General features: G+C 54.3%; 107 protein-coding genes, 1 tRNA gene and 1 other RNA gene (1 of these 109 running past the window's edge). 31 read left to right on the top strand and 78 right to left on the bottom strand.

What is annotated here, in order from left to right; all coding sequences use genetic code 11:
- Positions 1–46: 46 nt before the first annotated feature.
- Positions 47–130: transfer RNA gene (locus MKY64_RS15660), tRNA-Leu, on the bottom strand.
- A 180-nt stretch (positions 131–310) separates the two neighbouring features.
- Between MKY64_RS15660 and MKY64_RS15665 the strand changes: the two genes are divergently transcribed.
- Positions 311–769 (top strand): hypothetical protein, encoded by a 459-nt coding sequence (locus MKY64_RS15665; protein ID WP_340954124.1) that lies wholly within the window; start codon positions 311–313, stop codon positions 767–769.
- Positions 770–1,196: 427 nt separating this feature from the next.
- Here the strand turns inward: MKY64_RS15665 and MKY64_RS15670 are convergent, their stop codons facing one another.
- The 5 genes from MKY64_RS15670 to MKY64_RS15690 form a co-directional block, all read right to left on the bottom strand.
- A complete protein-coding gene (locus MKY64_RS15670; RefSeq protein ID WP_340954127.1) occupies positions 1,197–1,874 on the bottom strand; it encodes an AlkZ-related protein in 678 nt (225 codons plus the stop codon).
- Positions 1,871–2,662, bottom strand: a complete 792-nt coding sequence (locus MKY64_RS15675) for an SDR family oxidoreductase (RefSeq protein ID WP_340954129.1) — start codon at positions 2,660–2,662, stop codon at positions 1,871–1,873. The genes MKY64_RS15670 and MKY64_RS15675 overlap by 4 nt, the downstream gene beginning before the upstream one ends.
- 19 nt (positions 2,663–2,681) lie before the next feature.
- The gene (locus MKY64_RS15680) at positions 2,682–2,903 is read right to left on the bottom strand and encodes a hypothetical protein (protein ID WP_036725081.1); all 222 of its coding nucleotides are present in this window, start codon (positions 2,901–2,903) and stop codon (positions 2,682–2,684) included.
- A 131-nt stretch (positions 2,904–3,034) separates the two neighbouring features.
- Positions 3,035–3,352, bottom strand: a complete 318-nt coding sequence (locus MKY64_RS15685; protein WP_036725087.1) for a hypothetical protein — start codon at positions 3,350–3,352, stop codon at positions 3,035–3,037.
- Between the two features lie 108 nt (positions 3,353–3,460).
- Positions 3,461–4,030, bottom strand: a complete 570-nt coding sequence (locus MKY64_RS15690; protein ID WP_036725092.1) for a xanthine phosphoribosyltransferase — start codon at positions 4,028–4,030, stop codon at positions 3,461–3,463.
- A 176-nt stretch (positions 4,031–4,206) separates the two neighbouring features.
- On the opposite strand from MKY64_RS15690, the gene MKY64_RS15695 reads away from it, so the two are divergent.
- A complete protein-coding gene (locus MKY64_RS15695; RefSeq protein ID WP_036725095.1) occupies positions 4,207–5,340 on the top strand; it encodes a YkvI family membrane protein in 1,134 nt (377 codons plus the stop codon).
- On the opposite strand, the gene MKY64_RS15700 is transcribed toward MKY64_RS15695, so the two are convergent.
- The 3 genes from MKY64_RS15700 to MKY64_RS15710 are packed head-to-tail and all read right to left on the bottom strand — an operon-like array spanning position 5,327 to position 11,263.
- Positions 5,327–8,734, bottom strand: a complete 3,408-nt coding sequence (locus tag MKY64_RS15700) for an AAA family ATPase (RefSeq protein WP_340954133.1) — start codon at positions 8,732–8,734, stop codon at positions 5,327–5,329. The two genes, MKY64_RS15695 and MKY64_RS15700, sit on opposite strands and share 14 nt — an antisense overlap.
- Complete coding sequence (locus MKY64_RS15705) at positions 8,731–10,122, bottom strand: metallophosphoesterase family protein (RefSeq protein ID WP_340954136.1); 1,392 nt, start codon at positions 10,120–10,122, stop codon at positions 8,731–8,733. The genes MKY64_RS15700 and MKY64_RS15705 overlap by 4 nt, the downstream gene beginning before the upstream one ends.
- Positions 10,123–10,126: 4 nt before the next feature.
- The gene (locus tag MKY64_RS15710) at positions 10,127–11,263 is read right to left on the bottom strand and encodes a glycosyltransferase family 4 protein (protein WP_209877961.1); all 1,137 of its coding nucleotides are present in this window, start codon (positions 11,261–11,263) and stop codon (positions 10,127–10,129) included.
- Between the two features lie 209 nt (positions 11,264–11,472).
- On the opposite strand from MKY64_RS15710, the gene MKY64_RS15715 reads away from it, so the two are divergent.
- From MKY64_RS15715 to MKY64_RS15730, 4 genes are all read left to right on the top strand, one after another.
- The gene (locus tag MKY64_RS15715) at positions 11,473–12,885 is read left to right on the top strand and encodes an RsmB/NOP family class I SAM-dependent RNA methyltransferase (protein WP_340954140.1); all 1,413 of its coding nucleotides are present in this window, start codon (positions 11,473–11,475) and stop codon (positions 12,883–12,885) included.
- A 114-nt stretch (positions 12,886–12,999) separates the two neighbouring features.
- Positions 13,000–13,089 carry a sporulation protein YjcZ gene (locus tag MKY64_RS15720; protein WP_143803672.1) on the top strand — a complete coding sequence of 30 codons (90 nt, stop codon included), beginning with the start codon at positions 13,000–13,002 and terminating at the stop codon, positions 13,087–13,089.
- Between the two features lie 406 nt (positions 13,090–13,495).
- Positions 13,496–14,065 (top strand): hypothetical protein, encoded by a 570-nt coding sequence (locus tag MKY64_RS15725; protein WP_340954143.1) that lies wholly within the window; start codon positions 13,496–13,498, stop codon positions 14,063–14,065.
- Positions 14,066–14,084: 19 nt separating this feature from the next.
- Positions 14,085–15,311, top strand: a complete 1,227-nt coding sequence (locus tag MKY64_RS15730) for a hypothetical protein (protein WP_340954146.1) — start codon at positions 14,085–14,087, stop codon at positions 15,309–15,311.
- 125 nt (positions 15,312–15,436) lie between these two features.
- Here the strand turns inward: MKY64_RS15730 and MKY64_RS15735 are convergent, their stop codons facing one another.
- The 7 genes from MKY64_RS15735 to MKY64_RS15765 form a co-directional block, all read right to left on the bottom strand.
- Positions 15,437–16,240, bottom strand: a complete 804-nt coding sequence (locus MKY64_RS15735) for a Cof-type HAD-IIB family hydrolase (RefSeq protein WP_340954149.1) — start codon at positions 16,238–16,240, stop codon at positions 15,437–15,439.
- A 342-nt stretch (positions 16,241–16,582) separates the two neighbouring features.
- Entirely contained in the window at positions 16,583–17,332 is a 750-nt protein-coding gene (locus MKY64_RS15740; protein WP_340954152.1) for a pseudouridine synthase, read from the bottom strand.
- Positions 17,333–17,335: 3 nt separating this feature from the next.
- Complete coding sequence (locus tag MKY64_RS15745) at positions 17,336–18,952, bottom strand: RsmB/NOP family class I SAM-dependent RNA methyltransferase (RefSeq protein WP_340954154.1); 1,617 nt, start codon at positions 18,950–18,952, stop codon at positions 17,336–17,338.
- Positions 18,953–19,020: 68 nt separating this feature from the next.
- A complete protein-coding gene (locus MKY64_RS15750; RefSeq protein WP_076078448.1) occupies positions 19,021–19,485 on the bottom strand; it encodes a DUF309 domain-containing protein in 465 nt (154 codons plus the stop codon).
- A complete protein-coding gene (locus MKY64_RS15755) occupies positions 19,475–20,287 on the bottom strand; it encodes a GTP pyrophosphokinase (protein ID WP_036725183.1) in 813 nt (270 codons plus the stop codon). The genes MKY64_RS15750 and MKY64_RS15755 overlap by 11 nt, the downstream gene beginning before the upstream one ends.
- 27 nt (positions 20,288–20,314) lie before the next feature.
- Positions 20,315–21,409: a quinone-dependent dihydroorotate dehydrogenase gene (locus MKY64_RS15760; protein WP_340954157.1), complete on the bottom strand. Its 1,095-nt coding sequence runs from the start codon at positions 21,407–21,409 to the stop codon at positions 20,315–20,317.
- A 155-nt stretch (positions 21,410–21,564) separates the two neighbouring features.
- A complete protein-coding gene (locus MKY64_RS15765; RefSeq protein ID WP_340954159.1) occupies positions 21,565–22,059 on the bottom strand; it encodes a hypothetical protein in 495 nt (164 codons plus the stop codon).
- A gap of 155 nt (positions 22,060–22,214) precedes the next feature.
- On the opposite strand from MKY64_RS15765, the gene MKY64_RS15770 reads away from it, so the two are divergent.
- Positions 22,215–22,352, top strand: a complete 138-nt coding sequence (locus tag MKY64_RS15770) for a hypothetical protein (RefSeq protein ID WP_200869536.1) — start codon at positions 22,215–22,217, stop codon at positions 22,350–22,352.
- Here MKY64_RS15770 and MKY64_RS15775 read toward each other — a convergent pair.
- The 3 genes from MKY64_RS15775 to MKY64_RS15785 all read right to left on the bottom strand — a co-directional run bounded on the left by MKY64_RS15775 (position 22,349) and on the right by MKY64_RS15785 (position 25,609).
- The gene (locus MKY64_RS15775) at positions 22,349–23,776 is read right to left on the bottom strand and encodes a L,D-transpeptidase family protein (RefSeq protein WP_340954161.1); all 1,428 of its coding nucleotides are present in this window, start codon (positions 23,774–23,776) and stop codon (positions 22,349–22,351) included. The genes MKY64_RS15770 and MKY64_RS15775 overlap by 4 nt on opposite strands.
- A 137-nt stretch (positions 23,777–23,913) precedes the next feature.
- Positions 23,914–24,156 carry a ferredoxin gene (locus MKY64_RS15780; protein ID WP_036702186.1) on the bottom strand — a complete coding sequence of 81 codons (243 nt, stop codon included), beginning with the start codon at positions 24,154–24,156 and terminating at the stop codon, positions 23,914–23,916.
- 160 nt (positions 24,157–24,316) lie between these two features.
- Positions 24,317–25,609 (bottom strand): DNA polymerase IV, encoded by a 1,293-nt coding sequence (locus MKY64_RS15785; protein ID WP_340954164.1) that lies wholly within the window; start codon positions 25,607–25,609, stop codon positions 24,317–24,319.
- A gap of 196 nt (positions 25,610–25,805) precedes the next feature.
- On the opposite strand from MKY64_RS15785, the gene cimA reads away from it, so the two are divergent.
- Positions 25,806–27,425: a citramalate synthase gene (gene cimA, locus MKY64_RS15790; RefSeq protein WP_340954166.1), complete on the top strand. Its 1,620-nt coding sequence runs from the start codon at positions 25,806–25,808 to the stop codon at positions 27,423–27,425.
- Between the two features lie 95 nt (positions 27,426–27,520).
- Here the strand turns inward: cimA and MKY64_RS15795 are convergent, their stop codons facing one another.
- From MKY64_RS15795 to MKY64_RS15810, 4 genes are all read right to left on the bottom strand, one after another.
- Positions 27,521–28,081 (bottom strand): TlpA family protein disulfide reductase, encoded by a 561-nt coding sequence (locus tag MKY64_RS15795; protein WP_340954169.1) that lies wholly within the window; start codon positions 28,079–28,081, stop codon positions 27,521–27,523.
- Positions 28,082–28,453: 372 nt separating this feature from the next.
- Positions 28,454–29,203 (bottom strand): exonuclease domain-containing protein, encoded by a 750-nt coding sequence (locus MKY64_RS15800; protein WP_209874255.1) that lies wholly within the window; start codon positions 29,201–29,203, stop codon positions 28,454–28,456.
- On the bottom strand, positions 29,200–30,273 hold the full coding sequence (locus MKY64_RS15805; RefSeq protein WP_245368266.1) for a DUF294 nucleotidyltransferase-like domain-containing protein: 1,074 nt from the start codon (positions 30,271–30,273) through the stop codon (positions 29,200–29,202). Before MKY64_RS15805 ends, MKY64_RS15800 begins: the two co-directional genes overlap by 4 nt.
- 39 nt (positions 30,274–30,312) lie before the next feature.
- Positions 30,313–31,707, bottom strand: coding sequence for an ammonium transporter (locus MKY64_RS15810; protein ID WP_036725199.1), 1,395 nt, complete (start codon positions 31,705–31,707; stop codon positions 30,313–30,315).
- Between the two features lie 562 nt (positions 31,708–32,269).
- On the opposite strand from MKY64_RS15810, the gene MKY64_RS15815 reads away from it, so the two are divergent.
- Positions 32,270–32,701 (top strand): MerR family transcriptional regulator, encoded by a 432-nt coding sequence (locus tag MKY64_RS15815; protein ID WP_036725200.1) that lies wholly within the window; start codon positions 32,270–32,272, stop codon positions 32,699–32,701.
- Positions 32,702–32,735: 34 nt separating this feature from the next.
- Positions 32,736–33,413 (top strand): zinc metallopeptidase, encoded by a 678-nt coding sequence (locus MKY64_RS15820; RefSeq protein ID WP_425355115.1) that lies wholly within the window; start codon positions 32,736–32,738, stop codon positions 33,411–33,413.
- A gap of 35 nt (positions 33,414–33,448) precedes the next feature.
- Here the strand turns inward: MKY64_RS15820 and MKY64_RS15825 are convergent, their stop codons facing one another.
- Both MKY64_RS15825 and MKY64_RS15830 read right to left on the bottom strand, forming a co-directional pair.
- The gene (locus MKY64_RS15825; protein ID WP_209874261.1) at positions 33,449–34,366 is read right to left on the bottom strand and encodes a LysR family transcriptional regulator; all 918 of its coding nucleotides are present in this window, start codon (positions 34,364–34,366) and stop codon (positions 33,449–33,451) included.
- 14 nt (positions 34,367–34,380) lie between these two features.
- A complete protein-coding gene (locus tag MKY64_RS15830) occupies positions 34,381–35,007 on the bottom strand; it encodes a rhomboid family intramembrane serine protease (protein WP_340954173.1) in 627 nt (208 codons plus the stop codon).
- 112 nt (positions 35,008–35,119) lie between these two features.
- On the opposite strand from MKY64_RS15830, the gene tpx reads away from it, so the two are divergent.
- Positions 35,120–35,638 carry a thiol peroxidase gene (gene tpx / locus MKY64_RS15835; RefSeq protein ID WP_076078429.1) on the top strand — a complete coding sequence of 173 codons (519 nt, stop codon included), beginning with the start codon at positions 35,120–35,122 and terminating at the stop codon, positions 35,636–35,638.
- Positions 35,639–35,833: 195 nt separating this feature from the next.
- Here the strand turns inward: tpx and MKY64_RS15840 are convergent, their stop codons facing one another.
- The 3 genes from MKY64_RS15840 to MKY64_RS15850 all read right to left on the bottom strand — a co-directional run bounded on the left by MKY64_RS15840 (position 35,834) and on the right by MKY64_RS15850 (position 37,517).
- On the bottom strand, positions 35,834–36,223 hold the full coding sequence (locus MKY64_RS15840; protein WP_036725209.1) for a DUF1499 domain-containing protein: 390 nt from the start codon (positions 36,221–36,223) through the stop codon (positions 35,834–35,836).
- A 149-nt stretch (positions 36,224–36,372) separates the two neighbouring features.
- Positions 36,373–36,564, bottom strand: a non-coding RNA gene (gene ssrS, locus MKY64_RS15845) — 6S RNA.
- 104 nt (positions 36,565–36,668) lie between these two features.
- Complete coding sequence (locus tag MKY64_RS15850; protein WP_339255366.1) at positions 36,669–37,517, bottom strand: YesL family protein; 849 nt, start codon at positions 37,515–37,517, stop codon at positions 36,669–36,671.
- Positions 37,518–37,696: 179 nt separating this feature from the next.
- Between MKY64_RS15850 and MKY64_RS15855 the strand changes: the two genes are divergently transcribed.
- Entirely contained in the window at positions 37,697–37,792 is a 96-nt protein-coding gene (locus MKY64_RS15855) for a hypothetical protein (RefSeq protein ID WP_036702210.1), read from the top strand.
- A gap of 75 nt (positions 37,793–37,867) precedes the next feature.
- Here the strand turns inward: MKY64_RS15855 and MKY64_RS15860 are convergent, their stop codons facing one another.
- Entirely contained in the window at positions 37,868–39,535 is a 1,668-nt protein-coding gene (locus MKY64_RS15860; protein ID WP_036725212.1) for a DEAD/DEAH box helicase, read from the bottom strand.
- A gap of 326 nt (positions 39,536–39,861) precedes the next feature.
- Here MKY64_RS15860 and MKY64_RS15865 point away from each other — a divergent pair, with 326 nt between their 5' ends.
- The 4 genes from MKY64_RS15865 to MKY64_RS15880 all read left to right on the top strand — a co-directional run bounded on the left by MKY64_RS15865 (position 39,862) and on the right by MKY64_RS15880 (position 44,013).
- Positions 39,862–40,689: a YitT family protein gene (locus MKY64_RS15865; RefSeq protein WP_036725214.1), complete on the top strand. Its 828-nt coding sequence runs from the start codon at positions 39,862–39,864 to the stop codon at positions 40,687–40,689.
- Between the two features lie 175 nt (positions 40,690–40,864).
- Entirely contained in the window at positions 40,865–41,053 is a 189-nt protein-coding gene (locus tag MKY64_RS15870; RefSeq protein ID WP_171718441.1) for a hypothetical protein, read from the top strand.
- Between the two features lie 241 nt (positions 41,054–41,294).
- Entirely contained in the window at positions 41,295–42,524 is a 1,230-nt protein-coding gene (locus MKY64_RS15875; RefSeq protein WP_339255364.1) for a putative glycoside hydrolase, read from the top strand.
- Between the two features lie 133 nt (positions 42,525–42,657).
- Complete coding sequence (locus MKY64_RS15880) at positions 42,658–44,013, top strand: MATE family efflux transporter (RefSeq protein ID WP_340954176.1); 1,356 nt, start codon at positions 42,658–42,660, stop codon at positions 44,011–44,013.
- A gap of 95 nt (positions 44,014–44,108) precedes the next feature.
- Here the strand turns inward: MKY64_RS15880 and MKY64_RS15885 are convergent, their stop codons facing one another.
- The 4 genes from MKY64_RS15885 to MKY64_RS15900 form a co-directional block, all read right to left on the bottom strand.
- Entirely contained in the window at positions 44,109–44,369 is a 261-nt protein-coding gene (locus tag MKY64_RS15885; protein ID WP_036725219.1) for a metal-sensitive transcriptional regulator, read from the bottom strand.
- A 16-nt stretch (positions 44,370–44,385) separates the two neighbouring features.
- Entirely contained in the window at positions 44,386–46,872 is a 2,487-nt protein-coding gene (locus tag MKY64_RS15890) for a CoA-disulfide reductase (RefSeq protein ID WP_340954179.1), read from the bottom strand.
- A gap of 147 nt (positions 46,873–47,019) precedes the next feature.
- Complete coding sequence (pfkA, locus tag MKY64_RS15895) at positions 47,020–47,991, bottom strand: 6-phosphofructokinase (protein ID WP_036725223.1); 972 nt, start codon at positions 47,989–47,991, stop codon at positions 47,020–47,022.
- Positions 47,992–48,055: 64 nt separating this feature from the next.
- Positions 48,056–49,138 (bottom strand): tetraprenyl-beta-curcumene synthase family protein, encoded by a 1,083-nt coding sequence (locus tag MKY64_RS15900; protein WP_036725225.1) that lies wholly within the window; start codon positions 49,136–49,138, stop codon positions 48,056–48,058.
- A 193-nt stretch (positions 49,139–49,331) separates the two neighbouring features.
- Here MKY64_RS15900 and MKY64_RS15905 point away from each other — a divergent pair, with 193 nt between their 5' ends.
- On the top strand, positions 49,332–50,570 hold the full coding sequence (locus MKY64_RS15905; RefSeq protein WP_340954183.1) for an MFS transporter: 1,239 nt from the start codon (positions 49,332–49,334) through the stop codon (positions 50,568–50,570).
- Positions 50,571–50,927: 357 nt separating this feature from the next.
- On the opposite strand, the gene MKY64_RS15910 is transcribed toward MKY64_RS15905, so the two are convergent.
- Positions 50,928–51,125, bottom strand: coding sequence for a cold shock domain-containing protein (locus MKY64_RS15910; RefSeq protein ID WP_036725228.1), 198 nt, complete (start codon positions 51,123–51,125; stop codon positions 50,928–50,930).
- A 172-nt stretch (positions 51,126–51,297) separates the two neighbouring features.
- Here MKY64_RS15910 and MKY64_RS15915 point away from each other — a divergent pair, with 172 nt between their 5' ends.
- From MKY64_RS15915 to MKY64_RS15935, 5 genes are all read left to right on the top strand, one after another.
- The gene (locus MKY64_RS15915; RefSeq protein ID WP_036702226.1) at positions 51,298–51,531 is read left to right on the top strand and encodes a hypothetical protein; all 234 of its coding nucleotides are present in this window, start codon (positions 51,298–51,300) and stop codon (positions 51,529–51,531) included.
- A gap of 6 nt (positions 51,532–51,537) precedes the next feature.
- Positions 51,538–51,708, top strand: coding sequence for a hypothetical protein (locus MKY64_RS15920; RefSeq protein WP_209874284.1), 171 nt, complete (start codon positions 51,538–51,540; stop codon positions 51,706–51,708).
- 206 nt (positions 51,709–51,914) lie between these two features.
- Positions 51,915–53,705 (top strand): oligoendopeptidase F, encoded by a 1,791-nt coding sequence (gene pepF, locus MKY64_RS15925; protein WP_036725485.1) that lies wholly within the window; start codon positions 51,915–51,917, stop codon positions 53,703–53,705.
- Positions 53,706–53,790: 85 nt separating this feature from the next.
- Complete coding sequence (locus MKY64_RS15930; RefSeq protein ID WP_036725233.1) at positions 53,791–54,114, top strand: LapA family protein; 324 nt, start codon at positions 53,791–53,793, stop codon at positions 54,112–54,114.
- A 27-nt stretch (positions 54,115–54,141) separates the two neighbouring features.
- Positions 54,142–55,185: a M42 family metallopeptidase gene (locus MKY64_RS15935; RefSeq protein ID WP_036725236.1), complete on the top strand. Its 1,044-nt coding sequence runs from the start codon at positions 54,142–54,144 to the stop codon at positions 55,183–55,185.
- Between the two features lie 402 nt (positions 55,186–55,587).
- Here the strand turns inward: MKY64_RS15935 and MKY64_RS15940 are convergent, their stop codons facing one another.
- The 10 genes from MKY64_RS15940 to hemE all read right to left on the bottom strand — a co-directional run bounded on the left by MKY64_RS15940 (position 55,588) and on the right by hemE (position 66,153).
- A complete protein-coding gene (locus MKY64_RS15940; protein ID WP_340954190.1) occupies positions 55,588–56,076 on the bottom strand; it encodes a tetratricopeptide repeat protein in 489 nt (162 codons plus the stop codon).
- Positions 56,077–56,107: 31 nt separating this feature from the next.
- Positions 56,108–58,057, bottom strand: coding sequence for an ABC-F family ATP-binding cassette domain-containing protein (locus tag MKY64_RS15945; RefSeq protein ID WP_340954192.1), 1,950 nt, complete (start codon positions 58,055–58,057; stop codon positions 56,108–56,110).
- A gap of 52 nt (positions 58,058–58,109) precedes the next feature.
- Positions 58,110–58,721 (bottom strand): TetR/AcrR family transcriptional regulator, encoded by a 612-nt coding sequence (locus tag MKY64_RS15950; protein WP_339255346.1) that lies wholly within the window; start codon positions 58,719–58,721, stop codon positions 58,110–58,112.
- Positions 58,722–58,797: 76 nt separating this feature from the next.
- The gene (locus MKY64_RS15955) at positions 58,798–59,610 is read right to left on the bottom strand and encodes a DUF92 domain-containing protein (RefSeq protein ID WP_340958093.1); all 813 of its coding nucleotides are present in this window, start codon (positions 59,608–59,610) and stop codon (positions 58,798–58,800) included.
- A 25-nt stretch (positions 59,611–59,635) separates the two neighbouring features.
- Positions 59,636–60,259, bottom strand: coding sequence for a fumarylacetoacetate hydrolase family protein (locus tag MKY64_RS15960; protein ID WP_339255344.1), 624 nt, complete (start codon positions 60,257–60,259; stop codon positions 59,636–59,638).
- Between the two features lie 60 nt (positions 60,260–60,319).
- Positions 60,320–61,051: a glycerophosphodiester phosphodiesterase gene (locus MKY64_RS15965; protein WP_340958094.1), complete on the bottom strand. Its 732-nt coding sequence runs from the start codon at positions 61,049–61,051 to the stop codon at positions 60,320–60,322.
- A gap of 19 nt (positions 61,052–61,070) precedes the next feature.
- Positions 61,071–62,471 (bottom strand): CapA family protein, encoded by a 1,401-nt coding sequence (locus tag MKY64_RS15970; protein ID WP_340954197.1) that lies wholly within the window; start codon positions 62,469–62,471, stop codon positions 61,071–61,073.
- A gap of 130 nt (positions 62,472–62,601) precedes the next feature.
- Complete coding sequence (gene hemG / locus MKY64_RS15975) at positions 62,602–64,062, bottom strand: protoporphyrinogen oxidase (RefSeq protein ID WP_209874302.1); 1,461 nt, start codon at positions 64,060–64,062, stop codon at positions 62,602–62,604.
- On the bottom strand, positions 64,059–65,003 hold the full coding sequence (hemH, locus tag MKY64_RS15980; RefSeq protein ID WP_209874306.1) for a ferrochelatase: 945 nt from the start codon (positions 65,001–65,003) through the stop codon (positions 64,059–64,061). The genes hemG and hemH overlap by 4 nt, the downstream gene beginning before the upstream one ends.
- A gap of 88 nt (positions 65,004–65,091) precedes the next feature.
- Entirely contained in the window at positions 65,092–66,153 is a 1,062-nt protein-coding gene (gene hemE / locus MKY64_RS15985; RefSeq protein ID WP_209874309.1) for a uroporphyrinogen decarboxylase, read from the bottom strand.
- Between the two features lie 229 nt (positions 66,154–66,382).
- On the opposite strand from hemE, the gene MKY64_RS15990 reads away from it, so the two are divergent.
- Positions 66,383–67,603: an MFS transporter gene (locus MKY64_RS15990; protein WP_036725253.1), complete on the top strand. Its 1,221-nt coding sequence runs from the start codon at positions 66,383–66,385 to the stop codon at positions 67,601–67,603.
- A gap of 52 nt (positions 67,604–67,655) precedes the next feature.
- Here MKY64_RS15990 and MKY64_RS15995 read toward each other — a convergent pair whose 3' ends face one another.
- Positions 67,656–68,285, bottom strand: a complete 630-nt coding sequence (locus MKY64_RS15995; RefSeq protein ID WP_209874312.1) for an O-methyltransferase — start codon at positions 68,283–68,285, stop codon at positions 67,656–67,658.
- 250 nt (positions 68,286–68,535) lie between these two features.
- On the opposite strand from MKY64_RS15995, the gene MKY64_RS16000 reads away from it, so the two are divergent.
- Positions 68,536–69,669 carry a THUMP domain-containing class I SAM-dependent RNA methyltransferase gene (locus tag MKY64_RS16000; RefSeq protein WP_036725255.1) on the top strand — a complete coding sequence of 378 codons (1,134 nt, stop codon included), beginning with the start codon at positions 68,536–68,538 and terminating at the stop codon, positions 69,667–69,669.
- 359 nt (positions 69,670–70,028) lie between these two features.
- On the opposite strand, the gene MKY64_RS16005 is transcribed toward MKY64_RS16000, so the two are convergent.
- The 17 genes from MKY64_RS16005 to MKY64_RS16085 all read right to left on the bottom strand — a co-directional run bounded on the left by MKY64_RS16005 (position 70,029) and on the right by MKY64_RS16085 (position 87,951).
- Complete coding sequence (locus MKY64_RS16005) at positions 70,029–70,268, bottom strand: DUF1450 domain-containing protein (protein WP_036725257.1); 240 nt, start codon at positions 70,266–70,268, stop codon at positions 70,029–70,031.
- Positions 70,269–70,310: 42 nt separating this feature from the next.
- Complete coding sequence (locus MKY64_RS16010; RefSeq protein WP_036702251.1) at positions 70,311–70,613, bottom strand: HesB/IscA family protein; 303 nt, start codon at positions 70,611–70,613, stop codon at positions 70,311–70,313.
- A gap of 125 nt (positions 70,614–70,738) precedes the next feature.
- Complete coding sequence (locus MKY64_RS16015; protein WP_036725259.1) at positions 70,739–70,990, bottom strand: hypothetical protein; 252 nt, start codon at positions 70,988–70,990, stop codon at positions 70,739–70,741.
- Positions 70,991–71,156: 166 nt separating this feature from the next.
- Positions 71,157–73,277, bottom strand: coding sequence for a family 16 glycoside hydrolase (locus MKY64_RS16020; RefSeq protein ID WP_340954203.1), 2,121 nt, complete (start codon positions 73,275–73,277; stop codon positions 71,157–71,159).
- Between the two features lie 23 nt (positions 73,278–73,300).
- A complete protein-coding gene (locus tag MKY64_RS16025; protein ID WP_340954205.1) occupies positions 73,301–74,653 on the bottom strand; it encodes an FAD-dependent oxidoreductase in 1,353 nt (450 codons plus the stop codon).
- Positions 74,654–74,760: 107 nt separating this feature from the next.
- On the bottom strand, positions 74,761–76,383 hold the full coding sequence (locus MKY64_RS16030; protein ID WP_340958095.1) for a response regulator transcription factor: 1,623 nt from the start codon (positions 76,381–76,383) through the stop codon (positions 74,761–74,763).
- Complete coding sequence (locus tag MKY64_RS16035; RefSeq protein ID WP_340954206.1) at positions 76,358–78,112, bottom strand: sensor histidine kinase; 1,755 nt, start codon at positions 78,110–78,112, stop codon at positions 76,358–76,360. Before MKY64_RS16035 ends, MKY64_RS16030 begins: the two co-directional genes overlap by 26 nt.
- An 82-nt stretch (positions 78,113–78,194) precedes the next feature.
- On the bottom strand, positions 78,195–79,559 hold the full coding sequence (locus MKY64_RS16040; RefSeq protein WP_162174689.1) for an ABC transporter substrate-binding protein: 1,365 nt from the start codon (positions 79,557–79,559) through the stop codon (positions 78,195–78,197).
- 102 nt (positions 79,560–79,661) lie between these two features.
- Positions 79,662–80,498, bottom strand: coding sequence for a carbohydrate ABC transporter permease (locus MKY64_RS16045; protein ID WP_209874339.1), 837 nt, complete (start codon positions 80,496–80,498; stop codon positions 79,662–79,664).
- A 25-nt stretch (positions 80,499–80,523) separates the two neighbouring features.
- On the bottom strand, positions 80,524–81,462 hold the full coding sequence (locus MKY64_RS16050; protein WP_339255324.1) for a carbohydrate ABC transporter permease: 939 nt from the start codon (positions 81,460–81,462) through the stop codon (positions 80,524–80,526).
- Positions 81,459–82,835, bottom strand: a complete 1,377-nt coding sequence (locus tag MKY64_RS16055) for an FAD-dependent oxidoreductase (protein ID WP_209874345.1) — start codon at positions 82,833–82,835, stop codon at positions 81,459–81,461. The genes MKY64_RS16050 and MKY64_RS16055 overlap by 4 nt, the downstream gene beginning before the upstream one ends.
- Positions 82,836–83,308: 473 nt before the next feature.
- Positions 83,309–84,517 (bottom strand): M14 family zinc carboxypeptidase, encoded by a 1,209-nt coding sequence (locus tag MKY64_RS16060; protein ID WP_340954210.1) that lies wholly within the window; start codon positions 84,515–84,517, stop codon positions 83,309–83,311.
- Positions 84,518–84,685: 168 nt separating this feature from the next.
- On the bottom strand, positions 84,686–85,492 hold the full coding sequence (gene racE, locus MKY64_RS16065) for a glutamate racemase (RefSeq protein WP_036725271.1): 807 nt from the start codon (positions 85,490–85,492) through the stop codon (positions 84,686–84,688).
- Between the two features lie 225 nt (positions 85,493–85,717).
- On the bottom strand, positions 85,718–86,197 hold the full coding sequence (locus tag MKY64_RS16070) for a YtxH domain-containing protein (RefSeq protein ID WP_340954213.1): 480 nt from the start codon (positions 86,195–86,197) through the stop codon (positions 85,718–85,720).
- Positions 86,198–86,295: 98 nt separating this feature from the next.
- A complete protein-coding gene (locus MKY64_RS16075) occupies positions 86,296–86,961 on the bottom strand; it encodes a helix-turn-helix transcriptional regulator (protein WP_340954216.1) in 666 nt (221 codons plus the stop codon).
- Positions 86,962–87,004: 43 nt separating this feature from the next.
- Positions 87,005–87,445: a DUF86 domain-containing protein gene (locus tag MKY64_RS16080; protein WP_036725274.1), complete on the bottom strand. Its 441-nt coding sequence runs from the start codon at positions 87,443–87,445 to the stop codon at positions 87,005–87,007.
- A 218-nt stretch (positions 87,446–87,663) separates the two neighbouring features.
- A complete protein-coding gene (locus tag MKY64_RS16085) occupies positions 87,664–87,951 on the bottom strand; it encodes a Dabb family protein (RefSeq protein ID WP_036702274.1) in 288 nt (95 codons plus the stop codon).
- 199 nt (positions 87,952–88,150) lie between these two features.
- Between MKY64_RS16085 and MKY64_RS16090 the strand changes: the two genes are divergently transcribed.
- Positions 88,151–88,735, top strand: a complete 585-nt coding sequence (locus MKY64_RS16090) for a helix-turn-helix domain-containing protein (RefSeq protein ID WP_036702276.1) — start codon at positions 88,151–88,153, stop codon at positions 88,733–88,735.
- A gap of 117 nt (positions 88,736–88,852) precedes the next feature.
- On the opposite strand, the gene MKY64_RS16095 is transcribed toward MKY64_RS16090, so the two are convergent.
- The 7 genes from MKY64_RS16095 to rpmG all read right to left on the bottom strand — a co-directional run bounded on the left by MKY64_RS16095 (position 88,853) and on the right by rpmG (position 94,849).
- Positions 88,853–89,476: a class I SAM-dependent methyltransferase gene (locus tag MKY64_RS16095; RefSeq protein ID WP_340954220.1), complete on the bottom strand. Its 624-nt coding sequence runs from the start codon at positions 89,474–89,476 to the stop codon at positions 88,853–88,855.
- 169 nt (positions 89,477–89,645) lie between these two features.
- Positions 89,646–89,915: a 30S ribosomal protein S14 gene (gene rpsN, locus MKY64_RS16100; RefSeq protein ID WP_076078385.1), complete on the bottom strand. Its 270-nt coding sequence runs from the start codon at positions 89,913–89,915 to the stop codon at positions 89,646–89,648.
- A gap of 21 nt (positions 89,916–89,936) precedes the next feature.
- Positions 89,937–91,136, bottom strand: coding sequence for a metal ABC transporter substrate-binding protein (locus MKY64_RS16105; protein WP_340954223.1), 1,200 nt, complete (start codon positions 91,134–91,136; stop codon positions 89,937–89,939).
- The gene (locus MKY64_RS16110; protein WP_340958096.1) at positions 91,130–91,993 is read right to left on the bottom strand and encodes a metal ABC transporter permease; all 864 of its coding nucleotides are present in this window, start codon (positions 91,991–91,993) and stop codon (positions 91,130–91,132) included. The genes MKY64_RS16105 and MKY64_RS16110 overlap by 7 nt, the downstream gene beginning before the upstream one ends.
- The gene (locus tag MKY64_RS16115; RefSeq protein ID WP_340954226.1) at positions 91,939–92,646 is read right to left on the bottom strand and encodes a metal ABC transporter ATP-binding protein; all 708 of its coding nucleotides are present in this window, start codon (positions 92,644–92,646) and stop codon (positions 91,939–91,941) included. The genes MKY64_RS16110 and MKY64_RS16115 overlap by 55 nt, the downstream gene beginning before the upstream one ends.
- Before the next feature lie 524 nt (positions 92,647–93,170).
- Entirely contained in the window at positions 93,171–94,379 is a 1,209-nt protein-coding gene (locus MKY64_RS16120; protein ID WP_340954229.1) for a GTP-binding protein, read from the bottom strand.
- Positions 94,380–94,699: 320 nt separating this feature from the next.
- Positions 94,700–94,849 (bottom strand): 50S ribosomal protein L33, encoded by a 150-nt coding sequence (gene rpmG / locus MKY64_RS16125; protein ID WP_036725285.1) that lies wholly within the window; start codon positions 94,847–94,849, stop codon positions 94,700–94,702.
- Positions 94,850–95,064: 215 nt separating this feature from the next.
- Between rpmG and MKY64_RS16130 the strand changes: the two genes are divergently transcribed.
- The 3 genes from MKY64_RS16130 to MKY64_RS16140 are packed head-to-tail and all read left to right on the top strand — an operon-like array spanning position 95,065 to position 98,018.
- Positions 95,065–96,102: a CobW family GTP-binding protein gene (locus MKY64_RS16130; protein ID WP_339313563.1), complete on the top strand. Its 1,038-nt coding sequence runs from the start codon at positions 95,065–95,067 to the stop codon at positions 96,100–96,102.
- Positions 96,103–96,133: 31 nt separating this feature from the next.
- Positions 96,134–97,123: a permease gene (locus tag MKY64_RS16135; RefSeq protein ID WP_339313562.1), complete on the top strand. Its 990-nt coding sequence runs from the start codon at positions 96,134–96,136 to the stop codon at positions 97,121–97,123.
- Between the two features lie 37 nt (positions 97,124–97,160).
- On the top strand, positions 97,161–98,018 hold the full coding sequence (locus tag MKY64_RS16140) for a TIGR03943 family putative permease subunit (protein ID WP_340954235.1): 858 nt from the start codon (positions 97,161–97,163) through the stop codon (positions 98,016–98,018).
- Here MKY64_RS16140 and MKY64_RS16145 read toward each other — a convergent pair whose 3' ends face one another.
- The 7 genes from MKY64_RS16145 to MKY64_RS16175 all read right to left on the bottom strand — a co-directional run bounded on the left by MKY64_RS16145 (position 98,019) and on the right by MKY64_RS16175 (position 108,879).
- Entirely contained in the window at positions 98,019–98,414 is a 396-nt protein-coding gene (locus MKY64_RS16145; RefSeq protein WP_339314833.1) for a NusG domain II-containing protein, read from the bottom strand.
- 146 nt (positions 98,415–98,560) lie between these two features.
- Positions 98,561–101,677, bottom strand: a complete 3,117-nt coding sequence (locus tag MKY64_RS16150; protein ID WP_340954238.1) for a PAS domain S-box protein — start codon at positions 101,675–101,677, stop codon at positions 98,561–98,563.
- Between the two features lie 182 nt (positions 101,678–101,859).
- Entirely contained in the window at positions 101,860–103,584 is a 1,725-nt protein-coding gene (locus tag MKY64_RS16155) for a sensor histidine kinase (RefSeq protein ID WP_340954241.1), read from the bottom strand.
- 124 nt (positions 103,585–103,708) lie between these two features.
- Entirely contained in the window at positions 103,709–104,590 is an 882-nt protein-coding gene (locus MKY64_RS16160; RefSeq protein ID WP_340954245.1) for a carbohydrate ABC transporter permease, read from the bottom strand.
- A 15-nt stretch (positions 104,591–104,605) separates the two neighbouring features.
- Entirely contained in the window at positions 104,606–105,496 is an 891-nt protein-coding gene (locus MKY64_RS16165; protein WP_036725300.1) for an ABC transporter permease, read from the bottom strand.
- Positions 105,493–107,190 carry an extracellular solute-binding protein gene (locus MKY64_RS16170; RefSeq protein ID WP_340954249.1) on the bottom strand — a complete coding sequence of 566 codons (1,698 nt, stop codon included), beginning with the start codon at positions 107,188–107,190 and terminating at the stop codon, positions 105,493–105,495. The genes MKY64_RS16165 and MKY64_RS16170 overlap by 4 nt, the downstream gene beginning before the upstream one ends.
- 156 nt (positions 107,191–107,346) lie before the next feature.
- Positions 107,347–108,879 (bottom strand): response regulator, encoded by a 1,533-nt coding sequence (locus MKY64_RS16175; protein WP_339313552.1) that lies wholly within the window; start codon positions 108,877–108,879, stop codon positions 107,347–107,349.
- 81 nt (positions 108,880–108,960) lie between these two features.
- Here MKY64_RS16175 and MKY64_RS16180 point away from each other — a divergent pair, with 81 nt between their 5' ends.
- From MKY64_RS16180 to MKY64_RS16190, 3 genes are all read left to right on the top strand, one after another.
- Complete coding sequence (locus MKY64_RS16180; protein ID WP_339313550.1) at positions 108,961–109,860, top strand: AraC family transcriptional regulator; 900 nt, start codon at positions 108,961–108,963, stop codon at positions 109,858–109,860.
- 108 nt (positions 109,861–109,968) lie between these two features.
- Positions 109,969–111,795 carry a class I mannose-6-phosphate isomerase gene (locus MKY64_RS16185; RefSeq protein ID WP_340954253.1) on the top strand — a complete coding sequence of 609 codons (1,827 nt, stop codon included), beginning with the start codon at positions 109,969–109,971 and terminating at the stop codon, positions 111,793–111,795.
- Positions 111,785–112,738 carry an ROK family protein gene (locus MKY64_RS16190; protein WP_340954255.1) on the top strand — a complete coding sequence of 318 codons (954 nt, stop codon included), beginning with the start codon at positions 111,785–111,787 and terminating at the stop codon, positions 112,736–112,738. Before MKY64_RS16185 ends, MKY64_RS16190 begins: the two co-directional genes overlap by 11 nt.
- A gap of 371 nt (positions 112,739–113,109) precedes the next feature.
- On the opposite strand, the gene MKY64_RS16195 is transcribed toward MKY64_RS16190, so the two are convergent.
- Entirely contained in the window at positions 113,110–114,663 is a 1,554-nt protein-coding gene (locus tag MKY64_RS16195; RefSeq protein ID WP_340954257.1) for a response regulator transcription factor, read from the bottom strand.
- Between the two features lie 173 nt (positions 114,664–114,836).
- Positions 114,837–115,343 carry the end of a glycoside hydrolase family 38 N-terminal domain-containing protein gene (locus tag MKY64_RS16200; protein ID WP_340954259.1) on the bottom strand. 1,938 nt of this gene lie beyond the right edge of the window, so 507 of the gene's 2,445 nt are visible here — the last part of the coding sequence; its start codon lies off the right edge, out of view; the stop codon is at positions 114,837–114,839.

Below are 115,343 nucleotides of genomic sequence, written 5' to 3' on the forward strand. Positions count from 1 at the left end.
TCACTTAAATAAGTGACACAAGAACCTGTGTTGATGTTACCTATGATGCGGTCAAGAGGACTCGAACCTCCACGATATTGCTACCACTGGCACCTGAAGCCAGCGCGTCTGCCAATTCCGCCATGACCGCATATTCAGTTGACTTGCTTTCGCAGTCACAAGATAGATCTTACCATGCCTGAATTATGGAGTCAAGTTTATTTTATTGTAAATTGCTATCCATAAATTGCAAGTAAAATATTGCTTTTATTTGCGGATTCGGTGTATAATGAGAACAAAGGTTCGCATACTATAAATGAGGTGATTTATAATGGCGATTACCAAGAGACACCCCCTAACTACACCAACCATCCCTGAGAATATAACCAAAGATGAATTGTCCCTGGTCAGAAGCTATCTGCTGCTAACGTTTATTCATAAAGTATTTGAACGGGACTGCCGTGCCATCGGCAAGAGCGGTCTGTTCAAGACTCCCCAGCTCTACATGGAGCTGGTATCCAGCGCTACCAAGAAGACATCCCTGATGCTGCAGGAGGTTACCCGCGAGCTTACCTCCCATCAGCTGAAGATCAATACCGTCCGCCAGGACCAGCGCGGAGTTACCGCCGAGTATAACTGCCGGGGCTATGTCGGCGAGATCCATATTCTATGGCCCGGCTTCCGTAATGAAATGATGCAGCGTATGCGTGCCTACCTCGGACTGGGTGCCGAGCTTGCCTCCGTCCTTCCCCGGGAAGAACAAGTCGAACAGTTGGCGATGTCCATCTAAGCCGCACCTTGTAATGGATTGTACTGCTGACACAAGAGCCTCGTCCTATTCTGGACGAGGCTCTTGGTGCGGGTGCAGATCAATATATGATACGTTGGTGGTGAGCGGCTATTCCAGACTTTATAGTCTGGAATACTGGGGACCTATACTCGGTTTTTCGATTACATCTGGCCCAGGTGCCTCCACGCGAGCCATTGTAATCGGTTTTTCGATTACATTTGGTCCAGGTACCTCCACACGACCCATTGTAATCGGTTTTTCGATTACATTTGGCCCTGGTACCTCCTCACGAGCCATTGTAATCGGTTTTTCGATTACATCTGGCCCAGGTACCTCCACACGACCCATTGTAATCGGTTTTTCAATTACATTTGGTCCAGGTGGCACTCCGGCCCTTTCCTGCCGTTAACCGGCACAATGCTTTTCCTTACTTTAGAACCTTCTCCAGCTGCTTCGATCCTGCCTCCGGGAACAGCTTAGCCGTATGCTCCATAATCCGCTCCCTGGATGACACTGGCTGATCATTGTAACGCGAAGTCACATAGTCTGCTCCAAATACATGCTCGCTCACGGCATAACGCCCAATTCCCCAGCCGTAAGGACGGCCATGCTTGTCCTGCTTATACTCGAATTTGCTGGCTGTAATGTAGGTCTGCATCTGGAGCAGCGTCATGGCTGTGTCGAAGCCTTTCGCACCTTTGGCCGCGAAGCCGGACAGCCCTTTAAGATCACTGGAGAGCAGCCCCGCCTCATGCTCCAGCAGCACATCCATGATTCGTTTGCTGGCCATGGAGGCCAGTCCGTCATCATATCTGGCATCGAAATCATAACCGTCCCGGCGGTAATTGGCGAAGTCCGGGTACCATTCTCTGCTGATGAACCCGGCCTTCTTGTTAAAGAGCTTCGCATAAGCGATCTCGCCCCCGGCCGCAATCTCCTCGCGCCACTCCCACGGCCCTTCTACACCCTTCACGAACCAGTAGCCCGCAGGAGTGCATTCCTCCAGAGAAAAGCCTGCGATCTCGCAGCGGAACATGGGCAGGTAACCGATCTCCCGCACCAGCGCGGCCAGTTCCCCGGCATTTTTAATTATAGGCAGCTTCATCGTTGTCCTCCAGGCTGATAGGTCCAGCCTTCGTCTCCATGGTAGATCATCTGCTTGCCCATCCCGCCATCGATTGTAATATTCTCGCCCGTTATGAATCCCGCAGCCTCACTACACAAGAACAGCACCATGCCTGCGATATCCGCGGGAGTTCCAACCCTTCCCGCAGGATGCTGCAGCCGATCCGACTCTGTATGAACCGGCTCTGCCGATTCCTCTGTACCGTGATAAGCGGTGGTATCAATCCAACCCGGGCTGATTGCATTAACCCGCACTTTGCCGCTAAGACTTACACTAAGGGCGTGGGTCAATGCGCCGATCCCGCCTTTGGCCGCTGTATAGCTCTCGGTATCCGGCTGAGACATCCGCTCCCGGCTGGAGGAGATATTCACAATAGAGGCTCCTTGGGCAAAATGCGGCTTAAGCCGCAGCGTCAGGTAATAAGGCGCCGTCACTCCAATCCGCTGCACATACTCGAAATCCTCATAGCTGCATTCTGATTGCAGCCCTTTACGGCTGATACAGGCATTGTTAATCAGGTAATCCACCTGTCCGTAGCGGCTGATTACCTGTGAGATGAAATCATCCAGCACCGGCTGTTCCGCAATGTCTCCCTGATAAAAGAACAGACGCTCTCTTCCATACTTGGTCTCCAGCCAGCGTCCGGCAGCAAGATCCGTATCGATGCAGGCAACCACTGCTCCGGCCTTCAGTAATTCCTCGGTGAGGCAGCGTCCGATTCCGCCTGCACCTCCGGTAACGATCGAAATTTTATGATGATGACTCATCTTGACCTCCATTCTCCGCTCATTCCGGGGTATAGGCTTCCGGTCTCGGCTCGCTCACCGGCTGATACAGGTATCTCCGGTCCAGCTTCACCACATGCTTGTTCGGACGCCGGATCATCACCTGGGTCTCGTCCCAGGCCAGCACGATTCCCCGGATATCATTGCTCGCCAGCCCGTCGCGTACAACTCTTATCCGCTCACCGGAAATCCGGTAGGCATCCAGTTGTTCATCACTTATCATAGTATTCTTACTCCCCTCTCTGTGCTTAGCTTGTCCAATTTAACTCTGAATCCGGTCATGAAAAAGACCCAAATGAGAATCATCCGGGTCTAGTTATCTTTCAAAAGCAATCTGTATGTCTTATGAAGTTCCTATATCAGCGCTTCATTCTTCTCAAACCAGAAGTCAAGAACTTTAGCGGACATCACACGTTGTTCCAGATATTCGACCTGATGCTCTGTGAATGTCTGTCTCCAGCTATACGACAGCTCTTCACACAAACTTGTGATTGTCAAAAGCTCTGACCAAGCAACATAACGTTTGTACCAGAAAAACTGAGGATGTTCGATCATATAGGGATACAAATCGTCGAACTCCGTGTGTTTGCAATCCAGCGCACGTTCGAAGTGATCCTTAGCCTCGGTTAGTTTATCAATAAAAAATTGCTCTGTCACCGGTTCATTCCCCATTGTGACGCCTCCTCTCTCATGTCTAATTTTTATTATAAAGGAAAACTTATAGGGTGAAAAGCAGATGTTTCAAAAATAGGCTGTGTTCCTGTTATTGTCACTTCAGCCTTATCCAAAAACAATCGTCCCGTCATTAAGAGAGGTGATATCAACAAGAGACTCCAGACGGATTCCCTGTTCCCGGATCGTGCGGGCACCGGCCTGGAAGCTTTTTTCGACCACTACGCCAAGGCCCACCAGCTCGGCACCTGAACGCTGGATAATCTTAATCAGGCCGCGCGCCGCGTCGCCATTGGCGATAATATCATCGATGAAGAGGATTTTGTCATCCTCCGAGATGAACTGGCGGGACAGCATAATGTCCGTAACAATCCCTTTGGTAAAAGATGGAACCCGTTCACACAGAGCGTCGGGATCAGCCAGCAGCGTTTTTTTGCGCCGGGCAAACACCAGCGGCACCTTCATCTCATAAGCGGTGGCAAATGCCACGGCAATCCCCGAGGATTCCACAGTCACTACGCGAGTAACTCCAGCCTCAGCAAATCTGCGGGCAAATTCCCGTCCCATTTCCATCGTCAGCATCGGATCGACCTGGTGGTTAAGCAGTCCGTCCAGCTTCAGCACCTGATCCGAGACGACTACGCCTTCCTCCAATATCCGCTGTTTCAATAATTCCATAATTGTAAACCTCCATTACCCTTTATAGACGTTCCACCGAAATCGCACCTGTTCGTCCAGGCGGAAGTCATGTCCCTCTGTTCCTCATCATAACCTGTACTATGCGGACTACACAAGGCTATATCCTTGCAGGCCCCGCAATTGTAAACTTCGCAGCATTCATAAGGAGGCTAAGCATGAAGTCACATATCCGCACATTACAGATCGCTTTCACTTATATCGGCACCATTGTCGGCGCCGGATTCGCTACCGGCCAGGAAATCCTCCGTTTTTTCACCAGATACGGCCACTGGGCACTGCTGACGATTCTATTCTCTGCCGCTCTCTTTATCTGGCTGGGCACCAAAATGATGATCATCGCCCGGAAAATCTCTGCGGACTCGTATGAGGATTTCAACCGCCACCTGTTCGGAGCCAAGGCCGGGACCATCATCAGCCTGTTTACCATGATTATTCTGATCGGGGTGAACAGCATCATGCTGGCAGGCGCCGGGGCGATCTTCAAGGAGCATCTCGGCCTTCCCTATCAGGCGGGGCTGCTTCTGACGATCTTCGGATCTTACTTGCTGCTGAAGCGCGGTATTTCCGGCATTCTGCAGATCAACAGCCTGGTGGTGCCCCTGATGCTTACTTTGTCGCTGATCCTTGTCTGTAATACGCTGGGCGTTGCGGGAGCCGAACGCTTCCTCTTCCTGCCCACCGATTACAGCAGCATCAACGCATGGATCTCTCCGCTGCTCTATACCTCGTTCAACCTTGGCATGGCCCAGGCGGTGCTGGTTCCGCTGGCCCGTCATACGGATGACGAACGTGCGCTGGTGCGCGGCGGGATTCTGGGCGGAGCGGGCATCGGGTTCATGCTGCTGGCGGCCCATTTTGCCATGAGCTCGCAGATGCCGGGCATCCTGCAGTTCGAGATTCCGATGGGAAGCATCGCCATCCGGCTGGGTCCGGTGGTGCAGATGGTCTTCTTGCTGCTGATCTTCATGGAAATCTTCAGCACCTTCGTCGCCGGTATCTACGGGGTAAGCGTACAGCTCCAGCAGCGGCTCCCGGTCGCCCCCGCGCTTGTCGCCCCGCTGCTGATGCTGATCTGCTATGTGTTCAGCCAATTCGGCTTCAGCTCGCTGCTGGGCATCTTCTACCCGATCTTCGGCGCGCTGTGTCTGATATGGGTGGTCATGCTGGTGCGCTCCCCCATGTCCCCGCCGCCAGGGCAGGGCAAGCCGCCCGCAGGAGGAGCGGGCGGCAAGAAGCAGGGGATTACGATTGTCAGCATCAAGCCTGCGATCCGCACTACACGGAAATAACTGCTGCGGCAGGAATGCTGCCCGCCACAGCTTCGGCGACATGACGGTGGCAGGTCATCATGACGATCTGCCGGGAAGAAGACAGCTCGCCAAGCAGAGCCAGAGCCGCATGAAGCCGGTATTCATCGAAGTTAACGAACAGATCATCGAAGAACAGCGGCAGATTCACCTTGCTGCTCATCGTTTCTGCCAGTGCCAGCCGGATCGCCAGATACAGCTGCTCCGCGGTTCCCCGGCTGAGCAGCCCGCTGTCTAGCAGTCCGGCATCCTTATGTTCAGCCTTCAGCTCCTTATGCCCCAGCGTCATCACAATCCGGCGGTATTCCCCGTGCGTGAGCTTCGAGAAATACACGGAGGCCAGCTGCAGCACCTGAGGCTGCTTCTCCTGCTCATAGATCCTGCGTGTCCGGCCCATCAGCTCGGCCGCCAGAGCGGTTACCGCATATTGCCCGGCCAGATTACGCAGTGCCGCCCGCTGTTCCTCCAGTTGCTGGAGCGCAGTATCTTCCTTGCCGCGCTTCGTCAATGCTTCCCGTTCCTGCAGCAGCTTGCCGCGCTGCTCAAGCAGTGCGCTGCGTTCCTCTTCAAGCTCGGCCGCCGCTTCTTCCGCGGCCTGACGCTCCTGCGCAAGCCGCCCGGCGTCCAGATGCTCCAGCAGACTCAAGAGCTCTGCCCGGCCTTCGTCATCCCATCCGCTGAACATCGCCAGCTCCGCTTGACGCACGGACCGCGTAACCTCTATCCTCCTCAGCCACGCAGAGGAACGGCGCAGGAACTGCTCGCCGTCCTCAGCACCGCCTTCCTCCAGCAGCTTCGAGCAGCGCAGGTTCAATTCTGCCTGCTCCCTGTGATTCGCTGCCAGCTCCTCCCGGACTTCAGCCAGCCGCGCCTCCACACTCTCTCTGCGCAGCAGCTCAGCCTTCAGCTGGTCCCACTCCCGCTTCCGCAGCTCCAGCCAGGTTAATAGGGCGGCTGGTGTGGGGTGGCGGGGAGCAGCTGGAGTTGCGGGTGGATGCTGGGCGGTAGGATTGGTGGCGGGTAGCCGGTGCTGATCAGTGGGCTCGGTGGCGGGTAGCCGGTGCTGATCAGTAAGCGGAGTAGCGGGTAGTGATTGCTGCTCAGTAGGCTCGGTGGCGGGTAGCCGGTGCTGATCAGTAAGCGGAACAGCCGGTATCGATTGCTGCTCAGCTACAAAGGAAATGGAGTTTACCCGTCCGGTCTCCGCAGCTGCAAGCAGCTTCATCCCTTCCTGTTCATAGAGTGCACATTCCGCCGCCAGTCCGCTTAGCCGCGCAGACCATTTGGCCTCCTGGCGCAGCAGCTCATGGCCCTGCTCTGCCAGGGCGAAAATATCCGGCAGGCCGTCCGGGGACAGCCCTTCGGGGAGTCTCCGCTGACGCAGCCATTCTTCATAGCGCGCCGCCAGCTCTGTGAAGCGGGCCTCCGCTTCCTCCAGTTCGCCTGTCAGCACCTGTTCCTGTCCGCTTAGCCGCTCAAGCTCCGTCCGGCAGGCCTCGGCCTCAGCCGCCTGCCGGTCTACGCGCTGGCGCCAGGTGCCCCAGGCCTCCATCAGCCGGCGCAGCTCGCGCATCCCGGCCTCCAGCCCGCCTGCGTCAGGGCTGGACGCCTTGCCGCTCTCCCGCTCCGCGCCGGAGAGCAGCAGTCCGCGCAGCCGCAGCATCTCCGCTGCGGCCTTGCCCGCCTCCCCGCCGCCCGGCTCCGGCGGGGCAACCGCCGCCCCCGCTGCGCGCAGGGCGGCCCAGAGCCACAGGTCCGCTGCGGCCAGCAGGCCGAGCGCGGACCATACGCTGACCGGCGGTGCGCCGGTCAGCCACAGCGCAGGCGGCAGCAGCAGCGTAAGCGCTGCGCCCGCCTGCAGGAAGCGCCGGTAGCGTGCCGCCCGGCGCCCGTTCGCGCCGGGGCGGCTGCCCCCGGCGGCGTCACTGCGGCGCGGGGCTGACGCGCCGCCTTCCGGGCCGAGCTGCGCTTCGCGCCAGCGCTCGGCGGCCTGCTGCAGCTCGTCCCAGAGCTGCACCAGTTCACGCGGGCTGCGCGCAGCCAGGCCCGCGAAGTCCGCTGCGCCGCTGGCGTGCTCCTGCGCCAGCAAGCGCTCGGCCGCCTGCAGCGCAGCAGCGGCGGCGGCCTTGCGGGCGCGGAGGCTCAGCAGCTCCGCGCCCCGGGTCTCCATTTGCCGGTCATACCCGGCAAAGGAGGCGGCATAACGCCGCGCGGCCTCCCGGTCCGCCGCGGACGGGGTGAAGTCCGCGAGCGCTGCCGAATCCCAGCCTGCACCGATACTGCGCAGCAGGCGTTCCAGCTGCTCCCGCAGAGCCGTCAGCTCCGCGGCAATCCGCTGCTGCTCTGCCCGCTTGTCCTCATAGCTGCTGCGGCTGCGGTCCAGCGCTTCGAGCTCAGGCCCCTGCTCCGCAAGCAGAGGATCAGGAGGATTCGCCTCAAGCTCTGCGGTAAGCTCCGCCGTCAGCCGCTCCAGCCGGAACGCGGCGCCCTGCAAGCTGCGCAGATCGGCTGTAAGCGACCTCCAGCGCTCCGCCCCGTTATCCGGGAACGACGCGATCACGGGAAGCTCCTCCAGCTCCAGCCGGCCTTCGCTCCATTTCAGCCACAGCTCCCGGATGTCCTGCGCCTTGCGCAGCTTCATCAGTCTTGCTCCAGCGAGCTCGCGGTCCAGCTTCATCTGCTCCAGCTGCTGCTCCGCAGCTTCCAGAGCCAGAGTATTCCCGTTATATCTCGGCAGATAAGAGCGGCTCTCCGCTACCTCCTGCTCCAGCTTCCCGATAGACTGCAGAATCCTGGCGGCCTCCTGGACCTTGCCGCGCGGCTTGTAGAGCTTCTCGGCCTCCTGAACCAGACGCTTCTCTGCCCGCATAATCTCTCCGCCGCCGCCCATCCCGGCATGGAACAGGTAGCTGCTCATTTCCCCGGACTGCAAGGCACCCAGCTCCTGCAGCTCGTCAAGCGAGACAGCGAACAGCTGGCGGAACATACTCCGGGAGATGCCGCCAAGCAGACGCCGCTCCAGCTCCGCCTGATTCAGCTCCTCCGTACGGCCATCCGGATGTCTGAGTGCAATATGCAGCTTCTCTGCTCTGCCCGGCTCCGCGCCGCCGGATGCATACCGGCGGATAGTCCATAATGCGCCGGACTCATCCCTTGCTTCGAGCACCCCACCGTGCGTTCCCCCTTGCAGCGGCTCGTACCGTTCAGCCGGTTTCCCCCGGCCGGGGATGCCGTACAGCATAGCACGGATGAACTGCAGGGTCGTGCTTTTACCCGCCTCGTTGCGTCCGAACAGAACCGTGACCCCTTCATTCAGTCCGATCTCCCGCTGAGCCAGCCTTCCGTAGCCGTCTATCCGCAATGAATCGATCTTCATTCCTCTACCTCCCGGCCTTGCTGTCCGTCGCCATCTCCTGCATCCCCAGCAGAATACGCCTTGCCTTCTTCCGCAGCATTCTGCGGCGTCCCGCCGGACTCTTCCAGTCCGCTCAGCAATGTGATTCCCAGCTCTGCTGCACCTCTCAGCCATTCCTGCTTCTCTTCGGCTCCTACGGATAATAGCAGCCTGCGCAGCTCCTGATTCTCCATCATCGGTCTCAGCGCAGTAGCGACCAGCTCGTCCAATTCTGCGGCATTCCCGCTACTGCGCCCGGCAAGCCGCAGCATTTCACCCAGGAAGCTGTCCTCCAGAAGCAAGTGCTCACGGTCAACCGCAAGTCCCGTTTCGATGGAGAAGCCTTCCGTCCAGACCAAGCCCGCATATTCCTTGCGCACCGCGCGCACCGTTTCCCGCCGCTGCAGCTCGGTGAGCAGATCATCGGCCGCCCCCTTCTCAGCCAGCACCTTATGTATATCGCCCCGTCCGGTCAGGCGGAACCTGACCACAGACATCATCTGCGGGGTCTCGCTGCGGATATCCTCCACTGCATTCTCTACAGCGAGGGTCCACTCGGCCTCGTCAGTGAGCCCATCTATAGAGAGCTCGCGGACCTGCCAGCGCACACTGTCCAGTTCATGGAAATCCAGCCGGACTCCCCCCTCTGCACTGACATCAACCGTATAGCAGCCCTTGGGCCCGGTCTCCTTAATGCTTCTTCCTTGAATATTGCCCGGATAGACGATAGGCGGATGCTCATGCAGAATACTCCGCTTATGAATATGCCCGAGCGCCCAATAGTCATAGCCCCTGCCGATCAGATCCTTCCGGGTGCACGGGGAGTACGTCTCATGCTGGAGATCCCCGTCCACATTGCCATGCAGCAGGGCGATGTGGAACAGGCTGCTGCCCGGCTGGCGGCTGAAGCGCAGAGCTGTATTCTCTGTCACTTTGGAGGTCGGGTAGGAGATGCCGCTAACCACAGCTACCTCCCGTCCGTCTTCCCTGCGGCGGGCAGTCACGCGCTCGGGCTCACTCCCGCCGAATACCGTAACATGGGCAGGCGGTGCCGAACTAAGGCGCGGGCCGTCCAGCGGATCATGGTTACCGTGGATCAGGAATACCTGAATCCCGTGGCGTCCAAGTTCCTCCAGGGCCTCCCGGAACCGGAGCTGCCCCTGAAGTGAAGCATCCGCGACATCGTAGACATCGCCGCTAATGACCACGAAATCCACCTTTTGCAGGGTGGCTACGCCAACAAGCCGCCCGAGGGCGGCGAAGGTAGACTCCCGGAGATAGGAGCGGATATCCTGGGGGAGATGAGACAGACCGGCGAACCGGCTGTCCAGATGCAGATCCGCCGCATGCAGGAAGCGAAAAGGAATCATAGTCTCACCCCTTCATTCCCGGCTGGAACTGCAGATAGGTTTTCTTCAGCTCATTGGCTACACGGGTCAGGGAGTAGAGGCTCTTTGCTTTATCCCAAGCCGAACGCGACAGCTCATATCGGTAGCCGGGGTCCGTGATCACTTTTTCCAGGGCATCTGCCAGTCCCAGCTCATCATCCGGATTCACCAGCAGCCCGTTCACCCCGTCCTCAATCTGCTCGGGAATACCGCCCACATTCGTCCCGACCAGCGCCAGACAGCTCAGCGCAGCCTCGGCAAATACCGAACCGAACGCCTCCGCCCGCGAAGGCAATACGAAGATATCGAAGAACGGCATGAATTCCTCAGGATGCAGCGTATAGCCGTAAAAAATAGTCTCATTATAGATGCCCAGCGCCTGCGCAAGCTGCTCCAGCTCCGCCCGGCTCGGTCCGTCCCCGATAATATGCAGCACATATTCATGTCCCCGCTTCTTCAGCTCGGCACAAGCCTTGAACAGAATATCTATGCCTTTGGCCGGTACGAGACGGGTAACTGTGACCAGCTGCGGAATGTCATTCTCATGCGGGACAGGCTTGAATCTCTTCTCATCGAATCCGTTAGGAATGACTCCAATGCTGTCCGGCTGGTCAATATAAGGAGTCACATAATCGGCAAAAGCACGCGAAACCGTCATCAGCCGGTCACTCACATGCTCCAGCTCCCGGTAAATCGCGACCAGGAACTGATGCTCAAGCCCCCCCTCCCGGATCACCCCATTCAGGATTAATTCACGCTCATAGCTGGAGTGCAGCGTCTGAATCAAGGGAACGTCAGGATAAATTCTCTTCATCGCCAGCCCGGCAATCGGGTGATGGGCATGGATCAGGTCATAATTTTTGCTCATACGCAGCTTAGTCCACCAAATGTAATCCCGGTAAGTCTGAATGTATTTTTGCACAACCGGACTTTCGCCATACACGGTCCAGTCGAAGGTCTCGAAGACGATGTCTTCGCGCCCCTTGCCCCGGATGCGCTTAGGCAGCCAGAACAAATCCATCTCCCAGCGGCTGGACCGGAAGCGTTCCTGGAGATAAGGAATCATAGAAGATACACCACCGGGCTGCTCCGGCGGGAAGAATAGCGCTTGCAGCAAGTTCATATAGGTACATCTCCCTTTACAATTGCCCTATTTACGGTGAAGGCCGGCAATTATGATATAGTTGTGTATATGTACAATAATAAAAACGGGTACAGCTACAGGTATAGGTACGCTAAGGTTCCATACCTAATTTTATCGGTATCCACCCGAAACAGCAACTAAGATGACAGCTTTACTTATCTTGAACTTGGACTAGAGGAGATTGATTTATGAATGAAGAACGACTGCCTGCCGCTTACACCGCCAATATTAGAGAGATGCTGGGGGATTCGGCGGACGCTTTTCTGAAGAGCTATCTTGCTGCGCGGACCCAGGGTCTGCGGTTCAATACTTTAAAAAGCAGTGTACCTTCCGGCCGCACCGCAGCGGAGCAGGCAATCTCACAATTCGGTCTGTCACAGGTAACATGGTGTCCGTCAGGCTTCTATTACGAAGACCCCGCTCGCCCGGGGAGACATCCGTATCATACCGCCGGACTATATTATATTCAGGAGCCCTCCGCAATGTCCGCAGCCGAGCTGCTGAAGCCGCTTCCCGGAGAGATCGTTCTCGACCTCGCGGCTGCTCCCGGCGGCAAAACCACCCATATCGCCGCACTGATGCAAGGGGAAGGGCTGCTCATCTCCAATGAAATTCACCCGGAGCGGGCCAAAATCCTGGCCGAAAACGTCGAGCGGCTCGGCATAAGCAACACACTGGTTACTTCCGCAGCTCCTGGTGATCTCTCCAAAAGATTCCCTGAGGTGTTCGACCGCATTATGCTGGACGCGCCTTGCTCCGGTGAAGGAATGTTCCGCAAAGACCCCGCAGCGATAGACGAATGGTCCCCGAAGCATGTGGAGATCTGTGTAGCCAGACAGTGGGATATTCTGCAGGATGCGTATCTGATGCTGAAGCCCGGCGGCCATATGGTCTATTCGACCTGTACCTTCAACCGCCAGGAGAATGAGGAGACGATGGAGCGCTTCGTGCAGACCTATCCCGATATGGAGCTGATCGTTACAAAGCGGCTGTGGCCGCATCTGGAGCGGGGCGAAGGGCATTTCGTGGCCCTGCTGCACAAGGCGGCTTCAGCAGACCCGGCGGATTCCGCTCCGCGCAAGAGCCGGGGCAAGCGCGGTGAACGCGGCAGCGGCAGTGACGGTCCGAAGACAAGTGCTACGCTTAGGGAGGCCTATCAACAGTTCATGAGCTGGGCGGCGGCAGAGCTGCCCGGATTCGCTGGACACGGCGTCCCGCTTCTCTTCGGCGAATCCCTGTATCTGCTGCCTGAGGCATTCAATGGGCGGCTGCACACCGGGATACTGGACGGGCTCAAGGTGCCACGTGCCGGAATGCATATTGCCCATCTTAAGAAAAACCGGATCGAGCCCGCGCACGCCCTGGCCATGACACTCCGGCCGGATCAGGCGGCGCGCAGCTATGATATGCCTGCGGACGGCACGGAGATCCAGGCCTGGCTGCGCGGCGAGAGTCTGCCGGTTCCGCCAAGCCTGCATGGCTGGACGCTGGTAACCGTAGACGGCTTGCCTGTAGGCTGGGGCAAAGCCAGCTCCGGCCAGCTCAAGAATCATTTGCCCAAGGGTCTGCGGATCAGGGCAGCCCATATTGACGAAGTTTAGGCTGCTGACTAGTTCACGAATCGTTCATAAGCATATGATGTCATTATCCCATGGAGGTCCGCCGGACTTAAGGCGGCAAGTGGGAACAGACATGAATCAAGGGAGGAATCAGACATGGGTGCAGGTGTAGGCTTCACTTCGACCGGTGCGATCTTGGTACTCTTCATATTGCTCGTAATCATTTCCCGTTCGTTGTTCGTCTAATTCCGCTATAAGCAGCACAGCACACGGACCTCAAGCAGCCCGCCCCCTTTAAGGGGGCAGGCTGCTTTTTCAATTCTCCTGATCGCGTGTGATACATATTATAAAGCCGTTTTTAATAGAACCTTAAAGCCTCATGGCACCGAATTATGCTTTATGTTTTCGCCATATAGCTCCGCTTTGTTCCCACTATTCTCTAATTCATACCTCTTCATTCTTGTAAATTCGACAATTATTGGTATTAAATACCTATATTCGTAAAATTCAATCAATGCTAAAATATGGAATATTCACTTAGACCATACCTGTTATAATGGAGGTGATTATTTATATTAGAAGTATCGGAGGGATTACTCTGAAATCGTCTAAAAACAAGATTATGATTGTGTGCTCTGCGGTTGTAGTTGTCATGATTATCATAATAGTGCAACATTTCCTTACTCAAGAGAAACTCTCCGACTATACCGTTGTAAATGATGGTGTTGTGGTAACTAAGCAATTTAGTATCAGATCCAAAACTGCACAACAAAACACATCAGCAGTAGGATCGATTTTTGTGTGGGGCGAAAAAGCAATGGCCAAGCGCATACGAATTGTTGCTTCGTTTGAAATTGATCCTAAAGATTTCGGCGGAATGACTATCTACATTCCGAAGAAATGGTATATCGCCAACATTCTAAGCAATTTCCCTGAGAATCAAAAAACATTACTACAGCCATTTGCTTCCGAAACTGATATGAACCTAGGTAAGGAGTGGAGAAATAAGGTTGAAGTCGGTGTAACAAATCTACAAAACCCTGCAGGCGGTGGAAGTGGAATGATAATTATCGATCTAGTATCCGATAGCAAAACAATTTTACCTTCGGAAAATTTCAACATTATGGTTTCCGTTGGCTCCGATACCAAAGGCGGCGTAAGGTCGATAGGCGTCAATTCAATTAAAATCCCAATCTCTGTGAAAGCTGAGAGCAAGGATTAATGAGGAGAGATGTTAGATTATGATTAAATTCAGAAAGTCAGCACTCAAATCTATTCGTATAGCACTCATTTTATCTCTAACTCTAGTACCCACAGGAATGGCTTACGCATATGATACGCCCGTAAGTCATGTAGACGCTAGTAATTCAATTAATTGGCCTTACACTACTGGAGCTAACAAAATTGCTGCTTCTTCGTCAATTGGATTCATGGGGGCAACATGGCTTGGTACAATTAATAGATGGCATTTCGATTTCAGATTCGCGGGCACAGGGGCTAGCAGAGCGACCACAAGCCCTCCCATACCTATAAATAATAGGATCCAAATAGCAAGAATGGAGATAAAAAACACTCAAAACCCAAGTAATATGGCACTTAATTCATATACAGACCCAGCATTTATCGGTTCTGCTCCCGAATCTTCAGGATCTAACCTACCCGGATACTATAATGCAGCCTATGCAGTATTAAATTTTTCTACATTCCTCCTTACTCCCATGAGCGGTTTTCTTTATAACACTGGTAGTCTCATTGCTTCATTGCGCAATGTTTCTGACAGTAATACAACTAGTGCTTCAGCATTAACTCGTCAGTGGAACTGGTCAACCGACATTGCTGATACTGGCCAATTTTTTTGGTTTAGTGCTGATGTCCCTGCAAATACAACCTCGCAACTTTCTGCTGAATATATGCTATTAGGCACTGGATACGAGGTGTTATCCGCGGGGAAACGTTATTATAACCTGACTGCTGGCACAGCAAGAAGTAGTAATAGTTTAGCTAAGTCTGCTGCGATACAAGACAAAGACTGGAACCCAGGAATGATGACTCCCGAAGAAAAAGCTGAATGTGGGATCATAGAAATACCAAGAGATGAAATAGACCAACAAGCAAGTAAACTGAATATCGCCCCATCTGTGGTCACGAGTTTAAAGGCTTCTGAGGATCAAGTATTCTATTATGCAACAAAATTTCCAGTCACTGAATCTATCCGTCCTACGAATGAGGAGCTGACCCCTAAAGAAAAATCAATACAGGATATTAATGACCAACTGGATAGAAGCGAAACCATTATTGATGCCTTCCAACGATACGATACTAAGAATACAGAGCAAGAACTAATTATCAAAGACCATGAATCTCAAGAATTAATTCTTCAGGGACTTCTTCAACGTGCAAATCAGACCGATGAGAACGACCTCAGAAGCTTAAGCGAAATTCAATTATCATTGTCGGACTTGAAGTAGAGTAGCTTCTTAAAAGCTTAAAGCGGCAAAAAAAGGGCGATTCTCCGTTATTGGAGGATCGCCCTTTTGCATTTTTGGTCGCTCGCTACTTAGCAAGAAATTAGATATGCTGAGTGTACAAGCCATCAGGAAGACAAACAATATTTCACCAGCGCATCGCGCACACCGTTGTCATTATTGGTGCCGGTGATCACATCTGCGGCTGCTTTGACCTCTACCGGAGAGTTATCCATCGCCACGCCCAGACCGGCATACGTCAGCATAGAGATATCATTATAATAGTTGCCGATCGACAGCACCTGCTCTTGCGGAATGCCAAGCTCGGCTGCCAGATGCTTCAGGGCATTGCCTTTGGAGGATTCCGGGTGCATGAGATCAACGAAGAACTCTCCGCTGCGCAGAATATTGTATTGCTCTCCCCAAGTAGCCCACTCCCGCTGCGCTTCATCCAGAATATCGGACTGTGTGAACACAGTGAATTTCACAATCGGTTCGCGGAACTCCTCCCAGGCTGGAAGGGATGCAGGCATAATCCGGAAATGCTCATACATAAAGTGGGCTTCCTTCGTCAGGTTCTCCACATTATCCACATACATCTCAAATGCCGTATTCACATCAAAATGGATATCACGCTCACGGCAATAGGCGATATACGGGTCCAGCCCTCTGGCGTCCAGCCCGTACTGGTGCAGTACCTTACGGTCCTTGACACTCACCGTAGCCGCTCCGTTATGGCCCAGCACATATCCCGACAAGCCCATCTCCTCCATAAAAGGAATCGAATTCTGCGGACTGCGCCCTGTGCAGAGTACAATCTGCCCGCCCTGACGCGTGACCTCAGCAACCGCCGCTTTGTTCTCTACGCTGAGCTGATGATCATCATTCAGCAGTGTTCCGTCTACATCCAGTGCAATCAGTTTGTATTTCATACCCCATCATCCTATCTCTGTATAGTATACCGCCAGGCATTTGCCTGCTTCACCATTCATTGGCAGCTCATTGAGATCAAGCTGCTCCCGGCGTACCTAACTAAGCTTCCGTTTAACGGACTCCAAAGACGCTAATTCGGCACAAAAGGTTATTTTAAGCGTCTAACGGACCCGAGTGAACTTATCTCCTCACCAGTGGTTGAAATTACGCCAAATGCCCGCCAATAAAGGCTATGGAGTCCGTTAACAGGTTAAAATCAGCCTTTTTGCCGGAATAAGCGCAGTTGAGTCCGTTACCGGCAGTCAGGCAGTTAGGCTATCAGGCTGTCAGAGGTGTATCATCTAACGCTTCAGCAGCTCCAGCTCACGGGCCGTGAGCTCCCGGCAGGCTCCCTCGGGCAGCGTCTCGTCGAGCTTCAATTCGCCCATCGACACCCGTTTCAGGAACACTACCTTCTTCCCGACAGCTACGAACATCCGCTTCACCTGATGGAATTTGCCTTCCGTAATGGTGAGTGAGATATACGACAGCACGCGGCTGCCCCGTTCTCTGCTCAGAATGCTAAGCTGCGCGGGCAGGGTCACATAACCATCCTCAAGCGTAACACCCTCGGCAAAAGCAGCCACATCCGCCGCATCGACCTCGCCCTCGACGGTGGCCTCGTAGGTCTTGGGGACATGCTTGCGCGGGGACAGCAGCTCATGTGCCAGCTTGCCGTCATTGGTAAGCAGCAGCAGACCCACGGTATCCTTATCCAGCCGCCCGACTGGGAAAGGCTCGAACAGCGCATGCTCCTGCTTCAGCAGGTCCAGAACAGTGCGGTCCCGTTTATCCTCGGTGGCGGATAACACGCCCGGGGGTTTATTCATCATCAGATAGATGAATTCCCGGTAGAGGACCGGCTCCCCGCCAACCTCTATGCGGTCCTGCTGCGGGTCTACATGGAACCCGCTGTCTTTGACGACAGCTCCATTTACTGTGATCAGGCCCTGCTTGGCCTGCTTGCGGATATCGCTGCGCGAGCCGATCCCCATGTGGGACAGCACCTTGTCAATCCGTTGCTTCTTATTTGCATTTCCTCCTGTAGCCATACTCTAAGTCCACCTCCAGCCTGCGGGATATTCGTTCTTCAGCAGCCCGTCCTGCCATTTGCCCCAGCCTGCGCTGAAGCCATCGATGCAGACGAGGGTATAGCCTTTGTAAGCATGTCCTTCCTTAACGGACAGGCGCTCTGCGGGTATCGACAGGGTCTCCCCCTTCAGGTAGGACACCGCTTCCCCGCTGGCGCTGGATAGCGATACCGAGCGGCTGCATTCCTCAGGACGCAGTGCTGTAGCGAGCGGATGACCGGGAACAAATCTGCCGCTCTTGATCTGCCCCACATACCAGCCCGGCCGAACCGTCTTCAGACCGTCCAGCGCTTCACGCGGCAACGGGGAGATATATAGATGATCGCCGAACCATATGGCATGTCCGGGCGGCTGTGTCCCCAGCAGCTCTTGAATAAAGTCCGCATAGACCGCGAACGCTAGCGCTTCACCGCCAGTTCGCTGTGACTGCGGACCTGGACCCGTTCCGGCTCTACCAGAGCCGGAGCCGTGTCCAGATCCGCGTCCTCCCTTGCCGCCCCGGCCGTGATCTGCCCTGCCGGGAACTGCCTTACTGTGAAAGTCTGTTTTCGCAGCCTTGCTCCGGGGCGCGGCAGACAGACTTCTCTCTCTCTTATCATTTCGTGCTTGTACATTCTCTAAAGTGTCTGTCAGCGTAGCTCCATTCTCTGCTGCCCCGGCCTCAAATGCCTCTCTCGCAGGTCCGCCACTTCCGTCATGGCGCAGTACTGCCATGAAATGTCCTTCCCCCTTAACCTTATGCGGCCACAGCCGCGCCGCACCCGGCAATGAGCCGAGTCCGGCAGCGAACGGGCCGGTTCCGCCTACGGGAACCAGCGAGAACTGCGGATGCCCGGACAGGAATCCGGCAATCATCTCCTCGTTCTCCTCCAGAGCGAACGTGCAGGTGGAGTACACCATAGTACCGCCTGGCTTCAGCGCTGAAGCTGCGGCCTGCAGAATCTCCCGCTGCATCTCCGCATATTTGTCCGGGGTCCCCGGCTCCCACTGTCTAACCATATCCTCGTCCTTGCGGAACATACCTTCACCCGAACACGGCGCGTCAATCAGAATCCGGTCGAAGAAGCGGGGGAAGGCCGCCGCAATCCGCTCCGGGCGCTCATTCAGGACAATGCCGTTCCGTACCCCGTACAGCTCCAGATTCTTGGCGAGTGCCTTCGTCCGTTCAGGATGCAGGTCATTCGAGACCAGCAGGCCTTCGCCTTGCAGCTTGGCGGCAATCTGGGTAGATTTACCGCCCGGGGCTGCACACAGATCGAGCACACGGTCCCCCGGCTGAACGTCCAGCAGTTCAACCGGGGCCATGGCACTCGGCTCCTGAATATAGTACAGCCCGGCATGATAATAGGGATGTTTGCCGGGTCTGGCTCCCTCTCCGGTATAGAAGCCCGAAGGGCACCAGGGAATCGGCTCCAGGGTGAAGGGGGAACGCCCCCGCAGCCCGTCCACCGTTATTTTCAGTGTATTGACACGGATTCCCCCGTAAGGTGACTGCTGATAGGTATCTGTAAATTGCTCATATTCCGGTCCCAGCAGCTCTTTCATACGCCGCGCGAAAGCTCCGGGCAGTTGTGCTGTCATGATGCCTTCCTCCCGCTCAAATAATCAGGAACACCCCTGCGGGTGCTCCTGTTGTAGCCTTACTATGGTCAAGCGCCATCCGGCCTGTTCCTCGGTCTGTCCGGCTGCTGCGGCCCGCGCCGCTGGGGCACCACAGGCTGAATGGACTCTGCCGCCAGCCTGACCTCTTCCTTCAGCACGGGGTCTACGATGCGGATGGTGAGATCATAATAATCAAAGGGCTGATCTTCGTAAGCTTCCAGACGGGCAACATACGCTCCCGCTTCCCGGACCAGCTTCTCCAGATCAATACCAAGCGTCACCGCCGGATATCTGCCCAGTACTTCATGAGACTGCTTTAGCAGAATCAAGCCGCCGCGCACATTGGCATTACGGAAATGGTACAGCCCGACTGCCACCTGCAGCAGAGCTTTGTATAACGGATCACGCTGCTTTTCCAGCCATAATTCCTCAAGCACCTCATGACATTCGAAATAATCCCTGTCCCGGTTGAAGTAGATGAGGTAGGCCAGATACAACGGCTCATAAGCCATCCGGCTCGCTGCCCTTCTTGGCATTCGAGAGCAGCTCGCGCACATGGTCCAGCAGTTCCTTCATCGCATCCATATCCTGAGCCTGCCAGATCGCATTGAACCGTTCCTGGCTCTCAATCGCTTCATTCACAAGATGATAGAAATACAGCTGATGAATAGCCTTCAGCAGTTGGGTCGTCATGTTCGAGTTCTCCTCGAAGGTCTTCTGGGCCTCCAGAATCTCTTCCCGGATACTCGACATCTCGCTGTCCAGAATGGAAGCCGCTTCTGCTGCCGTCTTCAGGCGCACCCGCATTTCATCGGGCAGGCTCTCCCGGTATTTATAATTCAGCGAATGCTCAATGGTTGCCCAGAAGTTCATCGCCAGTGTACGGATTTGGATTTCAGCCAGTACAATCTTTTGACCCAGCGCAGTCTGTACCGGATACCGGATGATCATATGGAAGCTGCGGTAGCCGCTTTCCTTATAGTTGGTAATGTAGTCCTTCTCATATAACACTTCAAGATCCTTGCGGGCACGGATGTATTCCGCCACTCTGCGGATATCCTCGACGAACTGGCACATAATGCGAATGCCGGCGATATCCTCGATGCCCGTTTCCAGATCCTCCATTTTTACATTTAACCGTTTGGCCTTCTCAAGTATGCTAGACAGCCGCTTCACACGGCCGGTAACGAATTCAATCGGCGTATATTCTTCCCTTTTCTTGAGTTCAGAGCGCATCGTCTTGAATTTAACCTTCAATTCCTCCACCGTTTGTTCATAAGGAAGCAGAAAAGTTCCCCAGTCCCTGACGTCCATCGCCTTGTCCTCCTGTCCATTCATCCTTCAGTGATGATCAGCGCCTACCGCATCAAGGAGCCTCTCGAAGCCGTCCCGCCGCAGCAGCTGCCGTAGTCCGGCATGCACTCTGCGGTTAACCTCCGGCCCTTCATAGATGAGTGCTGTATAAATTTCGACCAGACTGGCGCCTGCCCGTATCTTATCGTAAGCATCCTGGGCTGTAAAAATCCCTCCCGACCCGATAATCGGCAGCTTGCCGCCCGTCTGGCTATAGATTCTGCGGATAATCTCTGTAGAACGTTCGCGCAGCGGCTGGCCGCTCAGCCCGCCCGTCTCACCGGCTTTGTCGCTCTGCAGCCCTTCACGGGAGAGGGTCGTATTGGTGGCAATGATACCGTCCATTCCGGCTTCCGTGATGGTATGTACCATATATTCCAGCTCAGCGTCACTGACATCGGGAGCAATCTTGACCAGCAGCCCCTTCGCGGTGCCCGTCTTCGCCCGCTGCAGCTCCATCTCTTCCTTAACCTCGCTAAGCAGGTTCGAGAGCTCGCTGCCATGCTGAAGACTCCGGAGATCAGGGGTATTCGGCGAGCTGATATTGACCACAAAAAAATCACCGTACGGATACAGCGTACGGATACACTTGCGGTAATCCTCATGTGCCAATTCATTCGGGGTGGCCTTGTTGCGTCCGATATTGACCGCCACCGGAATTCTGCGCTTCTTCAGCTTCTTGAGGCGTTCAGCCATGGCCTCCGCGCCTTCATTATTGAAGCCCATCCGGTTAATGAGCGCCTTGTCGGGCAGCAGCCGGAACAGCCGGGGACTGTCATTGCCGGGCTGGCCTACCGGAGTTACCGTGCCTACCTCCATAAATCCGAAGCCGATCGAAGAGAACCCTCCTACCGCTTCTGCATTCTTATCCAGTCCTGCCGCTAAGCCCACTGGGGTCGGGAAATGTACCCCGAACAGATCCACCGCAAGGTCAGCTGTCTCAGGAACCCCGTACATGAGGCGCATAGCCGCGCTCCCGCCGGGAACCAGATCTGCTTTATTCAGTCCGCCGATGACGAGATGATGTGCCGTCTCCGGGTCCATTTTAAAGAAAATTGGTTTACCAAAATGTCGATACAGCACCGTTCTCGCTCCTTTAAGGGAACCACAATTGACATAACGACTCCCGTATCTATAGGTTTCTTCTTAATTTTATCCGTTTCCGGGGGAAAAGAAAAGTTTTTTGCCGCAGCGATTGTCTCCGCCCTGCCGTACTTCCTTAACGCCGCTGCCAATCCTCACAGATTCCCCGTAATTTCAATCCCGTCCGCAGTCCGCAGGTGATTCCTTGCCCAGCTTATGAACTGGTTCAGGAAATCCTGCAGTTCAGCGTCTGTAACCGGCTGCTGCTCCAGTTCAGTCAAGATAGACTCCCACTGGCTCTTCGGAATCGGGTTCTCCCAGCACGGGTCCAGCGATGTCATCTCTTCCCCGGTGAACGGATCGGATAGAGGGAAGACCCTGCTGACCGCAGGCTTAAGATATTCGAAATCGCCTTCATAAATAAACAGCATCTCTCCCGGTGCATTCCCGCCCGCGTCCATGTTCAAATCATACCGGGAAAAGGTGAACCCTATATTCCTCGGCGGACCTGTGTAGCGGTAGAGCAGTACCGGAATTTTGCTTTTGGACCTGCTTGCCATGGCAGCATCACTCCTGCTTTTGTGTTCTTCACGCTCCAGCATAAAACCTTCCTTATGATACTCCAGCCGGTATTCCTCTGTATAGACCAAGACTTCGGCCAGCCAGTCCCTACCGTAAGAGATTGCAGCTAGACTTGTCTTTTCATCCAGACTAGAATAGAGGAGCGGGTACAAGTTCCATGCACCACCGCCAATCCTCACATGTAAGGGTTATCACAGAATAAGAGAGAAAGAAGGGTGACCAAATGTCAACGAAACGCAAACCTCCCACACTCCAGCAAAAAAAAGAAGAAGTCAACCGCAAAGCCATTCTGTGGATCAGCGCCAGCCTGGTACTGCTGATTGCGCTTATCGCCGTTTTATTTGTCTTTGTCGGGAATTAGTTCAGCCAATGGTACACTTTATGGGGGTTGGTCTGATTACGGGGCGAATCCGAAGGGAAACGTTCCTCCGGTACGACAAGCTCCTCAGGCAAAACCCCTTGACTGATTTGAACCTTCGTGCCCATCGGCACCATGGCGAACAGTTCCTCCACATCCTTCCGGCTCATCCGGATACACCCCAGCGACTCATCCTTGCCGATGCTATCCGGCTCATTCGTCCCGTGAATCGCATAATTACTGTCCGAGAGCTGCATACCGCGGCTGCCGAACTCCCCGTTATCGCGCCCGTTCGGGTTCACGACCTTATCCTTAATGAAGAACTCCCCTTCAGGGGTCTTATCTCCGCCGAGTCCTACGGCATAATTCCGTAAAATCACATTGCCGCTGGTGACCGCCAGACGGTGGTTTTGCTTATCTACAATAATAGCAAGCGGTTCTTTGAAAAAAAGCTTCTCCCCCGGCCCCTCCGCCGGACCTCCGCCGCCCGTCTGCTCTTGCCCCGGAATACCTGCATCTTGTCCGCCGGACGGCTGCGGTGATGCTGAGAACAGCGGCGCCTCTCCCCGTGCGGCTCTGCGCAGAGGTGCGAAGGCTTCCTTCATCAGCGGGGTGATGCCGCCCAGCACGTTCGCCGGGAACGGCTTCACTAATTCCTGCACCGCTTCGGGATATGCTCCCTTGCTGCTCTTGTACGCACGCAGCGCACTCCAGAGCACAGCCAGCTCCTCCTGCTGCTTCTGCCAGCCCAGCCCCTGCTGCTTAAGCTCCGCCGAATCCGGCGGCTGGCATGCGCACGCTGCCGGATTATAGGACTGATAGACTATACGCCCTTCTCCGCTCTTGGCAAGAGTAGCCTCCAGCGGCAGCCCTTTCTTCCACAGCAGCCATTTGCCCGAGCGCTTCATACCGAGCAGTGCGGTGGCGGAAGGCGTCTTCGCCGACTTCAGGATGGCTGCCAGGCCCCCGCCCCCCGCAGCAGCATCCGCCGCTACCGCCGTGAAATCCAGACTTGCCGGTTCTTGCGGACTTCCCTGCGTCTCTGCGGCTGTCTCCGGCAGCACGGCTGAGACCGCTTCGACCGGGGCAGCTGCACCCTTACTGTCCGGCAGAATCCCCGGTGCGACGGCAGCCGGAATAAGCATGAGCAGCAGCAGCATTAGAGCCAGCAGCACCCGGCGCTTCCTGAGCCTCGCGGTCTGCCGTTCCCGGGCCGATTCCAGCAGCCCTTCCTCGTACTGCTGCAGCATTTCCGCGGGCACCTTGCTGCGTTCAAATGCCTCATACACTTCCCCGGCCTGATTATAGCAGTAATTCGCTTTTCCATACTGCCCGTTCTTATAGTATTCCTTACCAAGCAAGTACCATGCCATCTTATTATCCGGATGCATCTGTACATAGGCTTTTAGATGCTGAGCATTCTTCATGTTGGCCTCCACTATTGGTGGTATGGTTATGTATTCGTATGTACCTTCTATTGTATATCGGCAGGGAATGCAAAAAAAGACACCTCAAGCCGCATTTATCGCGGTCCTGAGATGTCTTTTATGGAGACGGCAGAAGCTTAGCCCTCTTTGTTGAAAGGTGCATCTGCAATCTTAATGGAATCTGTAGGGCATCCGTCAGCTGAATCCTGCAGGTCATCGAACAAGTCGTCCGGAATCACAACATTACCGTGGTTGCCGTCGTTCTCATAGATCACTTCTGCCAAACCTTCGTCATCATAATCAAAAATATCAGGGGCCGTCGCGCCACAAGCACCACAAGCGATGCATGTGTCCTTCTCGACCCAAGTGTACTTAGCCATTTTTTTCTCTGCCTCCCGCTTAACTATACAGCCTGCAGTCGCAGCCTGTTATTTTTCTCATATTAATATAAATAGGATACAATTTCAATGAATTTTCAATGTGTTGACATTATTGCCTCATTCTCAGGGATGCTCCAAGCAGCTGATCCCGGGCCTTAATTCACTCTATCTCCTTGTCTGCGCCGCCCAGATTGTCCTTCTGCAGCGAGGTGCCCCGCTCCTTATGGTTACGCAGCCGCGCCGAGTGGCTGTCGCTCAGCATCCCTGCGGTCAGCACCGCATTCTCGCCGAACTTGTTACGCAGCATGTCCATCGCCTTATTAAGCGACTCCTTCTTCGGCTGCCGCTCGTAGTCGAACAGGTCCAGCTGAATAGCCGACTCCTCTTTGGGCATCAGCCCTTGGAGCGTTACCCCCAGCAGCCGCACCGGCTTGTCGCCCTTCCAGTGGCGCGCGAACTGGTCGCATGCTACCTTATAAATGTCCTCGGCGCTCTCGGTGGGAGCCTCAAGCTGGCGGGAGCGGGTGATCGTCTTCATATCCGGCGTGCGGATCGTCAGCTGTACCCCCGCTGCAACCAGCCCCTGCTTCCTCAGCCTCCGCGCAACCTGATCGCTCAGGTTCAGCAGAATCGGGCGCGCCTCAGCCAGCCCTACCACATCATGCGGCAGCGTGGTTGTATGGCCGATGGACTTGCTCTGCTCCCGCTCAGGATTGACGATTCCGTGATCAATCCCGTTCCCCGCCCGCTTCAGCCAGGCGCCCATGACACCGAAATGGCCGACCAGCATCGCCTCGTCCGCGGCTGCCAGCTGTCCGATGCTGTAGATGCCCAGCTTGCGCAGCTTCTCGGCCGTCTTGCCGCCAATGCCGAACATCTCATTGCACGGCTTGTCCCACAGCACGGACGGTACATCGCGCAGCCGCAGCACGGAGATGCCGCTGGGCTTCTTCAGATCAGAAGCAATCTTCGCCAGCAGCTTGTTGGGGGCAATCCCGATGGAGCAAGGCAGACCCAGCTCCTCCATAATCCGCCGCTGCAGCGCCTCGGCAATCTCCGGCGGCGTTCCGAATTGGCGGGAGCCGGTGATATCGAGATAGCATTCGTCTATAGAGACGGCTTCGAGCAGCGGAGTATAGCTGTAGGCAATCTGCATGAATGCATTGGAGTACTTGCGGTATAGATGAAAATCCGGATTAATAAGCATTAAAGACGGACAAATCCGCAGCGCCTTCTGCACCTGCATTCCCGTGGAGATGCCCAGCCTGCGCGCGGCGTAGGAGCAGGTGACGATAATTCCCCTTCTAGCCTCCACGCTGCCCGCCACCGCTGTCGCCTTGCCTTTATATTGCTCCGGATCTTCCGCCTCATGCACAGAGCAGTAGAAGGCATTCATGTCCACATGTAGAATAACCCTGCCGCTTGCCGGATAATATTGATCCACACTCTGCATGGCATCCACCTTCTTATCTTTCGGGGTTCCATTGTTATTGTCAGCATACCTCTACCCCGGCGGGAGGTCAACTTGCCAAGAGAGCCGCTTGTGACAGCGCGGTGAAAAGTTCTTTGTTACTTTCCCGCGTAAAAATGCTATAATATAAAAATTAATTTCCTATGCGAAGGCTAATAACACTTTTAGGAGGACACTCATGTCTAAGTCTATCTCCATCTTCGATACTACCCTGCGCGACGGAACACAAGGCGAGGGGATCAGTCTGTCGGCGGATGACAAGCTGAAGATTGCCAGGAAACTCGACGATCTGGGTGTCCATTATATCGAAGGCGGCAATCCGGGAAGCAACAACAAGGACATCGAATTTTTCAAAAGAGTCCAGGAGCTTCATCTGAATGCCAAGATTACCGCGTTCGGCAGCACCCGGCGCAAAAACACTGTAACCGAGCAGGACGAGGGACTGCAGCGGATGATTACCGCAGGCGTTCCGGCGGCTACCCTGGTAGGAAAATCGTGGGATTTCCATGTTCATACTGCCCTGCAGACCACCCTGGAAGAGAATCTGGCCATGATCTTCGACTCCATCTCTTATTTGAAGCGCAAGGGGCTTGAGGTCATCTTCGATGCAGAGCATTTCTTCGACGGCTTCAAGAACAACCCTGAATACGCCGCTGCTGTTCTCACCCGTGCCCGCGAGGCCGGAGCAGACTGGCTGGTGATGTGCGATACGAACGGCGGCACCCTGCCGCAGGAGATTCATGATATTGTGACAAGCATCGGCGTGCTGCTCCCGGAAGCATCGCTCGGTATTCATACACACAACGATTGTGAGCTTGCGGTTGCCAACACCCTGAGCGCAATCGGTGCCGGTGCCCGGCAGGTTCAGGGGACTATTAACGGCTATGGCGAGCGCTGCGGCAATGCCAATCTGTGTTCCATCATTCCCACACTTCAGCTTAAGATGGGCTATCACTGCATCCCTGGCGATTCCCTGCCGCAGTTAACCAATACGGCCCGGTTCATCAGCGAGGTTGCCAATGTGAATATGCCGGTGAATCAGCCTTATGTCGGCACAGCCGCATTCGCCCACAAGGGCGGCATCCACGTATCTGCCATTTTGCGCGATTCACGCACGTACGAGCATATCGTCCCTGAGCTGGTCGGCAATAAGCAGCGTGTTCTGGTCTCTGAGCTTGCCGGACAGAGCAATGTGCTGTCCAAGGCGCAGGAGATGGGACTCAGCCTTGATCCAAGCAGCGAGCAGGCACGCAAGGTGATTGACAAGATCAAGAATCTTGAACACCAGGGGTATCAGTTCGAAGGCGCAGATGCTTCGCTTGAATTGCTGCTCCGGGAAGCGACCGGCGAGATGAATGAGCTGTTCACCTTCGAGTCGTTCAAGATGCTGGTTGAGAAGACCGCCGGCCGCCCTGTCGTCTCCGAGGCCTTCGTCAAGCTGAAGGTCGGCGGCGAGAGCCTGTACACAGCCGCCGAAGGCAACGGACCGGTCAACGCGCTGGATAATGCGCTGCGTAAGGCGCTGCAGACCTACTTCCCTCAGCTTAAAGATATGCACCTCTCCGACTATAAGGTCCGTGTGCTGGATGAACAGGATCAGACTGCCGCGAAGGTACGTGTGCTGATTGAATCCAAGGATTATAGCGACACCTGGAGCACAGTAGGCGTATCCAGCAACGTGATCGAAGCGAGCTGGGAGGCTCTGGTCGATTCCATGCGATATGCCCTTCTGGGACAGATCTCACTGGAGCAGGGCATCCAGACCAGCAATGAACCGAGAGGTCTGGTGAATCACTGACCTCCTTGGCTTCGCTCTATGCACTCCAAAAAGCCCTCCTCTGCGGAACTTTCTCCGCGCAGGAGGGCTTTTCACTATGCGGCTGATCGCCGGTGCTAAGAGCCAGTCAGCGCAATAATCTTTTTCTCCAGTTCCTCTGCGCTCAGGACCCCCAGAATAATCTCGCTGATGACCCCGTTCTTATCAATCAATACATTGGTCGGGAACACCGCCCCGTTATACTTGTCGAAGATCTGGCCCTTTAGATCATACATTACCGGAAAGGTCAGCATATACTTCTTGACGAAGCGTTCCGCATTAGGCTTGTAATCCTGGCTAGTTACGTTAATGCCGTATACATCCAGCACCTTGCTGTATTTCATAGCCAGCTTATTCAGTTCAGGAGCCTCCTGCCGGCAAGGATCGCACCAGGAGGCCCAGAAGTTAAGAATCACCGGCTTCTCCCTTGCCCCATCGACGCCATATTGCTTATCCCCTTCCTGCACTGTAAAAGGAGGCGCTTTGAGTCCGGCAGATGCACCAATCTCCGGTTCCGCCGTCCGCTGCAGGACCGCAACCGCCTTAGGCTCCGATTTCAATTTATGTTCTATGGCAAGAACGGCCAGAAAAACAATCAAGGCCAGAATCGTTACATTCCGTTTATGGACTGCTTTCATAGAGTTCAGATCCTTTACATGGAGGATTTTTCTCTATTGTACCCCCACTTGCTCCAGTTTCAAACGTTATCATAAAAAAAGAGGATTCCGTCAAAGACGAAATCCCATGAAGAGAGAGGGGTAAAGCTGACAGCGGCCAGGGAAGCCCCCGGCTGTTCAGACCGGACTCTTCCGTACAGCAGAGGCTGGGGAAGCTTCTGCTGCCCGGCTGCCGCAGGAGACCTGCGAACAGCTGCTGGCGCTGCCGCAGCGGGTGGCATGTGTATTGGCCTAAGGCCGATACGCAACGTAGCGCCTGACCCGCCGCCTTCCAGATATACCTTAATCAGTCCCCGCTTTGCACTGCAATCCGGCCAGTCTTACCAATAACTCTCATGTCCTGCTTAGATAGGCGTATAAGTCGCCTAACGTATCTACCTGATTCTTTTGTAAGATCTGGCGGATGTAAGCTACCCACAGCTTCGCCGTCATCTTGGCATCCTCCAGCGCATGATGGCGGCCCTCGATGGGAATCTCATGAATCGCCAGCAGCTCATCCAGCGTATAATTGCTGCGGTGCGGCTCCAGCCAGCGGGCCAGCATCATCGTATCCAGCACCCGGTGGGTTAACTGGACCTTGGAGGTCTTCCATAGGGCGGCATTCAGGAACGCCTTATCATGGGCACTTCCGTGCGCCACCAGTACCCGCTGCCCGACGAAGGACATGAAGTTATGCAAGCCGTCCATCAGCGGCGGAGCAGAGGAGGTCATCTCTGCTGAGATTCCGGTCAGTCTCGTAATATTGTCCGGAATCGTTGCCCCGCAGTTCACCAGTGTATAGAAGCATTCCTCTGCCTTGATCTCTTCCCCGACCACCCGGATCGCCCCGATGGACATAATCTCATCCCCGCCCTGGTGGGAGAAGCCCGTAGTCTCCAGATCGAATATCACCGTCTCCAGTTCAGACAGCGGAGTATGCAGCACCTCGGGACGCCGTTTCTCACGCATCAGAGAACGGATAAAGGCCATTTGCTGGGCTGTCTGCTGCGCCGATTCTCCGCCTCTCATGGAAGCGATGGCGGAGGGCATTCCGCCTTGCCGCAGATTATTCCAGAATCCTCCGCCCTTGCTCGGCTCCTTCATAGCTGTCTCCTTTCCGCTGACCGGAGCTGCCGCTGCAGCGCCTTATGCAGGCGTCTGATCAGCAGCAGGCTTTCCCGCAGCTCCGCCCGGAGCTGCTTATTCTTCAGATCATTCTCGGCATAATAATCGCTGCTCACGAGCAGGCCGTCCGTCACTGTAAACGGCGTGTTCACCCGCATCCTGAGCGCCGTCAGACAAGCGCGCCTGATCTCTTCCAGATGCTGATACTGCTCCAGCTTAGCCAGCTCATCAAGCCGCTTCAGTGTCGAAGATGCTTCGATTCCGTGCAGCAGCGACAAATGCCTGACAATATTGACAAGCGGAATGTAGAGACCATATTTGACATCGAAGCCGCCAGCATTATCACCGAACCGCTCCGTGAGCACCTGCCCCAGCAGATTCAGCGTTGCTTTATGGCGCACCGTATTGCGCAGTACCGCCATCGTCAATTTGCTGTTATCTGTGAATCCGGCATGCAAGGCTTCCCGCCACTGCGCAGACAGTGCCTCACTTCCCGCTACATGGCGCATATCCGAAGCTATAATCAGGTACCGGACAGGCTCCCATTCGAGCTGCTCCATCCAGTCAGACAGCTGGCGCTTCCAGTCTGCCAGTGACTTCCGCCAGAGCGGCTCAGAGCACATGACCCTGCCCTCGCATTTCTCATAGCCAATCGCCTCAAGCACATCCGACAGCATGCTGCCAAAAGCTTCGAAATACCTTTTCCGCTCACCCTCCAGCGCTTCCTCTACAATTAAGCCGTTATCCTGATCGCTCCACAGCGTAGCCTCCTGCCGGCCCGCACTGCCGAATACAATAAAGGAATAGGCGCAGGGAGGCAGGCCGTAGCCCGCCTCCTTCATCTGCGCCTCACATATGCGTACCGCCGTCCCGGCAAGCTGGTCATGCATCGCATTGACCCGGTGCATCCATACCTGAACGGGAATCACGCCCAGCTGCTCCAGCAGCACTTGTTGACAAGCGGTACGCCTCGCCTTAAGCTCCTCCGGCGAACCGGCTGTTACGATGGACAAGTAACTTTCTTCTTCGTTCCAATCTGCTGCCTCCATCGAAGCCACTCGGTCCGCCTCCCTGCCTGAGTATAAATATTAGTGTTTGAGGGTTTTGGATTCTGATTCACTAATCAGCTTCATTTGCTCAGGATAACCGTACGTACCATGCTCACTGATATCCAGACCCATCAATTCTTCTTCTTCCGTTACACGGATACCCATAACCATCTTCATTACATACAGGATGACGAAGGACATCACAGCTACGAACACGAAGGTTCCGACTACACCCAGTGCCTGCACGCCGAGCTGATGGAAGCCGCCGCCGTAGAACAGACCTGCTTTACCTACAAGTGCGCCTTGTTCAATCAGATCAGGTGCTGCGAAGAGGCCTGTAGACAACGCCCCCCACATACCGGCGATACCATGTACAGAGAAAGCATAGATCGGATCATCCAATCCTGCACGTTCCAGCCACTGCGAGGTCATGAAAGTAAAGGCACCGGCAATGAGACCGATAATGATGGCTGCCCAAGGCTCTACAAAGGCACAGGCACCGGTGATGGCAACCAGAGCTGCCAGTACGCCGTTAAGCATGGCCGGAATATCGGATTTGCCGAAGTACAGCCAGGAAGCTGCCAGTGCTGCCAGACCGCCTGCTGCCGCTGCAATGTTCGTAGTCAGCGCTACGTGTCCGAAGAATCCGCCCATAGGGGACAACGCGCTGCCGGGGTTGAAGCCGAACCAGCCGAACCAGAGAATGATAACACCAAGTACAGTGAAGACCTGGTTATGACCCGGAATAATAACCGGCTTGCCTTCTTTGTTGAATTTGCCAAGACGGGGCTTGAGGAGAATGGTCGCCACTACAGCCGCTGTTGCACCTGTAAGATGGACTACTGTAGAGCCTGCATAATCCTGCATGCTCAGCTCTGCCAGCCAGCCGCCGCCCCATACCCAGTGAGCTACAACCGGATAAATCACAACCGAGAAGAGAATTCCGAAGATAATATATACGCTAAGCTTAGCACGTTCAGCCATACCGCCGGATACAATCGCCAGGGAGACTGCCGCAAATGCCATTTGGAACAGGAATTTCGTATTTAGTGTAACATCGGAAAAGGCCAGGGATTCAAATGCGGAGGCTGTGGAATCTCCACCGTAGAAGAAGCCTGTAGTTCCGAAGAAGCTGTTGCCGTTACCGAAGCCAAGGCCAAAGCCCAGTGCCCAGAAGCACAAGCTGGCAATCGCCAGTGTCAGTACCGTCTTACCGGCCACGTGGCCGGCATTCTTCATCCGGACCGAACCCGCCTCAAGTAATGCGAATCCTGATTGCATGAAGAATACAAGGATAAATGCCAGGAACGTAAATGCAGTGTCGAGTCCAATCTGCAGATCCGGTGCTGCCGGACCCTCAGCCGCGAAGGCGCTGACCGGATAGATCATTAGTGTAATCATACCCAGGAACATCATCAACATCTTTTTTTTCATAGTGTACCCCACTCCCCAATGTTATATTTTCTAACAAAGCGTGAAACTCTTAATGTCATTATAATCAGAAGTCAGGTAAATTGACAAGACTATTTTTTTGAATGCTTTAATTTAATTTTGGAAGCTGCGCTTTTCTTCACTTAAGGACTATTCCCGAGCACGATTACCGGTAACCCGGCACAATTAGCACGCTTCCTTACGTACCAATCATGCAAACGCATACAGTCAACAGAGCTTTTTCCTAAGTTTCATACTGTATTTTTATTAATGTCTATTAGTAAACATGCCTTTTATTATCCCTTGATCACACCATACCGTATCACCCGCTCACCGCGATCCTGATGATTACCAGCTGAGCTGGGCGCTTAAGTATATGACACGCCATGTCATGTTTTACATGGATTCTTCTCCTCTAAGGAATATTCTCGCTTCGATTGCCTCCCCAGCATCTTTATGAAAAGTCAGCATATACTTTAAAGTAAGCGTCACGTTTGACTGTACGGTTTCCAATTTGATATGATTATTTTACGCAGGAAATAGCGAGGTGAGATAACTTGGAGATATGACCCTTTACCGGATCGGAGAGCTGGCCAAGGCTGCCGGCATCAGTGAACGTACCATTGATTATTATACGAAGCTTGGACTGATTACACCGGAATCCAGGAGCATGAAGAATTACCGGCTCTACAGTCATGAAACCTTAGTCGTTCTTCAACGTATTAATCAGCTTAAGCAAGAGAAATATACATTGGAAGAAATCAAATCCCTGATGGGCAAGTGGAATGCAGCCACACCTGAGGCTGAGGTCTCCGGCAAGCTGGTCCAGCTTGAGCTTCAGATGCAGCAGCTAGAACGGGAAGTGAAGGCCCTGGAGCCCGTGATAAGCGGTTTGAAGCCTGGCCAGGCCAACCGGGCACTGGCAGCACTGATTCCTCAGGGCGTCGCCTGTATGGAAGCGATCCGGCTTCTGCTGACGCAAGGGCCGCCAATGTAACAGCTTGTAATTTATAATGGAGGAATGAGCACATATGATGCCACTAATGTATCTGTTGTTAGCTGTCGCTTTTATCTTTTCTGTATGGGCCCAGTTCAGGGTCAAGGGCAATTTCAAGAAATGGGCCAAGGTGCCGAACATGAATGGCTTAACGGGTTATGAAGCTGCCCGGCGTATGCTGGATGCCAACGGACTCTACGATGTTCCCATTGAACCGGTTCAGGGAACCCTTACAGACCACTACGACCCGATTAACCGCGTTGTACGGCTGTCGGAGCCTGTATATTATGAAAGCTCCATCGCAGCGGTCTCCGTCGCTTGTCACGAGATCGGCCATGCGATTCAGCACAAGGAGCATTATCCGATGCTGGCGCTGCGCCACCGGATGTTCCCGGTCGTGAACTTCGCCTCCGGGGTCGCTCCCTTCATGCTGCTTGCAGGCTTCATCTTCAGCTCGTTCAACCTTATCGGGCTCGGCATTATCTTCTTCTCTGCCGCAGTAGCCTTCCAGCTCGTCACGCTGCCCGTTGAATTTAACGCCAGCAGCCGCGCGCGCCGGATTATGGTACAGCAGGGCTTCATCCGTAATGATGAAGAGCGCGGCGTAGCCAAGGTCCTGAATGCCGCAGCGCTCACCTATGTGGCAGCAGCGCTGGTATCTCTGATCGAGCTGATCCGCCTGATCCTGATGTTCCTCGGTAACCGCGATTAAGATCTATATTACTACACAGACAATACCCCGGTAGGCTATGAGCCGACCGGGGTATTGTCTGTGTGCCTGTCTTTGAAATAGGTAAGCAGAAAGTTACGGAAGGACTGGGCGACCAGCGGCAGCTTGCCTTCTGCCCGGTGAATCAGCCCGACGGTTCTGGTAATCGTAGGCTCCACCACCCGGACCTGTGCAGGCTGCATCGGGTTGGTCTGGTAGAGCGCCATCTCCGGCAGCAAGCTTACCCCCATCCCGGCGGCTACCAGACCGCGGATTGTATCGGTCTCCCCGCCTTCAAAAGCAATCTGCGGCTTGAACCCTGCCGCAAGGCAGGCCTGCCACACAATCGGCCGCAACGAGTAGCCTTGGCTGAACAATACGAACTTCTCGTCCCGCAGCTGTTCCAGCCGGATCACTTCCCTGCTTGCAAGCGGATGATTCTGCGGCAGAATGGCGAACAGCTCCTCGGTCATTACGATATCTCCGGCCACATGCCCTACATTCTCCGGGAACGGCGAGATGAATGCCAGATCCACCTCTCCAGAGATAACATCCTTGATTAAGGATGGATAGGCTCCCTGCTTGAAGCGGAATTTCACATGGGGATAATGGCTGCGGAACTCCGCCACAATGGAAGGAATCAGATGGGTCCCGAGGCTATGCGGGAAGCCGATGCGGATCTCGCCGCGCTCCGGGTCAAGGAATTCATGCACCTCCGCCACCGACCGGTCGAGTTCATTCAGGACCGACTCCACTCTTTTGCAAAAGAGCTGCCCGACAGGCGTAAGCTGCAGATTCCTCCCCTTCTGCATGAACAGATCCACTCCCAGCTCCTGCTCCAGCTGATGAATCTGGCGGCTTACCGCAGATTGTGCGACATGCAGCTCCTCCGCCGCTCTGGTGACATGTTCCTTCTGGGCAACCTTCAGAAAATACTGCAGCTGTCTAAGCTCCACGATTACACCCTTCCTTATCGACGTTTTCGTTTGAATACACGGATGATTAGCCCATAGATGAAGAATCCGGCGATCAGGCCGCCGATATGAGCTATATAGTTGATATTTTGAGCGGCAAAGGATACGATAATCCCCATCACCAGAAGTCCGTAAAGCGTCTTGCGCGAGCCCTCATCCATCATTGCCCTTTGGAACACCGCAATATAGAGGAATGCGCCATAGACGGCGTAGATCGCCCCCGAGGCCCCTACAGAGACAATTCCAATCTCCACATTCCCTCGGCTGCTTATAAGAACCCACAGCAGATTAGCAATGAAGCCGCCGCCCAGATACAGCAGTGCATAACGCCACCAGCCCATCAACCGCTCCAGCGGCGGGGCGAACACAAGCAGCGAGAAGGTGTTGAAGAACAAATGAGCGAAGCCGTTGTGAAGGAACATCGCCGTCACGCAGCGCCACAACTCATCCGTTTCCGCACCCACATTGACCGTAGCCCCGTACTCCACAAGTGTATACAGGTTGGTGGAGCCGCCATTCAGGGACAGCACGATGAACATAACCACATTGGCCAGAATCAGCGCACAGGTTACAGGATAATACCGGAGATAGCTTCTCCACTTCTCATACCTTATAAAAATCATAACATCCATCCTTTTATGTATGTTGTCCAGCTCGACATCCAGCTTCTAAAAAGATTATAATTTATTCTGGCAGGTACATGCCAATAATGCAATTCAAGGAGGAAACAAGGACATGACGCAAGAAAGAACAGGCGTAGCCACTTTTAAGGGCAACCCCATTACTCTGGTAGGCCCGCAGCTGAAAGCCGGAGATTCCGCGCCGCAATTCACGGTAAGCAAGAATCTCCTGGAAGATGTTACACTTACAGAATACGCTGGAAAAATCAAGCTGATCAGCGTTGTACCTTCCCTGGATACCGGTGTGTGCGATGCGCAGACCCGCCGCTTCAACAGTGAGGCTGCCGGTCTTGGCGATGATGTAGTCATTCTCACCATCAGCACAGATCTTCCTTTCGCCCAGGCCCGCTGGTGCGGCGCCGCAGGCATCGACAGTGTAATCACCCTGTCCGACCACAAAGAGACTTCCTTCGGACAAGCCTATGGCGTCCTGATCAAAGAATTCCGCCTCGACATGCGCTCCATCTTCGTTGTAGACAAGAACGACACTTTGGCTTATGTCGAGTATCTCGGTGAAATGGCTGAGCACCCGGACTACGAAGCGGCGATTTCCGCAGTTAAAGCTCTGCTCTAGGCTTAAACGGACAGCACTGATATGTTATACAGCATCCAAGACTATAAATGTACATTTTTGAAAAAAAGCGGCAGAAGGTCATCCTTCTCCGCTTTTTGCGTATGATGATCAATAAGGAATAGCCGTGCCCGGAACAGACTGTCCCACTCCCGGAAACCGCATACAATCCCGGCAATACATGCCCGAATGCTGTCCTTAATCCACCTTATATTTGCCCAGCTTCTTATCCAGAGACTGGTACAAACGCTGAATGACACGGTAATTGGCACCCAGATCGCCAAGCGACCCTCTGGATGCTGAATATATATCTACGGCACAGCGTACGGGCGTGGTGCTTAACACAGATACGGTAATATCCAGCGAGCGGCCTAACGCCGTTCTTTTCTCCAGGGTAATCTCCCCTACAGACTGCACTTCATGCAAGACCTTATAACCAGGAATTTTCTTCAGCGTTGCGGATACTTCATCCCACGCCTTGTCTCTTGAAAGATTGTAATAACGCGTTTTCAATGCCGGATCTTTGGCACGGTCGCTTGTTCCGTCATGACTGCGAAATAAACCGACCAAGGTTCTTTTCAACGACAAAATTCTTCCCCCTCTTCAAATCCCAAGTTCACTACCCTAAGTGTAACACTCTTGTCCGCGGAACAAAAGGGCATTGCTCACTTTAACCTTGAAAAAGGCACCCTCTACCCGCTAGTGAGCAGGTAACAGGATGCCTTGTCAATTCCATTAGAAAACCCGCCTATGCCGTCCGGCTGCAGTGTCTTCTGAACCTGCTAGAGCAGGTGGGTGACCGCAGAAGTCGTTTTTGAATTCCCCAGGTCATATAGACAGGGCTGTTCAGCCGCGCTTCATGTAGATCTCCCAAGACATTATCATTGGTTCAAAACAACGAGCAACCATAACGTACATCGCAGGATTTATAAACATTATAGTGCGTTTTGACGAAAAAGTAAACCTGTATGCGCTTTATTTAACGCCGGGATCATTTTCCGTTGACATTACTGCCCGGATGATCACGGAAATGTTAAGTCCGCTTAAAATCCTTACCGGTGTCCTTATCTCTGTCGTCTTCATCCTCGTCTTCGTCATCATCGTCATCATCATCGGCCGGCAGACCTTCATTCTCAGCTGCTTCCAGCGCAGCCTGTTCTTCAGCCAGCTTCTTCTTCTCCACTTGTAGTTGCAGCTTATTGTATGTAGCGAAGAAATTAAAGAAGGCGAGCATAGCAATCAGCGTAGGAATACACAGCACATAGAGCACCGGATACCGCAGACCTATATAAAGAAGAACGCCTGAACCAATCAACGTCGAGAACACACGGATCGGCCGGGCGATCGTGAGCAGAATCGAATTGGTTACCACTTCCTTGAACGTCATCTGGTAGTGAACCACGATGGAGAAGAAGTTAAACATCGATACGAACAAAATAATCATCAGCACCAGCATCAAGATACCGACAATCTTGAAATTCGGCATTTGCGTCATGTATACGGTCACATCAACGTACATCACGACAAACAGCAGGGTGTAGATAAGCCCTCCCAGCATGCTTTTCAGATAATTCTCTTTGTATCCCTGAAAAAAAGTGCGGAATGTACTTACATCGGTATTGCCCATTACCCATTTGCGCACCACTGTAAATAACGCCGACGTAGCCGGAAATACAGTGAATGGCGCGAATACACCAAGTACCCAGTTCAGCATAATCTGCTCATTCGGTCCGCCTGCTCCTGAACCCAGCATGAGGATCTTCATAATTCCTGCGAACAGAAACGGTATCGAACACAATGCCCATAAAATATTGCTGAAGGCGATGCGTGAGATCCATTCCGTGATGCGGTATATACCGCCCATTGCTCCTTTAAACTCCAATTCCCTTCCTCCTGTCTATCTTGTGCATACTGCGTATCTTAACTATACCTGTTTGTACAGGACTTTTCCAGCGCCCAAGTTTACAAGTTCTAGGTAAGTGTCTAAGCAAGCTCCGCAATACGTCCATATATTACATTGTAACCACAACAAATCCCCCATGCTCAAAGGAGGTTGACCTCATGTCCGCACCTGGCTGCTGCAATCCCTGGACTTCCACCGGAACAATTCTCGTGCTCTTCATCCTGCTGGTCATCATCAGCCGTACCTTCATCTAAGTGAATCCACAGCAAAAAAAAGAAGACGGGAACCGGTAACGGTTGCTCGTCTTCTTCAAGGTGTTCTGTTATAGCTTAAGCGTCAAAATCCTGCTTGGCCGGGCGGGTGCTTGTGCTGCTCGGACGCGAGGAAGGTCTTCCGTCTGTGTTACGGCTCGCTCCATCACGGTTGCCTTTGTAGCCGCCGCCGTAGCTGCTGCCGCTTCCGCTGTTGCCGCCATAGCCGCTGCTGTAGCCGCCACGGGTGCTTCCGCCGCTGCTGGCATTGTCACGATTTCCGCGATAGCCGCCGCCGCTTGCATTGTCTCGGTTGCCGCGATAGCCGCCACCAGAGCTAGAACCGGAACCGGAACGGTTGCCGCCATAGCCGCCGTTAGGCTTACGCCCGCTGCGGATGTCGTTCTTGCCGCCGCGGCGCTTGGCACGGATCGGATCTTCAGGAGTCAACTCAATTTGCGCATCCTTGTTATCGCCGGTAAGAAGCTTCATAGCTGCGGACAGCAACTGTACAGAATCATATTGCTCCAGCAATTGAATGGCAATGCCTTTGTATTCGTTCAGTTCGCCAACCTCAACCATTGCAAGCAGACGTTCTGCTGTAATGCGTTGTTTGCCTTCAATAGCCTCGGCCATCGTAGGAAGCGGTTTGCGGGTAATGCGGTGACGGGTCACGCGTTCGATCAGGTGCAGGTGATCCATTTCGCGCGGAGTTACGAAGGACCAGGCTGTTCCTTCTTTGCCGGCGCGGCCTGTACGGCCGATACGGTGTACATAGCTCTCCGGGTCCTGCGGAAGGTCGAAGTTGATTACATGCGTTACGCCGGATACGTCCAGGCCGCGTGCAGCTACGTCTGTAGCAACCAGTACATCAATGCTGCCGTCGCGGAATTTGCGCATTACAGCATCCCGCTGGTTCTGCGACAAGTCGCCATGCAGGCCGTCAGCGGAATATCCGCGCTTCTGCAAGCCTTCTGCAAGCTCGTCTACCCGGCGCTTCGTGCGGCCGAATACAATTGCCAGATCTGGCGATTCCATGTCAATCAAGCGGCTAAGCGCTTCGAATTTCTGGCGTTCAGGCACTTCAACATAAGCCTGGTCGATAAGCGGTGCGCTAATCTGTTTAGGAATTACGGATACATGCTGCGGGTTCTTCAAGAACTGCTGGGCAAGGCGTTGAATGTTAGGAGGCATAGTAGCCGAGAAGAGCATGGTCTGACGTTCTTCAGGAACGAGCTTGAGGATGGTCTGGATATCCTCCATGAAGCCCATATCTAGCATTTCATCGGCTTCATCCAGTACGATCGTCTGAACATCATCCAGGCGGATGGTCTTGCGGTTGATATGGTCCAGGAGGCGTCCTGGTGTACCAATAATAATCTGTGGTTTTCTCTTCAGTCCGCGGATCTGGCGGCCGATATCCTGCCCGCCGTAGATAGCCAGTGAACGAAGTCCTTTGAAGCGGGTCAACTTACCGATTTCTTCAGCGACCTGGATGGCCAGCTCACGTGTTGGCGTCATTACCAGTGCCAGAATCTTCTCTTCTTCTCTTGCGATCTTGGAGATGAGGGGAATCCCGAAGGCTGCGGTCTTACCTGTACCCGTCTGTGCCTGTCCGATAAGATCCGATCCGGCCATAGCAAGCGGGATAGCCTGCTCCTGGATTGGTGTTGCTTCCTCAAATCCTAGCTCTGTGATTGCTTGAAGTACTTTTGGCTCCAAGCCGAATTCTGCGAATGTTTTCAAATTATTCATGCTCCTTCTATACAGTGGACATTCCACATGCTTGTCTGTATTCTTAAGTAGCGGTAAACACATTTATAGGCTGTCCAATCATGCCGGATTTTCTGCATGGTTTAGCGCGTATTGGGACAAACAACTGTCCTATGATCAGGCCACTACATACACCTGACAATTGTAGCTTCGCATTCTAAGCAATGCAAAAATACCATTGTAACGTCCTACTCAAGAATATCCTATACATTATATCACAAACCCAATCAGGAATACCAGTGTATTCCTTACTTTCATTACTTACATGACACTCACACTACACTCAGAGGTGAATTTGCTTGGTTAAACTAAGATTATTCGGGAGCTTTCTTGCCGTCCTCTTCGGTTCAGCGATGATCGCAAGCGGCTTTAATCTGTTCCTGATCCCCCACAGACTGCTCAGCGGAGGCGTATCCGGCCTCGCCATGCTGGCCGGTTATTTCACTCCTTTTAACATCAGCTTACTCTATTTACTCTTCAATATCCCGCTGCTTGCTACAGGATGGTTCCAGCTGGGCCGCCGGTTTATTATTCTCAGCATGGTCTCTGTAGGTGCTACCACCTGGCTGATGACGGTGGTACCGGTCTTTCAAGTATCCTCGGATATGCTGCTTGCCTCTGTTTTCGGCGGGGTGCTTGTGGGTGCCGGTGCGGGCATCTCCTTCCGTGTAGGAGGCTCCTCAGGCGGCTTCGATATTCTGGGCTCCATTATAACACGGTACCGGGATTTCCCGGTAGGCAGTGTGCTGGTCGGTCTCAATGGTCTCGTCATTCTTGCTGCGGCTTATTTTGACGACAACTGGAATCTGGCGCTGGCTTCGATGGTCTCCATTTACGTCACCGGCAAGGTGGTCGACCTGATTCATATCAGCCACATCAAAGTTACCGTGTACATTATCACCAACCGGACTGACGAGCTGCTGCAGCAATTGCTGGGCCTTCAGCGCGGCGTTACAAAATTTAAGACAGAAGGTGCTTATTCTCATGTAGAACGGGACATGCTAATGACAGTGACCACACGGTATGAGCTTGCAGAACTGAAACGTATTATTAAAACAAGCGACCCGCAGGCTTTTGTAAATATCGTTGAGACTGTCGGTGTGATGGGCTCTTTCCGCAAACGGTAATTCATAAGAAAATGCTTATCCGTTCAAATTATGTTATATTATAGCTACGCAGGACCTTAACAATTTCATGAAGATTGTGATTTACCCTCTTTTTTCCAGGCACTTCGTTTTTCCGGGTGGACCCTGAATTCTGATTCAGTTCGATTCGAAAAAGGAAAGGGTGATTTTTGTGGAAATGGAAACGGTAAAACTGTCAGCAATCGTCATGAGGTGGTATCCGGATATGATACCGTTCCTGAAGCAGGACGAACTCAATTCTGTAATCGTACTGCGTGACGGTCTGAGTATTCTGGAACCGGCAGATGCCATGGATATCATCCATTACAGCATTTGCGAGCATCAGAATTCTGCGTATCTTCATTAAGCAAGCTGCCCTAAAGAGCAAGTTGTAATAGTTGCCGCCCTGGTCATTGGCCTTCGTGCCAGTCCGGGGCGGCATTTACTTTTATAATCAGCGGTTCAAAATCTGTACATCCCGTTTATAAACAACAAGAGCGGAAATATGACCTCAAAAAATTACGGGTATTGTTACAAGTCTGTTCTTTTTGGGTGCATCCGTTACCTTATACTTTATAAGGAATGTACATAAAGGGAGCGAATAAGAAATGAATATCACCTGGGCTTTACTGATGATGGCCCTGGGAGGCGTAGGTGTTCCGAATCAAGGACATGAAGCCGATGTGGCAGCAGCCCTGCAGAGCGCCATGAATCCCCCCATCGTCGCAGAACACACCACCAATCCGGACGCAGCAGCATCACCGAACGGAGGCGGCACTGCCTCTCCTGCACCTTCACCAAGCGCATCGCCGGAGACAGCACTTCTTGCCGATCCGCAGCCGGATGCTCCCAAGGTTAAAGGGATATACGTGACTGCCTACAGTGCCGGGGGTGCACGGATGGAGACCCTGCTTGCCCTGCTGGACAAGACTGAGCTCAACTCCATGGTTATCGATATTAAAGATGATGCCGGATACATCACCTACAAAACGGACAATGCTGAACTTCAGCAAATGGGACATCCACAACCGTTCATAGGTGATATCAACAAGCTGATGACCCGCCTGAAGGAGCATGATGTCTACCCGATTGCGCGTATCGTAGTATTCAAGGATTCTGTGCTCGCCAAAAAGAACAAGGAATTATCCTTCGTGAACAAAGACGGCTCTGTCTGGGCCAACAAAGGCGGAGACAGCTTCGTCAATCCTTATAATGAAACTGTGTGGAAGTATAACGTAGATATTGCCAAGGAGGCCGTTAAGCTCGGGTTCAAGGAAATCCAGTTTGACTATGTACGCTTCCCTGAAGGCTTCGAGAAGCGTGCGGACACTCTGAAATACACGAAGAGTGACAGACCGCGCGTGGAAATCATCGCCGACTTTGTCAAGTATGCCAAAGCTGAGCTCGCTCCGCTGGGAGTTCGGATCTCTGTAGATATCTTCGGATATGCCGCCTCGGTACCTGCCGCAGAAGGCATCGGACAGGACTTCGTGAAGATCTCCAAGAATGTCGATGTTATCAGCCCGATGGTCTATCCGAGCCATTACTCCACCGGCTGGTTCGATGTGAAGGACCCGGACAAAGACCCTTATGCTACCATTAAGGGCTCAATGGTCGATACACACAAGAAGCTCAATCCGCTAGGCAGCTACAAGCCGGTCATCCGCCCATGGATTCAGGATTTCACCGCCAGCTGGCTGGGCAGCGGGCATTATGTCAAATACGGCAAGAAGCAGGTCGAAGATCAGATCCGTGCCTTGAAGGATCAGAATATTGACGAATTCCTGCTATGGAATGCCAACAACCGCTACACCGCCGATGTGAAGTATGACCAATAAGCTTTCTGCAATTATCCGGACGTATCCATAGCCGCATGATATCCAGAGCCCGGCAGCTGCCGGGCTTTTTACTGGGAATATTTACACTGGGAAAATAAGTATTCAAAATAAAGATAACGGGGCATTGATCATTATGAAACAGACAACTTCCATTAAACAAAAGGCCGGGCAATTCCTGCATATATTGCTTCCGATTCTGATTACTCAGATTGCATTGTCGGCCATTACCTTCTTCGACACCAATATGTCCGGCAAATTCGGCACGAATGATCTGGCCGGCGTAGCCATCGGCACAAGCCTGTGGATTCCGATCCAGACAGGCCTTAGCGGTATTCTTATGGGGATTACACCCATTGTGTCTCATCTCCTCGGCAGCAAGCGGGGTAAGGATGTGGCTAACCAGGTGATGCAGGGCATTTGGCTCTCCCTGATCGTATCCGTGCTCGTGCTGATTCTTGGCAGCCTCGCTCTCACACCGATCCTGAATTTCATGAATCTAGAGCCTGCGGTACGAGATATTGCCTTCCGCTTCCTCGGTGCTATTTCCTTCGGCATTATCCCGCTGTTCGGCTATACCGTTGTCCGCAGCTGTATTGATGCCCTGGGTCAGACCCGTGTCTCCATGTTCATCACCCTGATTGCCCTGCCGGTCAATGTGGGGCTTAACTATCTGCTGATCTTCGGTAACTTCGGCTTCCCCCGCCTTGGCGGAGTAGGCGCAGGCGTAGCCTCTGCGATCACGTATTGGGTCATTTTTCTGATTGCCCTAATCTTCGTCTACCGGGCTGAGCCTTTCCGCAATCTGCAGATTTTCCGTAAATTTCACGCGGTGTCCCTGGTAAGTCTCAAGGAGCTGCTGAAGATTGGTGTGCCTATCGGCTTTTCGATCTTTTTCGAGACGGCGGTGTTCTCGGCTGTAACCCTGCTGATGAGCCGCTTCGATACCATTACAATCGCTGCCCATCAGGCCGCCATTAACTTCGCTTCCACCCTTTATATGATTCCGCTGAGCATCTGCATGAGTCTGACGATTCTCGTCGGCTTCGAGAGCGGCTCCGGCCGGCTGAGGGATGCGCGCCAGTATGGCATTATGGGCATTGGTACGGCGGCTGTCCTCTCCCTGCTCACAGCGCTGGTGCTGCTCTTCGCCGGGAATCATGTCGCCGGACTGTATTCGGATGACCAAGAAGTGATCTCGCTGATCCAGCATTTCCTGATCTACGCGATCTTCTTCCAGATCTCCGATGCCATCGCAACCCCGACTCAAGGTGTGCTGCGGGGATATAAGGATGTTAATCCTGCGTTCGTCATCTGCTTCATAGCCTATTGGGTGATCGGCCTGCCCGTCGGCTACCTGCTCGCCACTTATACTGAGCTTGGGGCTTACGGCTACTGGATCGGACTCATTACCGGCCTTGGAATCGGCGCAATTCTGCTCCTGGGCCGGCTCGTCAGGGTGCAGCGCAGATTCGCCCCGGAGAAGGCATGAAATAGCACGGAGCTCCACAAAAAAGTTCTTGTCTTATAACAAAAACAGCCACAGACATCCGGGAGATTTCACCCTTCGTCTGTGGCTGTTCTTCATTAACGGCTCTTTACAAGCAAATCTACTGCTTCCTTAATCACTTGATCAGGGGAGTTCCCCTTCGCAAGCTCTTCCTGAATACAGTGCTCCAGATTGTCTCCGATCACTGCACCAATAGAGCGGTCTACGGCTGTTCGGATCGCTGTCAGCTGAGTCACAATCTCGCGGCAATCTTTGCCTTCCTCCAGCATCCCGAGTACTCCCCTCACCTGACCTTCGATACGCTTCAACCGGTTGCTAATAGCTTTATCATACTCCACTGTCCCTTGGCCCCCTCTAGATGAATAAGTTCACGCCGGAATCCTCGGCAGCTCCAAGATAGCTGGCAACACCGCCGAAGTCTACACCTTCAATTAATTCCTCCTGCTTGATGCCCATGATGTCCATGCTCATCGTGCAGGCCATCAGCTTAACCCCGGCATTCAGTGCGCCTTGCATCAGATTCTCCAGGGATTCCACATTCTTGCGGCCCATAGTATAGCGGATCAGCTTCGACCCAAGCCCGCCCATGTTCATGCGGGATAAGGGAAGCTTCCGCGTTCCCTTCGGCATCATCATGCCAAACATCCGGTCTAGAGCATTCTTCTTCACCTGCGGAGACTGCCCCCGGCGCAGAACATTAAGCCCCCAGAAGGTAAAGAACATGGTTACCTGCTTGCCCATTGCTGCGGCGCCTGTTGCAATAATGAAGGAAGCGATAGTTTTATCCAGATCACCGCTGAAAACAATCATCGTTGTACCTTCAGAGACCGCTGACTGTTCCGCCGGAACTACGGTTCTGTCTGCCGGGTCTACTCCCTTCCGTACCAGCGCCTGAACCTTGCCCCCGGATACATCCACAGCTTCCAGTGTGTTCCCTGTCTTGCTGCACCACTGCCTGATATCAGCGGCAAAACCGAAATCCGTTGCAGTGATCTCAACCCGCTGGCCTTCCTCCATTAAGCTTATAGTCTCATATACTTTGAGTATAGGGCCGGGGCACTGTAATCCGCAAGCATCCAGCAGGAGCTGCGGCTTAGGGCTGAGCTGTTCGTGGCTATGGACTATACTGGCGGGAGACGGGGCATTCACTTTTAAAGCCGGCGTCTCTCTTTTGCCGGAATCATCAGTGTTATCCCCCCTTGCCATCGCTGCGTATGTTTTGTACCCTCCGTCAACATTTCGTACTGCATATCCGTATTGGATTAACATGCGGGCAGCAATGTAGCCGCGCAGCCCTACCTGGCAGGACACGGCGATCTCCCGCTCTCCAGGAATCTCTGTGAGCCGGTCTCTCAGCCCAGCCAGCGGAATGTTGATGGAACCCGGAATGAACCCGGCTAAACGCTCTGCTTCGTCTCTGACATCAATGATGAGGCCGCCACTACGTGTGAATTCGTCCACTTCATGCCATTGCAGATTACGGACGAGTCCCTCCATCAGATTGGAGGCAACATAGCCCGCCATATTGACCGGATCTTTGGCCGAGGAATACGGCGGCGCATACGCCAGCTCCAGATCGGCCAGCTCATCTGCCTTAAGCCTGCTGCGGATCGCGGTGGCAATGACATCTATTCTTTTGTCCACTCCGGCACTTCCGGCCGCTTGTGCTCCATAAATCTCTCCTGTCTGCGGGTTGAACAGCAGCTTAAGCGCTATTGGTGCAGCACCGGGGTAGTAACCGGCATGAGAATTCGGATGGATATGCACAGCTTCATAAGGTACCCCAAGCGACTTCAGCGTCTTCTCGTTGTTCCCGGTCAGCGCAGCAGTCATATCGAAAATTTTGATAATCGCAGTACCTAATGCCCCAGTGTAAGAGGCTTCCCGGCCGTTGATATGATCGGCGGCCAGACGCCCCTGCCGGTTCGCTCCCCAGGCCAGGGAGACCATGGTATCGAACCCTTGAACGCGGTCCTTCACTTCAATGACATCCCCTACGGCATAGATGGCCGGATCACTGGTCTGTAGCGAGGCATTGACCTTAACCGATCCCCGGATGCCCAGCTCCAGCCCGCAGCTCCGTGCCAGGTCATTCTCAGGACTGACCCCAATCGCCAAGATAACCATATCTGTTCTAAGCTCCCCGCCGGAGGAGAGACGGAGCAGGCTGCCTTGCTGTTCAATAGCCTCTACACCCTCATTCATCCGCAGTTCCACCCCGTGCAAACGCATATGCTCTTCCAGCGGACGAACCATCTCGAGATCAAGCGGGTTCAGAATCTGCTGCCCCCGGTCAATCACAGTGACATCAAGCCCCCGCTCCCGCAGGTTCTCCGCCATCTCAAGACCAATAAAACCTGCACCAATTACAGTGGCATGCCGGGGGTGACGGCTGTCCACATAGGCCTTGATACGATCTGTATCAGGAATGTTCCTTAAGGTAAACAGGTTCTCAGCCTCTGAAATACCCGGAATCGGAGGAACTATCGGCTTCGCTCCCGGTGAGAGTACTAAGATATCATATGGAATCTGCAGTCTCTCGCCTGTTGTAACATTGCGGCAGTGTACCTGCTTATGTTCACGGTCAATCTCTGTCGCCTCGGTAAAGATTCTCACATCAATATTGAAGCGTGCCCTAATTCCAGCCGGTGTTTGCAGAAACAGCTTGTCCCGGGAATCAATACTCTCCCCAATATAATAAGGCAGCCCGCAATTGGCAAAAGAAACATGCTCTCCCCGCTCAATCATGATAATGTTGTCTTCTTCGTTCAGTCTTCTTAGGCGTGCCGCAGCGGATGCCCCTCCGGCAACACCGCCGATAATGACTATAGTTCTACTCATGCTTATTCCCTCCTAATTGTATACCCCTATGGGTATTAATATATACGGGTGGGGGTATACTGTCAAGTCAAAAAAGAGCAGCCCCTTCCGGTGATGGAAGGCTTGCTGCTCCGGTGAAATTTGAAGATCCTATAAATTCTGCTGCTCTTACTGGGACAAACGGGAAGCCAGCTCATACAGCTCAATATTGAAATCCTTCTTCGTATTCACTACCTTATCGATATCGGTCAGGGTCAATTCCCCTTTAATAATTCCGCATGCCTTGTCCGATTCGCCTTCGATCAGCTTACGGACCGCGAAATCAGCCAGACGGCTGGCGAGGTTACGGTCTCCTGGTGTTGGAGTACCTCCGCGCTGAATGTGTCCCAGTACCGTAACACGGGCATCCAGGGAAGCATGGCGGTCTTTGAGTGCCTGAGCAACATCCTCACCCTTGCCGACGCCTTCAGCTACAATGACGATACTGTGACGTTTGCCGCGTGCGAAATTATCCTTCATCCGGTCAGCTACCTCATTCAGGTCATAAGGCATTTCCGGCACCAGAATCGTCTCCGCCCCGGAAGCAAGGCCTGCATGCAGAGCGATATCTCCGCAGTGACGCCCCATAACCTCTACGATGGAGGAACGCTCATGGGATGACATGGTGTCGCGCAATTTATTGATCGCATCCACTACCACGCCAACGGCAGTATCGAATCCGATAGTGTAGTCTGTGAACGATATATCATTATCAATGGTACCCGGCAGAGCCATCGTCTTGATTCCAAGCTTGCTGAGCTTGTTGGCGCCATGGTAAGAGCCGTCTCCGCCGATAACAACCAGACCGTCGATGCCGAGCTCATTCAGAATGTCAGCACCTTTCTGCTGGCCTTCCGGCTTCATGAACTCCAGACAGCGTGCAGACTGCAGAACCGTACCTCCGCGCTGGATGATATCTCCGACACTGCGCAGATCCATCGGGAAAATGTCGCGGTTCAGCAGGCCCTGATACCCGCGCTGAATGCCGAATACTTCAATTCCGAAGTAGATCGCGCTGCGGACAACCGCACGCACTGCGGCGTTCATCCCCTGGGAGTCTCCTCCACTGGTTAATACTGCGATTTTTTTTACGTTTGACATTCTGTTAGTTCCTCCTTAAATTTGTGCCAGTTTCTCCCCTTACCCGGAGAAGATCCGGCAGCATCTAATACATGTGTTTGCGTATCCAGCGGCTGTTGACGAAGAAGAAGAGTCTGGTCAGCGGACTATTCTTCATCAGCCTCCGGGATACCGAGCGGACCTCGCGTTGCTCACTAACCTTGGGATCGGATAAATACAGGGCCAGCAGTCCTTCGATGATCATACGGTGCATGGAGTTCTCAGGAAGACTCCGGACATCCTTACGGGCCCACTCCACAATGGAAGCGATCCGGTTCAGCATCATATCCGTATTCTCATAATAATTGCAGAAATTGAGATCACCGCCGGCCCGGTCTTCATCCTGGTCAATCAGATAATCCAGCATGATATGCAGACCGCACACATGCGGAAAATAAGCAGCACGAATGGATGATGATGCCACTGTGCTTAGCTTAGGATCACAGGACGCCAGAAAAAGCATGAATACGCCCAGGGTTGAACCGGTTGCGGCAGCAAATTCATTCCACTGGAGATGAGGCGCGCGTTCCCCCTCCTTCTCCCACCATTCCTTGAGGGCAGCTTCTCTAAGCTCCGGGTGAATGTGCTTATAGACCTGAAGATCAGTGTACAATACAGCCAGATTATAGACCTCTTCAGCAGCAGCACCGTAGCCGGGTAGCCGGGAGGTCATCTCCTGGCATTTGCGGACCAGTCTGTGCAGGTATCCGCCGTCATTCTGTTCCGTGCGCAGCGCGTAATAGTTCACAGGCTCCGCGCCGGGGGTAACAGCATCCAGCATGGACTTATGCAGCAACCGGAAATCGGCCGGATCAAGCGAAGTACTGCGGTCACACAGGTTGTCCAAATAATCACTGATCGTCTGATAAGCAACAATTAGCGGAATCAGTATATGTCTCATCGACAAATTGCCGGCGGCATAGATTCCGCCGCCTTCGCAATGAAACTGCTTCGTTTCAATGCTGGCAAGCGCTTGCTTACGGAGCTCGGGATCGGGAATTCCTTCTGCATCCTTGCGCCAGGAATCGAGACATGATCGCACTTCCGGCAGCACGTACTTATAGACCCTCTTCATGAGTCCAATAGGACCGCGCGGACTACGGTTACGGCCTTGCTCAAATTCATTCAATGACAGTGCCTCCACATTGTTGTCTCCTTATCCAAATCATGATTATTATAATATGCAGAGCGGATTTGTACAAACAACAAAATCACTTTCGCAAACTCTTGAAAGATTCAGAAAATCGATATTATACGAATCCCCCGGCCTCTCCGCTTTATGCTATACTATACTTTTCTATATCCCGAAGGAGTGCACAATCATGAATGCGAGGCGGAGCGGCGGCCAATACAGTGATCAAAACTGGCTGCGATCCTTTATGTTTACGCTGTACGGCACCAGTGTGCTGGTTGTTTCTTATTTCCCGTTATTTTATGCCCACTTAGGCTTCAGCAGTCCGCAAATGGGTCTGCTCTACTCGGTAGGCCCGTTGATCTCGATTCTCTCTAATCTGTTCTGGAGTATGATGAGCGACCGGCTGGGTACCGTCCGTAAGATTATGGCTCTCCTGCTTGGAGGTCAGCTGATCACCGCCATTATTCTGGCCAGAGCCACCGATTTCTCGAGTGTCATGCTTATTTTATCCTTTTTCTATTTCTTCTATTACCCTGTCTTTCCACTGGCAGATACGATGGCAATTAAAATTGCCCAGCGTCACGGGCGGAATTTCATTGCCATCCGTGTATTCGGCTCGCTCGGATACTCCTTCTTCGCCCTTACAATCGGCTATGTACTCAGAACGCTGGGACCTCAGTACAGCGTAGCGATTTGTATTGTGATTGTCGTAACCGCGCTGCTGATTACGATTGGGCTGAAGGATGTGAAGCGAACCGAGGCGGCTCCGCTCTCTGTAGACAAGGAGTCTACGGACAGAACGCTGAAGGGCGCCGGACTCCGCGAGATTCTCCTGCAAAAGGAAGTGCTGTGGTTCTTCGGTTCTGTATTCCTGCTCGCCATCGGCTACCGGATGAACGAGGCCTTCCTGACGATCAGCCTCAAGGGCATGAATGCAGGAGATGAAGTTGTCGGCTGGGCGCTGCTGGCTTCAGCGCTCAGTGAGATCCCCATCTTCTTCCTGCTCAGCAGATATGGCGACAAGTTCAAGGAGCTGCCGCTGCTTGCTTTTGCCAGCCTGATGTTCACGCTGCGCTTTCTGTTCATGTCGCTGGCCCGGGAGCCGGGTACCGTGGTTGCCATTCAGGCCATGCATAGCATTTCGTTCGGCATTTATTATGTAACTGCGGTCCGCTACATCACACGGATCATCCCTGATCACCTGCGGGCAACCGGAATGGCACTCTTCACCGTCGTATGGTCCAGCGGCGCAGGTCTGCTCAGCGGCACCTTCGGCGGACTGATCTACCAGGATGCCGGCCGGATTGTATTCTATCTGGTTGCTACCGGCTTCTCGGTTCTGGCCTTCATCGGCTTCCTGTCCAAGCATCTGATGGACCTCGGGGGCGGCACGGACCGCCCGCTAAGGAACAAGACCCCGCTCTGACTGATTATGGGCGGGGAAGGATATAGCACCACCAGGCACGCCGCAGCATAACAAAATGCTCCGGCATCCCCATTGTGGTCGGTTTTCCGACCATATCCCGCCCACTCGCCTCTTCCGCACCGAATATGGTCGGTTTTTCGACCATATCCTGCTGTTCGCTGAAATCAGCGAAGTCATTCCTATTAACTTGATGCGTAACTTATCCACATCGGACGTAAATCATAATTTCCTAACCAATAAAAAAACACAGCCCCCGAAGGAACTGTGCTGCTCAAGCTGCCTGATGCTACTTATGCCAGTGCGTGCTAGATCAAATATATATATTGCGGCTGACAGAAGCTCTGCCTTGGCCGTATTTTATAATTTAACTACGTTCGCTGCCTGTGGACCACGGTTACCGTCAGTAACATCGAATTCTACCGCTTGGCCTTCGTCCAAAGTCTTGAATCCGTCGCCTTGAATCGCTGAGAAGTGAACGAATACATCTTCGCCGCCTTCAACTTGAAGGAAACCATAACCTTTTTCTGCGTTAAACCATTTTACTGTACCTTTCAAATGAACAACCTCCTAAAAATACCGCCATATATGGCGTATGCTTACATTATACTCTTTCTATACTTGTAAAGCAATCCATCTTTTCCCTGATTTCATGATTTAATTTGCTTTTCCCTTCTCCGGTGCGTTATCATTGACCCAAAAGCCAAAAATCGCCAGGGTGGTAATGATAATGATCAAAAAACATGAAATATACAAAACAGACAAGTGGAACATGATGACGGTGGAGGTTCAGGGACGTTATATTATCCTTCGTGAAATCTCCGACCAATGGGGAGAAGAAACGCATACCTTCATGAGCCGTCCGGCTATGATGCAGTGGGTGAACAACCGCTTCAATAAAGAATCCTACAAGGATAATGAAGAAGAGTACAAGAATATCATCGCAGCCTTCAAACAGGTATAGTCCGGCATGGATAATGAGAGTCTTGTCATTTATGTCATTGTCGTCCTGTGCCTGGGTGCCGTACTGATTATGAGCAAGGACAAAATGCCCCCGCGCTTGAAGCGCGGGATGGCATTGACCGCAGTCATTATGATTGCGCTGGCTTTTGTCTTCATTATTTATAGCCTGCTCACATAACTTCATCTGTAAGCAAGATTTAATAAACATGAATTGGCAGGGCATACTAAGCAGACTTTGAGAATCAGGAGGCTGCCGTCATGTCCGTTACCGCCAAATCACTCCCGCTCCTGCTTGCGCTCAGCCTGCTGCAGGGAAATCTGTCCTCAGCGCTCCCGCAGGCGGAGAGCAGCCCAGCCGCATCCCATCTACCGAGGAGGATTTCTATGGAACAATTACCTAAGAGAAGTGAAGTGCCCGCCGAGAACCGCTGGAAGCTTGAAGATATGTTTGCTTCAGAGGAGCAATGGGATGCCGAATATAAGGAAGTGAAGGCGCTGATTACAAGCGCTGCCTCCTTCCAGGGGAAGCTGGATTCTCCGGATGCCCTGAAGAAGTGCTTCGAGCTGGACGATAAGCTGTCCCTGCTGACTGAACGCCTCTATGTCTATGCGCATATGCGCCAGGACGAGGATACAGCGGCTCCGAAGTACCAGGCTCTCTCCTCCAAGGCCAAGAAGCTTGGCGTTGAAGCGGGTGAAGCTCTTTCTTTTGTCACACCTGAGATTCTGGCCCTGCCTGACGCGACACTGGACCAGTTCATCGCTGACCCTTCGCTCTCCGACTACACCTTCACCTTGACTGAAATGAAGCGTGAGAAGGCCCATGTCCTGTCCAAGGCGGAAGAAGCGCTGCTGGCTCAGGTCAGCACGATCGCCCAGGCCCCGCAAACTGTATTCAGCATGCTGAATAATGCGGATCTGAAGTTCCCTAAGATTAAGAACGAAGAAGGCAAGGAAGTTGAGCTGACCCACGGAAGCTATATTCAATTCCTCGAAAGCCCGGACCGTGAGGTACGCAAGAACGCCTTCAAAGCGGTCTATGAAACTTACGGCAAGCAAAAGAACACGATTGCTGCCACGCTGAGCGCGAATGTGAATAAGAATGTCTTCTACTCCCGTGTGCGCAAATATCCTTCCGTACTGGAAATGTCCTTGTACGGCGACAATATTCCGAAGGAAGTCTACACGAATCTGATCGATACGATTCACGAGAGTCTGCCGCTGATGCACCGTTATATGAAGCTGCGCCAAAAGCTGCTTGGGGTAGATGAGCTACATATGTATGACTTGTTCGCTCCGCTGGTGGACGAATATAAGCTGGATATTACGTTTGACGAGGCCAAGAAGATTACCAAGGAAGGCCTGAAGCCGCTTGGCGAGGACTACCTGAGTGTTCTGCAGGAAGGCTATGACAAAGGCTGGATCGATGTCTACGAGAACGAGAACAAACGCTCCGGCGCATACAGCTGGGGAGCTTACGGCACCCATCCTTTTGTGCTGCTGAACCATAATGACAATCTGAACAGCATGTTCACACTGGCACATGAGATGGGTCACGCCCTGCACTCCTACTATTCGGACACAGCGCTGAAATACCGGGACGCGCAGTACACTATTTTCCTGGCGGAGGTTGCTTCTACTACCAATGAGGCGCTGCTGATGGATTACCTGCTGAACAAATCCACAGATCCGAAGGAAAAAATGTACCTGCTCACCTATTATGCCGACCAGTTCCGCACGACGGTATTCCGGCAGACGATGTTCGCTGAATTCGAAAAAATCATTCACCAGCGTGCTGAAGAAGGCGAGTCGCTCACACCGCAGGATCTCTCGGCTATCTACTATGACCTGAATGTCAAGTATTACGGCAAGGATATGGTGATTGATCAGGATATTGAGATGGAATGGGCACGGATTCCGCATTTCTATAACAGCTTCTACGTCTATAAATATGCTACCGGCTTCTCGGCGGCGACGAGCTTCGCCAAACAGATTCTGGAGGAAGGCAAACCGGCGGTTGACCGTTACCTCGGCTTCCTGAAGAGCGGCGGCAGCGATTATTCCATTAACATCCTGAGCAAAGCCGGGGTTGATATGTCGTCTCCTGAACCGATCCGCGAAGCCATGAGCGTATTCGAGAGCGTGATCGAACAGATGGAGCAGTTGACCAAGTAAGACAGAAGGCTTAGTATTACAGTAATCCCTTGCCCTTTGATGGCAGGGGATTTGTATTGTCAGATCATCCTGAGGAGGAAGCTATATGAAATTTCAATGGTCACTTATATTAGGTTTATTTTTCGCTCTGCTGACTGCAGTTTTCGCAGTAATGAATGTGGATACGGTGCCCGTTAATTTCGGGTTTGACTTTGTCAGCATTCCGCTTATCCTCGTTATTCTTGGCTGTGCGCTGATCGGCGGTGTTGTGGTCGGTTCGTACGGAATTTTCCGCCAGTATAAGCTGCAGAAGCAGATTAAGAGCCTGAATGCCGAGCTTGCCAAGCTGCGTGACGCTAATAGTATCAACATGGAACCTATCCCTGCTGAGAGTGACCCCTTTACGCCAGAAGGATCATCCCGGCTGTAACCCATAGACGAATAGGAGGAACTATCCTTGCTTACCATCCAGCCCAATGAAGAATATATTCTGAATCTGCTCAAAAAACTGCTCGACACCCCAAGCCCCAGCGGCTTCACCGCCCAGGTGATGGCACTCGTGGCTGAAGAAGCGGCGGCGCTCAATATTCCGCTCACCTGGAATGAAAAAGGCGGCGCGATGCTCACCGTACCCGGACTTGATCCTTCGCGCACGATCGGCATCAGCGCCCATGTGGATACGCTCGGTGCCATGGTCCGCTCTATTAAGTCTAACGGTACCCTCCGTTTAACCTCTGTAGGCGGATTCAGCATGAACAGCATTGAGAATGAATATTGCATCATCCATACCCGCAGCGGCTTAACTTATACCGGTACGATCCTGACCAGTCATCCTTCTGTGCATGTGTATGCCGATGCCCGTGATTTCAAGCGCGCGGAAGAGAACATGGAAATCCGGATTGATGAGCTGGTCTCCACCAAGGATGATGTGCTGAAGCTGGGGATTTCGGTAGGTGACTTCATTTCGTTCGATGCAAGGGCGGTGCTTACCCCCAGCGGATATATCAAATCCCGCCATCTGGACGACAAAGCCAGTGTAGCCGCCTTATTCGGGCTGCTGGAGAGCATCCGGCGCGAAGGCTGGAAGCCGCTGCATAACCTGTCCCTGCTCATCTCCAACTATGAAGAGGTAGGTCACGGCGCTGCCTGGATTCCAGGGGAGATCAATGAGATGATCGCTGTGGACATGGGCGCGATGGGCGATGACCTCAGCTGCAAAGAGACGGATGTCTCCATCTGTGCCAAGGACTCCTCCGGCCCGTATGACTATGCCATGACCAGCCGAATGATCGAGCTGGCGAACGGTCTGGCTATTCCATTCGCGGTGGATATCTATCCGCAATACGGCTCCGACGCCTCTGCTGCACTGCGCGGCGGAAATAACATCCGGGCCGCACTGATCGGACCGGGCGTACACGCCTCGCACTCCATGGAGCGTACCCACAAACAGGCTGTGCTTAATACGGCTAAGCTGCTGGCGGCTTATGTTGGGGCGAACTGATCGGGCTGCTCGCCACGGCGGGTCACTTTCTATAGCAACACGACCTGGATATTAGTAAACAAGTACAAAAGGCAGCACCAGCTCATTTCAATAGCTGGTGCTGCCTTTTTAGTTAACCTTGGTGATATAGTAATTAGACAAATATTACTTTACACGGCCGAAATGTTGCAACTATTGCAACCTGGCCCGCCCATAATTGAATATTTGCAGGGATTCCTGCACAAATTGCAACAATTCCCCTGCCCACCGGCTCCGGTGAGGAATAATCCTGCATTTTGGGCAACATTTGCGGATTAGAGCTGAGATAACGAGAGAGATGTTGCATTTTGGGCAGGATTTCCGCATACCCTCTGACTTTGAGGATTAGGGCTGTGTTCACGCGTGAGATGTTGCATCCCCCGGTTAAGGCCATACCTGCTCCAGCTTGTCCGCATAGTACTTAATGGCCTTACGGTAATCCCGGATACCAGGATCGGCGGATGTATCCGCAAGCAAGGTAAGCAGCAGTTCCATGGCCTCGGTGTGAGCACCGAGATTATGCAGCGTCATGGCCAGAAAAGCCTTAAATTCCGCACGCTGCGGGAATTCAAGCGCTCCCTGCTCCAGCACCACACGGGACTCCGCATACTGCCCGAGCGTCCGGTAGGTACTGCCCAGGCCCAGCATCGCGCCTGCCTTCTGCTCCGCATCTGGAAGCCCCAGGGCAAGACTCTGCTCGTAATAGGACACCGCCTCACGCTCCAAGCCCAGCACATCATGCGTCCATGCCAGCTGATAATGCAGCTCGGCATTGCTCCCGTCTGCTGACAGTAGCTCTAGCAGCATGGTCCTTGCTTCTTCTGCCCGGCCAGAGGACCGGAGCTGCACAGCAGCTTCTATCGTATGAGTCACAGCCACTGTCCCCTCCTTCTGCACCGCGGTGTTATTTACCCGCGATCTTCTCCGCCAATTCATTCAGATACGTCCAGCGTTCCATCAGACGCTCCAGCTCTGCCTCGGCCTGCCGCTGCTTCTCCACCAGCTCCTGCAGCCTGCCGGAGTCGGCGAAGGCCGCTTCCATCTGGGCCGAGATGTCTGTCAGATGCTGTTCTGCCTGTTCAATGGCCTCGTCGATCCCCTCATACTCGCGCTGCTCCTTGAAGGTGAATTTCAGCTTCTCGCGCGGCGCTGACCCGGCCTGAGCATTCCCGCCCTGCTCAGCAGCGGCACCAGCCCCGCTGGCACTGCGGCCGGAGCCGCCGTCTGCCTTGCCGGCGTTCTCGCTGCCGGATGGGACGTTCTTCGCCAGCCACTCTTCATATTCGCTATAGTCGCCGACATGCAGGCGGATGCCCCCATCCTCGAAGGCAATCAGCTTATCCACGGTACGGTCCAGGAAGTAGCGGTCATGCGATACGGTGAAGACTACGCCGGGGAATTCATCGAGGTAATCCTCCAGCACAGCGAGTGTACCGATGTCCAGATCATTCGTCGGCTCATCGAGCAGCAGCACGTTCGGGGCTCCCATGAGGACGCGCAGCAGGTAGAGACGTCTTTTCTCGCCGCCGGACAGCTTGGAGATTGGCGTCCACTGCATCGCGGGCGGGAACAGGAAGCGCTCCAGCATTTGCCCGGCGGTGATGACACTGCCGTCTGCGGTCTTGATGATCTCGGCTTCTTCCTTCACATACTCGATCGCCCGCAGGCTGAGATCCATGTCCTGATGCTCCTGGGTGAAATAGCCCAGCTTCACGGTTGTTCCGAGCTGCACCTCACCGCTGTCCGGGGTAAGCTTACCGGCAATCAGGTTAAGCAGCGTGGACTTGCCGCTGCCGTTCTTGCCGACAATCCCCACGCGGTCCTGCGGCACAGCAATATAATTCAGATCCTTGATTAAGGTCCGGCCATCCAGCGATTTGGTGAGATCCTGAATCTCAATGATTTTGCGGCCCAGTCTGGTGGAGGCTACAGAGATATCCATAGATGACGCCGATGCGCCTCCCGTGCTATCCTTGAGCTTCTCGAAGCGGTCGATCCGCGCCTTCTGCTTCGTGGAGCGGGCCTTAGCCCCGCGGCGAATCCAAGCCAGCTCGGTGCGCAGCAGATTCTTGCGCTTCTGCTCGGCCGAAGCCTCCCGTTCTTCACGGTCTGCCTTCAGCTCCAGGAACCGCGAATAGTTCGCTTCATACCGGTACAGATTCCCGCCGTCCAGCTCAAGCATTACACTGGCTACCCGTTCCAGGAAATAACGGTCATGCGTTACCATCAGTAGCGCCCCGCGCCGCTTCTGCAGATACTGCTCCAGCCAGGCTACGGAATCCGTATCAATATGGTTGGTAGGCTCATCCAGAATCAACAGCTCCGACGGTGTAATCAGTGCCGCCGCCAGCGCTACGCGCTTGCGCTGTCCGCCCGACAGGCTCTCCATCCGGGCATCGAACCGGGTAATCCCCAGCTTCGTGAGAACCGTCTTGGCCTCACTCTCCAGCTGCCAGGTGCCGGCGGCGTCGATGGCCTGACCAATCCGGACAAGCCTGCTCTCCAGCCCTGAGTCTCCCGGATTCTGCTCCAGAAGAGACATCACCTCCATGTATTCCCGCATCGTCGCAAGCTCCGGGTCCTCTCCGGCAAATACCTGCTGCAGGACCGTATTTCCAGGCTCATAAGGCGGATTCTGGGCCAGAAACTGCACCCGCACATCATTGCCGATGCTAATCTGCCCTTCATCTGCTGTATCGAGCCCGGCGATAATCTTCAGAAAGGTTGATTTTCCCGTGCCGTTGACGCCAATTACGCCTATCTTATCCCTGTCGTCCATGCCAAAGGAGGCATCACGGAACAAGTTTTTCTCCCCGTAGCTCTTGGAGAGGTGTTCCACCGTCATAATATTCATCAGTTGTCCTCGCTTGCCTTATATTTTGAAACCGGAACTTAGCTGTACTCTCTTAAGATTCAGCTTCAGCAGGGAAGTCGCCCAGCGCCGAATCCAGGCTGCCTAGTGCCCCATTGATAAAGAGCCTGGCCGCAAACTTCGCCCTCTTATCGGCATCCGCCTCGGCAAACTCAGGGTCGAACAGGATATCCATCTTCAGACGGTCCAGAATCCCGATGTACGACTGTGCCATCAGCTCCGGCTCGGTAGCCCCGCCTTCCAGCAGCACCTTCACCACAGCCTGCATATAGGCTTCCATGAACTGTGCCATATACGCCACCAGCTCAGGGTTATTGTTAGGCGCACGGAAGAACAGCTTCGTATGCTGCTTGCGCTCATAGTAATAGAACAGATGATGCTCTGCAATCACGGAGAGCTTGTCTGTCATTGCGGAGCAGGTCCTCAGCTTACCCTCAAGCTGCTCAAGGAAGCCTTCACAATCGCGGCGGGTAACCGCCATGAAGAGCTCCTCTTTGCTTTTAAAATATAAATAGACCGTACCCTTGGCAATGCCTGCACGTTCGGCCACTTCCGACATCTTGGTCTCATAAAAGCCGCCTGAACCGAAAAGCTCATAAGCGGCATCCAGAATAGCTGCATGTTTGTCTACGGATGCACTGCTCAACGGTTCACCTCCCAACCCATAGAATCCTGTATGTTACCGGATAACGCAACGGCCGGCTTAATCCTCAGGTCCGTCCTTATCCTATGTAACTGATATAACTGACCAGCAGCGCTACAGCACCGCCTATTATAGAACTTACAGCATTTACAGTATCATTGTCCATCCAGCGCCAGCCCCTGGCGTATACCGTAGGCTTCCCGCAGTGCTTGGAGGCCTCGACCTCGCGGCCGCAGACCGTGCAGCGGTTCATCCGTTGCACGGTAGCACCCAGAACCGAGTCGGCAAAAGCTCCCGCAAGCCCGCCCAGTAGTCCGGCCAGCACCAGCAGCCAGAAGGCATGCGGCGTCATGCCGGAGGCCGCCCGCAGCAGCCAGGAGGCCGCGCCGATGAGCGCTCCTCCCGCCGCAGCAGCCAGCGTCCCGGGCAGGGATACGCCGCCGGAGGTGCCTGCCTGGAGCACTTTCCCGGTCAGCACCGACCGGGGAGGCTTCCGGGCCAGCGTGCCGATCTCTGTCGCCCATGTATCCGAGGTCACAGTAGCCATCACCCCGATGAACAGGAAGCCCCAGAGCTCCAGCGGATAGACCGCGTTCAGCAGAACGGCCAGCATCCCGAGTCCGCCGTTGGCGAAGACCTGGCCCGCGTCGCGGCGTCCGGTTTTGTCATACGTGGCCTCCAGCTCTGCCTTATTCTCATGATGCAGCTTCGACAGCAGGGTTGAGGAGATGAAGAACAGGAGCAGGATACCGAACCAGAACAGATTCCCCGCGCCGAAATAGATCGTCCCCATAACCACTGCCGCCACCATTCCTGAGAAGCTAAGCGACTGCTTCCAGTAAGCGGCCCCGGCAACCAGCAGCGCACCGCAGGCCCCGATCAGCCATTGCAGCACTTCAAGTCCTGAGAGCATCGCCTTAACCGATCAGGCAGGTGCCCATGAGGGTATCGCCCCAGAACAGCTCGAACGAATCGCCCGCCACTACAGGACCTACCCCGGCGGGAGTTCCGGTGAAGATAATATCGTCTTTGCCCAGCCCGTAGCGTGCGGCAATGAATTCAACGATTTTTTGCAGGGAGAAAATCATGTTCTTCACGTTCCCGCGCTGAACCTCAATTCCGTTCTTACGGACGGTGAAGTCGGTGGCCTCCAGTTCCTCTTCCTCAGGCAATGCCATGTACGGGGTCAGCGGAGCTGCGTTCTTGAAGCCCTTGGCAGCCGTCCACGGCAGACCCTTGCGCTGCAGATCATTATGCACATCACGGAGCGTGAAGTCGAGGCCCAGCGCCATGACATCCACCAGCTCCTGCACGCTCATCCCCGGCACGTAATCACGTGCAATGCGCAGCACCAGCTCCCCCTCGTAATGAATCAATCCGGCGTCCTTGGGCAGATGGATGATCGCTTTATCCAGGGCCACGGCAGCATGAGACGGCTTCAGGAAGATCAGCGGCTCGGCAGGCACCTTGTTGCCCAGCTCCTCCGCATGTAATTGATAGTTGCGTCCTACACAGTATACATTATTGATCGCACTGCTCATTGTTCCGTCAGCTCTCTTCCTCTATGAATTGGAATTCATACTGCAATGCTGCAATCTTTATTAGGCCTTCAAAAAGAGTTCGCCCCAAATATCCGGACGGTTCGTACAGATCATAATATCGGAATGAATCTCCGACAGGCGGCGCATTTCCTTGCCCTTGTTCAAGGTCCAGGCCATCACCTGCACCCCGCGTTCAATCAGGGATCTGGCCAGAACCGGGCTAAGCCGGTCATAGCTGATGGATAAGAAGGAGCAGCCCAGCTCATCAAGCTTACCCGCAGGATTACCGGATCTGGAGTCATAGATCAGCCCTGTATGGAACCGCGCGTCCAGCTCCTTGATCCGCCGCAATACGCCGGCATCGAACGAGGTCAGCACCACTTCCTCACGCATTCCCCTGGCATTTACCAGATCAATGACCGCCTGCGCAAGACCGGGATACATGTCGCCCACCGTCTTCAGTTCAATATTCAGCCGCAGCCGGCCTGACGCCAGAGCGAGCACCTCCTCCAGGGAAGGCACCCGCTCTCCGCGAAAAGCACGCCCTTTCCAGCTACCGGCATCCAGCCGCCGCATGTGTTCATAATCCATATTTTTCACCTTGCCGTGTCCATTAGTCGTGCGGTCCAGGGAATAATCATGGATGACCACAGGCACCCCGTCCTTCGTCAGCTGCACATCAATCTCCATCCAGCGTACAAATGGCAGCGCAATCGCCATCCGCACGGCAGCCAATGTGTTCTCAGGGGCTTTACCGGAAAAACCACGGTGGGCTACACACATATTGTTCATCATTGATACGCACCTCCGGCTATTTCACCGCTTGGGTTACGGTACCGTCATTGCGGACCTTGATCAGGCCGGAAGAAATAGATTGTATTCTGTGCAGCAGCAGCTGCCCGTCGGCTTCATTCATCGGCACAGGCTGCGCCAGCTCGGCATCCATCGGCTTCAGCTTAAGAGCGCATTGCCCCTGCTTGCTGCATTCCGCCTGGAATACCGCCGTCTCCCAAGTCGCCGGGATGGAGCCGCGTGTGAAAATAAAGTTGCCTGTGCTGTAGGCAATCCATTTGCCTTTGTACGGCTCAATTCCCTGCAGCACATGAGGATGGCCGCCCATCACTAGATCGGCTCCGGCATCAATGAAGCTATGCCCAAGCGCCTGCTGGGTCTTGTCATACTGCTCCATCCGCTCCCGTCCCCAATGGACGACGACAACGATAACATCGGCCTTTTGCTTGGCTGCGGCAATCGCCTTGAGCGCTTCCGCACTGTCATACACGGAGGCAAGGCCAGGCTTGCCCGCTTCCGCCTTCCATTCAATCACCGGCATCACCCGGGTGAAGCCCAGCAGGGCAATCTTAATTCCATTACGTTCAAAATACTGCGCCGAATAGGCCTCCTGGCTATTCCGCCCTGCCCCCACATGAGGGATTCCGCGCTCACCCAAATGCTTCAGGGTGTCCAGCAGACCTTCCTCCCCCTGATCCAGTGTGTGGTTGTTAGCCAGATTGACGGCATCCACACCGGCGGCTTTGAGCGCGTCCAGTGCTTTCGGCGGGCCCTTGAACACAAACTGCTTGTTCTTGGCCCCAACCCCGCGTGTAGTAATCGGCGTTTCCAGATTGACTACCGTGAGGTCATCCTTCTTGAACATTCCATCCAGCGCGCTGTAGGAATAATCGTAGCCCTTCTGCTCCAGCAGCGCGCCTGCTTTTCCACTGAAGATGATATCTCCGGCAAAGCTCAGCTTCACCGTCCCGCCGGAGGTATTCTCCGGCAAGCCTGCGACCAGCCCACTGCTGCTTCCCGTTGTGGCCTGCGGTGCATCCGTAGGGGTTGCCTGATCCGTTGGTGACGGTGCAGGCGTAGCCGAAGCTTCCGTGGTCGCCGCAGGCACTGGAGAAGCCTCCGGTGTCTCCTCCGGAGCAGGCTCAGCAGTGGCTGTAGCCTCCGTCCCAGTCTCTGCCGCTGTAGGTACGGCTTCTGTAGGGACGGCCGCCGTTGCATCAGCTTCTGGTGAAGGGGAGGTGACAAGCGCCGCTGGCGGAGCAGCAGAGCCCTGCGGGTCCTTGTCATCCATGAATGAATAAGCGAGCGCTGCGGTAATCATCAGCAGCAGCGCCACATTGACCCACGCCCAGACCCTTCTGCGCCGTCGCCTGCTATGTTGTCTCTTGCCTTGTCTATTGCCTGATCTCGGCGGATACATGAGTCCAAGTAATCTCCTTTACCCTTAAAGTGTTTCTATTATAGCATATCTATCAGCTGCCGCTCCAAGCCGGGAACGGAGCCTCTCATAAAAAAAGGTGGAGCGCCACTGCTCCGCTCCACCATTGCTTTTAGATTGTAGCTCCCGCCGGCTCCGGCAGCTTCGTGAGGCTGGCTGCGGCAGTCTCAGCCGTAAGCTTCGCCTGCTTGATGCAGTCCGGCATCCCGATGCCGTCATAGCCTGCGCCAAAAGCATAGACGCCGGGCAGCTTCTGCGCCAGCTCACTGCGCAGGCCGGCAATCCGGCCGGGATGGCCGACCGGATACTGCGGCATGGATGACCTCAGTCGGGTAATCTCTGTGAACAGCGGTGCTGCGGTGATCCCCATAATCTCCTTCAGGTCCTTGCGGACCAGCTCTGCCAGCGCGTCATCGGGCAGCTCCACATTCTGTTCATCCCCCGACCGTCCCACGTAGCAGCGCAGCAGTACCTTATCGTCAGGGCTGGTATGCAGCCATTTGGTAGAGGTCCAAGTGCAGGCGGTGATGTTCCGCCCTTCCTTACGCGGAACAAGGAAGCCCGATCCGTCGTATTCAGTAACGATATCTTGCCGGGTGAACGCCAGAACCACATTAGCTACTGATACATAGTTCACTGCATCCAGCGCCGATACATCCACATGGGGACGCAGCAGCTCTGCGGCTGCGAAGTTCTGCACCGTAATGTAGATGTCGTCTGCTTCCAGCAACTCACCGCCCTCAAGCTCCACCTCATAACGGGCAGCGCCGGAAGAACCGGCACCTCCCAGAACACGGATGGATTTCGCTCCTGTCCCCGTGAGCTGTCGGACATCCTGCAGCTCATGGATGAGCGCATGCACGAGACTTTGCAGCCCCTGCCGGAAGGTGAGGAAGGCGCTTTTCTTCGTTCCGGTATGGGTCTCCACCGGCTTCCTACCGGTGGTCATTCCACGGATCAGGCTGCCGTACTGGCGCTCGACCTCACCGAACTGCGGAAAGGTCGCCTGAAGACTGATCTTGCGCATATCCCCTGCATAGATCCCTGCCAGCAGCGGCTCCGTCATATTTTCCAGCACCTCTGTACCAAGACGGCGCTCAATCAGATCGCCTAGCGACTCATCCTCTGCACTTCGGCGGGGCGGGAGTACGAAATCCATCATCGCCCGCATTTTGCCGCCGAAGGAGACCAGACCGCTCTTCAGGAAGGGCTTCAGCTCTGTCGGAATGCCCAGCACAAGACCGGCAGGCATCGGATGGAGCTTGCCACGCTGCAGAATGTAGGTCTTCTTGGCATTAGGATTCGTGCTTACCAGCTCGTGGTCCAGCTCCAGCTCCCTGGCCAGATCGACCATCGCCGTCTTACGGGCCAGGAAGGAATCCGGGCCCTTCTCAATCACGAAGCCGTCACGGTGCAGTGTCTCGATTTTGCCGCCAAGGACCTTGTCCTTCTCGATTAAGGTAATCTCCGGCTGTACTGCCGCCTCACGGTAGAACTTGCGGATATAGAACGCGGCGCTGAGCCCGCTAAGGCCTCCGCCGATAATAACTACCTTGCGGGGTGATGCCGTCATGGCAGATTCACCTTCAACTGGTTCGCCTTCGTACGCACCACATCGCTGAGCACCGACATATAGGCCGGATCACTGTTCAGCGAGTCAATCCGCAGAAGACGCATATCCAGCTCGGAGGCAAGCTGCTGCGCTTCAATATCCAGATCGTACAGCACCTCCAAATGGTCGGAGACGAAGCCGATCGGGGCTGACAGCACGTATTTCACCTGACTCTCGGCCAGCTCACGCAGCGTATCGAGAATATCCGGGCCCAGCCAAGGCTCAGCCGTCCTGCCCGCACTCTGCCAAGTGAACTGCCAGGATTCCACCCCCGCCTGGGCGGCAATCGCCTGAGAGGTCTCCAGCAGCTGGTCACGGTATGGATCACCCATCGCCAGAATACGTTCAGGAAGACTATGTGCACTGAACAGCACGCGCACTTCCTCGCGCGACGCGCCGGTCTCTTCGAACTCGTCCAGCTTGGCAGTCACTCTCCGGCTAAGCACATCGATCAGCTCGGGGTGCATATGGTAGCTCTCTACGAACTCCATATGAATACCGCAGGCTTCGGCTTTTTCCTTGGCGCGCTTGATATAGGTTCCTACACTCATCACAGAGTAATGCGGAGCCAGCACGATGCCAATCGCCTGGGTAATACCGTCCCGGACCATAGCCTCGACACCATCCTCGATGAATGGTCTGGCATGCTTGAGACCCTGGTAGCAAACATACTGGATCTGCCCGCTGTTCAGCTTGGCCTGCAAGGCTTCCACCTGACGGTCGGTATTTTCTCTAAGCGGAAAAACCCCGCCGACAATCGCCTTGTAGCGGTCAGTCAGCTCTTTAAGCTGCTCAGCAGAGGGAGCGTTCCCCCGGCGGATATGCGTATAATAAGCCTCTACATCCTCAAGACTCTCAGGCGTGCCGTACGACATCACGAGTACTCCAATTTTGTTGGCCACGGTTTCCATCCCCTTTATGAATTAATTAACGTCCTATACAGCAAAGAGAGCAGCAAAGGCTGCTGCCATCTTGATGCTATTTCTTCAACTAGGCCAGCGGCGGTGCCGCCTGTTTCATTGCTGCTGCAGAATACTCATGCACGTAATCCGTTAGTTCCTTGAGCGTATCGAGTGAGGCTTCAGGGAATAATCCATGTCCCAGGTTAAAAATATACCCCGGCTGCGTGATGCCTTCATCGATCAGTTCCTTGGCCCGGGCTTTGAGCATATCCATCGGCGCGGTCAGCAGGTATGGATCCAGATTGCCTTGAACCGCATAGCCCCCGCCCAATCTGCGCCGTCCTTCGGTGATGCTTACCCGCCAGTCCAGCCCGATCACATCGGCCTGCAGCTTGGTCAGGCTGGGGAGCAGCTCCCCTGAGCTGACACCCGGGAAGTAGATCTTCGGAACCTCCAGATCAGACAACTCGGCAAAAATCCGGGTGATCGTCGGCAGCACATACTGCCCGAAATCACGTGGAGCGAGCGCCCCGACCCAGCTGTCGAACAGCTGGAACGCCTTCCCGCCGCTAGCGACATGGGCGCGCAGATAGGCGATAACCATATCGCCCAGCTTCTCCATCAGCTTCTCCCACACCTGAGGCTGGCTGAACATCAGCTCCTTGGTGCGGTGATAGGTCTTGGACGGTCTGCCTTCGATCAGATAACTGGCGATGGTGAACGGAGCCCCGGCGAAGGTGATCAGCGGAACGTCCAGCTCCTTGTCCAGTATGGCGATGGTCTCCAGTATATGGCCCAGATCGCCTTCCACATCAATCGGCTTCAGCCGGTCCACATCACTTGCGGAGCGGATCGGATTCTCGATAACCGGTCCGATGTTCTTCACAATGTCAAAATCCACACCGAGGGAGGCCACCGGATTCATGATGTCAGAATACAGAATCGCCGCGTCCACGCCCAGCTTGCGCACAGGCATCAGGGTCACCTCAGCCGCAAGCTCAGGCTGCCTGCAGATCTCAAGCAGCGAATATTTCTCCTTGATCGTACGGTAGTCGGGATCATACCGGCCAGCCTGCCGCATGTACCATACGGGGGTGTACTCCGTGTTCTGCTGTCTGCAGGCACGGATAAAAGTGTCGTTGTAGGTCATGATAAGATCTCCATTAGATTTAATAGAATACTGTGAAAAAACACATATCATTATTATGCCCCTTTTGTAAGCGGCTAACAACCGCCTCACCCGAAAGGGAATGACAATCCCATGACATTACTATGACATGTGTTGCATTGTCCCGCTGAAAAACTATGATATACTGATATAATGTCAATTTTTCGTGAACTCTGTAACATTGAATCCCCTGAAAGGAAGTGAAAGCACTTTGAAGAATTGGGAGACCTGGAAAGTCAACCTCATGGTGCTTTGGTTCGGCCAGTTTCTGGTGAATGCAGGCATGACTATGATTACCCCGTTTCTGTCGCTTTATCTCGCCAAAGATCTGGGGGTGACCGGCGACCGCGCAATCGGGATGTGGGCCGGGCTTATTTTTGCCGCCAACTTCTTGACCTCGTTCATCTTCCAGCCGCTCTGGGGCAAGCTTGCCGACAAATACGGACGCAAAATTATGCTCCTGCGCTCCAGCTTCGGCATGGCGATTGTTATTGTGCTGATGGGCTTCGCCCAGTCCCCGATGCAGCTGCTGCTGCTCCGGTTGCTGAACGGAACCATCTCCGGCTTCAACCCCGCCTCTGTCGCGCTGGTCTCAGGCACCACACCGAAACCGAAGATGGGCTTCGCGATGGGCCTGATGCAGTCCGGCGCGGTAGCCGGAACGATTCTGGGGCCGCTAATGGGCGGCTTACTGGCGGACTGGATCGGGTTCCGACCGATTTTCTATGTGGTCGGCGCGCTGCTGTTCGTTGCTTCATTGCTGGCGTTATTCCTGGTCAAAGAGAAATTCGACCGGGCAGAAGCAGCACAGGTGCCTCAGGTATCCGTGCTGGAAGGCTTAAAGGAACTGGCGAAGGTACCGCAGCTTCCCGCCTTGTTCGGCGTGACCTTCCTGTTGCAGTTCGCCATGGTCAGTCCCATGTCGCTACTGCCGCTCTATGTAGAGAAGCTGCATGGCACCACCGTGGACCTTGCGTTCTGGGCAGGTATGGTCAGCGCAGTCACCGGCATCTCGAATATGCTCGCTTCGCCGCTGCTCGGCAAGCTCAGCGACAAGGTAGGGGCGCACCGGATACTGACCTTTGCGCTGATCGGCGCCGCTCTGTTCCTGATTCCGCAGGCGTTCGTGACCAGCGTCTGGCAGCTGATTCTCGTCCGCTTCCTGATGGGCGTCTTCATGGGCGGCCTGCTGCCTAGCGTCAACGCCCTGATCCGCTCCTATACGCCTGACGGCAAGGAGAGCCGGGCTTTTGGCTTCAACAGCAGTACGCTCGCGCTCGGCAATATGCTCGGTGCGGTAATCGGCGGTTTCCTGTCCGGTTATATCGGGATTGAAGGCCTGTTCATTGTCTCCGGTGCATTCCTGCTGATCAATACGGTCTGGGTGCGGATCAAGCTGTACAAGAAGACTGAACCCCGGCTATTCCGTTAACAGGCTGCTTTTCTTATGGGCGGTATAACTGGTGTGGCTGGTGTAGCACAAGTTATTTCACCATTGCCAGCGCCAGGCCGTCATAGGCAGGCAGCAGTGTGCTGGTCAGGCGGGGATCGCCCGCTATCATCTCATTGAAGCGGCGCATGGCCTGGACTGCCGGTCCGTTCTTCTCCGTATTGAGTGTGCGTCCGCGCAGAAAAATATTGTCCCCGGCAATAATCGCCCCCGGCGAAGCCAACCGGATCGCATATTCCAGATAATTCGGATAGTTCTCCTTATCGGCATCGATGAAGAAGAAATCATACCTGTTCCCCTGTGCTTCAAGCAGCTTCAGGCTGTCCAGTGCAGGGCCGATCCGGTATTCCACCCGGTCCCCGAAGCCCGCCTGCTGCAGATGGCTCTGTGCCAGCTCAGCATAGTCGGCCTTAAGCTCCAGAGAGGTCAGCCGGCCTTCCTGCGTAAGTCCCCGGCACAGACAGATTCCGCTGTAGCCGCCTAGCGCCCCGATCTCCAGCAGGTTTGCTGAGCGGGAGAGGGTCACCAGCATCGTCAGCAATCTGCCGTAGCCCGGGGCAATGGACACCTCCGGCATGCCTTTGGCCGCGATGGCTGCTTTGACTTGGAGCAACAATTCATCTTCTGTATATAGCTGTTCGCTGTACTCTTCCTGATTCTGCATATGTATTCTCCTCTTGAATGGGTGTATGCGCCTGCGGACAGGCATTGTGCAGAACTCTTCCTTACCCTATACTGTAAGCTGAACGTTCTGCAGGTTCAGATGACAAACCATATAAATTGAACTTGAAAATCTACAGACAGGGAAAAGTAACGGAGCCCCTACTGAAAAACTTACATGTACAATTTATATAGTTACTCTTATTGTACTGGCTATACGTATTTATCCACAAGTTAAACGGAGTTGAGCGCACTTGGGCAAATTACAATTGATCGCCACCGCCCCCATGGGGCTGGAGGCTGTAGTAGCACGCGAATTAAACGAGCTGGGTTATGAGACCACGGTCGAGAACGGACGGGTCCTGTTCAGCGGGGATTACATCGACATCTGCCGCTGTAATCTGTGGCTGCGTACCTCGGACCGTGTACTGGTTAAGATGGGCCAATTCCCGGCCCGGACCTTCGATGAGCTGTTCGAAGGAGTGAAGGCGATAAATTGGGAGGACTGGATTCCCGAGAACGGCGAATTCCCGGTAGAGGGCCGTTCGCATAAATCTCAGCTGACCAGCGTACCTGCCTGCCAAGGGATCGTTAAGAAGGCCATTGTCGAGAAGCTGAAGCTGTCGTACCGCACTGAATGGTTCCCGGAGAACGGCCCCCGGTATGTGGTAGAAGTGATCCTGCTGAATGATATCGCGCTGATCACCCTGGATACCACCGGCCCGGCCCTGCACAAGCGCGGCTACCGCCGCCAGGCTACGGAAGCGCCGCTGAAGGAGACGATGGCTGCGGCTCTGATCCAGCTCAGCCGCTGGAACGGCCATCGTCCGCTCTATGATCCTTGCTGCGGATCAGGCACGATTCTGATCGAGGCTGCGATGATCGCCTGGAATATCGCGCCAGGCCTGCGCCGCTCCTTCCCATCCGAGCACTGGCCGGAGATTCCGCAGCGCCTGTGGGAGGAAGCCCGCGAAGAAGCCTTCGATGCGGTGCGTGACGATTACCCGCTGCAGCTGACCGGAACGGATATCGATCCGGCAGCAATTGAGATCGCCGAGGCGGCGGCGAAGAGCGCCGGACTCTCCGGTGAGATTACGTTCAAGCATATGGCCGCTGCGAAGGCCCGGCCGGAAGGCGAATATGGCTGCATCATCACCAACCCGCCTTACGGCGAGCGGATCAGCAATGACAAGGAAGTGGAGAAGCTGACCCGCCAGTTCGGCGAGATGATGCTCTACCTGCCGACCTGGTCGTTCTTCGCCATCAGCCCGTACAAGGAGTTCGAGCAATACTACGGACGCAAGGCGGACAAGCGCCGCAAGCTCTACAACGGCCGGATCGAATGCCAATACTATCAATACCTGGGGCCGCTGCCTCCGCGGAAATAGCAGGAACAGCGCGGTTAAGCAGTTAAGTAACGATCTCTAAGAAGCCTTAAGTCCCATGAAGCACTCTGTGCTATGGACTTAAGGCTTTTTGTTCTCATTCAGCCGCTGATGCTGCATCAATTTCGTACACAGTTGCCCCCGTTCACCCCGAAACTATACATTGTATAATGTTTTCCACATACATTTGCTCCACTCACCCTCGCAGCTACACACTGTATGTTGTTTTCGGCATACATCCGGCCCACGCACCCTCTCACCCGCCTATTGTGTTCGGTTTTCCGACTACACCCGCGCACACCAAAACAGCCCCCGCAAATAACGCGGGGGCTGTACGATGCTGCAGGCGCAGCAGATCTGAATTACTTCTTCTCCACCGGCCGTTTGACGAAGGCTTCCGCTTTGGCCAGCACCTCGTCTTCCGTCGGTCCGCTGATATAGCGGCCGTTGATGTAGACAAACGGGCGTTTGCCGCACGGTCCGCAGTAGGAGATGCAGCCTGTCTTGATTTCGGCATCCGGTGCCATCTTCAGCAGCTTGGGCACGATGCTTTTCATTTTGATATGATTGCACTCGTCACATAATCTTATATCGTTAGCCATGAAGCAACCCTTCTTTATGTCCGTAAAATACGGGCGGATCAACTAGTGATCGCCATGATTTCCTTTAGACGGATTAGTAATCACAAAACCTTCTTCGGGCAAGTAGAGATAATCAATCTTCACTCCGTCCAGCAGGGGCTGGTTCGGATCAAGAATGACATCGATATCCTTGTCAGTGGAGACTACAACATCGTTCTCCTTAGGCGTGTCCAGATCCAGTCCGTAGTGGGCATGGTCGCCATGGGCATGTGTAATTGCTACACGAAGCTTAAGCTCACTGTTGCCTTCAAGTTCCATGGTTTTCTTTATCACTTTAGCCGCGTTGCGGGTAATTTTGACGTTCATTCGATTCCATCTCCCAGGCCTCTATATTTTAAATACTCAATAATTCATTTTAAGGAATATGGGAGGATAAAGCAACCATTAGGAGATGGACATCCACACTTAAAGGTACAATCGTCGCTAAAATGTCATCTTCCGCTGTGCAGCGCCGCGTATTTACGGTCCATCCGCGCTGTGAACCAGCCCATCAGCAGCATCGTTACGCCAATATCGTCAATCGGTATAAACGGCATGAAATCGGGCAGCACCCAGTACAGCAGCGCCGGAATAGTGAACAGCAGCTTGTCGGCCATAGCCACATTAGGCGAAACGATATAATGCCAGGAGCTGCGGAATATATGAGACCATTGTTTGAGTGACAACAGTTTTCTGAATTTCATGAGTTATGCCTCCCTGTGTAATCTGTGTAAGCAGCAAAGGACACCGCCGCTAAGCACCTGTAAAAGGATTGCGGCTGTGCCCTTTGCTGTTATCTTACGCGAATGCGCAGGTTTCGTTTCGCTTTTAAGTAGAATTTTATCGAATTCTCCCGAGCCGGACCAACATTCACTCCGTCACCTTAACATCGTCGATCCGTGCGGTGCTGGAATGCATCCGCAGTCCGATCTTCCCTCCGGCCGGCTGCGCCGCCGTATCGGTCCACTGGATCAGCTGGGTACCGCCCGCAGATGCCGTAATCGTACTGCCGCTTACCGTCACCTTCAGCTCAGTCCACTGGCCGGGCGTGACGGCAAAGCTTACGCTGCTGACCATCGTGAGCGTTCCGGCTGTTTTTTTGAACAGCTCCGCCTTGTCACCGGAATCATTCAGCCGGAACATGTAATAATTGGAAGCATCCGCATACCGGAACAGCAGGCCGGCGTTGGCGAAGGTATTCAGCAGCTTGACTCTGGCCGAATACGTGTAATCCCTCCAGGAGGCGTCGCCTGTATAGGCAAGCGCTTCTCCTGTCCCGGAGTTCTGTGATAGAGCCTTCGTGCCGTCATCCTCCACACTCCAGGCTCCGCCAGAAGTCGTCCATCCGCTGGAATTGCCATCCTCAAAATCATCCTGGAACAACGTAACCGGCGGTGTGATCGTACCCTGGAATTCAAATGCTCCGATATCCGGCACGCCGTTATACAGCGGATTCCCGAAGAAGTCCTGTCCTCCGTTGCCTGCAACCGCCGCCCCGGCATTGATCAGCGGAGAGGAGAGCGCAAGCTTATATCCGTCTGCCGAATCGAGTCCTGTGGCCGTGCCGGGACTGATGAATCCGGGATTGCCGGTAATTTTGTTAGGATCGCTCGGAACATTTGAGTTCAGCCCGTAGAAGCTGTTGTGATCATACGTCATTCTGGGGCTGTTCGTGTATTGTCCGCTGGCACCATTATAAAAGATATTGTTCGTGTAATAGGCCATTCCTGTATTGCTCGCATGGGTCAGCGCCTTATTCTGCGTTCCCGAACGGTAGATGATGTTGTTGTAGACATAGAGATTGCCCCCGCCGTTCACCAGATGGAACACCCCGTTAGCGTCCTTATCGTTCTGGCTGATATTATAGCGGAAAATATTATTGTTCGTGTTGTTCATGACCAGCAGGGTACCGCCCTCATTGTCATAGCTGAAATTGTACTGGTAGATGCTGTCGTGCACCTCGATGTCGAAGTCCCAGGGCTGGCCGTCTCCACCCAGCATCCGGGTATCGGAGGCCTCGTTGTACTGGAAAATAGCACCCTTCGTATAATAAGCCCACTGCGCCGCAACGACAGTGATATCCTCAAGATAGTTGACGATGGATGTGTTCACATCGCAGGCTTCTCCGATGGACTTCGTCTTGTTGTATTCGATCAGCGGCGAGGCGCCGGCTCTGACCAGGATGCCGTCCCGGTGGATCTTCTCCACCACATTGCCCCGGATGACCACACCCCGGAAGGCGTCGAATTTATGTGTCCAGGCACTGTTGAAAAAAGCATCCGTCATCGTCTGAATCCCTGTATCCGCCACGTTAATGACTGTATTGTTCTCGATCAGAATATCTTCCCAGGTGCTCTCAAGTGCTGTATTGGCTCCCCGGGCATGAAAGTTGATGCCGCCTGTGCGGCGGTCTGTGCCGAAGATATCATGGATGTCGAGATTGCGGATATAGATATGCCGGAAGTTCCCCGCCCCTGCTCCTTCGCCTACGACCAGCACACCGTTTCTGCGCATATCTGTAGGCTGCTGTCCGCTTGTAATCTCCAAATTGTTGATCTCCCAGTAGGAGACATTGCGCAGCCGGACGCCGAAGCCCTCCCCGCCCACGGCGGTATTGCCGAAATCAATCAGCGGCTTGGCTCCGCTCCCGTAGCGGTCCACGGTAATCGGATTCCCCTCCGTCCCGGAGCCTTTAAGATCGAGATACTGATCATTCCATACGCTGCCTGCCTTCAAAAGAATCCGGTCCCCCGGGCTGAAGGTGACGCTGTTCACTTTGCCCAGCGTCTTCCAGGCCGCCACCTCACTGGTGCCGGAATTGCTGTCGCTGCCTTGGGCAGCATCGACGTAATAGGTGGTGCCTGCCGCCTCAGCAACCGGACCTGACAAGCCGGATAGGAGACTGAACAGTAAAAATACGATCATGCCCAGCATGGTGAATCTGCGCGGCCTGCCTTGCCTTGGATTATGTTTCACATGGTTACTTGTCATTCTAATCACTCTCCCGCAATTAGTTATAACGCTGTGATCGCCTCACCCAGCCACGCTCCCCGCTGCACAAGCCCGTTCTGAAGCTTGGCGAGATCCACCTTCCGGCTCTGTCCCTCCGCTCCGGCCGCCATCGCCGCCGCCATACCCGCCGCCTGCCCCATGGCGAAGCAGTTCGGCATCACCCGCAGTGAGCCTTGCACGACACGGTCCGAGGATGCGGCGCGCCCCGCCACCCATACATTGTCCAGTCCCACCGGCAGCATGCAGCGGTAAGGGACACCATGCGACTTCCCGGGCGGAAGATGGTGGATATGCATCGCCCCGCTGCTGCGGGCCATATGAATATCGATGAAGTAGCTGTTGCGGGCAATATCATCCGGGAAGGAAGCCATTTTCATGAAATCCTCCTGGGTCAGCACGTAATCGCCCACAATCCGCCGCGTCTCGCGGATACCGATCTGCTCGCCGGTGGACACCAGATGGGCCTGTTCGAATCCGGGCACATAAGCCCTGAAGAATTCCAGCTGGCGGTGGGCTAGCCGACGTCCCTCTATTGCCCCCCGGGTCAAGTCCTCCGCCCTGGAACCGTCGACGCCGAACACATGCCCAAAATTCACACCGACCAGATAATCGGCAATCCAAGCTAGGCCCGAGACGGAGTCCCGGCCCTGCGGCAGCTTCCCGTCAACCTGCGCCTGCTGGACGGCCTGATGGATCTGATCCGTGTCACCGCTTTCATTCCGGTATTCTTCAAAACGCTGCCGGTCCACATTCGCCAGCAGGTAGCACATAGTCGCGGCTTGAAGCTCGCCGGATTCTCCGCCCTTATTGAACGGCGCTCCCGCCAGGGCGGCCAGATCGGCGTCCCCGGTCGTATCAATAACGGTCCGGGCGCGGACCAGACTCCGGCCTGACTTGTTGACGATTACCACGCCCTCAATGCTTCGGCCGGTCTCATCCATCACCGTCTGGCTCGCCACGGTATGGAGCAGCACTTCCGCTCCGCTCTCGGTGGCAGCCTCGTCGTATACACGCTTCAGCACCTCCGGGTCGATGGGCACCCAGTCCAGCTCTGCCCCGAAGCGCTCGCGGAACTCCGGCTCACATCCGGCCTTCATCCGCTCCAGCAGTTCCAGGCCGATTCCCCGCACGACAGCCTTCTCCCCGTCACTGTAAGGACAGAAGGCTGGCACCAGGGCAACGGTGCCCATGCCGCCCAGGAAGCCGCGCTGCTCAATCAGCAGCGTCCGAGCCCCGCTGCGGGCCGCAGCTATTGCCGCTGCCACGCCCGCAGGCCCGCCGCCCGCAACCAGCACATCCACCTCGCGGGATACCGTGATCTCCTCCGCAGGCAAGGTAAATACAGTTCGATTCATTGTTGTTCCTCCTTGAAGCTATACTTAGTACTCCTCACCATTATAAGAAGGCGGAGGCTGCAACAGCGTGCAGACTGATTGCCTGTTACGGTGGACAGTTTTGACCTTTATGGCTTGGCATCATCCGTGGATGTCTCCCTGCCCTGCTCTTCCGGCGGACCTGCCTTGAATTCGCTGGGATTCCGGCCGCTGTATTTCTTGAATACCTTGGAGAAGTACGCCCGGTCGGAGAAGCCGAGAGTGTAGGCGACATTCTCCACGGTCTCGTGCGGGCGGGCCAGCATCGTGATGGCCATATTCATCTTGTACTGGTTGACGTAATCGGTGAAGTTCACGCCGGACAGCTTCTTGAAATAACGGGAGAAGTAGCTGGCATTCAGGTGCAGATGCTCTGCCATATCTGTAGAGGTGATCATCCGGTCCACATGCTCCTCCAGAAACTCATCCACCGCCTGAAGCCGGACATCCTTCTCCTCAGCAGCTGCGGGGGCCAGAGTATGCTGACGCCACAGATGCCTCAGCTCCCGCTTAGTCAGGCTGGCCGCTTCCTCGATATGAACCGTCTGTTCGAGTTGCGTGAAGAAGTCCTCCTCAGCCAGCCCGCCGGCTTCGAAGGCCAGCTGGCGCACGAGATTCCCGCAGGTCTCCTTCACCAGCCGGGGCAGCAGCCGCTCCGCCGACGCCAGCTGCGTCCACTGATTCACGGCCAGATCAATCCAGGCGGCATGCTGGTCTGCAAGCGCCAACGACAGCATACCGCGTTCCTTTTCCCCGCGCCGTTCTAACGTCTGCCCGAAATCCGCGTTACCCTCAAGCAGGGACACCGGCGTCACTGACTGATAAAAGTTATTCTCCCGGCAATCGGTGAGAGTCTTGTATAACACACCGAAGCTGCGGACCGGTGCACAGGACTCCGAATAGAACCCCCGCAGGCTAATCTTCAGATACTGCTCCACCTTATCCTGTACCGCCTGCATGAATTCAGCCAGCTTGTTCTCTGTGACGCCGGGGTCCTCCACATTCCAGACCAGATAAATATCGGCGTCCCTGCTCATAATCGGTGTAATGGAAGCCTCTGCCGCAGACAGCTCCAGCGCAATATTGTTCACGGCTGAATGGATCAGCGGAATATCCTTGTACCGGTAACGCTCGGTAACCGATGCGGCATCCATATGAATGAATCCATGACGCAGAAAGGGGTGCTTCCAGGAGATGCCCAGCCGTTCACCGAACTCCAGGGTGTTCTCCTGGCCCGCCGCACCCGACAACAGCTGCTTCAGGAAGCTCTGCTTCAGCACTTCCTTATTACGCTCAATCGCCTGGCGGAAGGAGTAGCGCTCCAACAGTTCCTCCCGGCTCTTGAAGCGGCTCATCGCTTTGGCGAGACTGCTCTTAAGCTGCTCAGGGGATAGCTCATCCTTGATCAGATAATCATCCGCCTCCAGCTGGATCGCCCGCTTCGAGTAGTGGAAATCCTCATAGCAGGTCAGGAAAATCAGGCGAACCTCCGGCTTCGTGATCCGGAAGGCATCCGCCAGCTCCAGCCCGTCCATCCCCGGCAGACCGATGTCCACAATCACAATATCCGGCAGTGCTGCATGAAACTGCTCCAGCGCATCCTCACTGCTATACGCCGAAGCCACCAGCTGCAGATCCAGCCCCAAGGGCCCAAGCAGATATTCCACGTATTCCAGCATCGGGACATCATCGTCTATCAGCATCAGGGTCATCAAGGGGAACCGCCTCCTTCTCCCGGGTCACGGGGATATATAGGGTGAACGTCATGCCTTCCTCGTCTTCTCTTGCCTGCGCGCTCAGCCGTGCGCGATATCCGTACAATACCTGCAGACGGCGTGCTGTGTTGACCAGCCCGACCCCTTTTTCCGGCCAGAGCGCAGTGTCTTCACTTCCTTGCAGACGCCGGTTCAGGCGCTGGAGCTTATCCTCCGGCATCCCGCGGCCATTATCGCTGATGCTGATCCGCAGCAGATCGGACTCGAACGCCGCTTCGAGCCGGATCGACGGATGGTCCGGACGGGCGGAGAAGCCGTGGCTGATGGCATTCTCGACAATGGGCTGAAGCAGCAGCCGGGGCAGCATCACCGCACCTTCTTCCTCGCCCACCTTGCATTCCCAGACGATATCCAGACGGTTGCGGATCTGCATCACCTGCACATAGCTGCCCAGCACCCTGCACTCCTCCGCCAGCTCCAGCGGCTTATCCGCATGCACATACACACGCAGCAGCTTCATGAGCGCATCGATCATGGCACCATGCGCCGGGTCACCGCTGAGCAGCAGATCCACCTTGATGGAATTGAGCGTATTCAGCAGAAAATGAGGCCGGATCTGCGCCGCCAGCGCTTGAAGCTCCAGCCGCCTTTTCTCCTCCTGCTCACTCTCGACCTGCTGCAGCAGCCCGTTCATATCCTCCAGCATCTGATTGAAGGCCGCCGACAGCACCGCCACCTCATCCTTGCCCTTGACGGGTATCCGCACCGCACGGTTGCCGCCGACATACTGCTTGACGCTGGCCCGCAGCAGGCTGATCGGCTTGTTCATATATCCGGCCCACAGCATGGACAGGACCAGAAACGCCAGGAAGAACAGTCCGATCAGCGAGATGGAGACCAGAAACTCCCGGTTGATATGGCTGTCGATGGAGCTGCGGGGCGTCTTGCTGGTCAGCAGCCAGCCCACCTTGGGAATACGGACCTCACTGGCCAGCAGCGGACCTTCATCCGCAGGAGCGGCTTCTCCGGTGACAGCAATGCTTCTCCCCTTCTGGTCAACCAGCGTGAGCCTGCTTAGCGCATTGCCCGTATCGAGCAGGCTGCGGAAGTAGTGGCTCGGAATGCCCACGTACAGCGTGGCCAGCTTGTCCTGGTTCAGCGGGTCGGTAATGAAGCGTACCGCATAATAATAATCCGGTGCAGCGGGGGTGCCACCGTAGGGGAACCATTGCAGCGACACTTTTTCCCGCTCATCCAGCCTGCTGCTCTCCTTAAGAAGATTCTCAGGCAGCACAGAGAACACCGGAATATTCTGGTTGCCAATCAGTATCCGGTTCTCCCGGTTGACCAGCATGATCTGCAGATCAGCATCCAGCGACTGCACCGACAGGATATTGGCCGTAGTCTTGAGCTTGTTGTAATGGGTATACACTCCGTAATTACCGAAGCTTCCCGTATTTTTGAGATAACGCAGACTCTCCAGCACGGCCGGATCATAAGCCTCAGAGAAATACACCGAGACAAACGAGATGCTGTCCACCGTTTTTTCCATTTGACTGCCGATTACCTTCAGTGTCTCCTCATTCGAACGGGCGATCTTCTCACTCACATTCTCCCGCACAGAGGTATACGACCAGAAGGTAACGACAACAAAAGGCAGCAGGATCAGGATCAGGAACGTGTATTGCAGTCTGCGATGGAAGGAAAAACGGCTTAACCATTTCATAAGAATTCCACCCCGCACTGTAATGAAAGCTTCAACGTCCCTATTATAATCCATAATCACTGCTGCCTTTGCACTTCATCCGTTATTTCTGATTGGCAGAAACTACCTTCTCGACTTCCGCTGTCATCTCACTCTTGACCTCATCGAAGCTGCGGTTGTCCAGGATGAAGCTGGCGAAGCCGTTCTCCACAATCGCTTTCAGTTCGCTGCCGTAGGGCACGCTGAAGGTGTCCGGCATTTTAATATTCGGATCGAACAGCGTCTTGGAGAGGGAAGCGGTATCGATCAGATCTGTATTTTCCCCGAAAAAGCTATTGATCAGCTCCGCCCCGTCCACGCCCTTGAACGAAGGAATCTCCTTGGTGAACTTGTAGGCTTCCTTGGACATCCAGCGGATGAAGTCATACGAGGCTTCCTTATTCGCTGATTTCGCGCCCATGGCCAGGCCGCCGCCGGAGATATTCGTCATGCCCAGTTCCTTACTGTCCACCGAACGCGGCAGCGGGGCGTACATGCTCTGGAATTCATGCGGGAATTTCTCCAGGTTCAGCGCTGCCCGGACAGCATAGCTTGGCACAGCCAGCATACTGGCATTTCCGGCAAAAAACTGCTGCAGCACATGATAGTTCGAGGCCAGCACATCGGCATACGGCTCAGCGCTCTTATCTTCCTTCTCCATCGTGCGGCGGAGGTTGAAGAAGTATTCGAAGGACGGATCGTCAAAAATCGGCTTCAAGTCTGCGCTAAGCTGCGGATGCGGCTTCTCGGTGTATGCGATAATGTTCGGATATTCTCCCCAAGTGTGGAAGTACGTTCCGAAGTGCTCGGGTGTCGTCAGCTTCTTGGCATAATCGCGGAAATCATCCCAGGTCCAGCCCATCTCAGGCAGGGACAGCCCTGCAGCTTCCAGATGATCCTTGTTGAAGACCGTCAGCCACTGCGTCGAGCTTGGCAGAATGCCGTATACCTTATCCTCCAGCTTCAGCAGCTTGGAATATTCATCCTCGGGTTTGATGCTCTCCTGTTCAAAAAAAGAGTTAAGCGGTTCCACAACACCCCGCGAAGCACGCTCCAGCAGCTCATCCTCATTCCCGGTCATGAACACATCGACCACTTCACCGCCTGCGACCAGAATATCCAGCTTCTTCATGAAATCTGTGCTGTCGCTGTTCTGGACCAGGGATTCATACTCCACTTCCACTTTATCCTGAGCTTCGTTATACGCCTGAACAGCCTGGTAGATGGGCTCTTCCGGCTTATCGGCCTTGAAGGTGTAGAATTTGATCTTAGCTTTGCCTGCAGGCTGGGCTGTGCCGGTGGTTCCAGCAGACGGATCAGCCGAGGCCGGTGCATCGGTTGCTGCTGAGGTGTTGCCTCCATTCCCGCCGCAGGCGGTGACGGAGAGCATGAGGAGCATACTGGCAAGCATAAATGGTAGTTTTTTCAAAGCAATTCCCCCTTGATTTGTTGTCTGCAGGCTCATTATACAATCTAAGCTTTGCGCACACCGTGTACAGCTATGCGGTGTGCGCGTACACTTTTTTGACCTTTACCCTTTGACTCCTCCGATGGCAATCCCGTTAATGACCTGCTTCTGGAGGATCAGGAACAGCACCAGCAGCGGCAGAATCGCGGCCACGGAGGCCATCATCATGACGGAGATCTGTGTACCGAATTCCTCCTTGAAAAATTGCATCCCCAGCGGAATCGTATACAGCTTGGTCGAATTCAGCATGATCAGCGGCCCCTGGTAATCATTCCAGGTCCAGATGAACTTGATAATCCCTACGGTCGCCAGAATCGGGCGGCTGAGCGGCAGCACGACACTCCAGAAGATACGTAAGAACCCGGCGCCGTCCAGCTCCGCCGCTTCCAGCATATCATTATGAATGCCGATCATGAACTGGCGCAGCAGGAAGGTGAAATAGCTGGAGAACATCCCCATCAGGATCAGCGCCGCATGGGAGTCATAGAGGCCCAGCTCCTTAATCATAATATAGCGCGGAACAAGCGTGGCCTGCTCGGGAATCATCATGAACGCCAGCATCAGGGTGAAGATCAGCGCTCTGCCCTTGAAATCCAGCTTGGCGAGCGCATACCCGGCCATCGCCGAGATGACAATCGTAGCCAGCGTGGAGATCAGGGCGATTTTGAGCGAGTTCATATAGAATAATCCAAACGCCACATCGCCCATCCATACGGCCTTGAAGTTGGCGACCAGATTCCAGTCGGTGGGAATCCACTGAATCGGGAAGGTCCAGACCTCTTTCTCCGTCTTGGAGGCAGCCGACAGCATCCAGACCAGCGGCATCAGGAAGAATACCGAGCACAGGGCGAACAGGACCGTGAAGATCAGATTGCCGGGCTTAAGTTTTTTCATTGTCATTGCCTTTCGTTCCTTTCGCCTTGGACTAGTAATGGACCTTACGGTTCTGGGTTATCCAGGTAATGGAGGTCACCAGCATAATGATCAGGAACAGCACCCAGGACATCGCTGAGGCGTAGCCCATTTTGAAGCGCTCGAATCCTTCTTCATAGATCTGGTACACGATAACGGTACTGGAATAGTTAGGCCCGCCGCCGGTCAGGAACTTGATCATGTCGAAGATTTTGAAGGAAGAGATCGTGCTCGTTATGGCCAGGAAAAAGGTAGTCGGCCCCAGCAGCGGCAGCGTAATCCGCCGGAACTGTCCGATCCCGCTGGCCCCGTCAATCGTCGCCGCCTCATACAGCTCCTCTGGAATATTCGTCATCCCCGCCAGGAAAATAATCATCTGATAGCCCAGCAGCTGCCAGACATAGATAATCATAATGGCAATCAGCGAGAAGCTGGTATCGACCAGCCAGCGCGGCGGTTCGGATACTCCAAGCTGCATCAGAATCTGATTGACCGGCCCCTTGGACGGATGGTAGAGCGCTTGCCAGACTGCGGCGATGGCTACCGTGGAACAGATATAAGGTACAAAGAAGGCTACCTTGAAAAAGGTCTTGGCATACAGCTTCTTATGAATCAGCGCCGAGAGAACTACTCCCAGCAGCATCGTGACCGGCACTGTGCCGACCGTGAACAGCACATTATTCTTCAGGGCCAGCAGGAAGCGGTTGTCCCTGAACAGCTCGATAAAGTTATCAAGACCGACAAAGTTAATCGCCGACAAGCCGCCGACAAGGTTCCACTCCGTCAGACTGAGGAACAGGCTGAACAGCAGCGGGAACACTGCGATGACCAGCATCCCGATCACCTCCGGCGCAATGAACAGCCATCCGGCGAGCTGCTCCCGTCTCTTGCGCGTCCAATACGTACCGGCTGCGGGCTTGGCCGTTTTCCGGGTAACCGCAGATTCACTCATTGCAATCTCTCCCTTGCAGTTTCAGCTTGGTTGTCCGGCAGATAGCCGCCTTCTTCCCGGAGACGGGCGCGAAGGAGGGGGACATCTACGGCATGGACATCGCCTCCGGTCTGAGCGGCAGCCAGTGCCGCAGCAAGTCCGGCAGCTTCGCCCATCGCCAGGCAGACCGGCATCACACGCACGCTGCCGAGCACCCTGCGGTCACAGGAGATAGACCGTCCGGCGACCAGAACGTTGCGTAGTCCGCGCGGCGTAAGACAGCGGTACGGAATGCCGTGCGATTCGCCCGGCCCGTAGAGCGTGATGGACTGGCTGGATCCGGCGCCGCTCTGCTGCTCCTTCTGTGTGCCATGCACATCAATGAAGTAGCTGTTGCGGCAGATCTCATCATCGAAGCTTCTGCGGGAGATGTAATCCTCCGCAGTCAGGACATAATCGCCGGTAATCCGCCGGGATTCCCGCGTGCCGATCAGTGTGCCTGTGCTCATCACTACCGCATTGCCGAAGGCCGCAGGGTGTACAGCGGCAAGCATGTCCCGGTAGGCGGCCGCCATCTTACGTCCCTCTACCAGTGCCCCGGATACGGAGAAGGCATTCGTGTTGTCAATTCCCCAGAGATGTCCGGCATTGAAGCCTACGGCACGCGGAGCTACCATATTGTTGCACAGATGCGTATCCGGAATGCCCGGATATTCTCCTGAGCGGACCACCTCATGGATCGGGCTGTGCGGGTTCTCCGCATGGAGCTTCGGCCCATTCACATAAGCATAATCATCCACGTTGCCCAGTATGAAGCAATGGGTCGCGGGCTGAAGCTCGCCGGTCGCTTCGTCCCCCATTTGGTACTCGGCACCTGCCCATGCAGCAACATCGCCATCTCCTGTGCAATCGATATACACGGCGGCCCGGAAGGCCTGCAGGCCGCTTTTATTGAGAAGGAGGAGTGTGGTGATGTTGCCGTGGTCGTCTCTATCCACATCCGCAAGCGAGGTCAGGAACAGGATGTGGGCACCCGACTCCGTTACGAGATCGTCATAGACCCGCCTCAGCTTCTCCGGTTCGATCGGCACCCAGTCCATCGCATCCTCCGGCACATGCGGCATTTGAGCCTTTAAGGTATTGAACACCTTGGCCGCGAGACCACGGTAGACCATCTTCTCTTTGTCCGAGAATGGGCACCAGGCCGGTACCAGGCCGGAGGTTCCCATTCCTCCAAGGCTCCCGGTCGCTTCGACCAGCAGTGTCCGCGCCCCTTCCCTGGCCGCCGCCGCTGCGGCGGTGCAGCCCGCCGGCCCGCCTCCGACTACAATTACGTCGTAGGAGGCGTTCAGTGGGATTGGTTTACTTTTCAGCGTATACGTATCGTTCTCCATTTGGCTCTCACTTTCCCGGCGGGTAGTCCTCTTTCCGTGAAGCCCTCCGCCGCTCTTCTATACGCTAATTTTAGCAAGAGACTTTGGCTGATACGGTATAGCTTTCATACGCGTTAATGTGTATTATTTTGACCTCATTTCCAGCCCTAAGCGCCTGCGCTAACAAGCGCAGATAGGCGTTAACATACCAAAAAAACCGTTCTTACAGAAGTAGGAGGTCTCCCTCCAACTCTATGAAAGAACAGTTTCTTGGGTCAGGTATGTGGTGGCTGGTGGCAGTGGCAGCATCCCGCGAATCAGGGGCACTTACACACCTCATTGGCTCACCCAGCCAACTTTTGCTGAAATCAGGGGCACTTATGCTCTTCATCCCCACACAAAAAAAGGATACAGCCGCAAAGCATCATTTGGTCAGGATTGCGGCCGTGCCCTTTGCTGTTATCTTACGCAAATTTGCAGAGATTGTTTCATTTTTATTTCAAATTCGACAGAATCGCACTTAGAATCAGGCCGGTGTCCAGCGCCATATCCTCAAAATCAGCCACGGGCAGCGGATTCTTGCCCACTCCCAGCTCTACGGTGAAGCCCGGCTTGCGGAAGCGCTCGATGAACCAGTCCTTGTAGCCGGCATCGCTGCCGGTCAGCTCCACCGCCCTGTAGCCGCTCACCGCCGCAAGCGCCGCTGCCCACTGCTTGCTCTCCGGCGGCTCATAGCCCCGGTAGTTCCAGTAGATCTCTGCCCCCTGGCTGTGCAGGGATACGGCGGCATCGCCCGGAACCCGCTCGGCCAGCGCCGCCAGTGCCGCCGCCTCCGGCTCACTGAGCGGCGCCGGGCCGCTGTAATCGCGCGGTGCCGGGCCGGGCACCTGCCGCCGGTCGCGTTCCTCCTCCCAGTGTGCGGGGAACTGGTCTCCAAGATCGACACCGCGGATGTTCGCCTTCCAGTGCCGGAAGCTGCGCCTGCCGCAGTTCCACCTCATCAGCTCTGCATAATGAGGATGGTCCGGCATCGCCCCTTCCTGCACCAGCTCGACACCGTCGGGATTCGCCATCGGCACGGCCCAGAGTGTCCAGTCCCGGTGCCAGTCCACAGGCTGACGCCCGTGCCAGTCCGCACCTGATTCATAAGCAGCCGCATATTCTTCAAGAAAGCTCATCAGGCACGGGGACGTCAACCATTCGTTGGCATGCAGCGCGGCATTCACATGCAGGTGGCGCGGGCCGCTGCCGATCCGCAGCAGACGGAGCGGCTTGCCGAGCACACTGTGGCCTATAACCTCGCTGCTGACAAAAGAATAGCGGGCCGCAAGTCTTGCAGCATCCGCCTCAATCTCAGCCGGTCCGTATTCCCCGTGCAGATAAACCTCTGTCCCCCGGGTGGCCGCCGGAATCACCAGCACCTTGCCCGACAGGCAGATACGTCCCGAGCTTACCCCGGGATTCAGCATCTCCAGCTCATCTATGCCAACCCCGAACAAGGACGCGATGCTCTGCGCATCGTCCCCCGCCTGCACCGCATACCGCTTGCGCGGGGCAGACGGCAGGAACAGCACCTGCCCCGGATATAAATACGGCTGGCTGCCAGCCCATGGATTCCCCTGTATGACATGCTCCGGTGTCAATCCGTGTCTTGCGGCGATACGGCTTACGGTATCTCCCCTGCGGGCAATGTATTGCTGCATAGGTCTCATCCTCCCGGCCCTCTTGTGCCGGCGTCCCTAACATCCTCCGTGATGACATGCGGGACCCGGCCCTCATGCCTAGTATATGAGCAGCAGCAGCGGGTCATGTGGAAATGTAGCAACTTGGAGGTTTGTCCCTATTCAGTTCGCCGCTGCAATGCTCTCATCCTACAGAGTAGATACTTGCCATACTACCGGCGTCCTGCTGATCTGCTCGCCCAGCCAGTCCCGGGCAATCCGCTGGAAGATTTCCGCATCTCCGCTGCAGAAGAACTGGTGAATCGGACTCTCATCCCCGCGCGCCAGCTGGCCTTTATCGTAGAGGATGGTGCTGATCTCCCGCGCCGTCTCATCCGCCGAGCTGATCAGCTTGACGCCGGGTCCCATCACCCTGCCGATCGGCTCCACCAGAAACGGATAATGGGTGCAGCCGAGAATCAGCGTATCGATCGGCTCGTACTTGATGCCGTTCAGTGATTCAGCCACCGCCAGATGGCTCTCCTCCGAGCGGAATAACCCCTGCTCTACGTAGGGCACAAGCGCCGGGCAGGCTTGGCTGACCACCTGAACAAAGGGAGACAACTGCTTCAGCGCCGCCGTATAGGCACCGCTTGTAATCGTGCCGATGGTGCCGATCACGCCGACCTGTCCGCTCTTGGATGCGCTGATGGCGGCGCGGGCACCGGGGTGAATGACTCCGATCACAGGAATGGCTACCTTGGCGGAGATATAATCAAGCGCTGCTGCCGTTGCTGTGTTGCAAGCAATGACGATCATTTTAGGATTAAATTGAATTAAATAGTCCACGATCTGTTCAGTGAACAATTTCACTTCCTCAGTGGAACGGGGTCCGTACGGGGCTCTTGCCGTATCGCCGAAATAGATGATTTTCTCCCGGGGGAGCTGTCGCATCACTTCCTTGACTACGGTCAATCCTCCAACGCCTGAGTCTAATATTGCTATTGCCTGCTGCACGAACACACCGCATCCTTTAACTCGTTTTGTGTAGCTTATGTAAGGCTGGAATAATGTGTACCAGGATTTCAGCCCCAATTGCAGATATTACCCCATTTGCCGGTTCAGTTCAAGTAGGGAAGATAGCGGAGCCATAATGCAGACCCACCCGAAGCATACCGCCACATGCAAAAGCCGCCTCCCGCCTGTGAAGCGGAAAACGGCTCCATACCTTTTATATCAAGCTTAGGACAGCTTCCCTGCGGTTTTGCCATCCTCGATAGCTTCCGCTACAGCGGCATCTGTACCGGTCACAGCTTCGATCTCAGCCTCCACCACTGCCGCTTCTTCAGCAGCCTCATATGCAGCCACCTCGTCACGCACGGCTTCCACTGCATCGGTAACTTCCACAGCCTGCTCCGCAATGCCGCTTACAGTAGCTACATCTGCTTCTTCCACCGCATCCTTGACGGATTTGCTCCATTCCTTGACTTCGCTTACCACCGAGACTACAGCTTCTTTGGCCTTACAGTAGATCTCAGTGGTCTTCTCGCCGGCCTGGCCGGCAATAACCTGAACCTTATCCACAGCTTCCGTTGTGCCTTCAGCAATATCCTTGCGCAGCTCCTTACCCGGCTTAGGGGCGAACAGCAGCGCTGTCACCGATCCCACAATACTGCCGGCGAGTACGCCCCAGAGCAAGCTTTTGTTATCTTTTTTCATCATCAATCTCTCCTTTGGATTCTAAGTGCCTCTGCCCGGCCACCCGGGCGATCGCCTATTTCTGCTATATCATAAGCATAGAGAGGATGTCCTGTGACTGTTCAGCCCCTGATTTCGGAAGTTTTCTGCTCAGGGTTCGGCGTGATTGCATACCGGCAGCATTGGCCGCCTTCCGCCATACACTCACTGCGTGTCACCTTCGCTTCCAGCAGCTCCTCGAACAAATGCTGCTCGCACTGGCAGGCCTTGCGGTACTGGGTAGCCACCTGACGAATGGGACAATTATACTCCCTCAGTGTGTATGAGCCGTCCTCTTCCTTGCTCCACTCCGCCATATAGCCCCCGGCATTCTGAATGGTTGACAGCTCCGCCACCCGCTCCTCCAGATCACGGCTCTGCATCACCCTACTGTACTGGGCAAGCATCCGCCGCTTGCGGCCTTCAAACAGTATATTGACCGCATCCGCCCCGCTCCCGTGGTCCAGCTCCCGCAGCAGCTCCAGCGCCAGATTGTGATAGCTTTTGGGAAAATGATCCTCCGCCCGCTCGGTAAGCGAATATACATGCATCGGACGTCCCATGGCCTGGCGCACAACCTTGGTCTTGGCAAGCGACTCCTGCTCCAGCTGAAGCACATGGCGGCGGACACCCATCTCGGTAATTCCCAATTCCTCGGCAAGAGCGCTGATCGTCAGTGGACCTCTCATCTTCAGCAGCGTCATAATCATCCGCCGGGTTGAACCGCTCTCCTGACCCTTCTTCGCCATAAAGGACCTCCTTTCTGTCTGTATGCACACAGCCCCGGCTCAGCTAACCCGTGACCCCGCTGCCCAGCTCCTGATCCAGATACCTGCGCACCTCGCAGGCGAACTTCTCCAGAATATCCGGCAGCGTCCGGGTCATGGGGTGCAGCTCTCTGCGTTCCCATACGAAATAATCCTGAACCAGCGGCTTACGCAAGGCTACAAGCGAAGTCAGATCCTCGTAGATCCCGCTGTCTCCCAGCACCTTTTCCTCATGGATAATAGATATAATATCCTCGTAGCTTCCGGCATCACGCATAATGAACCCGTCAATCAGACAGCTGCCCACATCCGTCACGACTTCAACGGCCAGATGTAAGCACCGTTCCTGCACCAGACCCAGCAGCGTACTGCCGTCCCAGGAAGAAGCTGCATGTGCTAGACCTTCATTAAGATCAGGGATCTGTTCAAGAATAACTTCTATTTGCTTCCGGTTGACATAATACACAGCTGACCCTCCACCCTGCGGTATTTAGTGACCTTCCCTAACATGAACTGCCGTTATTTCCCCCGCCTGCCCCGGCGCTTCAGCCAGAACACCATCACGACACACGCCGCCATAAAAACAATCAGATACGTCAATGCTTCCATCGGATACTCAAGCTCACGCATTCCGCTCACCACTTTCCGTGCTTAATGGGTTCCAGCCTTGCAAGTCGTGCAGTCTCAGATCTCGTAATCGACCGCTACCGACAGCTCCTTGACCTCGTTGATATGGGCAATGACTTCCTTGTGAGCCGGATGCACCTGATACGCCTGCAGATCCTCCATCGAGGCAACAACCGTGACCAGGGCGATATCGAACGAACGCTCCGAGTGAATCAGATCGGCCCCGACTTCAATGGACAGCAGCTGCGGAATTCTTCCTTCCATATTACGGAGGACTGCAACAGTCTCTGCGACCTTGTCCGGGGACCGGTCCTTTAATTTGAAGAATACAATATGCTTGATCATCTATCCCGCTCCCAGCCTGATTAATGTGAAATTGATTACTCAAAATATATCATAAACTGCAGCATTACTGAAACAATCTTGGTTCATGACCAAAACAGGAGCTTTGCACTCTGGACGAATGCCGTGATGAAATGGTAAAGTCATAACAGCTAAACTAGATGATCCGTCACTTCATTAAATCAGTACACCCGGAGGTATTATGGCTAAAAATCAGCAAGAAACACATAAAATTCAGGCCTGGTCTCTGATCAACCGCAAATATCTTGGACAAGGCGTACGGGTCAAAAGATTTCGCCGCCCCAAACGCAGCCAGATCCGCAACCGCGTTCTGCTGGCCATCCTGATGGCCAAGGACATGAAGCTCTCCCGTCTCGCAGAAGAGCTCTCCGTCTCCTCACGCAGCGTAAGCGCATGGGTATATGAAGGACGCATTCCCTCCAGAACCAATCTGGACAAGGTCTGCCGCCATTTAGGCTATCCGCCCCATATCCTGTTCAATGAAGCTCTTCTGCGGCAAAGTCCGATTGTGTGCCAGCCGACCCCATCCCGTTTCATGAAAAGAACGCTCGCCCATTCACCGCAGCATAACGCGATTCTGACCGGACTCTGCATGGTGTATGATTTCTCGGTAACCGATGTCAGCATCTGGATTGGCGTCCATCCCGGCACCTTCCGCAAGTGGCTGCACCACTGCCATCTGCCTACCCTGGCCCTGCAGGAGAAGGCCGAGAATTTCTTCCGCATTCCGCGGCATATCCTGTTCGCCGACTGCGAGCTGCATTAACCTTCATTAATTAGGAAGCCGCAGGAAGAAGTAGGAGCACGCACAGCATCAGGTTCACAGTAGGGTCCTTCTCGCCGCAGGGAGGGGCCATGTTGACGTTACTTTCGCAGATGGCAGTTACCGTTTGAGCGTAAGGATCGTTCTTAGTATGTATTCATGAGTCCCGCCCTGCGGGTTCTGCAACGACTCGGTAAAGGAACCTGTCTCCAGAATCTCCGTCCCGGCAAAATGCTCCCGCAAATCGGCATCGCTGAAGAAGTGGGCATATTTATCCTCTTTATATTCAAAGGTGCCCGGCTCCAGCTCTCTCCCGCAGCCGTTATGGGGATCTTCATCGGAGAAGCTGGTGAAGTAAAGCAGCCCTCCAGTCCTGACCTGACTGAGACTGGCCTCAATCAGCCTGCGGCGGTCACCGGCGAGGAATAAATGCAGAACGTCATAGCAGTATACGGCATCTACAGACTGCCTAAGCTGCGGCTCCAGCGCCGAGCCTGCAATAAAGCTAGTTCCCGGGTCCCATGCTGCGGCCAGCTCAAGCGCCGGTTCACTTAATTCTATGCCGTATACTTTAAAATCAGCAGAGAATACTTTGGTATTCCGCCCATACCCGGCACCCGGAACAAGAACGGAGGAGACACCTGCCTCCTGGAATTTCCGCTTCGCCCATTCTGCCGACGGGCTTGGCTCACTCCCCCAGATCATCCCCTCCTGCGCAAATCTTTTACTCCAATACTCAGTCATGCAGCTCCTTCTTTCCTGCCTTAGAATAGTTATCTATGTAGTTCCAGCTTCTCTATCATAGTCCACTCTGCCCGATCCGGCAAAGTCTATGGACACAGCAAAACGGCTGGCTCCTGTAACACAGAGAGATCAGCCGTCTTGCCGTTATAGCATCTATGAAGTTAACAGCCTACCAGCTGGACTTGGTAACGCCCGGAATTTGTCCCTTGTGTGCCAGCTCCCGGAAGACGATCCGGGATATCTTGAATGTACTCAGATAGCCGCGCGGTCTGCCGGACACGCTGCATCTGTTTTTTTGACGGGTGGCTGAGGAATCCCGGGGCAGCTTCTGCAGTGCCATCACATCGCCCGCCGCCTTCAGCTCTCTGCGCTTGTCAGCGTACTTCGCCACCAGCTCCTGCCGCTTCTGTTCCTTCACAACCTTTGATTTCTTGGCCACTATAGATCAGCTCCTTCGTTCTTATTCGTTCAACGCCTGGATCAGCGCTTCAAGATTCTGCCGCATCAGACTCAGATAATCTAGATTATGCGCAGCGTCTTCCTCTGTTAATCCTTCGATTGGATTCAGCACAGCAGTCTTGGCTCCTATTTCCTGGGCAATAGTATCAGCGACACTGGAGGAGACCAAGGTTTCAAAAAAGATCGTAGTCACCTTATTCGCCTTGGCGAACTCCACAATCTTGGCCATCTGTGCAGCAGACGGCTCCTGCTCCGGCGACAGCCCCGCAATCGGCACCTGCGTCAAGCCATATTGCTGTGCCAGATAACCAAAAGCGGCATGCTGCGTAATAAAGTCCTTGCGCTTCGTATTCTGAAGCCCGGCTCTGAAATCCTGATCCAGCTTCTCCAGCTTGGCGATATAAGCATCGCTGTTAGCGTGGAAGGCAGCAGCATTTACGGGAAATGCTGCGGAGAGTGCTGCTTCAATGGTCTGAACCTCCCGGATAGCCATCACCGGGTCCAGCCATACATGAGGATCAAGCCCGCCGTGGTCGTGGTCGTGGTCATGGTCTGCTTCACTGACAGCTGTATCATTATGGGAATGGTCGTGACCGCTTCCTTCAGTTGCGGACTCATCATGTTGATGGTCATGGCCGTGATCGTGGTCTGCTTCAGCCGCAGCTTCCTCTTCATGGCTGTGTTCATGTTCATGTTCATGTTCATGTTCGTGTTCGTGCTCTGTTCCTTCAATAATCTGGAGTCCTTTACTCGCCTCTATCGTAATCAGATCACTTCCGGCAGCACCGTCCACAATCTGCTGCGCCCAGCCCTCCATGCCTGCGCCATTATAGACAAGCACATCTGCATCCGAAATATCAGCCATATCCTTCGCAGTCGGTTCCCAATCATGCGGCTCGACTCCGGGCGGGACCAGCACCTCCACATTGGCAAGGTCTCCGGTAATGCTTTTCGTGAATTCGTACATCGGGTAAAAGCTAACCTTAATGTTCAATTTATCCCCTGCGGGTACAGATGAAGCTTCGGCCGCAGCCGATGGTGAAGCCGCCGGACTGCTGGTTGAAGCGGCTTTCGTCGCAGTGTTGTTGCCGCAGCCGGAGATCAATAGCATGGCGGTCAGGGACAAGGCGGCAAGCTGACGGATTCTGAATGTGGACTGTGCGCTCGAATTGGATATTGCTATGGATTTGAATTTCAACATATGTTGTGAGACCCCTTTTCTTCATTGGCTTGAGATGAATACTGGCTGCGGCTGCGCAGCCTGATCAGCTTCTGTACTGCAATGGCTATCAGCAGAAATATCAGCAGAATGAGTGCAATCGTGCCTCCTGAAGGCGTGTTGATATAGTAGGAGGCTGTAAGCCCGCTGAACACACCGGTCAGCCCCACACTGACGGAGATCATTATGGCTGCCGTGAAGCCCGATGCAATCCGCAGCGCTATAGAAGCGGGCAGCACAATCAGAGCGGATACGAGCAGCACACCCACCACCGGCATAGCTGCGGCAACGGTCATACCGGTTAGGACGGCGAACGAGAAGGACAACCACCCGGTACGGACACCGCTGATAGCGGCCGTCTCTTCGTCGAAGGTTAGGCTGTACAATGGGCGGCGCAGAATGATGAAATAGAGAAGACCGGCTGCAGACACCACGGCGATCAGTTTAAGCTGAGTATCACTTACGGCAACGATGGAGCCGAACAGATAGGAGCTGAAGCTCTTGGTCAGATTCTGCTTCAGGCTCATCAGCACGACGGCCAGCGCCAGGCCGGAGGTCATAATAATAGCAACCGGAAGCTCGCTGTAGGTACGGTAAGAGCGGCGCAGCTGTTCAATAATCAGCCCTCCTGCTATAGCTACAGCGAAGCCGCTCAGAGCAGGATTCCATCCCAGTACGGAACCCAGTGCTACTCCGGCAAGGGAGACATGAGACAGCGTATCGGCCATCAGCACCTGCCTGCGGAGCATCAGGTAGACTCCCAGTAAGGGTCCGATCAGCCCGATCAGGCCTCCTGCCCAAAATGCGCGTTGCATGAATTCGTAACCAAGCATGTCCAGCCCTCCTGCTCCTTGCGTTCCAGCGTAATCACGGTATCCAGATAGGAACTCGTCTCTTCCAGGCCATGTGTAACCATGATGACGGTCCGGCCATGCCGGCTGACATAATGCCGCATCAGCTCATAGAACCCGGTGCGGCTGGCAGCATCCATCCCCGTTACCGGCTCATCCAGCACCAGCACCTGCGGCTGCTGGGCCAGTGCGCGGGCTATGCAGATCCGCTGCTTCTGCCCGCCGGACAGCTCGCCGATTCTCCGGTTACGGTACTCCCACATCTCCACCTGCCGCAGGCTGCTCTCGACAAGCGCTTCCTTTTCCTTAGTGAAGCGGCGGAACAACCCCAGCCCTGAATAACAGCCGGAACGGACCAGCTCAATCACCTTGCTCGGAAATCCGGCATTGAAGGAGGCTACCTGCTGCGGCACATACCCGATCGTAAGCTTGCCTCCTCCGGTAATTTCCCGGTTCAGAGTAACCGTTCCGCTCCAGGGCTTCAGCAGGCCCAACATCAGCTTCAGCAGCGTGGTCTTCGCTGCCCCGTTTGGTCCGGTAATTCCAATGAACTGTCCGGCCTCCAGATCCAGTGACAAGCGGTCAATGACCGGCTCATCCCCGTAACCGAACACCACATCCCTGATGGATGACAAAATCATCGCTCCTCCCCCTTTCTATTCGGCCCGCTGTGGCGTGCCGTAATGATTCCGTGCCTGATTCCGTGCGTGATCCTATGGCTACTGCCGTAGTTACTGCTCCGTCTGCTGTTGGGCACTTATTAATTTGGACCAAGCATGTTCCACGGATTAAACAAACTAAGTATTGATTATTATTCGTAATATTTACGATTATGTTTCAACTTCATTGATATTATCGTAATCATTACGATTTGTAAACCCAAAACAACAAATTAATCGTAATCACACTGATTAACCTTATTCGGGCCAAGCCAGCGTGCGACAAAACATCGAAATTCAAGCCATTGGGATCGCACCGACTCGGTCTATGTCCACCCGTGCCAGCATGAATGCCCCACTTACCCCCGCAATACAAATTGTGTTCGGTTTTCCGCATACATTCGCATTTGCCCCACGTGCCTTCGTAGCGCCTAATCCCTATACAGCACAAAGCCGGAATCCACACAATAGATTCCGGCTTTGCAGACTATCATTTACAGAAGAAGTTATTCCTGCCCCGCCGCAAGCAGTTCCTCTACATGCCAAGGAAGCGGGTTGTTGAATGCCGTCCAGTCCTGGTTCATCTCCTCTGCGGTCAGCAGGCAGCGGTCCAGGCGGGCTTCGATATCCTCTCGGTTCATCTGAACTCCGATGAAGACGATCTCATTCAGCCGGTCTCCCCACTGCTCGTCCCACTTCGCCAGCACATCCGGTTCCGCAGCCAGCACCTCCTGCTGCTGCTCCTCCGGCAGGGTAGCCAGCCAATAACCGGCGGGACCGAACTGGATCGACGGCCCTGCCTGGCTGATGGTCGCTGCCAGATCACCGCTGGCTGCCAGCCAGACCAGTCCTTTTGCCCGGACAACCTCAGACGGCCAGTTACTGAAGAAGAAGCTCAGCCGCTGCGGGTGGAACGGTGCTCTCCGGCGGTAGACCAAGGAGGTGATGCCATATTCCTCAGTCTCTGGTGTGTGTTCCTCCTTGGCAAGCTCTGCGATCCAGCCGGACGACTGGCTGGTCTGTTCGAAATCGAATAATCCCGTATTCAGAATCTCGGATAGCTCCACTTGTGCGTTCACCGTACGGATGATCTTCGCGCGCGGCTGAAGTCTGCGCAGAACCGCCTCCAGCTTGTTCAGCTCTGCCTCCTCCACCAGATCGCACTTGTTGAGCAGCAGCACATCACAGGTCTCAATCTGATCGATCAGCAGATCGACGATATCCCGGAAGTCATCTTCGCCCGCCGTCATATTGCGGTCCAGCAGACTGTCGCCCGAGGCGAAATCCTGCCAGAAGCGGTTGGCATCGACCACCGTAACCATCGTGTCCAGCCGGGCCAGCTCCGTTAGATCGATATCCAGCTCCGGGTTCGGGTAAGTGAAGGTCTGGGCCACCGGGACCGGCTCGCTGATCCCGGAGGATTCGATCAGAATGTAATCGAAGCGCCCCTCCGAGGCGAGATGATTCACTTCGCGCAGCAGGTCATCGCGGAGGGTGCAGCAGATGCAGCCATTAGACATCTCCACCAGCTTCTCCTCGGTGCGGGAGAGGCTGCTGCCGGATTTGACCAGATTCGCATCCACATTCACTTCACTCATATCATTGACGATCACGGCCACCTTCAGGCCCTCACGGTTATGCAGAATATGATTAAGCAGTGTAGTCTTACCGGAGCCAAGATATCCGCTTAGCACTGTTACAGGAATTTTATCCATTGTATTCTCCTTGTAGATTATATTTTCAAAAAGGCATTCTGTTCGTAGCGAACCACCAGAGATAAGTGTATTCTGTGCAACTAAAAACAGTGAAACGGAAGGCTTTCCTCTTCTAACTGTATCCTGTACAACTAGATTAGCCCAAATGGGCGAAAACCCAGGTATAGAGGCATTTTAATTGCACGAACTACAGCTAAACAGAGATTCGGCGGCACATCCGGTGATTTAGTTGTACAAACTGCAATCAAGCCTCCCCCTTGCACTCTAATCGGGGCAATGCAAACCCTCAACCAGCGATGAGTTAAAGTGATTTCCGCAGCTTAGCGGGTCTCCCGGTGCAGTGTGACACGCTTCAGGCGCGGGCAATATTTTCTCATCTCCAGGCGTTCCGGTGTCGTTCTTTTATTCTTCGTGGTGGTATAGTTGCGGTCGCCCGTCTCCGTACAGGCCAAAGTAACGATTACTCTCATTTCAATCAAGCTCCCTTCTATTTAATCGTAATTATTACGATTTACACATTCTACACGCTCCCGCCCTCCGCTGTCAACAGCTGTCCAGGAACATTTGGGCTCTCTTAGATTAGTGTTCTTTCCTGAATAAGCTTGACGTATAGATGGAATTACAAGCGGAAGCGGCTTGGCCGCCTTCTTATGGGGACGGTACTATTGGAGCGGGAGAGTGAGCCATGAAGATACCTGTGATTATATTAAGCGGATTTCTGGGGAGCGGAAAGACAACCCTGCTGCTGAGTCTGCTGAAGGAGAGCAAGCGGAGAGGGCTGAACCCGGGCGTAATCATGAATGAGCTGGGCGCAAAAGATGTGGACGGCTATATCCTTCAGGAGAGTACCGGCACAAGTGTGGAAAAGCTGCTGGACGGCTGCATCTGCTGCAGCCGCAAGGAGGAGCTGCCGCGCAGCCTGACCGCCCTGCTGGTACGCCGCCCGGATATCATCTACATCGAGCTTACAGGGGTAGCTGACCCGGACGAGATCGCGAAGTCGCTGCTGGCGCCGGCGCTGGCAGACCGGCTGCAGCTGCACCACGCCATTACGCTGCTGGATGCCGAGAATGCGCTGGAATACAGCAGCCGCTTCTCGTCCGACAAGCAGCTCGTCCGCACCCTGCGTAAGCAGATCACCACCGCTGATCTCATCATCGTCAACAAAAGCGATCTGGTAGAACCGGAGACCCTCTGGAAGATCGAGAAGATGGTCTACAAGCAAAATTCGGAATCCGAGATTGTCTTCACCCACTACAGCCAGATTAATCTCGCCCCGCTGCTGACAGGCATCGCCGCCCTCGGATTTAAGGGCTCTGCTCCCCGGCGCGGCCCCGGCAATATCAGCGGCACCGCCCTCCAGCGCATGAACACGGGCAGCAGCAGCACCGGCAGCGCAACGGCAGTACATGAGCCTGAATCCGGGGCGGACGGCTCTTTCTCCCAAGTGGCAGCAGTGACGTTAACCGTTCCCCCGGCATGGACCGGGAGCCTCCGCCAGGAGGAGCTGGAGCATTTTTTGCGGCAATGGGGCTACAGTCTGCTCCGGGCCAAGGGCCATGTGCGGCTTGCAGGCCGGGATTCCGTGCAGCTGGTGCAGCTTGCAGGTAACCGTATCTCCTGGGAGGCTTCAAGTTACCCGGGCCAGCCTTATATCGTCTGCATTGGCCTGAATCTGGATGAGAAGGCGATCAGCCGCAGCTGGGCGGCGTTATTCAGCTAAGAACCCTGTGTGGGAAGGAGCCGATGAACCCTTGACAACCCTTACGCCGTTTAAAATATTGCCGCTGCTCTTTTCCGCCGCTTTTCTGCTCACAGCGGGCAGTCTGTGGCTGCCCGGACATCTAAGCCTGCTGGACAACGGCTATGTCGACACGTTCAAAACCGCATTCCTCGGCATTCTGCTGGAGGCCTTGCCGTTTGTCCTGTTGGGCGCACTGCTCGCCTCCCTGCTTCGCGTCTTCGTGCCGGACGAGCTGATCTCACGCTGGATTCCACGCCGCGCGGTTCCGGCGATTCTCTTCGGCTGCCTGCTCGGGATCCTCTTCCCCGTCTGTGAATGCGGAATGATTCCGCTGGTCCGCCGCCTCATGCATAAGGGGATGCCGCTCTACGTGGCCATCGTGTTCATTCTGTCCGGCCCGATCCTCAACCCGGTCGTCTACGGGGCCACCCTGACAGCCTTCCGCTCCCATCCGGAGCTGGCCTACACCCGGATGGGACTGGCTTTTGCCGTAGCGGCATGCATTGGTCTGATCATCTACGGGACCGTCCGCAGATCGCCGCTGCGCTTATCCATCCGCCGGGAGGGAAGCGAAGAGCCGCATGGCACACTACGCGGGGGCCGGGCGGCGGCGGTCCTGGTGCATACGTCGGATGAATTTTTTGAGATGGGCAAATTCCTGATCATCGGCTGTCTGCTAACTGCGGGAATCCAGACCTTCATGAATCAGAGCAGCCTGTCCGCCATTGGAGACCGTCCGCTCGGCTCCTACGTGTTCATGATGGGACTGGCCTTCGCACTCTCGCTCTGCTCCACCTCTGACGCCTTCGTTGCGTCCACCTTCCTGCATACCTTCCCGTCCGGGGCGCTGCTCGCCTTCATGGTGCTGGGACCGATGCTCGATTTCAAGAACGCCCTGATGCTGCTCTCGCTGTTCAAAACCAGATTTGCCCTGTACCTGTTCTTCCTAATTGCCGCGGCCGTCTTCACCGGCTCCGTGCTGGCTTCATTCTGGCTGTAGCTGCCCTGAAATTCCGAATATCTGAAGGAGGATCTGCATGAATAGCTCCGGAAGCATCCGGTTTCACTATGTACTCAGGGCGGTTATTCTGCTCGCCTTCGCCCTCTATATCGGACATCTGGTCCAGCAGGACGCCCTCCATTATTATGTTGCTCCTAAGCTGGCCCGCTGGATCCGGTTATGCCCGGTTCCGCTCTCCCTGATGGCGCTCAGCCTCGGGCTCCAGGCTGTGCTTGGCCGAAGCTCCGCCCTCTGTGACTGCGAGCACCGCCTGCCCCGCTCACTCCTGGGCAGCTCCGCGCTGTACAGCCTGTTCCTGCTTCCGCTGCTGCTCGGCTTCCTGCTGCCCGACCGGGCACTCGGCAGTGCCGCAGCGGCCAAGAAGGGCCTTGCCCTGTCTTACACTGCCGTTGAGTCCGGCACCGGTGCTAGCTTCACAGCGGCCACCCCCTATGAGGCCGAATTTGCAGAGCTGGCAGGACAGCTCTACAGGCAGCCCGTCATCCCTGTATTCCCTGAGATTTTCTCAGAAACGCTGGGTGCCCTTAATCTGTACAAATCACAGTTCGAGGGTAAGGAAATCTCTGTATCAGGCTTCCTGTACCGTGAGCCGCAGGGGTCCGGTCGATCCGGCTACGCAGTCAGCCGCTTCCTGGTCCAATGCTGTACAGCAGATGCCACCCCCTTCGGCATTCTTCTTGCACCGGGTACACAAATAAGCCTGTCCGCCGATACCTGGATTGAGGTTCGGGGCAAGCTTCATGTGACGCTCCATGAGGGAGTGGAGACTCTGCAGATCGCTCCGCAGAGTATAATAGCAGTGGCAGCACCGTCCACACCTTATGTGTACACGAACGCCGATGCCGTAGCGGCATGGAAAGAGCTGCAGCCATGACTAGATGACCGCGTCCAGCGCATCGTCATCCTCCAGTGAAGACTCCGGATTCCTGATCTCCACCAGGAGACGGGCCGGAATGCAGATAATCTGCTGCTTCGGCCGGGAGATGAATCCCATGTCCAGCGCAATGGTCAGCGGAGCATCCGAATAGGTCATCTGAATACCATAATCGTATACCTTCAGCGTGTTATGACCATATCGGGTGCGGATATCAATAATCTGCTCTTCCTTGGTCAGCTGTACAGTCTTGTAAGCTTTGCCGTTCACAGTGATTACGGCCTCCAGCTCCCCTTGCTTATACGGATGATTGTGGTTAGAGAACCACTTGTAGCCGTAGATGGAACCGGCGGCCAGCAATACAATAAGAATCAGCAGGAAATCTCCGCGCTTCATCGTTTTCACTCTATTGAACCTTTCGCTTGTCATTATTTATTCGTAATATTTACGATTTATATAATAATAATGCAGACAAGGGAAAGCTGTCAACGTGAATAGCGCTTGCTTTGCTTGCCGGTTATCCGACTTTTCACATTACACAACTATCTGCGGATGCTGCCGGACCATTCCCTCAGCACTCTGTCCAGCTCATCTCCACGGATCGGCTTGGGAATAAAGTCCTGCATTCCTGCCCGGAGGCACATCTCTTTATCTTCCTTACGTGCAAAGGCAGTGGCGGCAATAATCACCGGGGACAGCCCCATCGCCTCGCGGATCTGCCGGGTGGCTTCAATCCCGTCCATGCCCGGCATCTGAATATCCATGAACACCAGATCATAATGCCGGGACCGTACAGCTTCTACCGCCTGCTCCCCGTTCACTGCCAGGTCAGAGGTGTAGCCGCGCTTTTTGAGAAAAGTCTGCAGGATCTGCTGATTCACCGGATGATCCTCCGCGATAAGAATGGACAACGGCCCGTATTGACCCTCGGGATAATCCAGATTGAAGATTCCGCCCTTATACTCCTGAGTGGCAGCAACTCCTGCCAGCTGCGCTTGGCCCGGCTCCTCCACCGAATACATCACGCCGATGGTGAAGTAGAACTCCGAGCCTTCCCCTTCGACGCTGTTCACACCGATCGCGCCATCCAGCAGCTCCACCAGCTTCTTGCTGATCGCCAGACCCAGTCCCGTCCCGCCGTACTTGCGGTTGATCGAAGGGTCCAGCTGGGAAAAGGACTGGAATAACAGGTTCTGGCTGCCCTGCGGAATGCCTATACCGGTATCGGTTACCGAGAACCTCAGAATCAGCGAGCCTGGCTCCCCGGCAGCCTCCAGCTTCACGCAGACGCTGACCTCGCCTTCTTCAGTGAACTTGACCGCATTGCCGACGAGGTTCACCAGCACCTGCCTCAGCCTGGTTTCGTCGGTGATGACAACAGCCGGAAGATCGGGCTCAATATGGCTGCGCAGAACCAGCCCTTTCTCCTGGATACGCGGATAGAATAGCTCACAGACGTTCTGAACGACCTGCCGGATATCGACCGGCTGCAGATCCAGCGTCATCATGCCGGATTCAATTTTGCTGAAATCCAGCACCTCGTTGAGAATATGTACCAGCGCGGCACCGCTTTTATTGATAATTTGGGTGTAATATTGCTGTTCCTCCGTAAGCTCTGTTCCCGACAGGAGATCGGCCATCCCGATAATTCCATTCATCGGCGTACGCAGCTCGTGGCTCATAATCGCCAGGAACTCCGACTTGGCCCGGTCAGCCTTCTCCGCAGATTCCTTGGCACGCTCCACAGCCTTCTCCTCGGTGATATCCCGGAAGACCACCACCGCCCCCTTATGCTCTCCGTTATCATATAATGCCGTCATCCGGTATTTGACCAGGAAGCTGGAGCCATCCTGACGCCAGAAGATCCCTTCCTGCTCCTGCTCATACGAGAGGTTGGTCTTCAGCAGCTCCGCCAGCGTCCGGTGTCCTCCGGGATACAGCTCGCCGTCCATCCAGGTCTGCGCTATCGTATGCAGCTTGATATTGCCGGCCAGCTCACCCGGGTTATATCCGAGCATGACCGACGCAGCGGGGTTGATAAATACAGTCTCCCCCTCCAGATTCATGCCAAAAATCCCCTCAGACACAGAGTTCAGGATCAGCGCATGCTCGTAACTAAGCTTCTCAATCTGCTCCAGATACCGCTTAGGCTCTGTAATATCACTGGTAATGGCGAATACGCCGACCACTTCAGAATCAATCAGCATAGGGACATAAATCACCCCTACCTCCACCCTCTCGCCGTCGTGACGGATCACCCGGGTATCGAAGGTCTGGGCCATGCCTCCGGCTGCCGCCAGAAACCGCATATTCACATGCTCCAGCTCATCCTCTTCAATAATCTCGCAGTAACTGGAATGCATCAGGGTCTCCCTGCTGTATCCTGTCAGCTGCTCCAGACTGGCATTCATCGACTGTATGTACCCCTGCAGATCCATGGCACTGATGGCAGACGGGTTATATTCGAAAAGCGACTTATACCGGTTCTCGCTCTCTCGCAGCTGCTCCTCCATCCGCTGGCGCTCGGTCACATCCTGCACCATACCGCGGATCTGCTGAACCTTACCAGAGGCATCCAGGATCACCTCCCAGTGCGCATAGAGAGACTTACGTTCCTCGCTGCCCTTCACTCTGAAAATCGCCTCGCCCTTAGCCCCGGACTTCAGCGTATAATGCAGCTCTTCACGCAATCTGTCCAGGTCCTCCGGCACTACACAGTCAAACAGCTGAGTATAATGAACCACGGTATGATTTCCGCAATTGCCGCCTAATTCAAAGATAGCCATCAGCTGGCTGGAGACGATCAGCTGCTCATATACAGAATTCCACTCCCAGGAGCCCATTTGTCCTAACTCCTGCGCAGCAGCCAGCATATCTTCAACCTTCTTCCGCTCGGTGATGTCATGGGCAATCGTCAGGATCTGCCGCACTTCGCCTTCACGATTCCGTACCACCTGAAAGGAGCTCTGGGTCCAAAGGTAATGGCCGTCCTTATGCCTGACCCTGCGTGTAAAGGTGTCACTGTCAGAGTAGAGCTTGCCCGGCTCGGTCATTTCCAGCGCATCCGCTTCATGGTAATAATCCGTTTTGTTGCGGCCAATCATGTCTCTTGCCGGGTAGCCGAGCAGCGTTTCTACTGACGGGGAGACGTAGCGCAGCGTTCCATCGGGATCGGCGAATGAAATCATATCCGGGGTGTGCTCCGTAATCAGCTCGAAGAGCTGGTGATCCTCCTCTATCTTCTTCTCCGCCAGCTTGCGTGCGGTAATATCAGTCATCTCCGCAACCAGATGGGAGGGACGATCGGTCTGTTCATCAATGATCAGAAAAAGATGCAGGGCAACCCAGAGCATCTCGCCATTCTTATGTACGAACCGCTTGTCGGTATCTACAGCCATATCGGGGCTGCTTAGTAAATCCTTCATAATCTGCCCGTGATCCAGGGTAGACCCTTCATCCGGAAAAACGATATCCTGGTAACGCAGCTCCTTGAGTTCGGTCTCGGTGTATCCAAACATCCCGCAAAGCGCAGGGTTGGCCATGAGCATAGTACCATCCGTTATGGATACTGCCGCATATCCTATTGAGGACCGCAAGTACAAGTGCTTAAATAGAGTGTCGGACAAAGCTAGAGCCTCCTCTGAGAAAATGGGGGACATAATTTAGTAACATTATACCTTTTTTTCGGAATTTATGCTCCAGACCTAAAGTCCCGCTAATGAGGATACACAGGGTAAGCTTGCCGCTGGAAACGGTGCATATCCACATACAAAAAAACCGCCCTGGTCACTTTCATGACATCAAGGCGGTGGTTATAGGTTAGTCCAGTCTCCTGAATTCGTTACTTGGCCCTTCTGGGAATTCTCACCGTCACGGTCGTACCCTGGCCGATTTCGCTGTGGATCATGATCCCGTACGCCTCGCCAAAATAAATCCGGATTCTCTCCTGGGCGTTGAACAGTCCATACGATTTGGATTGCCTGCTTAATACCGTATCCATTGTCTCCTGAGTCATTCCCGGACCGTTGTCTTCAATGCCGAACACAATTGTATCTTCTTCGAAGCAAGCCCGCAGGCTGATTCTGCCTCGCCCCTCCCGCTTGTTGTCCACGCCGTGCTCAATCGCATTCTCTACAATAGGCTGCATAATCAGCTTGATCATATGGTAGCCCAGCACCTCCGGGTCCACCTCGTACACTACATCGAAGCTGTGGTCATGCATAATCAGCTGCAGATCAATATAAGATTTCGTATTCTCCAGTTCATCATGAACGCTGATGACATCCTGCCCTCTGTTCAGGGTCGTCCGGTAAAATTTGGAGAGGGTTGTGGTGATTTTACTGATGTCATACGCTTTAATGCTTATAGCCTTCCAGTTGATCAGCGACAGGGAGTTATAGAGGAAATGCGGATTGATCTGAGCCTGAAGCGCTTTCAGCTCCGCGTCCTTCTGCACAACCTTGCTGCGGTAGACTTCATTGAACAGCTCATTCAGACTTTGCAGCATATCCTTGAACCGCGAGGTCAGCTCGCCGATCTCGTCATTGGAATCGACCACAATATCCACATGCAGGTCCCCACGGGTCACCCTTTTCATCGTGCGGTTCAGACGGTAGATCCTTCTCACGAATGCATTCGACAACAGCCAGACCGCAGGCACCAGAATCAGCAGGCAAATCCCGACCGTGAGCATGGTGGCGCGGAGAATCGTCTTGGCATCGACACCGATCGAGTTCTTGGGCATATAAAAGACAAGCTTCCAGCCCGTCACGCCCAGCGTCTGGGAGATGACAATGAAATCGCTCGCGCGCTCTTCCGCTGCCTTAGCCGATTCAAAGTACGGCAGCCCGTTGTGATAGTCATACACAGGCTCCCCCGCTCCATTCTCGACCAGGACGCCGTACTCACCGGAGACCACATTGGTCAGACCCGCAAACATATCCTTGCTGTCAAAGCCTAAGTAGATCAGGTTGTCATACTGCGTTCCCGAGCCGCCCACCATCCTACGCACTGCGGACAAGGCCGTACCCTCCTTGATCCAATGCGTCTGGCCGCTGGCCATCGCCGCTTCATACCATGGCTTCCCGGATACGGTGCTAATCGGCAGAATCGTATTTTTCCGTTCCGTGATGTTGTTCCCTGTATACACCGTCAGCTGGCGGATCTCTTCGTTCAGGAACAGAAGCGTATTGAACAGCGGCTCCACGATGGTGTTCAGATCATTGTACATATAGTAATAATTGTCCGAGTAATCATTGTTGAAGACGGACACTACACTGGAGTTAAAGGTGAACGAGTCCAGCGCGGCATTGAGCTTGCTGAACTTATAATCCAGATTGGCGGCGATCTCCGACACATTGTCGGTTAAGGTCAGCCGGGCCTGCTGAACGAGCAGACTCCTGGATTGATCATACGAATACCAGCCAAGCACACTGAGCGGAATAATGATAACGAGTAAATAAGAGACAAACAGCTTATGCTTAATTCTTAAATTCCTGATGAAACGGCCTGGGCGCTCCAGATCTACCCCTCCTGTCTTAAGCCTCTTGTCCTTATAACGTAGCATTGCCCCCGGCAAATAACAATCTGTAAAAGCGGCGGCCCGCCGCATGAGCCCTGCCCCGAAACAACAAAGGGGTGTCCCCAGCCGTTTCCGGCTTACGGGACACCCGCTTACATGCAGTTTACGCTTACTCTTTGACGGCACCGAGCACGATTCCACTGACGAAATACCGCTGCAGAAACGGATAGATCAGCATGATTGGAATCATCGAGACCATCACCTTGGCCGCATTGAGCAGCTGGCTCGACATATTCGACAGACGCTTAATCTCTTCCGGATCGGTGGTGTTCATGATCGAATTCACGCTGATAATCAATTGCTGGATATACGTTTGCAGCGGCCAATTCTCCTTGTGGTTCATCAGGATCATCCCGTCAAAAAACGCATTCCAGTGGCCGACGACCGAGAACAGGGTGACTGTCGCCAGTGAGGGCAGGGAGATGGGGATATAAATCGTCACCAGCGTTCTCCACGCCCCCGCCCCGTCCATCCCGGCAGCCTCCTCCAGCTCCTTCGGAACGCCCTTGAAGAAGTTCATCAGCAGAATCACATTAAATACCGGAACGGCGGTAGGCAGCACAAGCGCCCAGATGGAATCGAGCAGCCCGTACGTATTGATCGTCATATACCACGGGATTAGCCCGCCGTTGAACAGCATACAGAAGATAACGAACCACATATAGATATTTCTGCCCGGAAAATGTTTGTTCGATTTCGATAAAGGATAGGCCATCAGCACCGTAACCAGCAGATTGATGACTCCTCCGAGCAGCACCCTTTTCACAGATACGCCAAAGGAAGTGAAGAAGCTCCGGTCACTGATGACCGACTTATAGGCCTCCAGATTGAAATCAACCGGCCAGAAGAAGACCTGACCCGACATGGCCGCCACCTTACCGCTGAACGAAATAGCCAAGGTATTCAGTACGGGGGCCAAGGAGAGAAAAGCAATCACGGTTAGAATAGAATAAATCACAATATCAACAGTCCGGCTGGTTCCACGGATCACAGCAAATCACCTCTGTCAGAAAATACGGTAGTTGGCAAACCGGGCAGCCAGACCATAGGAAGCGGCAATCAGCACAAAGCTTACGACCGATTTGAGCAGGCCTACCGCTGTTGCCAGTCCATACTGGATTTCAAGCAATCCTGAACGGTATACATAAGTATCAATGATATCCCCCGACTCATAGACAATCGGATTATACAGGTTGAGAATCTGCTCGAAGCCCGCATTCAGCACATTGCCGAGGCTTAAGGTCGCCAGCAGAATCACCGTGGTCATCAGACCCGGAATCGTAATATTGGTTAACCGCTGGAACCGGTTTGCTCCGTCAATGGCGGCTGCTTCATACAGATTGGTGTTAATGGAAGTCAGGGCAGCGATATAGATGATCGTATTGAAGCCGAATTCCTTCCATACATCGCTCGATACGATCACAAAGCGGAACCAGTGATTGCTCTGAAGGAACATAATCGGATCGCCGCCGAACCACTGGATCATCTGATTGATAATGCCGTCCAGACTGAGCAGGTTAATCAGCACCCCTGAGAGAATGACCCAGGACATGAAATGGGGCAGGTACACAATCGTTTGGATGGTACGCTTGAATTTAATATTCGCCACTTCATGGAACAGCAGTGCAAATACAAAGGGAACGGTCAATCCGGCAATGATTTTCATCAGTGCAATGCTCAGGGTGTTTCCGAGAATCAGCCTGCTGTCCGGCAGGCTGAACATATACTCAAAATTCTCCCAGCCCACCCATTCCGAGTGGAAGATGCCCAGCGTAGGCTGAAAGTCCTGAAAGGCAATCACGATTCCGAACATCGGAACTACACTGAATGCTATGAGCAGCAATATGCCGGGGAGCAGCATCAGGTGGTAATTCCAGATAGAAGCTCTGCTTCTCATGGTGACTCAACTGCCTCGGCCACCTCTTTGGTGATTTCTTCCCCTCCGATGCTCTTCCAGGTCTCCACGAACTTGTCGAATTCTTCAAGGGGAGAAGTGCCAGTAATGATTTTCAAAAAGGTCTCGTTTTCGAGTTTTTCCAGATTGGCTCCCTTTTTAAGCATCGCTTCCGTCTTGCCGTAGAACACAGGCTCCACCTTCACAATTTCTTTCGCTCCGGTGATGGAGGCGGCAGTATAGAAGGCCAGTGAATCGGCATAAGCCGGAATATCCTTTTTCGGATTTTCATTATTCTTCAAGACCGCCTTGACTCTCGGCAGGATGCGGGCCGGCAGACCGTCCAGATTCTTATCCTTAATCACCTTCTCATAGATTGGAACATCGCGTGCCAGGGAATCCTGATAATCCAGCTGCACATTAATCGGATAATTGAGCCAGCCTACACCCAAATCCTTGTACAGCTCCTGCGATGCCGGATCAATCAGGCGGATGCCTTCATACTCCACGCTGAGCATTTTCAAGGCAGCTTCGGGGTGCTCTGCCTTCTTGTTCACCACCATGAAGGTTCCTGACGGAGTGGATGGTACGATATTCCGTTTGCCGTCTCCGTCCAGCGGCACAGCCAGCGGCACCCAATCCGCTTCCGGGTTGGCCTTCACTGCATCAGACAACGCCCAGCCTCCGAACCAGGGGGCGAACAGGATACCGGCCCGGCCGCCTGACACCAGCCCGGCATTATCCTCATACTTCCGGGTCAAGAACTCTTTGTCAATCAACCCGTCCGCATACATCTCTCTCAGCTCAGAGAGCGCCTGCTTGGTCTCTGGAGTCGTGGAGCCATAGATGATGTTTCCTCCCTCATCCTTGAACCAATTCTTCGGATAGGCATGATTGGCATTGAAGATCGGATCGAAGGTGAAGAAGCCGCCGTCTGCAACCACACTTTTATCGCCAAGCAGACCAACGGTATCCGCTTTCCCGTTACCGTCAGGGTCCTGCTCCTTGAACGCCTTAATCACAGTCTTAACTTCATCCATGGTACGGGGCGTCTCAAGCTTCAGCTTGTTCAGCCAGTCCTGGCGTATCCACAGGAGCTGATAATTGCCGTCGATGTTGGTATTGGGCAGCGCCATCAGCTTGCCGTCGATTCTTCCGGTGTTCAGCACCCGGTCTCCTGTGTAAGAATTGTAATAATCTTTAATCAACGGCGAGGCATATTGATCGTATAACTCGGTCAGATCGGCCAGCATACCCGCTTTGGCCATTCTCTTAAACTGCTGTTCATCCACCACCAGAATGTCCGGCAGGGAATTGCTCGAGATCGCCAGGGTAACCTTCTGGTTATACGCATCCTGGTCTTCTACCGAGAAATCGTATTTCACCTTTACATTCAGGCGGTCCTCGACATATTTCAGATACTTGTTATTCTCCAGCGTATCTCCTGCCGGCAGGTTATTCCCCGATACGCCCTGTCTCCCCAGAGACACGGTAACGGGTTCTTCATATTTGCTGAAGGGTCCATCGTCCTCCTTGGCGGTGGCGGATGGTTCATTGCCTCCGGCATTCGTGGACTCACTGCCGGCGGGCGCAGCAACCTTCTCCTCCTTTGGACTGCTGCCGCAGGCCGCCAGCACTCCCAGCACCATTACCATGGACAGCAGCAAGGCCATAACACGAATTTTCTTCAATCTCATAGATGCCCCTCCCAAACTTTGTTATAAAACGCTTTCATGCTTACAGTTAAATTGTAAATTAGCCTGGAAGGGAGCGAAATCCCAAATTCTTTGGATACGCGTCAATTAATTTGGAAGTAAAAAGCACCCGCAGGTGCTCTCCAATAATTCGTACTATTATTCGTCCAGTATTTCACGATATTTCTGCGGACTGATGCCGTAATATTTTTTAAAGGTCTGGCAGAAGTAGGAGGAGCTCCAGTAGCCGGCATGTTCAGCGATATCGACGATTTTCATATTGGTGCTGTCCAGTAGATGCCGTGCCCGTTCCAGACGCTGCTGAGTGATGAATTTGATCAGGCTCTGCCCGGTTTCTTTCTTGAATAAATGGCTCAGGTAGCTGGGATTAAGCGATACGCGCCCGGCGATGACCTCCAGACTGATATCTTCCCTGAAATCCTTTTCCACAATCCGGATGACCTGCTGGACAATATGGCGTTTGCTCTCATCGGGAGGGCCGTTGTCCGGTTCTATTTCCGATAGCGCCTGAAGCAGCACTTGCTTCACCCCGAGAATCGAATCGCTTTTGAAGATACGCTCTACCGTTTGCTGGAAATCCGCCTTCTGCCTGCGGGCTGATTGTTCAAACGCATTCCGCACCAGGTCCGAACAGAGATACTTAACATAGATTGCAGAAGATCCGCCGTTCCGGCTCAAGTGGCTGAACAGAAGCTCAATGCTTTTGGCTGCGCCTGCATATTCCCCATGGTTAATGAATTGGTTGATATCCGCCATCAGCGTCTCGGTGCTGACAAGCTCCGGGACACGGCCCGCCAGATCATCTCCGGCAAACAGTACCACCGTATCTTCAAAAAAGAATTTGTAGTCCAGCGTCTGCTCCATCTGCTCATAACACGCCGAAACCTCCTGCCAATCGGAGATCACGGGGCTGTATACGATGCAGCAATACCGGTAAAAGCGTTCCGCGATCCGCTCCGCCAGCGCTTCACTCATCTCCCTGATCCTCTTCTGTCCGCCGCTGCCTGGGCAAGGGACCATAAGCACACTTTGATATTCATTCAGGTTCAGCAGCTCATATTCACCGGCTGTAAGCTGCTCTGCCGCTTGTTCAAATGCCTCGTAGCTGCGGTCAAAGAAACGCTCCTTGAAATCAATCAGCAGCAGAGCGGCCGGCTTCCCTCCGAACGGCAGAGCGGCATCATCCGCGATCACCTGAACCCCGTTCAGCACATCGGTCAGCCACTTCTCCCTTTCATACTCCAGGCCCTTTTGATACCCCTGCATAAGCTCGGCAGTGCGGCGCTGCTGGGTGGCCTTATCCGCGCATTTCTGTATCACGCCTGACATCACCCCGGCGAACTCCTCAATATCAATCGGCTTCAGCAGATAGCTGGAAGCATTGGTATAGAGCGCCCGGCGGGCATAGTCAAATTCCCCGTAAGCACTGTAGATAATAATTTCCAGGGAGGGCTGCGCCAGGCTTGCCTGCTCCGCCAGCTCCAGACCGCCCATGAAGGGCATTTTGATATCTGTGAGCAGGATGTCCACCGGGTTCAGACGAAGATACTCCAGCGCCTTCTCCCCGTTCTCCGCTTCGGCAACCCGCAGCTCGTAGTTCATGTCAGCGATCAGCCCCCGGATGCCGTCCCGTTCAATTTTCTCATCATCCACGATCAATATGGTAAACATAGAGTTCCCTCCTGATGTCTGATAGAATCATAAGCAAACGTTATCATTTCATTGAAGCCTACACCATGAGGAGGTCCCGCCATGCGCCTGGCGTACCGCAAAGCCAATGCACTTTTGAATCAGCATATCTCAAATATCAGTGACGGACAAACCTCATTTCATATTCATTACTGGGGCTTCATGCCGAATCATTATAATAATTCCCTGCACCGCCATTCTTTTTTTGAAGTCTGTTATGTCCAGCAAGGCACCGGCTCTTACCAGGATGACGATGCGCTCTTCCCCCTGGAGCCGGGAACCCTGTTCTGCTCACGTCCGGGCATCTGGCACCAGATCCGCAGTGAGCAGGGGCTGGTCCTGTTCTTCATTGCCTTTGAAATCGACGAAGCCTTAAGCTCTGCGGACGGCCGCAAGCCGTTTCAGGAACTCGCCGCCGGAGGGCAGGCCATAGCCCCGCATGAAGCTGCCGCACTCTCTGCCCGAATCTGGCGGACCCTCTTCAGCCTGGCCGAGAGCGAAGCGGGGGTGTCCAGGCTGCCGATGAATCATCTGGCGCTTGCTCTGCTGCATTCGTTCCCGCAGGCGTTCTCCCCCGAACCCCATCTGCAGGCCGGGGCAATGAAGGAGGACAGCGGGGAACACCGCCATTTGGAACGGGCCAAGCGCTATATCCGCGACAATCTGTCCTCCCCGCTGCACATGGCCCAAGTGGCCCTGGAACTGGATATCTCTCCACGCCATCTGTCGAGGATCTTCCAGGCATGCCTGGGCCAGACTTTCGTCCATTATATTCAGGAACGAAGAATCCAACAAGCCAAGGATTTGCTGCTGCACACCGACTACCCTATCAAAGATATCGCCGAGCGCTGCGGCTTCGAGTCTGTGCACTATTTCACCCGCGTATTCACCAAGCAGCTTGGTGTCTCCCCCGCCCGGTTCCGCAGAGCGCAGTTTGCAGACGGAAGACAGAACCTGAGCTAATCAACGCCAAATGTCCGGATTGTACAAAAAATTAGACGCCGTATTCAAAGATAATTCCGCAAGGACTCCTTACAATGGTTGTAAACCCTTAGAAGGAGTGAGTTCCCCATGTTTGTTAAACGACCAGTCAACCTTGTACGCAGCCCCATTCCTGTTCCGCAGGACGACATCCCCTTGGCTGCTCCTCCCGCAGTGCTCCGGGAAGGCTATTCAGCGATTGCCGCTTCCCTGCTTCAGCTCGCCAGTGAGAAGGGAAGCGGCAATCTGTATGTTGCTTTTGACGGAACCCACGGCGCCCCGTTTCAAACCGTTCTGCAGCGGGCAGTGGATGCGCTTGAGCAAGCGGGTCATTCAGTGTCCCTCATCAGCTCGGGCAGCTATCTCAAGTCAGGCGAAGAGCTGCGGGAGTTTTTTGCCGCCAATATTACGGATAACCGCGCCTTCGGCTATTTCACTGACGGAAGTATAGAGGATTATTTCCGGGACGGGGCCAGGGAAGAAGCCGCCCGCAGGCTGGATGAGGCAGAGCCGGGTGCGGATTCGGCTGCATTCTGTATCGTTTTTGGCCCGGGGGCTTACTGGCTTGGAGAGGGGCGGTTCGATCTTTCCTTCTATCTGGATGTCTCGCGTGAATACCAGCAGGCCGGCCACCGGCAGGAGCTGCTGAGTTTCGGCCTTAACTGGAACCGGGATGCCGTGGAGAAATATAAAATCGCCCTGTTCGTGGAATGGCCTATTCTCGAAACCTACCGCAAACAAATCCTGGATCAAATGGATTACTATATCGACCTGAATCAGCCGAAGCAGCCAGTCATGACTGCCGTGCCGTCCCTGCGCCGGATGATCTCGGATATTGCCGGGTCACCGCTGCGGGTGAAGCCTTTTTATGCACCGGGGGTATGGGGCGGACAATTCCTCAAACAGCTGGCTGATCTGCCGGAGGATTGGGTGAACTGCGCCTGGAGCTTCGAGCCGATCGCCCCTGAGAATTCCATACTTGTAGGGTATGAAGGCAAAGAGATGGAGATTCCGTTTCTGCTGGTCATGCAGCAGGAGCATCCAGCGATTCTGGGGGAACGTCTGACGGGCTTATTCGGAGATTATTTCCCGATCCGCTTCAACTATCTGGACACGATGGACGGAGACAATCTGTCCTGCCAAGTCCACCCCACCCAGGACTATATCCGCAGCCGGTTCAATGAATTCATGGCCCAGCAGGAATCCTATTACATCATGGAGCAGCAGGGGGATTCCGGGGTCTATCTGGGACTGACTGAAGACTGCCTACCTGAGCAGTTCCGCCATGAGGTGCAGAAGGCTCAGGAGACGGGCATCCCGCTGCCGCTGACCGATTATGTCAACCGTTATGAGTCCCGGAAGGGCGAGCTGTTCCTGATTCCGCCCGGAACCGTCCATTCCGCAGGCAAAGACAATCTGGTGCTGGAAATCTCCTCTACCACCTGGTGGTTCACCTTCAAAATCTATGATTTTCTGCGCAAGGACCTGGACGGCAAACCCCGGCCGATCAATATCGACTTCGCCTTCGACAATATTGACTTCACGCAGAAGACCGCCCGGGTTGAAGAGCAGCTCATGCCTTCGCCAGTGCTTCTGCAGCAGCAAGGGGAGAATGAAGAGTATGTGCTGGGACAGCGCAGTGATCTGCTGTTCTATGTCCACCGTGTTCATCTGAAGGATACCTGGAAAGACGATACGCGCGGCGAAATGACCATGTATAACCTCGTTGAAGGAGAGTCTGTGCGGATTGTGTCTGCTGCGGACGAGGCGGTATTTGTGGAGCTGCATTATGCGGAATCGTATATTCTCCCGGCTGTACTAGGGGAATACACCATCGTCAATACCGGTTCCGGCCCCTGCAAGCTGATCAAGGCCGGTGTCTCCGCAGCATGGGATGTGAGTCTCCTTGAGCCGTGATATCGTACTTGCGCTGGATGTGGGCGGAACCTTTATTAAGACCTGCGTGCTGGAGGACGGCCTTCCGCTGCAAGGCAGTGACATGGAATTCCCCGCCCTGGCTGACCTGGACCGGGAAACGATCCTTGACCATTTCATGTCTATCTTTCAGGCCCAGTACAACCTGTATCAGCATAGGTACCGGGACGCTGTAACGGACTGCCGCTATCATATCGGGATGGCTTTTCCCGGCCCGTTCGATTACAGGCAGGGCGTCTGTCTGATCCGGGGGCTTGGCAAATTCGAGGCGATCTACGGGCTGAATCTGGGCCAAGCCTTACGCGCACGCTGGCACGCTGGCAGCTCCCGGGAGGCCGGCACGCTGCCGGACATGGATATCCGCTTCGAGAATGACGCCCGCCTGTTTGCGCTGGGAGTCAGCGCCGAATTCCCGCGTAAGCGGTTCATGGCCTTGACGCTAGGAACCGGCCTCGGTTCCGCCTTCATCGACAACTCCCGGATCATGGAATCAGGGCCGGGCATCCCGCCGAACGGCTGGCTGTATGACCAGCCTTATCTTGACGGCAGGGCGGATGATTGGTTCTCCAGGAGAGGCATCCTGAAGCTGGCCCGTGAAGCGGGGATTGGGGAGGCTGGGCTTCCGGGAGCGAACATGGATGTGAAGGAGCTTGCCCATGAAGCCAGAGAGGGGAATGCTGCCGCGCGCGGGGTATTCGCCGAATTCGGAGCCCGGCTCGGGGAGCTGCTCCAGCCTTACGTGGACGGTTACCGGCCGGACTTCATCATGCTGGGCGGGCAAATCTCCCGAAGCCATGACCTATTCGGGCCTGCCTTGCTGAACCGCTTGCACAGGTCTTCCTCCCCCGCCTTGACGGTCCGCACGGCGGAGCATGTACTCGCCTATACCTTCCGGGGCATTGCCCGGATGTTCAGTGAGGGATAGGCGGGGCATCGTCATTGCTTCGTCATGAGCTTCGCGGCGAGCTTCGCCGCAAGCTTGACCATGTGCTTTTGCCGTGTGCTTCGCGGCTAGCTTCGCCATGCGCTTCGTCGTTGCACCCGTCCAGCTTAGGATCACAAGTGGAAATACGTATCTTAAATTGACCATTTCCGAGGGATGGACGGAAGCAAGTGGATAAACTACATCTGCTATTGTGCGTTTTCGCTGCTTGGGGTGAAATCGGAGAATTTAAGTGCTGTTTATACAACTGTTGCCGCCGCAGGGTCCCATCGTCCCTCAGCAAGTGTACAAAATCCAACTATTTCCGGTATCGTGCCAGCGAGAAATAGTTGGATCATGGTGAGGGCACTACCCTACGGAGATCCTTCCCTGAACCTGGCCGGAGTGACTCCATGGTAATTACGAAAGGTCTGGATAAAATAGGTCGAGCTTCTGTAGCCCAGCTTCTTATAGATATCGACGATCTTCATATTCGTTGTATTCAGCAGCTCAACGGCTTTGTCCATTCTCACCTGCGTAATGTACCGGATGAGACTTTGGCCTGTCTCCTTTTTGAATAAATAACTTAGGTAACTGGGGGTCAAATAGACCCTCTCTGCGATGCCCTCCAAAGAGAGATCCTGATCATATTCCTTGTCGATTACATCTGTAATGGTCCGGATCAGCTTGAGATTGGCGGCCCTCTTGGGGCTGGCTCCGCTACCGGTTTCCAGGAGGGACAGGATCGCAAACATATGATCCTTCAGATCCTGAAGAGATACGGTCTTATGAATTTGGTCCAAGTAATGATTCATTTCCGCAGGCTCATGGTTTTTCTCTCTCGTCACCACCTTTTTCATAATTTCCGAACAGATGAACTTGGTGTACAGGGATGAGAATTGCCCTTTGGTTCTCAGGTAGGTGAACAGCAGCTCTATACTGTATTTCGCACCGGTAAAATCGTTATACTCCAGACACTGGTAGACCTTATCCAGAATCGGATTCAATTCGATCTCGTCAAAGCCCGCTTGCTCAAAGGGTTCATCGGCAAATAGAAGGGTATACTCATCCATGAAAAATTTGAATTCCAGCATCTGCTCCATCTCGGTATAGGCATCATATAGCTGTTCCGGCTGATTCACCGCTCTCCCGATCACCAGACCCACTTTCAGCTCCAGGCTCCCGGCGGCGGCGCGGATAATCTGATCTCCAAGCAGCCTCAGCGTCTCTTTGGGGATGGGACGGGGGTGCTTGATGAACAGCATGCTTTGATGCTCGCTCAAGTTCACATAATCGAAGGCGTAGCTGAGGTTATCGTGTAACAGCCTAATGAATTCATCATTGTGAATATCAAAAAACTTCCGGCGGCAGTCCACCAGAATCATATGCAGCCAATGCTTGTGCTGGACATATTCCAGCAGTTCCGGGGACATCCAGGCCTCTGTATTGATTTTCACCCCGTTTAGGGAGTCCAGCAGCATTTTTTCCTTCTCGTACAGAAGTCCCCGGTTATAACCCTCCACCAGTTGTTCGTTCCGCATTTTCTCGGCCGCTTTGTCTTCACAGGCCTGGACCGCCTCGCTCACCACACTGAGAAACTCCGGGATATGAACCGGCTTCAGCAAATAATTCGATATGTTGGTCCGCAAGGCTCTTCTTGCATATTCAAACTCATGGTAAGCGCTGAAGATGATCATTTCAATATCCAGGCCCAGGCTGCTGACCTTCTCAGACAATTCCAGCCCGTCCATAAAGGGCATCTTGATATCCGTAATCAGAATATCGATCTTGTGCTTCCCGAGGATCTCCAGCGCAATCTCTCCATTCGCCGCAAGGAGTGTCTCCAGCTCCAGATGGTGCTCCTGTATCAATTGCTGAATGCCCTCTCTCTCTATGCGTTCGTCATCCACAATCAGAATACGGTACACAGCGCACGCCTCCCTTTTTTAACAAGTGGAAACAGCTATGCCGTCCTATTAGGGACGGCACCGTTTCAGCCAGAAATAGAAGGATAAGTTATGGTGTGAAACATATAATTTCTTATATTCCAAAAAAAGGGCTTCTCTATAAAAGATTCAGCCCTTCTTTTGCCCGCCGGAATTTATGTGGTTCTGAATGCAACCGTGCCTGCATTGGCACTGTGGCACAACTGAATAGCTTGTTCTGCCGTATCCGCTTCGCTTCCCCATTGCAGCATATACCGGAATTCGTAGAATCCCCCGAGGGTCGCCTTGAAGTTCGTCTCCCAGTAATTGGTCAGCACCCAGGCGTATAACGAGGTATGGCCGTTCTCTTCCTGTTGGCCCTGCACGAGTCTTGGGCCGTATTCCAAAGGCCCGGTCTGCATCAGCGGCGTATCCGGGGCCGCAATGGACAGCCCGCCTTGAGGGGATATAACCGCAAGCCCTTCCTGAATACAATAGAAATCCGTACAGGTGCCCGGGATCTGATCTACTCCGGGCCTTAGGACAGCCCCGGCCTTCTCGAACCACAGCTCACTGCTGCCGCCTGCACTAAAGGGGAGGGCGACGTACACATTCTCCGGGTCCCACACACTATCCTTGTGGATGCGGACAGAGATATCAACTCTCTTCCGGTCCTTGAACAC

The sequence above is a fragment of the Paenibacillus sp. FSL R7-0210 genome (assembly GCF_038009085.1).
Taxonomy (GTDB): Bacteria; Bacillota; Bacilli; order Paenibacillales; family Paenibacillaceae; genus Paenibacillus_AQ; species Paenibacillus_AQ silagei.

Bases quoted from the DNA above. Each gene is read 5' to 3' on its own strand.
- MKY64_RS15820 (WP_425355115.1), top strand. From the start codon at position 32,736: ATGATGCCACTAATGTATCTGTTGTTAGCTGTCGCTTTTATCTTTTCT.
- MKY64_RS15685 (WP_036725087.1), bottom strand. From the start codon at position 3,352: ATGGGGAATGAACCGGTGACAGAGCAATTTTTTATTGATAAACTAACC.
- MKY64_RS15690 (WP_036725092.1), bottom strand. From the start codon at position 4,030: ATGGAATTATTGAAACAGCGGATATTGGAGGAAGGCGTAGTCGTCTCG.
- MKY64_RS16070 (WP_340954213.1), bottom strand. From the start codon at position 86,197: ATGATGAAAAAAGATAACAAAAGCTTGCTCTGGGGCGTACTCGCCGGC.
- MKY64_RS15755 (WP_036725183.1), bottom strand. From the start codon at position 20,287: ATGGACGTCAGGGACTGGGGAACTTTTCTGCTTCCTTATGAACAAACG.
- MKY64_RS15780 (WP_036702186.1), bottom strand. From the start codon at position 24,156: ATGGCTAAGTACACTTGGGTCGAGAAGGACACATGCATCGCTTGTGGT.
- MKY64_RS16045 (WP_209874339.1), bottom strand. From the start codon at position 80,498: ATGACAATGAAAAAACTTAAGCCCGGCAATCTGATCTTCACGGTCCTG.
- MKY64_RS15805 (WP_245368266.1), bottom strand. From the start codon at position 30,273: ATGGAGGCAGCAGATTGGAACGAAGAAGAAAGTTACTTGTCCATCGTA.
- MKY64_RS16140 (WP_340954235.1), top strand. From the start codon at position 97,161: ATGAATAGCTCCGGAAGCATCCGGTTTCACTATGTACTCAGGGCGGTT.
- MKY64_RS15905 (WP_340954183.1), top strand. From the start codon at position 49,332: ATGAATGCGAGGCGGAGCGGCGGCCAATACAGTGATCAAAACTGGCTG.
- MKY64_RS15740 (WP_340954152.1), bottom strand. From the start codon at position 17,332: ATGGCTACAGGAGGAAATGCAAATAAGAAGCAACGGATTGACAAGGTG.
- MKY64_RS15785 (WP_340954164.1), bottom strand. From the start codon at position 25,609: ATGCAGAGTGTGGATCAATATTATCCGGCAAGCGGCAGGGTTATTCTA.
- MKY64_RS16025 (WP_340954205.1), bottom strand. From the start codon at position 74,653: ATGAATCGAACTGTATTTACCTTGCCTGCGGAGGAGATCACGGTATCC.
- MKY64_RS16115 (WP_340954226.1), bottom strand. From the start codon at position 92,646: ATGATTTTGTCATCCATCAGGGATGTGGTGTTCGGTTACGGGGATGAG.
- MKY64_RS15945 (WP_340954192.1), bottom strand. From the start codon at position 58,057: ATGAATATTATGACGGTGGAACACCTCTCCAAGAGCTACGGGGAGAAA.
- MKY64_RS15725 (WP_340954143.1), top strand. From the start codon at position 13,496: ATGATTATCATAATAGTGCAACATTTCCTTACTCAAGAGAAACTCTCC.
- MKY64_RS15830 (WP_340954173.1), bottom strand. From the start codon at position 35,007: ATGATTTTTATAAGGTATGAGAAGTGGAGAAGCTATCTCCGGTATTAT.
- MKY64_RS16105 (WP_340954223.1), bottom strand. From the start codon at position 91,136: ATGTTGAAATTCAAATCCATAGCAATATCCAATTCGAGCGCACAGTCC.
- MKY64_RS15915 (WP_036702226.1), top strand. From the start codon at position 51,298: ATGATCAAAAAACATGAAATATACAAAACAGACAAGTGGAACATGATG.
- MKY64_RS15700 (WP_340954133.1), bottom strand. From the start codon at position 8,734: ATGAAGATCGATTCATTGCGGATAGACGGCTACGGAAGGCTGGCTCAG.
- MKY64_RS15815 (WP_036725200.1), top strand. From the start codon at position 32,270: ATGACCCTTTACCGGATCGGAGAGCTGGCCAAGGCTGCCGGCATCAGT.
- MKY64_RS16075 (WP_340954216.1), bottom strand. From the start codon at position 86,961: ATGGCGAAGAAGGGTCAGGAGAGCGGTTCAACCCGGCGGATGATTATG.
- MKY64_RS16090 (WP_036702276.1), top strand. From the start codon at position 88,151: ATGGCTAAAAATCAGCAAGAAACACATAAAATTCAGGCCTGGTCTCTG.
- MKY64_RS15730 (WP_340954146.1), top strand. From the start codon at position 14,085: ATGATTAAATTCAGAAAGTCAGCACTCAAATCTATTCGTATAGCACTC.
- MKY64_RS15810 (WP_036725199.1), bottom strand. From the start codon at position 31,707: ATGAAAAAAAAGATGTTGATGATGTTCCTGGGTATGATTACACTAATG.
- hemE (WP_209874309.1), bottom strand. From the start codon at position 66,153: ATGACCTACAACGACACTTTTATCCGTGCCTGCAGACAGCAGAACACG.
- rpmG (WP_036725285.1), bottom strand. From the start codon at position 94,849: ATGAGAGTAATCGTTACTTTGGCCTGTACGGAGACGGGCGACCGCAAC.
- MKY64_RS15800 (WP_209874255.1), bottom strand. From the start codon at position 29,203: ATGAAGGAGCCGAGCAAGGGCGGAGGATTCTGGAATAATCTGCGGCAA.
- MKY64_RS16015 (WP_036725259.1), bottom strand. From the start codon at position 70,990: ATGAAATTCAGAAAACTGTTGTCACTCAAACAATGGTCTCATATATTC.
- MKY64_RS15695 (WP_036725095.1), top strand. From the start codon at position 4,207: ATGAAGTCACATATCCGCACATTACAGATCGCTTTCACTTATATCGGC.
- MKY64_RS15745 (WP_340954154.1), bottom strand. From the start codon at position 18,952: ATGACAGCACAACTGCCCGGAGCTTTCGCGCGGCGTATGAAAGAGCTG.
- MKY64_RS15870 (WP_171718441.1), top strand. From the start codon at position 40,865: ATGGAAACGGTAAAACTGTCAGCAATCGTCATGAGGTGGTATCCGGAT.
- MKY64_RS15875 (WP_339255364.1), top strand. From the start codon at position 41,295: ATGAATATCACCTGGGCTTTACTGATGATGGCCCTGGGAGGCGTAGGT.
- MKY64_RS16060 (WP_340954210.1), bottom strand. From the start codon at position 84,517: ATGCAGCAATACATTGCCCGCAGGGGAGATACCGTAAGCCGTATCGCC.
- MKY64_RS16055 (WP_209874345.1), bottom strand. From the start codon at position 82,835: ATGGAGAACGATACGTATACGCTGAAAAGTAAACCAATCCCACTGAAC.
- MKY64_RS15680 (WP_036725081.1), bottom strand. From the start codon at position 2,903: ATGATAAGTGATGAACAACTGGATGCCTACCGGATTTCCGGTGAGCGG.
- MKY64_RS16095 (WP_340954220.1), bottom strand. From the start codon at position 89,476: ATGACTGAGTATTGGAGTAAAAGATTTGCGCAGGAGGGGATGATCTGG.
- MKY64_RS16020 (WP_340954203.1), bottom strand. From the start codon at position 73,277: ATGACAAGTAACCATGTGAAACATAATCCAAGGCAAGGCAGGCCGCGC.
- pfkA (WP_036725223.1), bottom strand. From the start codon at position 47,991: ATGTCAAACGTAAAAAAAATCGCAGTATTAACCAGTGGAGGAGACTCC.
- MKY64_RS15750 (WP_076078448.1), bottom strand. From the start codon at position 19,485: ATGGCTTATGAGCCGTTGTATCTGGCCTACCTCATCTACTTCAACCGG.
- MKY64_RS16175 (WP_339313552.1), bottom strand. From the start codon at position 108,879: ATGTTTACCATATTGATCGTGGATGATGAGAAAATTGAACGGGACGGC.
- tpx (WP_076078429.1), top strand. From the start codon at position 35,120: ATGACGCAAGAAAGAACAGGCGTAGCCACTTTTAAGGGCAACCCCATT.
- MKY64_RS16120 (WP_340954229.1), bottom strand. From the start codon at position 94,379: ATGGATAAAATTCCTGTAACAGTGCTAAGCGGATATCTTGGCTCCGGT.
- MKY64_RS16145 (WP_339314833.1), bottom strand. From the start codon at position 98,414: ATGAAGCGCGGAGATTTCCTGCTGATTCTTATTGTATTGCTGGCCGCC.
- MKY64_RS15665 (WP_340954124.1), top strand. From the start codon at position 311: ATGGCGATTACCAAGAGACACCCCCTAACTACACCAACCATCCCTGAG.
- MKY64_RS15890 (WP_340954179.1), bottom strand. From the start codon at position 46,872: ATGAGTAGAACTATAGTCATTATCGGCGGTGTTGCCGGAGGGGCATCC.
- MKY64_RS15770 (WP_200869536.1), top strand. From the start codon at position 22,215: ATGTCAACGAAACGCAAACCTCCCACACTCCAGCAAAAAAAAGAAGAA.
- MKY64_RS16165 (WP_036725300.1), bottom strand. From the start codon at position 105,496: ATGAGAAGCAGAGCTTCTATCTGGAATTACCACCTGATGCTGCTCCCC.
- MKY64_RS16035 (WP_340954206.1), bottom strand. From the start codon at position 78,112: ATGAAATGGTTAAGCCGTTTTTCCTTCCATCGCAGACTGCAATACACG.
- MKY64_RS16170 (WP_340954249.1), bottom strand. From the start codon at position 107,190: ATGAGATTGAAGAAAATTCGTGTTATGGCCTTGCTGCTGTCCATGGTA.
- MKY64_RS15705 (WP_340954136.1), bottom strand. From the start codon at position 10,122: ATGATTCCTTTTCGCTTCCTGCATGCGGCGGATCTGCATCTGGACAGC.
- MKY64_RS15715 (WP_340954140.1), top strand. From the start codon at position 11,473: ATGAATGAAGAACGACTGCCTGCCGCTTACACCGCCAATATTAGAGAG.
- MKY64_RS16005 (WP_036725257.1), bottom strand. From the start codon at position 70,268: ATGGCTAACGATATAAGATTATGTGACGAGTGCAATCATATCAAAATG.
- MKY64_RS15855 (WP_036702210.1), top strand. From the start codon at position 37,697: ATGTCCGCACCTGGCTGCTGCAATCCCTGGACTTCCACCGGAACAATT.
- MKY64_RS16030 (WP_340958095.1), bottom strand. From the start codon at position 76,383: ATGACCCTGATGCTGATAGACGATGATGTCCCGATGCTGGAATACGTG.
- MKY64_RS15710 (WP_209877961.1), bottom strand. From the start codon at position 11,263: ATGAACTTGCTGCAAGCGCTATTCTTCCCGCCGGAGCAGCCCGGTGGT.
- MKY64_RS15880 (WP_340954176.1), top strand. From the start codon at position 42,658: ATGAAACAGACAACTTCCATTAAACAAAAGGCCGGGCAATTCCTGCAT.
- MKY64_RS16085 (WP_036702274.1), bottom strand. From the start codon at position 87,951: ATGATCAAGCATATTGTATTCTTCAAATTAAAGGACCGGTCCCCGGAC.
- MKY64_RS16155 (WP_340954241.1), bottom strand. From the start codon at position 103,584: ATGCTACGTTATAAGGACAAGAGGCTTAAGACAGGAGGGGTAGATCTG.
- MKY64_RS16050 (WP_339255324.1), bottom strand. From the start codon at position 81,462: ATGAGTGAATCTGCGGTTACCCGGAAAACGGCCAAGCCCGCAGCCGGT.
- MKY64_RS15720 (WP_143803672.1), top strand. From the start codon at position 13,000: ATGGGTGCAGGTGTAGGCTTCACTTCGACCGGTGCGATCTTGGTACTC.
- MKY64_RS15775 (WP_340954161.1), bottom strand. From the start codon at position 23,776: ATGAAGAATGCTCAGCATCTAAAAGCCTATGTACAGATGCATCCGGAT.
- MKY64_RS16185 (WP_340954253.1), top strand. From the start codon at position 109,969: ATGTTTGTTAAACGACCAGTCAACCTTGTACGCAGCCCCATTCCTGTT.
- pepF (WP_036725485.1), top strand. From the start codon at position 51,915: ATGGAACAATTACCTAAGAGAAGTGAAGTGCCCGCCGAGAACCGCTGG.
- hemG (WP_209874302.1), bottom strand. From the start codon at position 64,062: ATGACGGCATCACCCCGCAAGGTAGTTATTATCGGCGGAGGCCTTAGC.
- MKY64_RS15965 (WP_340958094.1), bottom strand. From the start codon at position 61,051: ATGAACAATATGTGTGTAGCCCACCGTGGTTTTTCCGGTAAAGCCCCT.
- MKY64_RS15995 (WP_209874312.1), bottom strand. From the start codon at position 68,285: ATGCAGAATCAGGAAGAGTACAGCGAACAGCTATATACAGAAGATGAA.
- MKY64_RS16150 (WP_340954238.1), bottom strand. From the start codon at position 101,677: ATGTCCCCCATTTTCTCAGAGGAGGCTCTAGCTTTGTCCGACACTCTA.
- MKY64_RS16130 (WP_339313563.1), top strand. From the start codon at position 95,065: ATGAAGATACCTGTGATTATATTAAGCGGATTTCTGGGGAGCGGAAAG.
- MKY64_RS15970 (WP_340954197.1), bottom strand. From the start codon at position 62,471: ATGTATCCGCCGAGATCAGGCAATAGACAAGGCAAGAGACAACATAGC.
- MKY64_RS16010 (WP_036702251.1), bottom strand. From the start codon at position 70,613: ATGAACGTCAAAATTACCCGCAACGCGGCTAAAGTGATAAAGAAAACC.
- MKY64_RS15675 (WP_340954129.1), bottom strand. From the start codon at position 2,662: ATGAGTCATCATCATAAAATTTCGATCGTTACCGGAGGTGCAGGCGGA.
- MKY64_RS15795 (WP_340954169.1), bottom strand. From the start codon at position 28,081: ATGAAAGCAGTCCATAAACGGAATGTAACGATTCTGGCCTTGATTGTT.
- MKY64_RS16180 (WP_339313550.1), top strand. From the start codon at position 108,961: ATGCGCCTGGCGTACCGCAAAGCCAATGCACTTTTGAATCAGCATATC.
- MKY64_RS15920 (WP_209874284.1), top strand. From the start codon at position 51,538: ATGGATAATGAGAGTCTTGTCATTTATGTCATTGTCGTCCTGTGCCTG.
- MKY64_RS15930 (WP_036725233.1), top strand. From the start codon at position 53,791: ATGAAATTTCAATGGTCACTTATATTAGGTTTATTTTTCGCTCTGCTG.
- MKY64_RS15735 (WP_340954149.1), bottom strand. From the start codon at position 16,240: ATGAAATACAAACTGATTGCACTGGATGTAGACGGAACACTGCTGAAT.
- MKY64_RS15670 (WP_340954127.1), bottom strand. From the start codon at position 1,874: ATGAAGCTGCCTATAATTAAAAATGCCGGGGAACTGGCCGCGCTGGTG.
- cimA (WP_340954166.1), top strand. From the start codon at position 25,806: ATGTCTAAGTCTATCTCCATCTTCGATACTACCCTGCGCGACGGAACA.
- MKY64_RS15960 (WP_339255344.1), bottom strand. From the start codon at position 60,259: ATGAGCAGTGCGATCAATAATGTATACTGTGTAGGACGCAACTATCAA.